Source organism: Pantoea sp. EABMAA-21 (assembly GCF_030053335.1).
GTDB lineage: Bacteria > Pseudomonadota > Gammaproteobacteria > Enterobacterales > Enterobacteriaceae > Pantoea > Pantoea communis.
Map to the genome: position 1 here is coordinate 1 of NZ_JASGBX010000009.1, position 115343 is coordinate 115343.

Sequence of the window (115343 nt, forward strand, 5' to 3'; positions counted from 1 at the left end):
CGAAGGGAGGGACTTGAACCCTCACGTCCGTAAGGACACTAACACCTGAAGCTAGCGCGTCTACCAATTCCGCCACCGTCGCGTACCCTGCAACACTCTAAAGTATTGCTAACCACGGAGGCGCATTCTAGAGATTTTACTCTTTGCGTCAATACATATTTCACGACGATGAAACGATTGCTGCAAAAAACAACATTTTCACCGTCGGGAAGCGCAAAATGGGTTATTTACGCGCTTTGGCGCCGCGTCCGTAGACGGCACGGTAGACTTTAAAGCGTCCGGTCTGCGCCAGCACTTCGTGGTTACCGAAGGTCTCATCCAGAATCTGCGGATAGGGTAGGAAGGCGTTAGCCACAATACGCAGTTCACCGCCGCTGTTCAGATGCTTCAAGGCACCACGAATCAGCGTGTTGGCCGCATCGAGGCTGGTTTGCAGGCCGTCATGGAACGGTGGATTAGAGATGATCATATCGAAACGGCCTGTGACATCCGAGAAGACGTTACTGGCGAACACTTCCCCTTCCAGTTCGTTGGCGGCCAGCGTCAGCTTACTGGCTTCAATCGCTGCGGCATGCACATCACAGAGCCACAACCGCACGCGCGGGGAGATTTGTGCCATCACGGTGGCCAGCACGCCGCTGCCGCAGCCGATATCCAGCACTTTGCCACGGAAGTGCGGCTCCAGCGTGGAGAGCAGCAGATCGCTACCGATATCCAGACCATCGCGGCTGAATACACCCGGCAGCGTGTGGATGGTGAGGTGCTCGATCATGTAACTATTGCCGTAGCTGCTGGCATCAAAGGTTGGCTGTGTATCCAGACGACCATGATAGAGACCGCAACGACGTGCACTGTCGACTTTTTCCAGTTTCGTCCAGTCTTCCAGCATGCCTTCTGCACTGCGCACGCCGCTGCGGTTTTCACCGACCACAAAGATATCGCAGCCGACCGGCATCAGCGACAGCAGGTTTTGCAGCTGGAACTGCGCTTCTGGCTTGTTCTTCGTCCAGAAATAAACCAACGTATCGCAGCCTTCAACATCGGCGGCAGTGGCCACCATGCTGTAAACCGCACGTTCACCGAGGCGACGGCTCAGGTTCTGCCAGTGATGGTACTGCTGGGTGTGCACGCGCGTTGATGCGGTTTCCAGCTGGGCGGGCAGGTCATCCTGCAGGTCGCCAGCAAACAAAACATGGCGGGCGGTAAATTCATCACTGTGGCGCAGAATGACTTCGCTGGCCGGGGTAAAAGCAGACATGGAACGCTCCTGTTAAATCAGAGCGGGGATTATAGTGCTTTGTTGGCGCATGTTCGATGGGTTTGCTAGCATAGCGTCGCATTCTGGCAGCATAACGGGTAATAGCATGAGCACAAGGCGCGACTGGCTTCTACAGCAAATGGGGATTACGCAGTATCAATTGCGGCGTCCGCGCGTGCTGCAGGGCGAAATTGCCGTGACGCTGGCCCCGGACACCCGCCTGGTGATGGTGGCTGAACATGCCCCCGCGCTGCAGGAACCCTTAATTCGCGATGTCCTGCATGCCCTGAATATTCAGCCTTCGCAGGTGATGACGCTGACGCCGGAACAGCTGCCGATGCTGCCTGAGCAGGTGGATTGTGCCGGTTGGTTGCTGGGCGTCGAGAGTGAATACACCTTTAACGGCATCACCTTTTCCACCGCCGTTTTCAACGAATTAATCAGCAGTGGTGCGGCAAAACGCGCCCTGTGGCAACAGATGTGTAACCATGACAGCCATCTCTTTAGTCACCCCTGAAGACCAGCCGCAGCTGCTGGCCATTGAACGTCGCAGCCACGCTTTTCCGTGGAGCGAGCAGACGTTTGCCAGTAATCAGGGCGAACGTTTTGTGAATTATCGTCTGGAAGCCGAAGGTAAACTGGCAGGGTTCGCCATTACGCAAGTGGTGCTGGATGAAGCCTCGCTGTTCAACATTGCGGTCGATCCCGATTTTCAGCGCCGTGGTTATGCGCGCCAGCTGCTGCAACATTTGATTGCTGAGCTGGAAAAGCGCGATGTCATGACGCTGTGGCTAGAGGTGCGAGCCTCGAATCACCCGGCGATTGCGCTGTATGAGCAACTGGATTTCCATCAGGTCAGCGTACGCCCCAATTACTATCCCACCGCCAACGGTCGTGAAGATGCCATTATCATGGCGCTCACTCTCTAAAAAGGGACACTATGTTAAACGACTGGGACTGCATCCTGTTTGATGCGGATGACACACTTTTTCATTTTGACGCTTACGCCGGTTTACAGCGCATGTTTGCCAGCTATGACGTGCACTTCAGCGATCAGGATTACGCCGATTATCAGGCGATCAACAAACCGCTGTGGGTCGATTATCAAAACGGCACCATTTCAGCCTTGCAGCTGCAAACACGTCGTTTCACCCTGTGGGGTGAGAAACTCAGCGTCGCGCCTGAAGTGCTGAACAGTGATTTCCTCAGTGCGATGGCAGATATTTGCCTGCCTCTCGACGGTGCTGCTGAGTTGCTCAATGCGCTGAAGGGAAAGGTGAAGATCGCCATCATTACCAACGGCTTCACCGCTTTGCAGCAAGCACGTCTGGAACGTACCGGATTCCGCGAGTTCTTTGATGAGCTGGTGATTTCTGAGCAGGTCGGCGTACCGAAACCGGATGTGGCGATTTTCGACCACACGCTGGCGTTGCTTGGCAACCCGGATCGCAGCCGGGTGTTGATGGTCGGTGATACACCTGAGTCTGACATTCTGGGTGGGATGAATGCCGGGCTAAAAACCTGCTGGATCGATCACGGCACACGCCCGTTGCCGGAACATATCAAACCGACCTGGCAGGTGAAGACCCTGGCTGAGCTGCAGGCGTTGCTGACACAACGCTAAAAGTATCTATTCACCGTTAATGTTGTGATGATTCGAAGAAGCCCGCTGTGCGGGCTTATTTTATGATAAAATCTATGCATAAATCTATTCACAAATCTATTCATCAGACGCTGATAGGGTGAACGACAATGGCCGATCTGCAAAGTTTGCTGCTAGCGGGGCCGCTCAGTGCAGCCGATTTACTGCAACGCTCTGGCATTAGTCAGGCGACGTTGTCGCGGCAATTACGACAACAGCCCCAAATCGTGAAATGGGGCAAAGCCCGCGCGACGCGTTATGCCTTGCTCCGTCCGATTCGCGGCGAAAGCCGCTTCCCACTGTATCGCATTTCTGCACAAGGCCAGGCGCAGCCCGCGAGTGCTTTGTTACCCACCTGGCCGCAGGGCAGTTGCCTGCATCAGGATGAGCAGGGCCGAGGCCACTTTTTCGAAGGGTTGCCGTGGTTTTTACAGGATATGCGCCCGCAGGGCTTTATCGGTCGTCAGTGGGGTAGAGAGAATGCCCACCCATTAGGATTGAATGATGACATTCGCCTGTGGAGTGATGATCAGTGCTTAATGGCGTTGGCAAGCGGTGGTGTCGATATGCCGGGCGCGTTCATCATCGGTGAACGCACCTATCAGCGTTGGTTAGAGCAGGAAGCACCGCACGCCATCAGCGAAAAAGAGAAAACGTTAACGTATCCGCAGCGAGCACATCATGCGCTGAGTGGGGATGAGCCCGGGTCATCAGCGGGGGGCGAGCAACCTAAATTCCTCTGTTATGCCGCGACAGACAATGGCGATCGTCACTGTCTGGTGAAATTCACTGTGGCGCGCCACAGTGATAATGCGCAGCGCTGGCGCGATTTGCTACGTGCGGAACATCTGGCATTAAAGCATTTGCATGCTACAGGCGTGGCCGCGGCGCAGAGCCAGTTGATTGAAGGTGCAGAGCAGTTATTTCTCGAAGTGCAGCGTTTTGATCGCATCGGTGAGCGTGGTCGACGTGAGATGAGTTCACTTGAGGCCGTCAGCGCAGAGTTTGTTGGTCATCAACAACACTGGCCTGCCGCGCTGCGTGAACTGCACCATCAGCAGCGCATTGATGATGTCACCCTACAGCGTGGCACCTTGCAATGGGCATTTGGTCGCCTGATTGGTAACAGTGATATGCACGCAGGGAATTTGTCTTTCTTCACCGACCAGGAAAAATTCAGTCTGACGCCAGCCTACGACATGCTGCCTATGGCACTGGCACCGAACGCGCAGGGGCATATGCGTGATGAACTGTCATTAACGCTGGATTTTTCATTACCAGGTGAGGTGTGGCGTGCTGCCAGCACTATGGCGAAAACCTACTGGCAGGCGATTGCGGATGACGAAACGTTCAGCGCCAACTTCCAGCGTATCGCCACGCAAGCATGGCAGCAGTTGGATACGCTGGATGAGACCATCCGCAAAATGGCTTAAAGGCTTTTTTCATTTTCTGAGTTAGTGGCCGCTTCTTCTTCCTCTCGTTCCTTATCCTCTTTTACCGCGCGGCTGGCGGTGAGCAGGAACGGTGATTGCTGCCAGCGGGTACGGCGGTCGCGCAGCAGGGTGCGTGTCAGGATGATGCCAATCGCCAGCGCCAGCAGCATCATCAACCGCAAAATGTTGGTGGTGTTGTCCACCTGGCGTGATTCGGTGACCAGCACGTGGGTATCCAGCGTCACGCGCAGGAATCCCTGTGGCCCCTCTTTGCCTTCCAGCGGCTGCACGATTTGATGGTTGAAGTAGCTGCCGGCACGTTTACCATCCAGCGCCAGACGATCGCGCACGTTAATGCTTTCGCCGCTGTGCGCCACCAGGCTGCCGTCGTCGGCATACACCGAGGCATCCAGAATGCGGCTGTTATCGGTCATCTGATTAAGGATGGCTTCGATTTGCGTACGGTTGTCGTCGCTGTTGTCCATCAGCGGTTTGAGGCTAAATGCCACCTGGCGCGTCAGCGTATGCGCGAGTTCTTCCACCTGCTCAGAGCGTGCCATTTGGTGGCCGAGACTGAACCAGGATGCCCCTTGCATCAGCACCACTAACAGGGCCAGCGAGATAAGAACAATCACCGTGCGATGCAGGCGAAATTTCAGTGCGGTTTTAACCATCAGAAACCCGTGTGACGTAACAGCAGAAAGGCTGGCAATTATGTTGCCAGAACCCGCGCAGACAAGGTAGCCTCTTGCGTGGTTTTGTTGTCCCTACAGGAGCTGTAATGCCAAATCGTCTTACCTGGTGCGATCTGCCCGCCGATGTTTCACTCTGGCCGGGTCTACCCCTTTCTCTCAGCGGTGATGAAGTGATGCCGCTGGATTACCGTGCCGGTCGGACTGGCTGGTTGCTGTATGGGCGCGGACTCGATAAACAAAAACTGACCGATTATCAGCATCTGCTGGGTGCGGCGATGGTGATCGTCAGTGCCTGGAATGTCGATGAGTATCATGTGGTTCGTCTGGCCGGTTCGCTGACGCCCCGTGCGACCAAACTGGCGCACGATGTGGGATTTGATGTGGCGCCGCTTGGCAAGATCCCGCATCTGAAAACCCCAGGATTGCTGGTGATGGATATGGATTCCACCGCGATTCAGATCGAATGCATCGATGAGATCGCCAAACTGGCGGGCTGCGGCGAGCAGGTGTCAGAAGTCACCGAACGCGCGATGCGCGGTGAGCTGGACTTCAAAGCCAGCCTGCGTGAGCGCGTGGCAAAACTGGCGGGCGCTGATGCCAACATCCTTAAGCAGGTACGCGATACGCTGCCACTGATGCCAGGCCTGACCACGCTGGTGCATAAACTGCAGGCGCTGGGCTGGCAGGTGGCGATTGCCTCCGGCGGCTTCACTTACTACGCCGACCATTTGCGTCAGACATTGCATCTGGCTGCGGCCGTCGCCAATGAGCTGGAAATGCGCGATGGTAAGCTGACGGGCGAAGTGCTGGGGCAGATTGTGGATGCCCAATTTAAAGCCGATACCCTGAAGAATCTCGCTGAACGTCATGAAATCGCGCCAGAACAAACGGTTGCGATTGGCGATGGCGCCAACGATCTGCCGATGATTAAGGCGGCGGGATTGGGTATTGCTTACCATGCTAAACCGAAAGTGAATGAGCAGGCGTCGATCATTATCCGCCATGCCGATCTGATGGGTGTGTTCTGCATTCTGACCGGCAGCCTGATTCACGAAGAGCGTTAACTGAGGATTTGATTTGGCCAAAGCGGCAAAACGCGCCTTCGTTTGTAACGAGTGTGGCGCAGATTATCCACGCTGGCAGGGGCAATGCAGCGCCTGCAACGCGTGGAACACCATCACCGAGGTGCGTATTGCCGCCTCGCCTACGGCAGCGCGTAACGATCGCCTGAGTGGCTATGCCGGCAGCGCGGGGCCCAGTCGGGTGCAGAAGCTGTCCGAAATCAGCCTCGAAGCCGTGCCGCGTTTCTCCACCAGCTTCAAAGAGTTTGATCGCGTGTTGGGGGGCGGCGTAGTGCCAGGCAGTGCGATTTTGATCGGAGGTAATCCGGGAGCCGGTAAATCGACGCTGCTGTTGCAGGTGATGTGCAAGCTGTCCGAAGGGATGAAAACCCTGTACGTCACTGGCGAAGAGTCACTGCAACAGGTCGCGATGCGCGCCCATCGTCTGGGATTGCCCACTGAAAACCTGAATATGTTGTCGGAAACCAGCATCGAGCAGATCTGTCTGATCGCCGAGCAGGAGCAGCCGAAACTGATGGTTATCGACTCCATCCAGGTGATGCACATGGCGGATATCCAGTCTTCGCCCGGGAGCGTAGCGCAGGTGCGTGAAACTGCCGCTTACCTGACGCGCTTCGCTAAAACACGCGGCGTGGCGATTGTGATGGTCGGCCACGTGACCAAAGATGGCTCGCTGGCCGGGCCAAAAGTGCTGGAGCACTGCATCGACTGTTCAGTGATGCTGGATGGCGATGCCGATTCCCGTTTCCGCACGCTGCGCAGTCATAAAAACCGCTTCGGTGCGGTGAACGAATTGGGCGTGTTCGCCATGACCGAGCAGGGCATGCGTGAAATCAGCAATCCATCCGCCATTTTCCTGTCACGTGGAGATGAAGTCACCTCTGGCAGTTCGGTTATGGTGGTGTGGGAAGGTTCGCGTCCGCTGCTGGTGGAGATTCAGGCGCTGGTGGATCACTCGATGATGGGCAACCCGCGTCGCGTCGCTGTTGGCCTGGAGCAAAACCGTCTGGCGATTTTGCTGGCAGTGCTGCATCGACATGGTGGTTTGCAGATGGCGGATCAGGATGTGTTCGTCAACGTGGTCGGCGGTGTGAAAGTCACCGAAACCAGTGCTGATCTTGCGCTGCTGCTGGCAATGGTATCAAGCTTGCGCGATCGTCCGCTGCCGCAGGATCTGGTGATCTTCGGCGAAGTGGGGCTGGCGGGGGAGATACGTCCGGTGCCAAGTGGTCAGGAGCGCATATCCGAAGCGGCCAAGCACGGTTTCAAACGTGCGATTGTGCCGGCGGGCAATGCACCGAAGAAAGCGATTGAAGGCATGAAGGTGTATAGCGCGAAGAAGCTGGCGGATGCGCTGGCGATATTAGACGAGCTGTAATTTCGCCGGGCGGCATACCTGCCGCCCCTGCCTTTTACCGTCACTGTAGCGTGCGCATTCATGCGCATCTTGATAAACGTACCGCACAGACTTTTCCCTCTCACGTAAACGGGAGAGGGCCGGGGTGGGGGCCAGCGCATACCCCATCCCATTCTTTCCCATGCAGGAGGCACCAAATGTCATCGTTCGACTACCTGAAAACCGCCATACGCCAGCAGGGCCATACGCTGCAGCAGGTTGCAGATGCCAGCGGGATGACCAAAGGCTACTTGAGCCAGTTGCTGAATGCCAAAATCAAAAGCCCGAGCGCGCAAAAGCTGGAAGCACTGCACCGTTTTCTCGGGCTGGAATTCCCCCGTCGTGACAAAACCGTTGGCGTGGTGTTCGGTAAGTTCTACCCACTGCACACCGGCCACATCTATCTGATCCAGCGCGCCTGCAGCCAGGTGGATGAGCTACACATCATCATGGGCCATGACGATCCGCGCGATCGTGAGCTGTTTGAAAACAGTGCCATGTCACAGCAGCCGACCGTCAGCGATCGTCTGCGTTGGTTGTTACAGACCTTCAAGTACCAGAAGAACATCCGCATCCACTCGTTTGATGAAGAGGGGATCGAACCTTATCCACACGGCTGGGATGTGTGGAGCGAAGGGGTAAAGAAATTCCTCTCCGAGCAGGGCATTGAGCCGGATTGCATTTACACCAGTGAAGAGCCGGATGCGGCGATGTATCAACAGCATCTCGGTATTTCGACGGTGGTGATCGATCCCAATCGATCCTTTATGAACATCAGCGGTGGGCAGATTCGCCAGGACCCGTTCCGCTACTGGGAATACATTCCTACCGAAGTGAAGCCGTTCTTTGTGCGTACCGTGGCGATCCTTGGCGGGGAATCCAGCGGCAAATCGACGCTGGTCAACAAGCTGGCAAATATCTTCAATACCACCAGCGCGTGGGAATATGGCCGCGATTATGTGTTCTCGCACCTCGGTGGCGATGAGATGGCGCTGCAGTATTCAGACTACGACAAGATTGCCTTAGGGCAGGCGCAGTACATTGATTTCGCGGTGAAATACGCCAGCAAAGTGGCGTTTATCGATACCGATTTTGTCACCACGCAGGCGTTTTGCCTCAAGTATGAAGGGCGCGAGCATCCTTTCGTGCAGGCGCTGATCGATGAGTACCGTTTCGATCTGGTGATCTTGCTGGAGAACAATGTGCCGTGGGTGGCTGACGGTTTGCGCAGCCTGGGCAGCTCAATGGATCGTCGCGAGTTTCAGTCGATGCTGGTGACCATGTTGCGTGAAAACAATATCGACTTCGTCCATGTCAAAGAGGATGACTACGACACGCGCTTCCTGCGCTGCGTTGAACTGGTGAAGCAGATGCTGGGGGCCTAACCCTCCAGCAATAAAAAAGGCGCCAATCGGCGCCTTTTTCACATCATAACAATTACTTCGCCATACGCTTGTACTTGATACGTTTCGGCTCCAGCGCGTCAGCGCCGAGGGTGCGTTTCTTGTACTCTTCGTACTCGGTAAAGTTACCTTCGAAGAACTCCACCTTACCTTCATCCTGATAATCGATGATGTGGGTGGCGATACGGTCGAGGAACCAACGGTCATGCGAGATCACCATGGCACAGCCTGGGAACTCCAGCAGGGCGTTTTCCAGCGCGCGCAGGGTTTCGATGTCCAGGTCGTTGGTCGGTTCATCGAGCAGCAACAGGTTGCCGCCAACCTGCAGCAGTTTCGCGAGGTGCAGACGACCACGCTCACCACCGGACAGTTCGCCAACGCGTTTGCCCTGATCGGTGCCTTTGAAGTTGAAGCGGCCGACATAGGCACGGCTTGGCATCTCAACGTTGCCGACGCGCATAATGTCCTGACCACCTGACACTTCTTCAAACACGGTTTTCGAATTGTCCATCGCGTCACGGAACTGGTCCACAGAGGCCAGCTTGACGGTTTCGCCCAGCTCGATGGTGCCGGAATCCGGCTGTTCCTGACCTGACATCATGCGGAACAGAGTCGATTTACCCGCGCCGTTCGGACCGATGATGCCAACAATCGCGCCTTTCGGCACCGAGAAGGTCAGATCGTCGATCAGTACGCGATCGCCATACGATTTGCTCAGGTTGGTCACTTCCAGCACTTTGTCGCCGAGGCGCGCACCTGGTGGAATGAACAATTCGTTGGTTTCGTTACGTTTCTGGTATTCGGTGTTGTTCAGCTCTTCGAAACGCGCCAGACGGGCTTTGCCCTTAGACTGACGGCCTTTCGCGCCCTGACGTACCCACTCCAGCTCTTTTTCAATTGACTTACGACGCGCCGCTTCAGAAGAAGCTTCCTGCGCCAGACGCTGATCTTTCTGCTCCAGCCAGGAAGAGTAGTTACCTTCCCACGGAATACCTTCACCGCGGTCCAGCTCCAGAATCCAGCCTGCAACGTTATCGAGGAAGTAACGGTCGTGCGTGATCGCCACCACGGTGCCTTCAAAGTCGTGCAGGAAACGTTCCAGCCAGGCCACGGATTCTGCATCCAGGTGGTTGGTCGGTTCGTCGAGCAGCAGCATGTCTGGCTTTTCCAGCAGCAGGCGGCACAGCGCGACGCGGCGGCGCTCACCACCGGACAGGTTGCCAATTTTGGCATCCCAGTCTGGCAGACGCATCGCATCAGCAGCACGGTTCAGCTGGGTGTCGAGGTTATGGCCATCGTGCGCCTGAATCACTTCTTCCAGACGACCTTGTTCGGCAGCCAGTTTATCGAAATCGGCATCAGGATCGGCATACAGTGCGTACACTTCGTCGAGACGCTTCAGCGCACCAACCACTTCAGAAACCGCCTCTTCCACAGATTCACGCACGGTGTGCTCTGGATTGAGTTTGGGTTCCTGCGGCAGATAGCCGACTTTAATGCCCGGTTGTGGGCGTGCTTCCCCTTCGATATCGGTATCAATACCGGCCATGATGCGCAGCAGGGTGGATTTACCCGCGCCGTTCAGGCCGAGTACACCGATTTTGGCGCCAGGGAAGAAGCTAAGAGAGATGTTCTTCAGAATGTGACGCTTCGGCGGAACCACTTTGCCGACGCGATGCATGCTATAGACGAATTGAGCCACGTTGTAATGAGCCTCTGGTCTGTGAATGGTGGAACCTCAGATGCTGAAGTTTAGCCGTTTTCACCAGGCAATCACAGCCGCATGGCGTTGAATCTTCTGGAGTGGGGTTGAACAGGGGATAACTGATTGATTCTCACTCAACAGTCGCTATGCTGCTTTTTTGCCTGGAAAACGGAGGGGGTTCGATGAAAGTGCTGATTGCTGCAGATGAACATGCCTGGGGCGGTTTAATTCCGGCCATTCGTCAGACGTTACCGGATATGGAGTTTATTGCCTCGGCGGGCCATGCGGCGGAGAGTCTGGCCGGTTTTGATGCGCTAATTCCTGGTATGTGCCGGGTGGATGCCCGACTGATCGCCACGGCCGATCGCCTGAAGCTGGTGCAGCAGGCGGGTGTCGGGCTGGAAGGTGTCGATCTTGAAGCGGCCAAAAAGGCCGGCATTATGGTGGCGAATGTTCCCTCCGACCATTCCGGTAATGCCGATTCGGTGGCGGAATTGGGGATCTGGATGATGATTGGCCTGGCACGTCGCCAGCATGAGATCGCCGATTGCCTGGCGCAGCAGAGACTGGGTCAACCCATTGGCTTAGGCCTGATGGGCAAAACCGTGGGACTGGTGGGGCTGGGCGGCATCGGCAAAGCTTTGGCGAAGCGACTTGCTCCGTTTGGTATGCGCATGATCGGGGTAAAACGTGAAGCGGATGAAGCTTTTGCGCGTCAACATCAACTCGACTGGGTCGGCAATATGGCGCAGTTGCCGGAACTGTTGCAGCAAGCCGATTTTGTCGTGCTCAGTCTGCCTGACAATGCGGCGACGCATAACATCATTAATGCCGATGCGTTGGCGCAGATGAAACCAGACAGCTTCCTGATCAACCTGGGACGCGGTGGACTGATCGAGAAACAGGCCTTTCTGGCAGCGCTGGAGACAAAAAAATTGGCTGGAGCCGGGCTGGATGTGTTCTGGCAGGAACCACCCGATCCACAAGATCCGGTGTTCCGCTATAACGTGATCGCAACGCCGCACATTGGCGGCGTCACCGATGTCTCAATGAAGGGAATTATCAAAGGGATCTGCGATAACTTGCGCCGTCTGCGCGACGGCGACGCGGTGATCGATCGCAAGGCATAATTTTAAGGCAGGCGCAGCGGGATGTTCTGTTGCGCCAGCCAGCTCTTCAGCGCCGGTTCTGGCGCGCTGTCACTCACCAGTAAATCAAAATGGCGTAGCTCGCCAATACGCGCGGGCAGCACTTTGCCAAATTTGCTGCTGTCCGCCACTAACACGCGCGTGCGCGAACGCAGCATGGCGTGATGTTTCATCGCTAGCTCATTGATGTTATAGCAGGTTGCGCCCTGTTCCGGATCGATCCCCGCGGCTGAGATAAAGGCCAGCGTCGGGCAGAGATCGTCGAGGATCGAGTGCGCGCCAATCGGTGTAAACAGCGCGTTATCGGCATGAAACTCGCCGCCACTCAATATCACATTACAGGCGGGTTTCTCTTTCAGCGCGAGGAAGGTGTTCATGGCGCAGCAAATCGCGGTGAACGCCAGCGTGTCCGGAATTGCATCCACGATATAAGGCAGGGTGGTGCCACAGTCGAAAAACACCGTGTCATTTTCGCTGATCAAACTGGCTGCGGCCTGCGCCAGGCGCTGTTTGCGTGCAGCGTTTTGCCCGTGCTGGTCGGAGACGAAATAGTGCCCGGCATGGCTTTTCGGATCGCTGACAATGTAGCCCCCGAGCAGGACCACCGTCGAAGCTGGCTCAGTCAGATCGCGACGAATAGTCATCTCTGAGACGCCCAACAGTTGCGCCGCATCTTTCAGGTGCAGCTTATCGGTGCGCTTCAGTGCTTGCGCCAGCTTGTGAATACGTTCTTCGCGCCGGGTTTCCATGAGCATCTCTGTGTTATGGCTATCCTGAGGGGAAAAGTTTTACCCGTCGGCGCGAGAGAAGCGCCACCGACAAACCAAGGTAAATCTCTCATATTTTAATGATTTGCGACTTATCTAGCCGGCAGTTTTTCAATCTTACCTGTAATGAAATCGCCCCGCAAACTTCCCACACCCCGCTGAAAGCGTCAACGGCGCTGATGTTGTTTTGTTAAAATAATAACATTGTTGCGGGCCTTTCTGTCAGAAAGATCGTTTTCATACGCTGCTCAGGATGTGAATTTTGTCACACAGATCACTTTGTATACCTGCTAGTGTGATTTAAATAACATTTAAATGCTAAAAATTCACCGGGGAGTAAACAATGGATATCGCGGTTATTGGGTCAAATATGGTGGACCTCATTACCTACACCAATCAGATGCCGAAAGCGGGCGAAACGCTGGAAGCGCCTGATTTCGCCATCGGCTGTGGTGGCAAAGGCGCAAATCAGGCGGTGGCCGCGGCGAAAATGGGCGGCAGCGTGATGATGGTGAGCAAAGTGGGTGACGATCTGTTTGCGCCGAACACCGTGGCGAACCTGAAACAACAGGGCGTCGATACCCAATTTGTCACCACCGCGCCGGGCACTTCCAGCGGCGTAGCGCCGATCTTTGTTGATGATCAATCGCAGAACCGCATTCTGATCATCAAAGGCGCCAACCAGCAGCTCAAACCGGCCGATATTGATGCGGCGGCCGAGGGGCTGAAAGCGTGCCAACTGATTATCCTGCAACTCGAAATCCCGCTGGAAACCGTTTATTACGCGATTGATTTTGCCCGTCAGCACGACATCAAAGTGATCCTCAACCCGGCGCCGGCAGTGGCGAATCTCGATATCAATTACGCCTGCAAGTGCGACTTTTTTATGCCTAACGAAACCGAACTGGAGATCCTCACCGGCATGCCGGTCGGAACCGATAATGAGGTGATCCGTGCAGGCCAGACGCTGCTCAAGCGCGGCCTCAAAAACCTGATTATCACCCTGGGTGCGCGCGGTTCACTGTGGATGGCAGGCGACACGCTGCATCAGGTCGCGCCAACGTCAGTGAAGGCGGTGGACACCAGCGGTGCCGGTGATGCCTTTATCGGCTGCTTTGCGCACACGCTGGTGAAGACCGGCGATATTCCCACGGCGATGGCGCAAGCCTCGGCCTATGCCGCCTGCAGCGTCACTGGACGCGGCACGCAACGTTCCTACCCGGACGCGGAAACCTTCCAGCGTTTTCTCAACCTAAACTGAGGTCGAGTCATGCAACAGAACATTGTTCAGCAATCTGACGGCTATCTGAATAAGACGCCACTGTTTCAGTTCATTTTGCTCTCGTGCCTGTTCCCATTGTGGGGTTGTGCCGCGAGCTTAAACGATATCCTGATTACGCAATTCAAAAGCGTATTTGCGCTGAGCGATTTTGCCAGTGCGCTGGTGCAGAGTGCCTTTTACGGTGGCTACTTCCTGATCGCGATTCCCGCCTCGCTGGTGATCCGCAAAGCCACTTACAAGCTGGCGATATTGATGGGATTGGTGCTGTATATCGTCGGTTGCGTGCTGTTCTATCCGGCGTCACATATGGCGACTTACACCATGTTCCTCGCGGCGATCTTCGCCATCGCCATTGGTTTAAGCTTTCTCGAAACCGCTGCGAATACCTATAGCTCGATGATAGGCCATCGCGATCACGCCACGCTGCGTCTTAACATCAGCCAGACGTTCTATCCGATTGGCGCGCTGATGGGCATCGTGCTGGGTAAATATCTGGTGTTCCAGGACGGCGAAAGTCTGCATACGCAGATGGCGGGCATGAATGCCGAGCAGGCACATGCCTTCCGCCTGAGCATGCTGGAACACACGCTGGAGCCGTATAAATATCTGGTGATGGTGTTAGTGGTGGTGATGCTGCTGTTTCTGTTTACCCGTTATCCGCGCTGCAAACCGGCGTCGAGTGAGAAGTCACTGCCGTCGCTGGGCGAAACCTTCCGCTATCTGGCCGGTAATCGCCACTTTAAACGCGGCATCGTGGCGCAGTTCCTGTATGTCGGCATGCAGGTAGCGGTGTGGTCCTTCACCATCCGTCTGGCGTTGACGTTGGGTGCGACAAACGAACGCCACGCGTCTAACTTTATGATTTACAGCTTTATCTGCTTCTTTATCGGTAAGTTTGTCGCCAACTTCCTGATGACACGGTTCCGTGCGGAAAAAGTGCTGATTGCCTACTCGGTACTCGGCGTGATCACCCTCGCGTGGGTGATGTTTGTGCCAAACTTTACCGCTGTTTACGCGGCAGTGTTTGTCAGTGTGCTGTTTGGACCCTGCTGGGCGACGATTTACGCGGGCACGCTGGCCACGGTGGATAACAAGTACACCGAAGTGGCAGGCGCGTTTATTGTCATGTCGATTGTCGGCGCGGCGTTTATCCCGGCTATACAGGGATTCGCCTCTGATCATCTCGGATCGATGCAACTGGCGTTTGGCGTGTCTCTGTTGTGCTTTGCGTGGGTGGGTTTCTATTTCTGGGGCGAACTGCGCCATAAAAATCAGGCGATGCAGGCAGGTCGTCTGGTTGAGGAGATGCCATGAAAACCCGATTACCGCTGAAACGTGAACAGTTTCATGAAACGCCCAGCACGCTGTTGCACAATGACTATTTCCACGTCGAGTTGTTTCGCTATCCGGCGGGTGTCGAAGCGGTGCGTATCAGCAACCAGCGTGGCACGGTGATCGTGCTGCCGTTTTACGGTCAAATGGTGTGGGACGCCACCTTCGATGGTCATTCCCTCACCATGGGGCACAGCTTTAAACAGCCGCTGCTGGGCAGTTCGATTATCGATACTTACGGCTGTTTTGCCTTCCACTCTGGATTGCTGGCGAACGGCTGTCCTGCGCCCGATGACGAACATCCGCTGCACGGTGAAATGGCCTGCGCACGTATGGACAGCGCGTGGATGGTGCTGGAGCAAGATCGCGTTTCTCTGGAAGGGGAAACCGAATATGTGAAAGGTTTTGGTCATCACTATCTGGCTTCTCCAGCGGTGCGGTTGCACGCTAACGCGCCGCGCTTGCAGATTGAGATGAACGTCACCAATCTGGCGGGCGCGCCGATGCCGCTGCAGTACATGTGCCATCTGAACAGCGCCTGGCTGGCCAATGGTCGCTTTAAGCAGTCGATCCCGCAGGATGCTTTCAAGCTGCGCACCTCGATCCCGGCGCACGTGAAACCGACGCCGCAGTGGACCGCCTATACCGATCAGCTGGCGCGCGATCCGCAGGCATTGCAGCAGTTGGATCAGCCGGAGATGTGCGATCCGGAGATCGTGTTCTTTGCCGACGATCTGGCGCAGTACGGCCATGAGGTGCAGTTCGAACTGCATGCGCCGGAAGGCTATGCCTTGATGACGCGTTTCGATAGCCGTCAGTTCCCCCACGCCACGCGCTGGCTGCTGCACAATCACGATCAGCAGGTGGCGGCTTACGTGCTGCCTTCCACCTGTCGGCCGGAGGGATTTAACGCGGCGCAGCGCGCTGGCACCCTAATTGAGCTGGCACCCGGCGAGAAGCGACATTTCAGCGTCGAGACCGGCATTCTGTAATCACTGGCGGCCCTTGCGCCGCCTCAATTTTTACCGCTTCGCTATTCACGAAACTGTCACGCAATATCCTTGCCAATCCTATAAAGCCAACTGCCCTGTTGGACGATAACGCCTGTGACATTCGTCACATTGGTTCTCCTCGCTCTTTACCAGGGTTCAGATTTATGAAGCTCAATCAGTTTAAAATTGGCCAGCGGCTGGGTTTTCTCGCCACGCTGCTGTTGCTCGCCACATTGTTGATGGGACTGCACGGACTGCAAGTCAATATGCAGGCGCTGGAAAACAATCAGGACGTGATGGCACGTGAAGTCCTGATTGCCGACAGCATCGACACCGCGCGCAGTGCGCAGGTGCAGTTCAAGATACAGGTACAGGAGTGGAAAAATACCCTGTTGCGCGGCACCCAAGGGCAGGAGACCTTCGATAAGTACAAAAAGGCGTTTTTGAAAGAGAGCCAGCAGACGCAGGCGCTGCTCAGCGAGTTGAGTCAGATCCAAACCGCGCTGGGCTTACCTGTCGCGCCGGTTGAACAGGCGCGCGCGGTGCATGCCGGGCTGGAGAGCAAATATCTGGCGGCACTGGAAAACTACAGCATCAGCGATATTAACAGTGCGGCGCGCGTTGACCATCTGGTCACCGGTATCGACCGCGCACCGACACAGCAAATCGACGATCTGGTGGCTGCCACGCTGAAACGCGCGCAGCAGATGCATCAGGAGATAGAAGCCAACAACCTCGCCCATTACCAGAAAACCCGCATGCTGCTGCTGATCGCGATGGGCTGTATCTTGCTGGTTGGTGTGTGCATTACGGCCTGGCTGGTGCAGAGCATCACGCGTCCGCTGAAGCAGGCAATTAACGTCGCGAAGACCGTGGCGGCAGGTGATCTGCGAGCCCGGATTGCGGTCTCAGGACGTGATGAAACCGCACAGCTGATGGCGGCGCTGCGTGATATGAACCATAACCTGACGCGTATTGTGACCGGCGTGCGTTCGGGGACTGAGGCAATAGCCGATACCACCGATCAGGTCGCACACGGCAGCCGCGAGTTGTCGGCGCGCAACGAAGCGCAGGCCAGTGCGTTGGAAGAGACCGCAGCTTCAATGGAGCAGCTGACTTCCGTGGTGAAAAACAATGCCGAGAACGCACGCCATGCCAGCGATATCGCGCGTGATACCCGCCAGCGCGCCGGCGAGGTGGTGGAAAAAGTGGTGGTGGCAATGGGCGAGATCCACCAGTTCTCGCGTGAGATCAACGAGATCGTGACGGTGATTGATGGCATCGCGTTCCAGACCAATATTCTGGCACTCAATGCCGCAGTCGAAGCGGCACGCGCTGGGAATGATGGGCGTGGCTTTGCGGTGGCAGCGTCGGAAGTGCGTGCGCTGGCACAGCGTTCGGCTTCGGCGGCACGCAACATCCGTGGCTTAACCGATCGTTCGGTGAGTTTGATTGCACAGGGCAACACGCTGGTGAAAGGCGCGGGCTCGTCGATGCAGGAGATCGTCGAGAGCGTGAAGCAGCTGTGCGAGCTGATGGAGAACATCTCATCCGCTAGCGCGGAGCAGAGCGTGGGTATTGAGCAGGTGAACCTGGCGGTGACGCATATGGATGCCGCCACCCAGCAGAACGCCACGCTGTCGCAGCAGTCCGCCCAATCGGCACGCGCGCTGAATCAGCAGGTCGGCTCGCTGGTGGAGAATATCAGCGTATTTCAGTTGGAGTCGAAGCCGGCTCAGTAACGTCGCGCAACAAACTACGCCGTTACACCGATAGGTATTGAGTCGTAGGGCGCCATCAATGGCGCCCTTTTCGTGCACTCTACAGTTAAAAGTTAAATCGCCACCAACCCGCGCACGCCTTCTGCTTCCATATTGGAACCCGCGCCACGTTGTACGATCTCTCCACGCGACATCACCAGATACTGATCGGCCAGCTCGGCGGCGAAATCGTAAAACTGCTCAACCAGCAGGATCGCCATATCACCGCGCTGGGCTAACTGGCGGATCACTGCACCGATCTCTTTGATCACTGATGGCTGGATTCCTTCGGTGGGCTCATCCAGGATCAACAGCTGTGGCTTGCAAGCCAGCGCCCGACCGATCGCCAGCTGCTGCTGTTGCCCGCCGGAGAGATCGCCGCCGCGTCGGGCTTTCATCTCGCGCAGCACCGGGAACAACTCGTAAATCTCCTCGGGCACGGATTTGGCCTGCGACCCCGGGAAGCGCGCCAGCCCCATCAGCAGATTCTCTTCCACCGTCAGGCGCGGAAAGATTTCACGGCCCTGCGGCACATAGGCAATGCCCGCCTGTACACGCTGGTGCGGCTTACGACTGTTTATCACCTTATCCTGCCAGCGAATCTCACCGGATTTCGCCGGAATCAGCCCCATCAGACATTTCAGCAGCGTGGTTTTACCCACGCCGTTGCGGCCCAGCAGGCAGGTAATTTCGCCCGGTTTCGTCTCAAACGAAAGACCGCGCAGAATATGGCTGCCGCCATAATATTGATTCAGTTCGGATACTTGCAGCATCTTAGCGCCCCAGATAAACGTCGATGACCCGATCGTTCGCCTGCACTTCGCGTAACGATCCCTCTGCCAGCACCTGGCCCTGATGCAGTACCGTGACATGATCGGCAATCGTCTCGACAAAACCCATGTCGTGTTCCACCACCATCAGCGAATGCTTGCCTGCCAGACTGCGGAACAGCTCGGCGGTGTACTCGGTTTCCGCGTCGGTCATACCTGCCGCGGGTTCGTCGAGCAGTAGCAGATGCGGGTCCTGCACTAACAACATGCCGATTTCAAGAAACTGCTTCTGACCGTGCGACAACAAGCCCGCTTTGCGCTGGCGCTCACCGCTCAGCCGCAGCAGTTTTAGCAACTCATCGATGCGATCCTGCTGTTCGCCGTTAAGCCGTGCACGCAAACTAGCCCACACCGACTTATCGTTTTTCAGCGCGATTTCCAGATTTTCGAATACGGTGAGCGCTTCAAAAACCGTGGGTTTCTGGAACTTGCGGCCAATGCCGGCCCGGGCGATCTCCACCGACGACATGCGGGTGAGATCGGTATCCTGGTCATAGATCACCTGCCCGTTATCGGGACGCGTTTTGCCGGTGATCACGTCCATCAGCGTGGTTTTGCCCGCGCCGTTGGGGCCGATCACACAGCGCAGTTCACCGACGCCGATCTTCAGCGACAGATCGGTGAGCGCGCGGAAGCCATCAAATGAGACGTTGATCTTCTCCAGTTGCAGCACAGGATCGCTCTGATCGCGATGGCGATCGGCGGGATGGGGTTGGGTAAACAGTTGCTCAGTCATCACGCCTCCGGCGCAGCAGGCCAATCACACCACGCGGCAGGAACAGCGTGACGAGGATAAATATCAGGCCGAGGAAGAACAGCCAATATTCCGGGAAGGCGACGGTGAACCAGCTTTTGGCCCCGTTCACAATCGCGGCCCCTAACAGCGGGCCAATTAAGGTGCCGCGCCCGCCGAGTGCCACCCAGATAGCCGCCTCAATCGAGTTGGTCGGCGACATTTCACTGGGATTGATAATGCCGACCTGCGGCACATACAGCGCGCCCGCAAGACCACACAACACCGCCGACAGCGTCCAGACAAACAGCTTGAAGCCTTTAGGGTCGTAACCGACGAACATCAGGCGGTTTTCGGCATCGCGTACCGCCGTCAACACCCGCCCAAACTTACTGCGCGCCAGTGTGAAGCCAATGCCAAGGCTGATTAACAACAGCAGCACGGTGGCGACGAACAATCCAATGCGCGTGCCGGTGGCGGTAACGTTAAAGCCGAGCAGGGTGGTGAAGCCGGTAAAACCGTTGTTACCGCCAAAGCCCGTTTCATTACGGAAGAACAGCAGCATGCCGGCATAGGTCAGCGCCTGCGTCATGATCGAGAAGTAAACGCCTTTGATTTTTGAGCGGAAGGCGAAGTAGCCGAACACCAGCGCCAGCAAACCCGGCACCAGCATGATCAGACACAGCGCCCAGGCAAAATGTTGCGTGCCGGCCCAGAACCACGGCAGCTCATTCCACGACAGGAACGACATAAAGGCCGGTAAGCCCTCGCCCGATGCCTGGCGCATCAGGTACATGCCCATCGCATAGCCGCCTAATGCGAAGAACAGACCGTGTCCAAGAGACAGCAATCCGGCATAGCCCCATACCAGATCCAGCGCTACCGCGACGATGGCGTAGCAGAGGATTTTGCCGATCAAGGTCAGCGTGTAAGTAGAGATCGCCAGCGGATGCGTGGCGGGTAATAGGGCGCAGAACGGCAGCACCAGCAGCAGCAAGGAGATCACGATGCCGAGGCTGATACTGAGGCGCGGCGCTTTGCGCGTCAGCGTTAACGTCAGGGGTTGGCTCATCAGTCTATTACCCTCCCTTTGAAGGCAAACAGGCCCTGTGGACGTTTCTGAATGAACAGTACGATCAGCACGAGGATGAGGATTTTACCCAGCACCGCACCAATCTGCGGTTCCAGCACTTTGTTAAGGATGCCCAGGCCGAAGGCCGCTACCACGGTGCCCGCCAGCTGCCCCACGCCGCCAAGCACCACCACCAGGAAAGAGTCGATGATGTAACCCTGGCCAAGTTCCGGGCCGACGTTGCCGAGCTGCGACAGCGCCACGCCGCCCAGTCCAGCAATGCCAGAGCCCAGACCAAACGCCAGCATATCGATGCGTCCGGTTGGCACGCCGCAGCAATCGGCCATCGCGCGATTTTGCGTCACGGCGCGCACGCTCAGGCCCAGACGCGTTTTATTGAGCAGCAGCCAGGTCAGGCCGAGTACCGCAAACACAAACAGGATCACCGCAATACGGTTGTACGGCAGCACCAGGTTAGGCAACACTTGCCAGCCGCCAGACAGCCAGCCTGGGTTAGCCACTTCCAGGTTCTGTGCGCCAAACAGCATACGCACCAGTTGGATCAGCATCAGACTGATGCCCCAGGTGGCGAGCAGGGTTTCCAGCGGGCGGCCGTATAAATGACGAATGATGGTGCGCTCCAGCAGCATGCCAATGCTCGCGGTGATCAGGAATGCCACAGGCAGCGCCAGCAGCGGATACCACGCCAGCCACTGCGGTGCGAACTGCTGGAACAAGTTTTGTACAAACCAGGTGGCGTACGCACCGAGCATCAGCATCTCACCGTGCGCCATGTTGATCACGCCAAGCAGGCCGTAAGTGATCGCCAGACCCAGCGCGGCTAGCAGCAGGATCGAGCCGAGTGACAGGCCGGTAAACGCCTGACCGAAGAGATCGCCCCACATCAGGCGATGTTTGATTTGTTGCAGGCTCTCCGTGGCCGCGGCGCGCACCTGCGCATCGGGTTCGTTGCTGGCCTGCGTTAAGCGATCGAGGCTGGCCTGCATATTCGGGTCGCTGGACTCACCGAGCAGTGTGACGGCTTTGAGGCGCACGCGGGCATCCGGGCTGGCAAGTTGCAAATTGGCGGCGGCCATGGCGAGCACGGCGTGAACCTGAGTGTCTTTTTCCACGGCGAGACGCTGTTCGATCAGCGGCAACTGATCGGCGGCACCGTCGTTTTGCAACTGTTGGGCGGCACGCAGGCGAATCGCGGGATCCTCGCTCACCAGCTGGTGGGCGGCGAGGGCGCTGGCGATTAACACGCGTAGCCGGTTGTTCATAAACAGCTTTTTGGTCTCACCCGTCGGCTGTTGTGCGCTGTCCAGCGGGATGAGTTTGTCATCCTGCTTGCTGAACGGCTGTTTATTTTGGTCGATGACCATGCTTTCGTTGCGCAGTGCCTGCAGCAGCGGCAAGCGGCTGGCCTGCGGTGCGGCCGCCCACTGTTGCAGCAGGTTGGCCTGATCAGTGCGGCTGGCAGCGGCGAAATCCGCGCCATCGCCCGCCTGGGCGAGCCACGGCAGGAGCAGCAGCAGACAGCAAAGATAACGGCGGATTGTCATGATGATGATCCTGTATGTCGTTGGGCTTGGGGGCGGTTGGTGATCTCACCCTAACCCTCTCCCGTAAGCGAGAGAGGGGACCGATCCAGCAAAGAACGCTGTTAATCACATTCGGCATCCTCTCCCATACTTTGCCAGAGAAGATCCGCAGGCGGCTGATGCCTTTGCCCTGGCTCCATTACAGAGCCAGATCGGGCATCAGCGCGCATTTTGCGTATTACTTCGTCGATTTCACCGGATAATCCGGCTTCTTATCATTACCGGCGATGTACGGGCTCCAGGGCTGAGCGCGGATTGGCTTATCGGTCTGCCACACCACGTTGAACTGACCGTTCTCTTCCACTTCGCCGATCATCACGGGCTTGTGCAGATGGTGGTTGGTTTTATCCATGGTCAGCGTGAAGCCGTCCGGCGCTTTAAAGGTCTGTCCGGCCATCGCCGCACGCACTTTGTCCACATCGGTGGTACCCGCTTTTTCTACCGCCTGCGCCCACATATGGATGCCGACATAAGTCGCTTCCATCGGGTCATTGGTGACCACGGTGCCTGCGTTCGGCAGGTTGTGCGCTTTGGCATAAGCACGGTAATCCGCCACGAATTTCGCGTTAGTTGGGTTATCCACCGATTCGAAGTAGTTCCACGCGGCTAACTGACCGACCAGCGGTTTGGTATCAATGCCGCGCAACTCTTCCTCCCCGACCGAGAAGGCGATCACCGGAATATCCGTGGCTTTAATGCCCTGGTTAGCCAGCTCTTTGTAGAACGGCACGTTGGAGTCACCGTTGATGGTGGAGATCACGGCCGTTTTGCCACCGGCAGAGAACTTCTTGATGTTAGAAACGATGGTCTGATAGTCGCTGTAGCCAAACGGCGTATAGACCTCTTCGATGTCTTTATCCTGAATGCCTTTGGTGTGCAGGAAGGCGCGCAGAATCTTGTTAGTGGTACGCGGGTAGACGTAATCGGTACCCAGCAGGAAGAAGCGTTTGGCGCTGCCGCCGTCTTCGCTCATCAGGTATTCCACCGCCGGAATCGCCTGCTGGTTGGGTGCCGCACCGGTGTAGAACACGTTTGGCGACATCTCTTCGCCTTCGTACTGCACCGGATAGAACAGCAGGCCGTTCAGCTCTTCAAACACCGGCAGCACTGACTTACGTGAGACCGAAGTCCAGCAGCCGAACACCGCCGCGACTTTATCCTGTGTTAACAGCTGACGCGCTTTCTCCGCGAACAGCGGCCAGTTAGACGCCGGATCGACCACCACCGGTTCCAGCTTTTTGCCCAGCACGCCGCCTTTGGCGTTGATTTCATCAATGGTCATCAGGGCCACGTCTTTCAGCGGCGTCTCGGAGATCGCCATGGTGCCGGAAAGCGACGACATGATGCCGACTTTGATGGTATCAGCGGCCTGGGCACCAAAGGTAAAGCCCAAACTGGTCACGGTGGCGGAGAGCGCAAAAGCTTTTAGCAACGAACGTCTTTTCATCGTTAACCCTCTAAATGTGTTAGTGTTTTTATTCAATGGGTTGAAGCCGGGCCTGCTGTAACATATGCAATGTGATCTTTCTGACCTCTGCCTTACTGACGGCAATGTGGTCGGTTAAAATGCGTTGTGCCTCCTCGGTTTGTTGCTGGAAAATCGCCCGTAAAATCTGAGCGTGTTCGCGGTATGTCGCATCTACCCGGTCGTCACGGGTAAAGTCGAGACGACGGATGATGCGGATCTTTTCGGTCAGTTCGGCGTGGATGCGTGCCATCTCCTGATTGCCCGCGGCGGCTACCAGCGCCATATGAAAGGCTTCGTCGTGCGCCGACACCGCTTTGCCATCCTCCAGGCGTGGCGCATCGATCCAGAAACCTTTCAGTTCGTTCAGGATTTCCGCACAGGCCAGCGGCGGCAGCGCGCACAGGCGGCGCACTGCTTCGCGCTCCAGCACGGTGCGGAAGTCGTACAGCTCTTCGAAGTATTCGAAGTCGAACGGCTTCACCTGCCAGCCGCTGCGGAACCACACTTCGACATAGCCCTCGCGCTCCAGCCAAAACAGCGCCTGACGTACCGGCGTGCGGCTCACGTCGAGCCGATCGGCGATTTCGTTTTCGCTAAAGCGGTCACCGGGCATCAAACGAAACTCAAAAATGTCCTGTTTCAATGCCTGATAAACCTTCTCCGCCAGCGCTTCCGGGCGGCCTTTGCTGCGTGGGCTTTGATGCATGCGATCTCCTTATTCCAGCCATAGCAGGGTGTTGCCGGGACTCACCGGACGTCCTGCCTGACAGGCAATGCGTTTCACCGTGCCGGCCTGCGGCGCGACAATCGCCAGTTCCATTTTCATGGCTTCGACGATGATCAGCGTCTGACCGGCTTCCACTGCGTCCCCCGGCTGCACCAGCACTTTCCAGATGTTGCCGTTCATATCGGCACAGACCGCTAGCGCATCTTCGTCGGCTTCCGGGGCCATCAGCGTCTCTTCACTGGTCAGCGGCGCGTTCTGCTCTTCCTGTGCCCACAGCGTCACTTCCTGTTCGAAAGCGGCTGACTGGCGCTGACGGAATTCGGCAATTGAGTCGGCGTGTTCAGCGAGGAATTGCTGGTGGGCAGCGAAATCAAACAGCGTCTCTTCGATGCGTACCGTGGCGCGGCCTTCGCGGAAGTCATCGCGCAGTTGCGTGAGTTCATCTTCGGTCACCGGATAGAAGCGCACCTGATCGAAGAAGTGCAGCAGCCATGGCTCATCCGCCGCGAACTGGTCGTTCTTGAGGAATTTGTTCCAGATTGGCAGCGTGCGGCCCACCAGCTGATAGCCACCGGGTGAATCCATGCCGTAGATGCACATGTACATGCCGCCAATACCGACCGTGCCTTCGGCGGTAAAGGTACGTGCCGGGCTGTATTTGGAACTGAGCAGGCGATGGCGTGGGTCGATCGGTACCGCGCAAGGCGCACCGAGATAGACATCGCCCAGGCCGAGGATCAAATAGCTGGCATCGAAAATGGTGTCGCGCACCGCTTCGCGACTCTCCAGCCCATTAATGCGCTGAATAAAATCAACGTTGTTCGGCAGCCATGGCGCGGTAGCGCGCACGGTTTCCTGATAACGCTCAACCGCACCGAGCGTGGCGCTGTCTTCAAATGCCATTGGCATCCAGACGATGCGCGAAGGCACTTTCAGCTGGCTGACATCGCCGAGTCCGGCTTCCAGTTCCAGCAGCAGATTCATCAGCTGTTTCTGGCTGAGGATCAGGCTGTCATAGCGCACCTGCAGTGAGCGAACGCCGGGTGACAGCTCTTCGACGCCGGGCACCGCACGTTCACGCAGCGCATTCATCAGCAGGTGCACACGCAGACGCAGCGCCAGATCCAGCACGTTATCGCCGTACTCAATCAGCACGTATTTATCTCCGGCCTGGCGATACACGGCAGCAGGCGTGGTGTCTGTGGCGGGCAGTGCGGCCAGCAAGGTCGCAGAGCCAATGTTACTGGCCGCCAGTGAGGGAACCTCAAAGGCTGGCGCATGAGTGCTGCGCAAGGTTTCCACGCTGTGCGCCTGGGCTTTCTCCAGCGCCACCGCTTCATCAGCGCTGATCGGGTGGAAGCGAATGCGGTCGCCGGGTTTCACCTGACCGACTTTCCACAATTCTGATTTGGCGATGGTCACCGGACAGACGAAGCCACCGAGGCTCGGGCCGTCATGGGTCAGGATCACCGGGAAGTCACCGGTAAAGTTCACTGCGCCAATTGCGTATTCACAATCGTGCACGTTAGACGGGTGCAGCCCGGCTTCGCCGCCGTTAGCACGCGTCCAGGTCGGTTTGGGCCCGACTAAACGCACGCCGAGACGGTTGGAGTTGTAGTGCACCTGCCAGTCGCTGGCGAAGAACTCGTCGATGGCAGCCTGGGTGAAGAAGTCCGGTGCGCCGTGCGGGCCGTACAGCACGCCGATGCGCCATTCGTTGCCATAGTGCGGCACCAGCGCGTGATCGAGCGCTTGCGGTTCACTGATCGGCGCGGGCGTGGTGCAGGCGGCCAGCAGCGGCTGGGAGATCGGCAGCATATCGGCGACGCGCAGGGTACGTCCGGCATGGCCACCAAACTGGCCGAGTGAGAAGGTGGAACGGCTGCCGAGGTATTCCGGCACGTCGAAGCCGTTGCGCACCGCTAAATAGGTGCGGCAACCGCTCTGGGCGCGGCCTAACGTCAGCGTCTGGCCTGCTTTTACACTGATTGGTTGCCAGTAATCGAGGCTTGCGCCATCCAGTTCTGCCGGGCAATCTGCGCCGGTCAGGGCAATGACTGCGTCGCTGTGGAAACGCAGTGTCGGGCCTTGCAAAGTAAACTCCAGCCCGGCGGCGCTGTCGTGGTTGCCGACAATGCGGTTTGCGAGGCGGAAAGCGAAGTCATCCATCGGGCCTGAAGGTGGCACGCCAATATCCCAATAGCCCAGGCGGCCAGGGAAATCCTGAATGCTGCTGAAGGTGCCGGGTTGCAGCACTTCAATCACGCTGGCGGACGGGGTAAAGCTGTCGAGGAAACGCGTCCAGACTTTGCCGCTGCTGAACGCTTCGGTGGCCACAATCTGGCGCAGATAATCGAGGTTGGTGGCGATGCCGTGCAGCTGCGTGGCATCCAGCGCCTGCTGCATTTTTGCCAGCGCCGCTTCACGCGTGTCGGCGTGAACAATCAGTTTGGCAATCATCGGATCGTAAAATGCTGAGACTTCGGTGCCGGTATCGATCCAGCCATCCACGCGCACGCCATCCGGGAAACTGACGCCGGTCAGGGTGCCGGGACTTGGCTGGAAGTTTTTCAACGGATCTTCGGCGTAGATACGCACTTCAATCGATGCGCCTTTGGGGGCCTGCTGCAGTCGCGCCCAGTCGATGGCATCACCGGCGGCGACTTGCAGCATGCACTCCACCAGATCGAGCCCGGTCACACACTCCGTCACCGGATGCTCAACCTGCAAGCGGGTGTTCACTTCGAGGAAATAGAACGCATCCTGTGCGGCGTCGTAGATGTATTCCACGGTACCGGCGCTGCGATAGCTCACTAACTCGCCCAGACGCACGGCCGATGAGAGCAGCGCCTCACGCGTCGCCTGCGGCAGGTTCGGTGCCGGGGTCTCTTCCACCACTTTCTGGTTGCGACGCTGTAATGAGCAGTCACGCTCACCGAGGGCAATCACTTTGCCGCTGCCGTCACCAAAAATCTGCACTTCAACGTGGCGCGCGCGGTCGATAAAGCGCTCCAGGAACACGCCTGCATCACTGAAAAACTGTTCGCCGAGACGACGTACGCTCTCCCATGCATTGCGCAGCGCATCGGCGTCGTCACAGCGGGTTAAGCCAATACCGCCGCCGCCCGCCGTGCTTTTTAGCATCACCGGATAATTGATGTTTTCTGCCGCGCTGAGCGCCTCTTCCAGCGAGTTGAGCAGCGGTGTGCCAGGCGTCATCGGCACACCTGCGCTAGCCGCCAGTTCACGCGCGCGGTGCTTCAGGCCAAACTCGCCAATCTGCTGCGCCGTCGGACCAACAAATGCAATCCCCGCCTCTTCACAGGCGGCGGCAAACGGCAGGCTTTCGGAGAGAAAGCCGTAGCCCGGCCAGATGGCTTCTGCGCCGGTCTCTTTAGCAGCAGCCAGAATTTTATCGATGCGCAAATAGCTGTCGCTGGCTTTGTCACCGCCGAGGGCAATCGCCACATCGGCTTCTTTGACATGTCGCGCGTTACGGTCGGCATCGGAGTAAACGGCGACGCTTTTCACGCCGAGGCGCTTGAGGGTGCGAATCGCACGGCAGGCGATTTCGCCACGGTTAGCGATCAGGACGGTGCTGAACATGGTTATTTACTCCCCTGAGAGGCCAGCCAGTTGCGCCAGCCGCCAAATTCGGTAATTTCCAGCGCCTGCGACAGCACCGCCGGTTCACAGATAAAGCCTTTCACCACGCGACCATCAGCCAGCGTCAGAGATCCAATGCCGAGCGGTGCCGGGATTTCCGCCACGAATTCGCCAAAGCGCGCGAGTGGGATATCCCACAGTTCCACGGTGATGGCGGTACCGCTGTCACCGCGCAGCAGGCCGGGTTTTTTGATCGGACCATCGAGCAGGGCAAACAGGCGGTAGTGACTGGCGGTTTGTGTCTCTTCCACCCACACCGCATTGCGGGTGGTGAGCTGGAAATTGAGCGGCATGCCGGTGAGGTGCGCACCGACCACTGCCACGCGTACGTGATCGGCAGACACCGGGAAGGCGGTGTATTGAGCGGGCTGAGCTTTGCCGGTCGCGCCTAACGTCAGCGCCATCTGCTGTTGCCACTGAATGCCGAAGCCTGCCAGCGCGCGATCCTGCCAGGCAGACGCAATCAGCGTGATGCCCGCAGGCAGGCCATCGGCGCGGAACGGACCAGGCAGCGCCAGTGCGCTAAGGTCAGCAAGGTTAGTGAAGTTGGTGTAGGTGCCAAACTGCGAGTTGTAATGCACCGGCTCCTGCTTCATCTCTTCCAGCGTGTGAATGGTTGGCGAGGTCGGCACCACAAGCGCATCAAACTGCGCCAGGGTTTGCTGGATTTGACGCGTCAGCTCAGCGCGCAGGTATTCCGCCTGATAAGCCTCGACGGCGGTGTATTTCAGGCCACTGCTGACAATACCGTACACCACCGGGTCCATCTCTTCCGGGCGATTGATCATCTCACCGACAGCGACAGTGCGCTCGGCAACCCACGGGCCGTAATAAAGCTGTTCCGCCAGTTGGTGGAATGCGGTGAAGTCGATAGGGTGCAGCGTCGCACCGCCCGCTTGCAGTTGCTCCAGTGCACGTAACCAGGCTGCTTCGGCCTGCTTATCACCAAAGAATTCAGGCGTGGCAGGAATGGCGAAATCAGGTCGAGCCTTAAAGCTGGCAGGCGCGGTGTGCGGATTGTTGCGTGAGTAGGCGTCTCCCGCATCGTAACCGCCTGCGGCGGTGGCAACGGTGAAGGCATCTTCCACCGTCAGAGCGAAGACGGAGATGGTGTCATTCAAACGGCAAGCAGGCACTACGCCGCTGGCCGAGAACCAGCCTTTGGTGGGTTTCAGGCCGACGATGTTGTTAAAACCTGCCGGGACGCGACCGGAACCGGCGGTATCGGTGCCTAGCGAGAAGCCCACCAGGCCGCGCGCCAGCACCGAAGCAGAACCGGAGCTGGAACCACCGCTAACATACTCGGGGTTAAAGGTGTTGCTTACCGCACCGAACGGAGAACGCGTGCCGACTAACCCAGTGGCGTATTGGTCGAGGTTGGTTTTGCCGATCACCACCGCACCGGCCGCTTTAAGCTGTGCGACCACAAAGGCATCATATTCAGCCGTATAGGTTAAGGCCGGACAGGCGGCACTGGTCGGCCAGCCTGCCACATCGATATTGTCTTTCACCGCAAACGGCACGCCAAACAGCGGCAGTGCAGCGGGATTGCGCAAGTAACTGGCCAGCAAGGGTTCAATTTGCGCCTGCAGCTGTGCGGGCGAAGCGACATACAGCCAGGCGTTATCCTGCTGGTCGATGGCGTCGAGGTGTGCTGCCAACAAGGTGCTGATGCACTGTGGGTCCTGCTGATAGCGGTGTTGCCAATCCTGAAGCGTGTATCCGAAGGTTGCTGCCATGAGTGAATTCCAACTGGTATACAAGATGGAATTCAACAGAGCAAAGCGCGTGCCATTTTTGTAAGTAAATGAATAGCTGTAGCTAATTGATATGACATAGGATTTTGTGATGATAATTTGCACAGTCACAGCGCAGACGGTGTGCAATCACGGTGCGCCTGCGTAAATTTTGTGAAGAACATGGCAAGAGACCGTTGGCCTGGTTAGCATGAGTTAAGTCTGGCATGAGCTGGATCGCAGCAGAGAGGAGAGTAGAGTGGAGAAGTGGCGTAACTGGATGATAGGGATCTGTCTGGTCAGCACGGCCAGCAGCGTGTGGGCCGACTCGCTGGATCAACAAAGACAGCGCTATGCGCAAATCAAACAAGCCTGGGATAACAATCAAATGGACCAGGTCTCGCAGCTGATGCCAACGCTGCAGGATTATCCGCTCTATCCGTATCTGCAATACCGTTTGCTGGCGCAGGATCTCGATCAAGAGACGCCGCTGGCGGTGAAGAATTTCATTCAGCAATATCCAACGCTGCCACCGGCGCGTTCACTCTCGACACGCTTCGTCAACGTGTTGGCACATCGTCAGGACTGGCAGGGCGTGCTGAGCTTTAGCCCGGATGAGCCCAAACCGGTGCAGGCGCGCTGTAACTGGTATTACGCCAAGTGGGCTACCGGCCAGCAGCAGGTGGCGTTTGATGGCGCGAAATCGATCTGGCTGCGCGGTTCCGCGCTACCGAATGACTGCGATCAGCTGTTCTCGGTGTGGCAAGCGTCCGGACAGATGTCGCCGATTACCATTCTCGAACGTATTCGCCTGGCGATGAAAGCCGGCAACGACAGCCTGGTGAATTATCTGGCGAAAATGCTGCCGGCGGATTATCAAACCACTTCCAGCGCGCTGATTGCGCTGCAGCAAAATCCGCAGACCGTCACCACTTTTGCCAGCAGCCTCGGTCCGACCGATTTCACCCGTATGGCCACCAGTTATGCCTTTGCCCGCGTCGCGCGTGAAGACATGGATAATGCGCGCATGATGATCCCGCAACTGGTGCAGGCGCAGAAAATGAGCCCGGCGGAAGAGCAGGATCTTAAGGAAACCGTGGTGTGGCGCATGATGGGCGCCGATCTGACCTCCGAGCAGGCGCGCTGGCGTGATGCAGTGGTGATGAACAGTGAATCCACCGCGCTGGTGGAGCGTCGCGTGCGTCTGGCGCTGAGTCAGAACGATCGTCGTGGACTGAACACCTGGATCGCGCGTTTACCGGTTGAAGCCAAAGAGAAAGATGAGTGGCAATACTGGCAAGCCGATCTGCTGATTTCTCAGGGGCGCAAAGAAGAAGCCGATGAGATTCTGCGTAAACTGATGCAGGCTCGTGGTTTCTACCCGATGGTGGCGGCGCAACGTCTCGGCGTGGAATATCCGTTGCAGATCGATCAGGCCCCGGCGGCAGACAGCTCGGTGGTGCAGGGGCCTGAACTGGCGCGCGTGCGTGAGCTGATGTATTGGGGGCTGGATAACCTGGCGCGCAGTGAGTGGGCCAATCTGATCTCCAGCAAGACCCATTCGCAGCAACAGATGCTGGCGCGTTACGCCAACGAGCAGGACTGGTGGGATCTCAGCGTGCAGGCGACCATTACCGCGAAAATGTGGGATAGCCTGAAAGAGCGCTTCCCGCTGGCATGGCGCAATCTGTATCAGCAATACACCAGCGATAAAGGTATTCCGCAGAGCTATGCCATGGCGATCTCCCGCCAGGAGAGTGCGTGGAATCCGAAAGCGCGTTCGCCGGTCGGTGCCAGTGGTTTGATGCAGGTGATGCCAGCCACGGCCAGCCATACCGTGAAGATGTACAACATCCCCGGCTATGTGAACAGCAGCCAGTTGCTCGACCCACAGACCAATATCCAGATTGGTACGCAGTATCTGGAATACGTCTATCAGCAGTTCGATCAGAACCGCATCTTCTCCTCGGCGGCCTATAATGCCGGGCCGGGCAGGGTACGCAGCTGGTTGAATAACAGCGGTGGCAAACTGGATGCAGTGGCGTTTATCGAAACCATTCCGTTCTCAGAAACACGCGGCTACGTGAAAAACGTGCTGGCGTATGACGCCTACTACCGTTACTTCATGGGCAAGCCGGATAAGATTCTCGCCGATGGCGAGTGGAATCGCCGTTACTAGCTGTGCTATGCTTCCGTACTCGCTAATGAGTACGGAAGCCCTTCATGAGCCAACCTCTTTCTTCCCAGCCGGATGCGGCTCAGCCTGTTGAAGATAACTGGCTGCGTTTTATCGATTTGATGCAGAACGCTTTCGCGGACGGTGTGTCGTTGCCTTTGCTGCAACTGATGATGACGCCCGATGAACGTGAAGCGTTTGGCACACGCCTGCGCATTATCGAAGAGCTGATGAACGGCGACATGAGCCAGCGCGAGCTGAAGAATGAGCTGGGCGTCGGTATCGCCACCATCACGCGTGGCTCTAACAGTCTGAAAGAAGCGCCTCCTGAGCTGAAACGCTGGCTGGAAGCGCGCTTAGGCCGCCATTAATTACTGCTGATACAGCGGATGGGTGAACGGGCAGAGTGCCAGTATCAGCGCCTGGTGGTAAACGCTTGAGCGGCTCAACAGACCGTTGGTAAACGCGCCGATAGCGCCGCCTTTCTGCTTGATATTATCAACGCCGGTTAAGCGTGCCATTTCGTGACCGAGTTCGTGTCCGGCGGCTAAGCCCGCCATGACAATCGGCGGCAAGGTGAAGCTGGCGGAGCGCGATTCGCCGCGCTGCTGGGCGTTTTCAATCACCATCCATGCAAAGGCACAATCGCCCTCGATGCCGGCCTCAATCGCGACCCAATAGTCAGATTCAGGACGCTGCAAACGCGCATTTGCCACGCGGGTACGTGCGCCAGTTCGCGTTTCGACATCGCTTAACGGCTGTGCGGCAACGCCGCTCTCGACCTCGACCCCTTCAATATGGCAGGATCCTTCACCAAAGACGTCGTTGAACGCCTGAGCAATCGCGCGGATTTTTGCCGGGTTGATGGTGGCTGCGACAACGTGGTACATAATTGTTTGAACCCTCAAGGCAAATTTGTCGCAGTATAACGGAAATTAAGCATGCTACAGGTCTATCTTGTTCGTCACGGCGAAACGGTATGGAATGCGGCCCGACGCATTCAAGGTCAATCCGACAGTCCGCTGACGGAAAAAGGTGAGCAACAGGCCCAACAAGTGGGTGAACGGATGAAATCGCAGGGCATCACTCATGTGATCGCCAGCGATTTAGGCCGCACGCGCCGCACCGCCGAGATCATCGCGGATGCCTGCGGTTGTACGGTCACGGTTGATGCACGTTTGCGTGAGCTGAATATGGGCTGTCTCGAACAGCGCCCCCTTGATGGCTTAACGCCGGAAGAGGAGAGCTGGCGTAAAACGCTGGTGGATGGCACCCAAGACGGCCGCATCCCTGGCGGTGAATCGATGCTGGAGATGGCGACGCGCATGCACGAAGCGCTGAACGCGTTGCTCGAACTGCCAGCGGGCAGCCGTCCGTTGATTGTCAGTCACGGTATGGCGTTAGGCGTGTTAGTGAGTACGCTATTGGGATTGCCGGCGCACGCTGAGCGCCGTTTGCGCCTGCGCAACTGCTCGATTTCACGCGTGGATCATCAACAGAGCGCGTGGCTGGCTGCAGGTTGGGTGGTCGAGACGGCAGGCGATGTGTCGCATCTGGATGCGCCTGCGCTGGACGAATTGCAGCGTTAAGCGTCATTCGGTTTCGGTGCGCATCAATGCGCTGCCTGTAAAGGGTGGGGGTAATGATTGCCTGCCCAGCAAAAGGGTCAGCTCGCCATTTATGGCGATCTGCCGTTATTGAAGCCAAAAAAATGCCGTCATCATGACGGCATTTTCATATCAGCGATTCTGCTGCGGGCGAATGGGAATCAGGTATTCGCAACGGATTTCCGTTGGCGGCTCGCTGCGTTTCTTACCGCCATGCGTGAAGAAACGCTCAATATCCTGGCCCTGACGACGCACCAGACCCAACGTTGGCATACAGGTGCCGTACAGCAGCAGAATGAACTCACCCAGTGCGCTGCGCGCACCGTTATAGGTGAACTGCACGTAATCCCCGGCTTCGAGAATCACATTTTGATTCGACTGCATGCTCAATGCCTGTTGATCGGCAGGCACTGCCGTGGTGTAGAGAATCTCCTGCTCATCATCCTTTTCATGGCTGGCACGTACCTGATGCAGACCGTATAACACCGGTGGCACGGTATCAGTTTCCAGCAGGAACTGTTTCCAGAAATGGATGCGCATTTCGTCACGGTAGCTGGAAATTTGCTCCAGCGTACAGGTGTAACTCTGCGTTTGCCCGACCAGCACCGTTTCCGGCAGCGTGACAAACGTGGCCTCAGGCATGTGGTGATCGTCCAGACGAATCGGCGGGCGAATGCCGAAGGAGTTCCATTCCGATGAGCGACGATACCAGGCGGGCGTTTGATTAAACTGCTTTTTAAACGCACGGGTAAAAGTCTGCTGTGAATCGAAGCGGTATTGTAAAGCGATGTCGAGGATCGGGCGGCTGGTCAGGCGCAAGGCCACAGCGGCTTTCGACAGGCGACGCGCGCGGATGTAAGCGCCGATGGCGTGGCTCGTCACTTCCTTGAACATACGCTGCAGGTGCCACTTGGAATAGCCCGCTTTCAACGCAACATTATCTAATGAAAGGGGTTGATCCAGATGGCTCTCCAGCCAGACAAGCAAATCGCGAATGATACCGGCTTGGTCCATAAAACATCCTCATAACTCTCTGGTGGCGCAACTATGAAGTCGTCGAATAATAGCACGAAATGCACAAAAGCGTGGGGGCGGTTTGTCAATCGGCTGTGCTAAATCAATGCGGGCTACAACCCGTTTAGGTTTGGTTCCGGGTTCGATTGACAGTACATTACAGTCTCATCTATTCGATTGGCAATGGTAACTCAATGACAATAACTCGCTTTCTTATAATCACGCTTGCAACTTGTCTCTTCAGCGCGGGCGTTCAGGCCGAGGAAATCGGCTCGGTAGACACGGTTTTCAAGATGTTTGGCCCCGACCATAAGATAGTGGTGGAAGCCTTCGACGACCCCGACGTAAAAAATGTAACCTGTTATATCAGCCGGGCGAAAACCGGTGGGATCAAGGGCGGATTAGGTCTGGCGGAAGATACTTCCGACGCGGCCATCTCCTGCCAGCAGGTTGGGCCTGTAGAGCTTAGCGATAAAATCGCACAAGGCAAGGCGCAAGGAGAAGTGGTCTTCCAAAAGCGCACTTCATTGGTATTTAAGAAGCTGCAGGTGGTGCGCTTCTATGATCAAAAACGTCATGCGCTGGTTTACCTGAGCTACTCAGATAAAGTGGTGGACGGTTCGCCGAAGAATGCGCTGAGCGCTGTGCCAATCATGCCGTGGCATTGAGGCATAAAAAAACGCCCTGATGGGCGTTTTTCTTTTACTGCAGCAAACTTAATCCTGCAATTCACCACAGAAGCGATACCCTTCGCCATGAATGGTGGCGATGATTTCTGGCGTATCCGGGGTGGATTCGAAATGCTTACGAATGCGGCGGATGGTGACATCCACGGTGCGGTCATGCGGCTTCAGCTCACGACCTGTCATCTTCTTCAGCAGATCGCCACGGGTTTGAATCTTGCCCGGGTTTTCGCAGAAGTGCAGCATCGCGCGGAACTCACTGCGTGGCAGCTTATACTGTTCACCGTTCGGGCTGATCAGTGAGCGGCTGTTAATATCCAGCTCCCAGCCGTTAAAGCGATAGCTTTCAACCGCGCGACGTTCTTCACTTGGCATCGCCAGATTCATGGTGCGCGATAACAGGTTGCGTGCACGAATCGTCAGCTCACGTGGGTTAAACGGTTTAGTGATGTAATCATCGGCGCCAATCTCCAGGCCGAGGATTTTATCTACTTCGTTATCACGACCTGTCAGGAACATCAGCGCAACGTTTGCTTGTTCACGCAATTCGCGTGCCAGCAGCAAACCGTTTTTGCCTGGCAGGTTGATATCCATGATCACCAGATTGACGTCATTTTCCGTCAAAACCTGATGCATCTCGGCGCCGTCGGTGGCTTCATAGACCACGTAACCTTCCGCCTCAAAAATACTTTTGAGGGTGTTACGCGTGACCAGTTCGTCTTCAACGATAAGAATGTGCGGGGTCTGCATGTTTCGCTACCTAAAATTTGCCAACAAATCGAAAACAGGGCGTACGATGGCTGCGTTTACTGTTCATCAAAACAGCGTGCCTTACGCAACCGGTGTACGAAATAATCTTCGGAATACACCATCCATCTATGTCAACTTCAGTGTTAGCTCAGCCAGTCAGGATGAATATTTGCGTGCCCCGTGGGTATCGGACTGGCGCTTATCCTAACCGTATTAACAGCAACCTAACAGCACCAACAACAACCGATAAGCATAAAAACAACGCTTCGTTGACTTATATCAAATGCAAGTGTAGCACGTTAACACTTTTATGAAAAACTTCTCCAGGAATGCCAGCTTAGCTCACAAAAAGCAGCATTTTTGCTACATTTTGGCTGCATAACGGTAAAACTAAAACCTGCAGGAAATAATATTTTAATAATATGAAAAACAATAGATTTATATTAATTAAGCGTGGAAATTTTAGTTATATCCCACAATATCTTCTCCCCATCGCTTTTATCCTCTTTTAACATCCTTAACATCTTATTTTCTCTTGTCCGTGCGGTTGGTATTTTTGCCACTGCATGCCAACATAGGGCGAGTTGTTAACAGTTCGATGGAAAAATCATGCATTTCCCCCTAATCCTTGTCTCACCCGCCCGTCCGGAAAATATCGGCGCGGCCGCTCGTGCCATGAAAACCATGGGTTTTAGCGAACTGCGTATTGTCGCCAGCGATGCCTGGCAAGACCCGGCTGCGCGTCGTGTTGCGCACGGTGCCGGTGAGATTCTCGATAATGTCAAAACCTATGCCACGCTAAGTGAAGCGCTGGCCGATGTCGATTTCTCGGTCGCCACCACCGCCCGCAGTCGTGCGAAGTTCCGCTACTACGCCACGCCGGCGCAAGTCGAAACCATTCTGCAGGAGAAGCGCCAGTGGCTGAGCCGAATCGCGCTGGTATTTGGTCGTGAGGACAGTGGCTTAACCAATGAAGAGCTGGATCAGGTCGATCTGCTGACCGGCATTCCAATGGCCAATGATTATCCTTCACTCAACCTCGGACAGGCGGTGATGGTTTACTGCTATCAGCTGTCGGCGCTGAATCAGGTCGCGGCAGAAGTGAAAGAAGTGGCGAACGAACACCAGCTGCAGGCGCTGCGCGAGCGCTTCCACCAGCTGCTGGTGAAACTGGAAGTGAGCGACGATGCCAAAATGGCGGACTGGATCGATCAGCGCATTGGCCTACTGGAACAGCGCGATAGCGCCATGCTGCATCGCCTGCTACATGATGTAGAAAAAAAACTTATAGATAAATAATCGGTGAATATCGTTTTTAATAGTGACTGATCGGGAAACAGGGCGATCAGTCGAACGATCCTAATATGATTTACGCGCAGACACCGAACTCTGCGCAGTCGCCTTAAAATGGCGGCTAAGACAAATTCGTTGACTTAACGTGCGCTTTGCTTTACTTCTGGAAGGCAGACGGACAAGACAAAGACAGACAGAAAAAATCTCAATGCGTAATCACAGCCTGAACACCACAATTATTATTACCACCACCATTACCACAGGTAACGGTGCGGGCTGACGCATACAGGAAAAACAAAGAAAAAAGCCCGCACCTAAACAGTGCGGGCTTTTTTTTCGGCAAAAATTCAGGAGAGCTTCAATCATGCGAGTGCTGAAATTCGGCGGAACCTCAGTAGCCAATGCGGAACGTTTTCTCCGCGTGGCAGATATTCTGGAAAGCAACGCGCAACAGGGACAGGTTGCCACCGTGCTCTCTGCCCCAGCGAAAATCACCAATCATCTGGTGGCGATGATTGAGAAAACCATTAGCGGCCAGGACGCACTGACGAATATCAGCGATGCCGAACGGATTTTTGCCGACCTGCTGCAGGGCCTGGCGGAGGCTCAGCCGGGCTTCGATTACGATGGCCTGAAAACCCGCATTGAGCTGGAATTTGCCCAGCTGAAACAGGTGCTGCACGGCATCAGCCTGCTGGGCCAGTGCCCGGATGCGGTGAATGCCGGCATTATCTGTCGTGGTGAGAAGCTCTCTATCGCCATCATGGAAGCGCTGCTGCAGGCGCGCGGCCACAAAGTCACGGTGATCGACCCGGTGGAGAAACTGCTGGCCGTTGGTCACTACCTCGAATCCACCGTGGATATCGCCGAGTCAACCCGTCGCATCGCGGCCAGCCAGATCCCAGCCGATCACATGATCCTGATGGCGGGATTCACCGCCGGTAACGAGAAGGGCGAACTGGTGGTGCTGGGCCGTAACGGCTCCGACTACTCGGCGGCGGTGCTGGCAGCCTGCTTGCGTGCGGACTGCTGCGAGATCTGGACTGACGTAGACGGTGTTTATACCTGCGACCCGCGCCAGGTGCCGGATGCGCGACTGCTGAAGTCGATGTCCTATCAGGAAGCGATGGAGCTGTCTTACTTCGGCGCGAAAGTCCTTCATCCGCGCACCATTGCTCCGATTGCCCAGTTCCAGATTCCTTGTCTGATCAAAAACACCGCCAACCCGCAAGCGCCCGGCACTTTGATCGGTGGCGAGGGCGAGCTGGATGAGAACCCGGTGAAAGGCATCACCAACCTCAATAACATGGCGATGTTTAACGTCTCCGGTCCAGGTATGAAAGGCATGGTCGGCATGGCAGCACGCGTGTTTGCCGCGATGTCGCGCACCGGTATCTCAGTGGTGCTGATCACCCAATCCTCTTCTGAATACAGCATCAGTTTCTGCGTACCGCAGAGCGAGCAGGCGCGTGCGCGCCGCGTATTGGAAGAAGAGTTCTATCTGGAGCTGAAAGATGGCCTGCTGGATCCACTCGATGTGCTGGAGCAGTTGGCAGTGATCTCCGTGGTCGGCGATGGCATGCGCACCTTGCGCGGCATCTCCGCCAAATTCTTCTCGGCGCTGGCGCGTGCCAACATCAATATCGTGGCGATTGCCCAGGGCTCTTCCGAGCGTTCCATCTCGGTGGTGGTGAGCAATGATGAAGTGACCACTGGCGTGCGCGTGGTGCATCAGATGCTGTTCGCCACCGATCAGGTGATCGAAGTGTTCGTTGTCGGTGTCGGCGGTGTCGGCGCGGCGTTGCTGGAGCAGCTGCATCGTCAGCAGGCGTGGCTGAAAGAGAAGCACATCGATCTGCGCGTGTGCGGTATCGCCAATTCTCGCGCGCTGTTAACCAATGTGCACGGCATCGATCTCAGCGACTGGAAAGGCGCGCTGAGCGAAGCCAAAGAGCCGTTCAATCTCGGTCGTCTGATGCGTCTGGTGAAGGAGTATCACCTGCTGAACCCGGTGATTGTGGACTGTACTTCCAGCCAGGCGGTGGCCGATCAATATGCTGACTTCCTTGCTGAAGGTTTCCATGTGGTGACGCCGAACAAAAAGGCTAATACATCGTCGTGGAATTACTATCAGCAGATGCGTGCGGCCGCGGCGAAATCGCGTCGTAAGTTCCTGTACGACACCAACGTCGGTGCTGGTCTGCCAGTGATCGAAAACCTGCAAAATCTGCTGAATGCCGGTGACGAGCTGATCAAATTCTCCGGTATTCTCTCCGGTTCACTCTCCTTTATCTTCGGGAAACTGGACGAAGGCGTTTCACTGTCTGAAGCCACCAAAATGGCGCGTGAGATGGGCTTCACCGAGCCGGATCCGCGTGACGATCTTTCAGGCACCGATGTGGCGCGTAAACTGCTGATTCTGGCGCGTGAAGCGGGTCACCAACTGGAGCTGAGCGATATCGAGATTGAGCCGCTGCTGCCAGCTGAACTCACCGACATCGCTGACGTTGAGCAGTTTATGGCCCGCCTGCCGGAACTGGATGATGCTTTTGCCGCCCGCGTTGCCAAAGCGCGTGATGAAGGTAAAGTGTTACGCTTCGTCGGCGCCATTGAAGAAGGCGGCGTCTGCAAAGTGAAAATCGATGCGGTGGACGGTAACGATCCGCTGTACAAAGTGAAGAACGGCGAGAACGCGCTGGCGTTTTACAGCCGCTATTATCAGCCGATCCCGCTGGTTCTGCGTGGATACGGCGCGGGGAATGATGTCACAGCGGCCGGCGTGTTTGCCGACTTGCTGCGTACACTGTCGTGGAAGTTGGGAGTTTGATGATGGTAAAAATTTATGCACCGGCCTCGATAGGTAACGTCAGCGTCGGCTTTGATGTGCTGGGCGCGGCGGTTTCGCCGGTGGATGGCACCCTGTTGGGTGACTGCGTATCGGTGGAAGCGGCCGACAGCTTCAGCCTGGTGAACACCGGGCGCTTTGTCAGCAAGCTGCCAACCAATCCGCAAGAGAACATCGTTTATCAGTGCTGGGAACGTTTCTGCCAGGCGATTGGCAAACAGGTTCCGGTGGCAATGACGCTGGAAAAGAACATGCCGATCGGTTCAGGTCTGGGTTCCAGCGCCTGCTCGGTGGTCGCGGGTTTAATGGCGATGAACGAGTTCTGCGGCAAGCCATTGAACGATACCGAGCTGCTGGCCTTGATGGGCGAGCTGGAAGGGCGTATTTCCGGCAGCGTGCACTTTGATAACGTCGCGCCTTGCTTCCTCGGCGGTGTACAGCTGATGATTGAAGAAAACGGTATCATCTCACAGGATGTGCCGTGCTTTGATGACTGGCTGTGGGTGATGGCCTATCCAGGCATTAAAGTCTCAACCGCTGAAGCACGCGCGATTCTGCCTGCGCAGTACCGCAAAGACGATGCCATCAAGCATGGCCGTCTGTTAGCGGGCTTTATTCACGCCTGTCATACCCGCCAGCCGCTGCTGGCGGCTAAACTGATGCAGGATGTGATTGCAGAACCTTACCGCACCAAACTGCTGCCGGGCTTCGCTGAGGCGCGCCAGGCGGCTGCCGACATCGGTGCGTTGGCCTGTGGTATTTCGGGCTCCGGCCCGACACTTTTCGCCGTTTGCAACGAGATGGCAACGGCACAGCGGATGGCAGACTGGCTGAGCCAGCACTATCTGCAGAACGATGAAGGCTTCGTCCATATCTGCCGTCTTGATACGGCTGGCGCACGTAACTTGGGATAACGCATGAAACTCTACAACCTTAAGGATCACAACGAGCAGGTTAGTTTTGCTCAGGCCGTTAAACAGGGCCTCGGCTCGCAGCAAGGGCTGTTCTTCCCGCTCGAACTGCCGGAATTCGAACTGACCGACATCGATGCGATGCTGGAGATGGATTTCGTCAGCCGCAGCAGCAAAATTCTCTCAGCTTATATTGGCGATGAGATTGCCGCGCACCAACTGGCTGAGCGCGTGAAAAACGCCTTTGCCTTCCCCGCGCCGGTGGCGAAAGTCAGTGCAGATGTGGCGTGCCTCGAACTGTTCCACGGCCCCACGCTGGCATTCAAAGACTTCGGCGGCCGTTTCATGGCGCAGATGCTCTCTTATGTGTCAGGCGCTGATGAGCAAATCACCATTCTGACCGCGACCTCCGGTGATACCGGCGCCGCCGTGGCACATGCGTTCTACGGCATGGAAAACGTGCGTGTCGTAATCCTCTATCCGCAGGGCAAAATCAGCCCGCTGCAGGAAAAGCTGTTCTGTACGCTGGGCGGCAACATTGAAACCATCGCGGTGGAAGGCGATTTCGATGCCTGCCAGGCGCTGGTGAAGCAGGCGTTTGATGATGAAGCGCTTAAGAAAGCGATTGGCCTGAACTCGGCTAACTCCATCAACATCAGCCGCTTGCTGGCGCAGATTTGCTATTACTTCGAAGCGGTGGCGCAACTGCCACAAGAGCAGCGCAATCAATTGGTGGTCTCCGTGCCAAGCGGTAACTTTGGTGACCTGACCGCTGGCCTGCTGGCGAAATCCCTCGGCTTGCCGATCAAGCGCTTTATCGCTGCCACCAACGCCAACGACACCGTGCCACGTTTCCTGGGCAACGGCGAATGGCTGCCTAATGCGACAGTGGCAACCCTGTCGAACGCCATGGACGTCAGCCAGCCGAACAACTGGCCGCGCGTGGAAGAGCTGTTCCGTCGTAAAACCTGGCGCCTGACCGATCTGGTGTCTGGCGCGGTATCGGATGAGACCACCAAAGCCACCATGCGTGAGCTGGCGGAAATTGGCTACATCTCTGAACCGCACGCGGCGATTGCCTATCGCATGCTGCGCGACAACCTGCAGGAAGGCGAGTTCGGCCTGTTCCTCGGCACCGCGCATCCGGCCAAGTTCAAAGAGAGCGTGGACGAGATTCTGGGTCAGGAATTGCCGCTGCCAAAAGAGCTGGCAGAGCGCGCTGAGCTGCCATTGCTGTCGCATAATATGGCGGCAGACTTCGCTGAACTGCGTAACTTCTTGATGAAGTAATGCAAACAGGCGCGCGACCATGCGCGTTTTGAAGAGTGAGGTCGCCATCATGGCGACCTTTTTTATTTCTGTTCGTGGCGCTTAAACACCAGCTCGTTACCTTTGCTCTCATCAGCCGCAAAGAAGTAGCCATCAACATCAAACTGTTTCAGCTGCTCGGGCTTGCTCAGGCGGTTCTGAATCACATAGCGGCTCATCAGGCCACGCGCTTTCTTGGCGTAAAAACTGATCACTTTAAACTTGCCGTTCTTCTCATCAAGGAACACCGGCTTGATCAACTCACCGTTCAGTTGCTTCGGCTTCACCGCTTTGAAGTACTCATCGGACGCCAGGTTGATCAGCACCTCATCGCCTTGCTCGGCCATCGCGTCATTGAGCTTCTGCGTCAGTAAATCGCCCCAGAAACCGTAGAGATCTTTCGCCGCCGGGTTGGCCAGCTTGATGCCCATTTCCAGGCGGTAAGGCTGCATCAAATCCAGCGGACGCAGCACGCCGTATAAACCGGACAGCATGCGCAGGTGCTGCTGGGCAAAATCGAAATCTGCATCACTGAACGTCTCAGCCTGCAAACCGGTGTACACGTCACCTTTAAACGCCAGAATTGCCTGACGCGCATTTTCGAGCGTGAAGGGCGGCTGCCACTGGTTGAAGCGATCGGCATTCAGATGTGCCAGTTTGTCGCTGATGCTCATTAGTGAACTGATCTGCGCCGGTGAAAGATCGCGCGCAACATCGATCAGCTGTTGTGATTTTTCTAACAGTGTTGACTGCGTAAAGCGCTGTGTCGCCAGCGGGCTTTCAAAATCCAGTGTCTTCGCTGGCGAGATAACCATCAGCATCGTGTTTGTCCTTGTTGACCCGCTTGTTAACAGGGGATTGATGGGAATTAAGTTGCGACGAGTGTAGCAAAAAAGCTGCACGGATCGGCAAATCGCTCCCATTTGTTAGCGCTATCGTTATGAGGCACTTCGTGATGTTGCGCACTGAATTGTGCGTGATATTATCCCAACAGCCTTTTACACCCTGACAGTCAACCTAAGAGAAAGAGAACCATGACGGACAAACTTACTTCCTTGCGTCAGCTGACTACTGTGGTCGCCGACACCGGTGATATCGCGGCGATGAAGCTTTATCAGCCGCAAGATGCGACCACCAACCCTTCTTTGATCCTCAACGCCGCTCAAATCCCTGAATACCGCAAACTGATTGACGAAGCCATTACCTGGGCACGTCAGCAGAGCAGCAACAAAGAAGAGCAGCTGGCACTGGTTTCTGACAAGCTGGCCGTCAACATTGGTCTGGAAATTCTGAAACTGATCCCAGGCCGTATCTCTACCGAAGTTGACGCACGTCTCTCCTACGACACCGAAGCGAGCATCGCGAAGGCACGTAGCCTGATCAAACTGTACAACGATGCGGGCATCAGCAACGACCGTATCCTGATCAAACTGGCCTCAACCTGGCAGGGCATCCGTGCTGCTGAGCAGCTGGAAAAAGAAGGCATCAACTGTAACCTGACTCTGCTGTTCTCCTTCGCGCAGGCGCGTGCTTGTGCTGAAGCAGGCGTGTTCCTGATCTCGCCATTCGTAGGCCGTATCCTCGACTGGTACAAGCAGAACACCGACAAGAAAGAGTACGCTGCGCATGAAGATCCAGGCGTAGTGTCAGTGGCGGAAATCTACAACTATTACAAACAGCACGGTTATGAAACTGTGGTAATGGGTGCCAGCTTCCGTAACATCGGTGAAATCATCGAACTGGCCGGCTGTGACCGTCTGACCATCTCTCCGGGCCTGCTGAAAGAGCTGGCAGAGAGCGAAGGCGCGGTTGAGCGCAAGCTGAGCTATACCGGTGAAGTCAAAGCGCGCCCTGCGAAAATGACCGAAGCTGAGTTCTTCTGGCAGCACAACCAGGATCCAATGGCCGTGACCAAACTTGCTGAAGGTATCCGCAACTTTGCCATCGATCAGGGCAAACTTGAGAAGATGATCGCCGAACTGCTGTAAGGTGATTTGCCGTGGCGGCACCCGTCGCCACGGTTTTACGCTTTCCCCTCGCTTCCGCTTTGTATTATCCTTTTTGCATTCCCCTTCAATTGCCGCATTGCGGTCAACCACAGCGATAACTTAATGGATACTTTACGTATTGGATTAATTTCCGTTTCCGATCGTGCTGCTAATGGCATTTATCAGGATCAAGGCATTCCGGCGCTGGAAAGCTGGCTCGCCGCCGCGCTGACTACCCCGTTTGAAATCGAAACCCGTTTAGTGCCCGATGAGCAGCCGATGATTGAACAGGCGATCTGCGAACTGGTCGATGAACTGTTCTGCAATCTGGTGTTGACCACCGGCGGAACCGGTCCTGCGCGCCGCGATGTGACGCCCGATGCCACTCTGGCAGTCGCCGATCGTGAGATGCCGGGTTTTGGCGAACAGATGCGCCAAATCAGCCTGCAGTTTGTACCGACTGCAATCCTTTCGCGTCAGGTGGGGGTGATACGCAAACAGTCGCTGATCCTCAATCTGCCGGGCCAGCCGAAATCCATTAAAGAGACGCTGGAAGGGCTGAAAGCAGAAGATGGTGCAGTGAAAGTGCCAGGCATTTTTGCTGCTGTACCTTATTGTTTACAGTTGCTGGAAGGGCCTTATGTGGAAACCAATCCTGAAGTGGTAGCAGCATTTCGCCCTAAAAGTGCAAGGCGTGAGACAAACGTCTGAAAATCGCCGTTTTCAGGCATAAAATCCAGCGGTGCTGGTGTGGCGAAATATTGACGGTATAGTAACTCCAGCTTTACAACCACACTGACTTTGCTTCTGGATACCGCACGACTATGGATGCACACACATCGCGCCGTCTCAACGGCCAGGATTATAAAACCCTGTCGCTGGCCGCCCTCGGCGGGGCGCTGGAATTCTACGACTTCATCATCTTCGTTTTCTTCGCCGCCGTAATTGGCGAGCTATTTTTCCCGCCGGATATCCCAGAGTGGTTGCGTCAGGTGCAGACCTTCGCGATTTTCGCCGCCGGTTATCTGGCGCGCCCTCTGGGCGGCATCATCATGGCGCACTTTGGTGACAAAGTTGGGCGCAAGAAGATGTTTAGTCTGAGCATTCTGTTAATGGCGTTACCCACGCTGGCAATGGGCGCACTGCCGACTTATGCCAGTATTGGCATCGCAGCGCCGATTTTGATGCTGCTGATGCGCGTGCTGCAGGGCGCCGCGATTGGTGGTGAAGTGCCGGGTGCGTGGGTCTTCGTGGCTGAACATGTGCCGGAAAAACGCATCGGTTTTGCCTGTGGCACGCTGACAGCAGGTTTAACGGCGGGGATTTTGCTGGGTTCGCTGGTGGCGACGGTGCTGAACACCACGCTTTCACCGGCTGCGATTCGCGATCACGGCTGGCGCATTCCGTTCTTCCTCGGTGGCCTGTTTGGTTTGCTGGCAATGTATCTGCGCCGTTGGTTACATGAAACGCCGGTGTTTAAACAGATGCAGGAGCGTAAAGCATTATCCGAGAAACTCCCGCTGCAAACCATTCTGACCAGCCATAAGCGCGGGATTGTGGTGTCGATGTTGGTCACCTGGCTGCTTTCGGCCTGCATTGTGGTGGTGATCCTGATGGCACCCACGTTAATGCAGAAGCAGCATGCGATTCCCGCAGCGTTAAGTCTGCAGGCGAATAGCGTTGCTACCATCATGTTGCTGATCGGCTGCGTCGTCGCTGGCTGGCTGGTGGATCGCTTCGGCGCGGCATTAACGCTGATGGGCGGTTCGTTGCTGTTGGCCATCTTCAGCTGGAACTTCTTCCATCAACTGGATGGTTCGCCTGAGATGCTGTTCGTCTGGTACGGCCTGGCGGGATTGAGCGTGGGCGTGGTGGGTGTGGTGCCCTTTGTAATGGTCAAAGCGTTCCCGGCGGCGGTGCGTTTCACCGGCATCTCCTTCTCATACAATGTGGCCTATGCGATTTTTGGCGGTCTGACACCGATTAGCGTGACGCTGATGATGCAACTCACGCCGATGGCGCCGGCCTGGTATGTGCTGGCGTTGGCGCTGATTGGCTTGCTGGTTGGCCTGTGGCTGCAGAGCGAAAAACAGCGATCGACGCTGCTCAATCAGGTGAATGTCTAACCTAAGGCGCGTAAGCGCCTTTTTCTTTTCCGCATTTTTTTAAAATTATTTTAGTTTTAACCCTTGATGCGCTCTGAAGCGGCCCCATTTAGTTGTCATCGAGTGATGTCAGGCAGCAAAAAAAGGCTGTCACAGCAGTTGAAAAGGGTCAGTTTGACCGCACATCTGCTAACAACGCTAATTGACAAAGAATTTAAGTGGGAGACGTTTAGATGGGTAAGATTATTGGTATTGACTTGGGTACAACCAACTCATGTGTTGCGGTTATGGATGGTGGTAAAGCACGTGTGCTTGAAAACGCCGAAGGCGATCGCACCACACCGTCAATCATTGCATATACACAAGATGGCGAAACTCTGGTCGGTCAGCCGGCTAAACGTCAGGCGGTGACTAACCCGCAGAACACCCTGTTCGCGATCAAGCGCCTGATTGGCCGTCGTTTCCAGGACGAAGAAGTGCAGCGTGATATTAAAATCATGCCTTACAAAATCATCGGTTCTGATAACGGTGACGCATGGTTGAACGTGAAAGACCAGAAAATGGCACCACCGCAGATCTCTGCTGAAGTGCTGAAAAAGATGAAGAAAACCGCGGAAGATTTCCTCGGTGAAGCGGTAACCGAAGCGGTTATCACTGTTCCAGCTTACTTCAACGATGCACAGCGTCAGGCAACCAAAGATGCCGGCCGTATCGCGGGTCTGGACGTAAAACGTATCATCAACGAACCTACCGCAGCCGCACTGGCTTACGGTCTGGATAAAGGTCAGGGCAACCGTACTATCGCGGTATATGACCTGGGTGGTGGTACTTTCGATATCTCTATCATCGAAATCGATGAAGTTGATGGCGAGAAAACCTTCGAAGTACTGGCGACCAACGGTGATACTCACCTCGGTGGTGAAGACTTCGACAGCCGTCTGATCAACTACTTAGTCGCGGAATTTAAGAAAGATCAGGGCATCGATCTGCATAACGATCCGCTGGCGATGCAGCGTCTGAAAGAAGCGGCTGAAAAAGCGAAGATTGAACTGTCTTCAGCGCAGCAGACCGACGTTAACCTGCCGTACATCACTGCAGATGCAACCGGTCCTAAGCACCTGAACATCAAAGTGACCCGTGCGAAGCTGGAATCACTGGTTGAAGATCTGGTGACCCGTTCTATCGAGCCACTGAAAGTTGCTCTGCAGGACGCTGGTCTGTCTGTTTCTGATATCAACGACGTAATCCTCGTTGGTGGCCAGACGCGTATGCCAATGGTTCAGGCCAAAGTCACTGAGTTCTTTGGTAAAGAGCCACGTAAAGACGTGAACCCGGATGAAGCCGTTGCTGTAGGTGCTGCGGTTCAGGGTGGTGTGTTGGCCGGTGAAGTGAAAGACGTTCTGCTGCTGGACGTAACCCCGTTGTCGCTGGGTATCGAAACCATGGGTGGCGTGATGACTTCGCTGATCAGCAAGAACACCACCATCCCAACTAAGCACAGCCAGGTGTTCTCGACGGCTGAAGATAACCAGTCTGCCGTGACCATTCACGTGCTGCAGGGTGAGCGTAAGCGTTCAGGTGATAACAAGTCACTGGGCCAGTTCAACCTCGACGGTATTCAGGCTGCACCGCGCGGTATGCCGCAGATCGAAGTGACCTTCGATATCGATGCCGATGGTATCCTGCACGTGTCTGCGAAAGACAAAAACAGCGGTAAAGAGCAGAAGATCACCATCAAAGCTTCTTCAGGTCTGAACGAAGAAGAGATCGAAAAAATGGTGCGTGACGCAGAAGCGAATGCCGAGTCTGACCGTAAGTTCGAAGAGCTGGTGCAGACGCGCAACCAGGGTGACCAGATTGCGCATAGCACCCGTAAGCAGTTGGACGAAGCCGGTGACAAACTGTCTGCTGAAGATAAAGCACCGATCGAGTCTGCGCTGACCGAGCTGAACACCGCGCTGAAAGGCGAAGATAAAGCAGAAATCGAAGCCAAAATGCAGGCATTGATGGAAGTCTCAAGCAAACTGATGGAACTGGCGCAGCAGCAAGGCCAGGCGGGCGCAGCAGATGCTGGCGACGCTTCAGCGAAGAAAGATGACGATGTTGTCGACGCTGAATTCGAAGAAGTTAAAGATAAAAAATAATTGCCCCTGACCGGGCGCGACGGCTGGCCTGACAGCCGTTGAAACCAGCACGGGCGTAGGAGATCTCTCCACGCCCGTGCGATCATGTTAAGGGCAGAACAAAATGGCTAAGAGTGATTTTTACGAGATCTTAGGCGTCTCTAAATCCGCAGATGAGCGTGAAATCAAAAAGGCTTACAAGCGCCTGGCGATGAAATACCATCCGGACCGTAACCCGGACAATAAAGAAGCCGAAGCTAAGTTTAAAGAGATTAAAGAAGCCTACGAAGTCCTGACCGATGCGCAGAAGCGTGCGGCCTATGACCAGTACGGCCATGCAGCCTTTGAACAGGGTGGCATGGGCGGTGGTGGATTCGGTGGCGGCGGCTTTGGCGGCGGCGGTGCTGACTTCAGCGATATCTTTGGCGACGTATTTGGCGATATTTTTGGTGGTGGACGCCGTCAGCGTGCTGCCCGTGGCGCCGATTTACGCTACAACATGGAGCTGTCGCTGGAAGAAGCGGTACGCGGCGTGACCAAAGAGATCCGCATTCCTACCCTGGAAGAGTGTGATGTCTGCCACGGCAGCGGGGCTAAAGCGGGTACGCAGCCACAGACCTGTTCAACCTGTCATGGTGCGGGTCAGGTGCAGATGCGCCAGGGCTTCTTCACCGTACAGCAGGCGTGTCCGACCTGTCACGGTCGTGGTTCGGTAATCAAAGATCCGTGCAACGCCTGTCATGGACATGGTCGCGTTGAACGCCAGAAAACCTTGTCGGTGAAAATCCCGGCAGGCGTGGATACCGGCGATCGCATTCGTCTGAGTGGCGAAGGTGAAGCGGGTGAGCATGGTGCACCAGCAGGCGATCTGTACGTTCAGGTCTCGGTGAAGAAACACCCGATCTTCGAGCGTGAAGATAACAATCTGTACTGTGAAGTGCCGATCAACTTCGCGATGGCGGCATTGGGTGGCGAGATCGAAGTGCCTACTCTTGATGGTCGCGTGAAGCTGAAAGTGCCGTCTGAAACGCAAACCGGCAAGCTGTTCCGCATGCGCGGTAAAGGTGTGAAGTCGGTGCGTGGCGGAGCCGTTGGCGATTTGCTGTGCCGTGTGGTAGTGGAAACGCCAGTTAGCCTCAACGACAAACAGAAAGCGTTGTTGCGTGAGCTGGAAGAGAGCTTTGGCGGCCCAACGGGTGAGAAAAACAGCCCGCGCTCTAAAAGCTTCTTCGATGGTGTGAAAAAGTTCTTTGACGATCTGACCCGCTAATCGGGTAAGTGGTTCACAATGAAGCGGAGAGGCGACTCTCCGCTTTTTTTATGACTGTGATTTAATAGATCGTTATTACCGATCTATAAACGAGACATAAGCTGCTTTTAACGAGGTATTTACGCCGCTAAACTAGCCGCTAAAAATTGTCCTGCTCAGGAGGAGTTGTGAACAAACCCCGTAGTATTCGAAGCTTACTGAAGAGCTTTATCGCGAGCGATGCCAGCAACGGCATCGTGCTGATTCTTGCCGCTGTTGCGGCAATGATCCTCGCCAACAGTGCAGAAACCGCGCAAGGTTATCAATCGTTCCTCGCTGAGCCGGTGCAAATTCGTTTTGGCGCACTGGATATCAGCAAAAACCTGTTGCTGTGGATCAACGATGCGTTGATGGCGTTGTTCTTCTTGTTAATCGGCCTTGAAGTGAAGCGTGAGCTGATGATTGGTGAATTAGCCAGTCGCGACCGTGCCATCTTCCCGGTGATTGCAGCGCTCGGTGGTATGGTGGTTCCCGGGCTGATCTTCTTTGGTTTCAATCATGCTGATGAAATCGCTCGCAACGGCTGGGCGATCCCAACTGCCACTGACATTGCCTTTGCTTTAGGTGTGCTGGCACTGCTCGGCAGCCGCGTACCTGCCGCACTGAAAGTGTTCCTGATGGCACTGGCGATTATTGATGATCTCGGCGCTATCGTGATCATCGCGTTGTTCTATACCAGCGATCTCTCGGTGCTGTCGCTGAGCGTCGCAGCTGGCGCTATCGTATTGCTGGCGATATTGAACCGCTGCGGAGTGCGTAACATTGCGATTTACATGCTGGTGGGCGTGGTGCTGTGGACCGCTGTGCTTAAATCCGGCGTGCATGCCACGCTGGCAGGGGTGATCGTGGGCTTCTTCGTGCCGCTGGAAGAGAAGGATGGCCATTCGCCTGCAGAACACTTGGCACACGGTTTGATGCCCTGGGTAAACTGGCTGATTCTGCCGCTGTTCGCTTTCGCTAACGCGGGTATCTCTTTAAGTGGCATTACCTTTGGCGACGTGCTGTCACCGGAGCCACTGGGCATTATCCTCGGCCTGTTGATCGGTAAACCGCTGGGCATCACGTTGTTCTGCTGGCTGGCAGTGAAGTGGCGACTGGCGGTGTTGCCGAACGGCACCGCAATACGCGATATCATGGCGATCGGTGTGCTGTGCGGCATTGGCTTTACCATGTCGATCTTCATTAGCTCACTGGCCTTTGACGCCGCACATGAGCAGCTGGTGACCTTCTCGAAACTCGGTATCCTCAGTGGCTCGCTGCTGTCGGCAGTGATCGGTTACACGCTGTTGCGTATCAAACTGCGATAAACAGGTAAGGAGGCGCAAGCCTCCTTTTTTTATAATGAATCAGCTCAATTTCAATCATCTCTATTATTTCTGGCAGGTGTGCAAAACCGGCTCCGTGGTACGCGCCGCTGATGTCCTGTGCCTGACGCCCCAAACGGTGACGGGTCAGATTAAAGCACTGGAAGAGCAATTGGGTGGCGCGCTGTTTCGTCGCCAGGGACGGGGTTTAGTGCCTAATGAACTCGGACAACTGGTGTTTCGCTACGCCGATCGCATGTTCATGCTCAGCCAGGAGATGCTGGATATCGTTAACTATCGCAAAGAGTCGCATCTGTTGTTCGACGTGGGGGTGGCGGATGCATTATCGAAGCCACTGGTGAGCAAAGTGCTGGAAGCGGCCGTGGTGTCGGAGGAGAAAATTCATCTGCGCTGTTTCGAGTCAACGCACGAGATGTTGCTGGAGCAACTGAGCCAGCACAAGCTCGACATGATTGTCTCGGATTGCCCAATCGACTCCACTCAGCAGGAAGGTTTGTTCTCAGTGAAACTCGGCGAATGCCCAGTCAGTTTCTGGTGCAATGCACCGCTGCCCGATCGTCCTTTCCCGGCATGTTTAGAGCAGCGTCGCCTGCTCATTCCCGGGCGTCGCTCGATGCTCGGCCGCAAGTTGCTGAACTGGATTCACAGCCAGGGGTTGCAGGTGGATATTCTGGGCGAGTTTGATGATGCGGCTTTGATGAAGGCCTTTGGTGCGCAGAACAATGCGATTTTTGTCGCGCCGACACTCTATGGCGCTGAGATCTATCGCGATGATACGATCCGTGAAATAGGGCGTCTGGAGGCGGTGATGGAGGAGTATCACGTGATTTTTGCCGAGCGTATGATTCAACATCCGGCGGTGCAGCGCATCTGCAATCGTGATTTCAGCGCACTCTTTAATGCTAAATCGCAGGCATAAAAAAACCGGCTAAGCGCCGGTTCTTTCGACAAAGCGATAACCTAACAGGCGATTAAGCCAGTTTGGTGATCTGTGCAGCCAGGTTTGCTTTATGGCGTGCAGCTTTGTTTTTGTGGATCAGACCTTTAGCAGCCTGACGGTCCACGATTGGTTGCATTTCGTTGAATGCGTTCTGCGCAGCAGCTTTGTCGCCTGTTGCGATAGCCGCGTATACTTTCTTGATGAAAGTACGCATCATTGAACGGTTGCTTGCGTTATGCTTGCGACGTTTCTCAGATGTTACGGCGCGTTTCTTAGCTGATTTGATATTAGCCAAGGTCCAACTCCCAAATGTGATCTATATGGACAAATCAAAGGCCGAGGACTATGCCTTTTGCGCCTTCTTTTGTCAATGGATTTGTGCAAATAAGCGTCGTTTTAGCAACGGCGCTTGATTACGTAATTGATGGCGCAGGATTCTACCAGCAACACGTCGCTGAATACAGTATTTCGCATTAAAAATCTTCATTACCTGCCTGAGCAATGGGTTGCGTGCGCATTAAGCCGCACCATACGCAGGAAAGGCACGCAGACGGGTTAACCTGAAGGCCATTCAAGGGTATAATCCGCCGATTTCCACCGGTTTGAGTCAGCCATGAAGTTTATCCGCGGTATTTATAATCTGAAAGAGCAGCATCGCGGCTGCGTCCTGACCATTGGCAATTTTGACGGCGTACATCGCGGCCACCAGGCATTGATGGCGGAGTTGATTGCTGAAGGACGTCAACGCAATCTGCCGGTGGTGGTGATGCTGTTTGAACCGCAACCACTTGAATTGTTTGCCGGTGACAAAGCCCCGGCACGCCTGACTCGTTTGCACGAGAAGCTGAAGTATCTCGAGCTGGCGGGTGTTGATGCGGTGCTCTGCGTCCGCTTTGATCGCCGTTTTGCGGCGCACTCCGCACAAAGTTTTATCGCTGAACTGCTGGTCGATAAACTCAACGTGAAGTTTCTCGCAGTGGGTGATGATTTCCGCTTTGGCGCTGGTCGCCAGGGAGATTTCCTGTTATTACAGAAAGCCGGTGTCGAGTATGGCTTCGACGTCATCAGCACCCAGACCTATTGTGATGGCGGTGCGCGTATCAGTAGCACGGCGGTACGTCAGGCACTGGCACAGGATGATTTTGCGCAGGCGGAAGCGCTGCTGGGCCATCCATTCAGCATTTCAGGGCGCGTGGTGCACGGTGATGCACTGGGGCGCACCATTGGTTTCCCCACCGCTAACATTCCATTGCGCCGCACAGTAACGCCGGTGAAAGGGGTGTTTGCGGTAGAAGTGTTAGGCCTGGGCGACAAGCCCATCGCTGGCGTGGCCAACATTGGCACACGTCCGACGGTAAAAGGTCTGCGTCAGCAGCTTGAAGTTCACCTGCTTGACACACATATGAATCTTTATGGCCACCACATTGAGGTGGTGCTGAAACAGAAGATTCGCGACGAACAGCGTTTCGCTTCGCTGGACGCGTTGAAAGAACAAATTGCGAAAGATGTGGTGACGGCCCGCCAATTTTTTGGGCTTAACGCACCGGCTTAATGACCGAAATACGGAACCGAGAATCTGATGAGTGACTATAAATCTACCCTGAATTTGCCGGAAACGGGGTTCCCGATGCGTGGCGATCTGGCCAAACGCGAACCGGGAATGCTGCAACGTTGGACTGATGACAACCTGTACGGCATCATCCGCGAAGCCAAAAAAGGGAAAAAAACCTTTATTTTGCATGATGGCCCTCCTTACGCGAACGGCAGCATTCATATTGGTCACTCCGTTAACAAGATTCTGAAAGACATTATCGTTAAGTCGAAAGGCATGGCGGGCTATGACTCGCCGTATGTGCCGGGTTGGGACTGCCATGGTTTGCCTATCGAGCACAAAGTTGAGCAGATGATCGGTAAGCCAGGCGAGAAAGTCTCCGCCGCGGAATTCCGTGCCGCCTGCCGCAACTACGCTGCTGAACAGGTTGAAGGCCAGAAGAAAGACTTCATCCGTCTCGGCGTGCTGGGCGACTGGGATCGTCCCTACCTGACCATGGACTTCAAAACCGAAGCCAACATCATTCGTGCGCTGAGTAAAATCATTGGCAACGGCCACCTGCACAAAGGCGCCAAGCCGGTGCACTGGTGCATGGATTGCCGCTCGGCGCTGGCTGAAGCAGAAGTCGAGTACTACGACAAAACTTCCCCATCTATCGACGTGATGTTTAACGCCGTTGATGCCGATGCGGTACGCGCGAAGTTTGGCGTTGCAGCCTCTGAAGGCCCGGTTTCTCTGGTGATCTGGACCACTACCCCGTGGACCATGCCGGCCAACCGCGGTATCTCACTGCATCCTGAGTTCGAATACCAGTTGCTGCAAATCGAAGGCCGCAGCTTGATCCTCGCCAAAGAGATGGTTGAGGGTGTGATGAAGCGCGCGGGCATCACTGAGTGGAAAGTACTGGGCGAATGCAACGGTGCGGCACTTGAGTTGCAGCTGTTCCAGCACCCGTTCCTTGAGCAGATCCAATCCAAAGTCGTATTGGGCGAGCACGTTACGCTGGAAGCGGGTACCGGTGCAGTGCATACCGCACCTGGCCACGGCCCAGATGACTATGTGATCGGCCAGAAATACGGTCTGGAAACCGCTAACCCGGTCGGCCCGGATGGCGCGTACCTGCCAGGCACCTATCCTACGCTGGATGGTGTAAACGTGTTTAAAGCCAACGACATGATCGTTGAGCTGCTGAAAGAGAAAGGCGCGCTGCTGCACGTAGAGAAACTGCTGCACAGCTATCCACACTGCTGGCGTCACAAAACCCCGATTATCTTCCGTGCCACCCCGCAGTGGTTCATCAGCATGGATCAGAAGGGCCTGCGTGCGCAGTCGCTGAAAGAGATTAAAGGCGTGCAGTGGATCCCAGACTGGGGCCAGGCGCGTATCGAAGCGATGGTGGCGAACCGTCCAGATTGGTGTATCTCGCGTCAGCGTACGTGGGGCGTGCCAATGGCGCTATTCGTACATAAAGAGACCGAGCAGCTGCACCCGGATACACTGGAGCTGATGGAAAAAGTCGCGAAGTGCGTAGAGCAGGATGGCATTCAGGCATGGTGGGATCTTGATCCGCGCGATCTGATGGGCGATGACGCTGATCACTATGTCAAAGTGCCAGATACGCTGGATGTGTGGTTCGATTCAGGATCAACCAGCTACTCTGTGGTCGATGCGCGCCCAGAATTTGGCGGCCATGCGCCGGATATGTATCTGGAAGGTTCAGATCAGCATCGTGGCTGGTTCATGTCTTCGCTGATGATCTCGACGGCGATGAAAGGCAAAGCGCCTTACCGTCAGGTACTGACGCACGGTTTCACCGTGGACGGTCAGGGCCGCAAAATGTCGAAATCCATCGGCAACACCGTGGCACCGCAGGACGTAATGGACAAACTGGGCGCGGACATTCTGCGTCTGTGGGTCGCCTCAACGGATTACTCCGGTGAAATGGCGGTGTCCGACGAAATCCTGAAGCGTGCAGCGGACAGCTATCGTCGTATCCGTAACACCGCGCGTTTCCTGCTGGCTAACCTCGCGGGCTTCAACCCGGCGACCGATTGCGTGAAACCCGAAGAGATGGTGGTGGTAGATCGCTGGGCGGTTGGCCGTGCGCTGGCTGCACAGCAGGACATCGTCCAGTCTTACGAGAACTACGATTTCCATGAAGTGGTGCAGCGTCTGATGCACTTCTGCTCCATCGAAATGGGCTCGTTCTATCTTGATGTGATTAAAGATCGTCAGTACACCGCGAAAGGTGACAGCCTGGCGCGTCGCAGTTGCCAGACCGCGCTGTGGCACATTGTTGAAGCGCTGGTGCGCTGGATGGCGCCAATCATGTCCTTCACTGCTGATGAAATCTGGGGCTACCTGCCGGGTGAACGTGCTAAATACGTATTCACCGAAGAGTGGTATGAAGGCCTGTTTGGTCTGGCGGATAACGAAGCACTGAACGACGCTTATTGGGATGAGCTGCTGAAAGTGCGCGGTGAAGTCAACAAAGTGATCGAGCAGGCGCGCAGCGATAAACGTATCGGTGGCGCACTGGAAGCCACAGTAACGCTTTACGCGGATGCTGAACTGGCCGCTAAACTGCAGGCGCTGGGCGATGAGTTGCGTTTTGTCCTGCTGACTTCCGGCGCGACGGTGGCGGATTACGCCACTGCCAGCGATGAAGCGCAGCAGAGCGAAGTACTGAAAGGTCTGAAAATCGCACTGCACAAAGCAGAAGGCGAGAAATGTCCGCGTTGCTGGCATTACACTACTGACGTTGGCCAGAATCCGGAGCATGCTGCGGTCTGTGGACGTTGTTACACCAACGTAGCCGGCAACGGTGAAGTGCGGAAATTTGCCTGATGAGTAAACTCTGCTCTACCGGATTGCGCTGGTTGTGGCTGGTGCTGGTGGTGATCGTGGTCGATTTCGCCAGCAAGCAGTGGATCATGAACAACATGATGCTGCATGAAACTCAGCCGCTGATACCGTTCCTGAATCTGTTCTACGCGCACAACTATGGCGCGGCGTTCAGCTTCCTGGCGGATAAAGGTGGCTGGCAGCGTTGGTTCTTTGCCGGCATCGCGATTGCGATTGTGGTCGCGCTGGTGGTGATGATGTATCGCAACCGTGCAAGTCACAAATTAACCAATATTGCCTACGCGCTGATTATCGGCGGGGCGTTGGGTAACCTGTTTGACCGTGCATATCACGGCTTCGTGGTGGATTTCATCGACTTCTACGTTGGTGACTGGCATTTCGCCACCTTCAACATCGCTGACTGCGGCATCTGTATTGGTGCGGCGTTGGTGGTGCTGGAAGGATTCCTCACGCCGAAAGACAAACAGGTCAAAGAGAAAGGGTAACAAATGACTGAGTCCGTACAGCGCGATAGCGCGTTGCTGGTGCATTTCACGCTGAAGCTGGAAGATGGCTCAACAGCGGAATCAACACGCGCCAACGGCAAACCAGCGCTGTTCCGTCTGGGAGATGGCAGCTTGTCTGGTGCATTGGAACAGGAACTGTTAGGACGTAAAGTCGGCGATAAGCATGCCTTTACGCTGGCACCGGAAGATGCCTTTGGTGGCACCAGTCCGGACCTGGTTCAGTACTTTTCGCGCCGTGACTTTAAAGATGCTGGCGAACCGGAAGTCGGTTCCATCATGCTGTTCAGCGGCAGAGGTGGTAGCGAGATGCCGGGTGTGATCCGTGAAATTTCCGGTGACTCGATCACCGTTGATTTTAACCATCCGTTGGCCGGCCAGCGCATTCAGTTTGAAATTGAAGTGCTGGAGATTGATCCGGTGCTGGAGGCCAGCGATGCAAATCCTGTTAGCTAACCCTCGCGGTTTCTGTGCAGGCGTGGATCGCGCCATCAGCATCGTGGAGCGCGCGCTGGAGATGTACGGTGCACCGATCTACGTGCGTCACGAAGTGGTACATAATCGCTACGTGGTGAGCAGCTTGCGCGATCGGGGAGCGATCTTCATTGAAGAGATCAGCGAAGTGCCGGACGATGCCATCCTGATCTTCTCTGCTCACGGCGTTTCTCAGGCGGTGCGGGCGGAAGCGAAAGCGCGCAATCTCACGATGCTGTTTGACGCCACTTGTCCGCTGGTGACCAAGGTACATATGGAAGTGGCGCGCGCCAGCCGTAAAGGTGTGGAGGCCATTCTGATTGGTCATGCCGGACACCCTGAAGTAGAAGGCACCATGGGGCAGTACAACAACCCCAATGGTGGCATGTATTTGGTGGAGTCACCGGAAGATGTGTTCAAGCTGAGCGTTAAGGACGAAGGCAATCTGTGCTTCATGACGCAGACAACTTTATCGGTTGATGATACATCAGATGTGATTGATGCACTGCGTCAGCGCTTCCCGGCAATTATTGGCCCACGCAAAGATGATATCTGTTACGCCACGACTAACCGCCAGGAAGCCGTGCGTGTTCTGGCGCGTGATGCGGAAGTGGTGCTGGTGGTGGGCTCGAAAAACTCCTCTAACTCCAACCGTCTGGCCGAACTGGCACAGCGTGCGGGAAAACTGGCGAAGCTGATCGATTCAGCAGATGACATTCAGGAAGAGTGGGTTAAAGGCAAGCAGATCATCGGTGTGACGGCGGGTGCCTCGGCACCGGATATTCTGGTGCAGCAGGTGATTCAGCGCTTGAAAGAGTATGGCGGCGAAGCCGCGATTGAGCTGATTGGCCGTGAAGAGAACATTGTGTTTGAAGTGCCAAAAGAGTTGCGTGTCGAAGTGCGCAACGTCCAGTAAGCGTTTGCTATCGAAACAGAATCAGGCCGACATCGTTCGGCCTTTTCTTTATCTGTCGTCGCCAAATAGACCACTTCCAGCAGGTGGGATTGCTTTTACTGATAATGTTTGGCGGCTGGCATAAAATTCTTATTATCCCTTTTTTATTGTGGCGTGACTGTTATCTGACCGTTAACCTGTTTACGCTTTGCATGCATAGATTTGTATCAGGAATGAATAATTATGAGTGATATCCGCATTGCTATCGTTGGTGCGCCAGGCCGCATGGGACGCAATTTAATTCAGGCTGTGCAGCAAGCGGAAGGTGTCGCGTTAGGCGCAGCACTGGCACGTAGCGGTTCTTCACTGCTGGGCGCTGACGCAGGTGAACTGGCTGGTATCGGTAAAACCGATATTAACGTTACCGATGATTTGCTGAAAGTGGTCAATGATTTTGATGTGCTGATCGACTTTACTCGCCCGGAAGGTACGCTGGAATACCTGGCATTCTGCCGCAAGCATAAAAAGGCGATGGTAATTGGCACCACCGGCTTTGATGAGGCAGGTAAAGAAGCGATTCGCGCCGCTGCCGAAGAAATTGGCATTGTGTTTGCCGCTAACTTTAGTGTTGGTGTGAACCTGGTGCTGAATCTGCTGCAGCAAGCAGCCAAAGTGATGGGTGACTATGCTGATATTGAAATTGTGGAAGCGCACCACCGTCATAAAGTTGATGCACCATCAGGTACAGCGTTAGCGATGGGCGAAGCGATTGCCGATGCGATGAACTGGAAATTGGACGAGCACGCGGTTTACGCACGCGAAGGCCATACCGGCGAGCGTCAAGCACAGACCATCGGCTTTGCTACCGTACGCGCAGGCGATATTGTTGGTGAACATACAGCGATGTTTGCTGATATTGGCGAGCGTGTAGAGATTACCCATAAGGCTTCCAGCCGCATGACCTTTGCTAATGGCGCAGTTAAGGCGGCAAGTTGGTTGAAGAACAAGAAATCTGGCCTCTATGATATGCGGGATGTGCTGGATTTATCGATGTTGTGAGTGTTGTGAACCATCGTGATGTGGTTATTTCAATCGGTAAGATGATGATTGAATAGGGCAATGTGATCATTGCCCTTTATTTTACTTATTAAAATGATGGCTTAATTGTATTTTTGTCTTTTGGTGTCTATTTTTCAATGTTTAGTTCTATCGGGAGGTCAGTAAGATGCGATTTTTGACCATTTGGTCAAAAATTTATGCGCGGTAGCACGTGTTTGCGATTATTGCCGCTTAGCAACCGTTTATTTTCCTCACTTATCTCACTCTTTTATCGCCTTTCTCGCTTTTTAACATTCAACAGCCTTAAAAATACAAAAAAATAGCCACTCAGGGTAGACAAGCTGAAGGTCGATCATTAGAATGCGCGCAATTTGCCAAAATTCGAGCATTCAGGCGGATTTTGCATTGATTCGGGCATGTATTTTGAATTAATATGCAAATATTGTGACTGTTTATTCCCTGGAGGATGTTTTGATTAAGTCAGCGCTCTTGGTTCTGGAAGACGGAACCCAATTCCACGGTCGGGCCATCGGGGCAACGGGGTCGGCAGTGGGGGAAGTCGTTTTCAACACGTCAATGACTGGTTATCAAGAAATCCTCACTGATCCTTCCTATTCCCGCCAAATCGTTACCCTCACTTATCCCCATATCGGCAATGTTGGCGTTAACGCCGCCGATGAAGAATCCAGCCAAATCCATGCTCAAGGCCTCGTTATTCGCGACCTGCCGCTGATCACCAGCAACTTCCGTAGTGAAGAAAGCCTGTCAGCTTACTTGCAGCGCAATAACATTGTCGGCATCGCCGATATCGACACGCGCAAACTGACCCGTTTGCTGCGCGAGAAGGGCGCTCAGAGCGGCTGCATTATCGCGGGTGATAATCCGGATGCGGCACTGGCGCTGCAAAAAGCGCAGGCCTTCCCGGGCTTGAAAGGCATGGACCTGGCGAAAGAAGTGACCACGGCGGAAACTTACGCGTGGCAGCAGGGTAGCTGGACACTGGAAGGGGATTTGCCTGAGCAGAAAACGGCTGCAGAGCTGCCATTCCACGTTGTCGCCTATGACTATGGCGCTAAGCGCAACATCCTGCGAATGCTGGTGGATCGCGGTTGCCGTTTGACCGTTGTCCCGGCAAAGACCAGCGCAGAAGAGGTGCTGGCACTCAATCCAGACGGCATTTTCCTGTCGAACGGTCCTGGTGACCCGGAGCCTTGCGATTACGCCATCAACGCCATTCAGGCCTTCCTGAAAACTGATATTCCGGTGTTTGGTATTTGCCTCGGCCATCAGCTGCTGGCGCTGGCAAGCGGTGCAAAAACCGTGAAGATGAAACTCGGTCACCACGGCGGCAACCACCCGGTCAAAGATCTCGACAACAATGTGGTGATGATAACCGCGCAGAACCACGGTTTCGCGGTTGATGACAGCCAGCTGCCAGCGAATCTGCGTGTCACGCATGTGTCGCTGTTCGACCAGACGGTGCAAGGTATTCACCGCACAGATAAACCGGCCTTCAGCTTCCAGGGACACCCTGAAGCGAGCCCAGGCCCGCACGATGCGGCGCCGCTGTTCGATCACTTTATCGAACTGATCGAAGCTTACCGTTCTAACGCGAAGTAATCAGGAGCCCACGATGCCAAAACGTACAGACATAAAATCCATCCTGATCCTTGGCGCTGGCCCGATCGTTATCGGCCAGGCATGTGAATTTGACTACTCCGGTGCACAGGCGTGTAAAGCGCTGCGTGAAGAGGGTTACCGCGTCATTCTGGTCAACTCCAACCCGGCCACCATCATGACCGACCCGGAAATGGCCGATGCGACCTATATTGAGCCGATTCACTGGGAAGTAGTACGTAAGATCATCGAAAAAGAGCGCCCGGATGCCGTTCTGCCGACCATGGGCGGCCAGACTGCACTGAACTGTGCGCTGGAGCTGGAGCGTCAGGGTGTGCTGGCTGAGTTCGGCGTCACCATGATCGGTGCGACCGCGGATGCCATCGATAAAGCTGAAGACCGCCGCCGTTTCGACGTGGCGATGAAAAGCATCGGCCTCGGCACCGCGCGTTCCGGTATCGCGCATACCATGGAAGAAGCACTGGCCGTGGCCGAAGATGTAGGCTTCCCGTGCATCATTCGTCCTTCCTTTACCATGGGCGGCACCGGTGGCGGTATCGCTTACAATCGCGAAGAGTTCGAAGAGATTTGCGAGCGTGGCCTGGATCTTTCCCCTACCAATGAGCTGCTGATTGATGAGTCGCTGATTGGCTGGAAAGAGTACGAGATGGAAGTGGTGCGTGATAAAAACGACAACTGCATCATCGTCTGCTCGATCGAAAACTTCGATGCGATGGGTATCCATACCGGCGACTCGATCACCGTGGCACCGGCGCAAACCCTGACGGATAAAGAATACCAAATCATGCGTAACGCCTCGCTGGCGGTACTGCGTGAAATCGGCGTGGAAACCGGCGGTTCTAACGTGCAGTTCTCGGTTAACCCAAAAGACGGCCGTCTTGTGGTTATCGAAATGAACCCGCGCGTGTCGCGCTCCTCGGCGCTGGCTTCCAAAGCGACCGGTTTCCCGATTGCAAAAGTCGCCGCGAAACTGGCGGTGGGCTTCACTCTCGATGAGCTGATGAATGACATCACCGGCGGTCGTACGCCGGCGTCGTTTGAGCCGTCAATCGACTACGTTGTGACCAAGATTCCTCGCTTCAACTTCGAGAAGTTCGCTGGTGCCAATGACCGCCTGACCACGCAGATGAAATCTGTGGGTGAAGTGATGGCGATTGGCCGCACCTTCCAGGAATCAATGCAGAAAGCGCTGCGCGGTCTGGAAGTGGGGGCAAACGGCTTCGACCCGAAAGTGGATCTGGATGATGCCGAAGCCCTGACCCGCATCCGCCGTGAGCTGAAAGATGCCGGTTCTGACCGTATCTGGTACATCGCGGATGCGTTCCGTGCCGGTATGTCGGTGGATGGCGTGTTCAACCTGACTAACATTGACCGCTGGTTCCTGGTGCAAATCGAAGAGCTGGTACGTCTGGAAGAGCAGGTTGCGCGTGAAGGTGTCAACTCACTGAATGCTGATTTCCTGCGTGCACTGAAGCGCAAAGGCTTTGCTGACGTGCGTCTGGCAAACCTGGCGGGCGTGGCAGAGAGTGAAATTCGCAAACTGCGTCAGCAGTTCAACCTGCACCCAGTCTACAAACGCGTAGACACCTGTGCGGCAGAATTCTCCACCGATACCGCTTATATGTACTCCACTTATGAAGAAGAGTGCGAGGCCAATCCAAACCAGGATCGTGACAAAATCATGATTTTGGGCGGCGGTCCAAACCGTATCGGTCAGGGTATCGAGTTCGATTACTGCTGCGTACATGCGGCACTGGCGCTGCGCGACGACGGTTACGAAACCATTATGGTGAACTGTAACCCGGAAACCGTATCGACTGACTACGACACCTCCGATCGTTTGTACTTCGAACCGGTGACGCTGGAAGACGTGCTGGAAATCGTGCGCATCGAGAAGCCTAAAGGCGTCATCGTGCAGTACGGCGGCCAGACCCCGCTGAAGCTGGCTCGTGCGCTGGAAGCAGCAGGTGTGCCCGTGATAGGCACTAGCCCAGATGCGATTGACCGTGCTGAAGACCGTGAACGTTTCCAGCAGGCGGTTGATCGCCTGAGCCTGAAGCAACCGGCTAACGCCACCGTGGCTACGCTGGAGCAAGCTGTTGAGAAAGCGGCAGGTATCGGTTATCCGTTGGTGGTACGTCCTTCCTATGTGCTGGGCGGTCGTGCGATGGAAATCGTTTATGATGAAATCGACCTGAAGCGTTACTTCCAGACCGCGGTTTCGGTTTCCAATGATGCACCGGTTCTGCTGGACCGCTTCCTGGATGATGCAGTGGAAGTCGACGTGGATGCGATTTGCGACGGTGAACGTGTGCTGATTGGCGGCATCATGGAGCACATCGAACAAGCCGGCGTTCACTCAGGTGACTCCGCTTGTTCACTGCCGGCTTATACGCTGAGCACTGAAATCCAGAACGTGATGCGTCAACAGGTCGAGAAACTGGCTTTCGAGCTGAACGTACGCGGTTTGATGAACGTGCAGTTTGCAGTGAAGGACAACGAGGTTTACCTGATTGAGGTGAACCCACGTGCGGCGCGTACCGTGCCATTCGTGTCTAAAGCGACCGGCGTACCTTTAGCGAAAGTGGCTGCACGCGTGATGGCAGGTAAAACCCTGGCTGAGCAGGGCGTCACGAAAGAAATCATTCCACCGTATTATTCGGTGAAAGAAGTGGTGCTACCGTTCAACAAGTTCCCGGGTGTTGACCCGATTCTTGGTCCAGAGATGCGTTCTACCGGTGAAGTGATGGGTGTCGGTCGTACCTTTGCGGAAGCGTTCGCCAAAGCGATGCTGGGTGCGCAGAGCAACATGAAGAAAACCGGTCGTGCGTTACTGTCTGTGCGCGAAGGCGATAAGAAACGTATCGTTGACCTGGCGGCGAAGCTGCAGAAGTTTGGCTTCGAGTTGGACGCCACACACGGCACCGCTGTGGTGCTGGGTGAGGCCGGTATCAACCCACGTCTGGTTAACAAGGTGCATGAAGGTCGTCCACACATTCAGGACCGTCTGAAGAATGGCGAATACACCTACATCGTCAATACCACCGCAGGTCGTCAGGCGATTGAAGATTCCAAACTGATTCGCCGCAGTGCACTGCAATATAAAGTGCATTATGACACCACGCTGAATGGTGGATTTGCTACCGCGATGGCGTTGAATGCAGATCCGACAGAGAAAGTGATTTCAGTGCAGGAAATGCATGCGCAAATCAAAGGTTAATCAATAAGTTGACCGACTGAAAACGGCTCCTTTGGGAGCCGTTTTTTTTCGCCTGTTTATCATTGGTTGAATAAGGTTATGTGTGAAAAATATATTGATTTGACATAGTTTTTATCAGTTGATGCGATAACGGTTACACCTCGGATTATCCGCACAAAATTATAAATACGATTCCGGTAAGCGCACCGTACTATCTTGAGCGCTCATCAATAGAGCGCTCACCTTAACTGGGATATAAAAATGAAAATGCGTGCTTTCACCCTCAGCGCAGTGGCTGCGTTATTAGTTGCTGCGCCTCTCGCCAGCCAGGCGGAAATTACCCTGCTGAAGCAGGATCCGCAGGCAGGCGATCCACTTAGTCGTCTTGATTTCAAAGTCGGCGGCAGTATTCGTCCTCAGTTCCAGCATCAGGCTGGCGTCAGTGATCAATCGTACAAGCGTAACGGCTACGATGGTGGTTCACGTTTCCGTTTCTCCGCGGATTACTACCTGTTTGATGACATCAGCTGGGTCAGCTACTACGAACTGGGCGTGAACTTCCCGGCCTGGTGGGGTTGGGATAACCACTATGCCGATGGCCAGAACAACACCACGCGTCGTCAGCTGTACACGGGTCTGAAGAGCAAAACCTGGGGTCAGTTGACCTTTGGTCAGCAGAACAGCGTTTACTATGATGTGGTCGGCGCGAAGACCGATATCTGGGACTACGACATGCTGGCTCAGGCACCGGGCAACGGTATCAACGGTGACTACGACGGTTCATACCGTTCACGTAAGATGCTGAAGTACAAAAACACCTTCGGCGACGTTGATGTTTACGCTTCATACCTGTTTGAAGATAACAACTACCTGCCAGGCAACGGCCTGCGTTACAAGCGTAAAGGCGGCGGCTCACTGGGTGTGAACTATCACATCACCAAAGATCTGGCATGGGGCACGGCATGGAACTACACCCGTGCAGATATCCATAACCCAGGCACCGGTGAAAGCAAAGACTATGACCAGAACATCTACGGTACCGCGCTGAGTTGGACCCCGGATAACTGGACGCTGTCTGCAGGTGCAGGCTGGTATCAGAACTTCTCACCAACCAAGAAGAATACGGTTAACAATTACTTCGCGGATGATGCGTGGGGCGTGGAATACTTCGCCGGTTACAAATTCCCAATTGGCCAGTACGCGGTCAAATCTATCCAGCCTTACTTCATGGGCGACCGTCTGGAGTTCGTCAATGGACGTAACTACAAGCGTATCGACAATGGTGTCGGTATCAGCACTAAACTGGATTACGGCTTCCAGGTGGATTACGAATACGTGATCACCTCAAGCACCGACAAATCACTGGGTAACATGAACCTGGTGCGTCTGCGCTACGATTTCTAATCGACGTGACAACGGCTCCTGCGGGAGCCGTTTTTCTTTGTCGAAGACAGTGCGGTTTTCTTTACACTCCATCACGTTAAAGCCTCATTTCACCCTGAGTTATAGCGTCCTGCCGTACTAATATGGCGTCTATTCCCAAGTATGGTGGGAAAGTCGGTGTAAAACTCTGTCCAATAACAAAAATGCGGTCGCATAGGAGCTTTACGCAAATAGCGGGGGCGGCCTATCGACGAAACTTTCGCCTTTACGTATCATTGCGCCAATTTTTTTCCTGTAGGTCTTTTAACATGATTAGTCTGATCGCAGCACTGGCAGCCGATCGCATTATTGGTATGGAAAATGCCATGCCATGGAACCTGCCCGCTGATTTGGCGTGGTTTAAACGTAATACGCTGAATAAGCCGGTGATTATGGGGCGTCTGACCTTTGAATCAATCGGCCGCCCGCTACCGGGACGTTTGAATATCGTGGTGAGCAGCCAGCCGGGCACCCATGAAGGCGTGACCTGGGTGACTTCGCTGGACGAAGCAGTGAAAGCGGCGGGAGACGTGGAAGAGGTCATGGTGATCGGTGGCGGTCGCATTTACGAACAGATGCTGGCGCGCGCCGATCGTTTGTATCTCACACACATTGATGCCGAAGTCGAAGGTGACACCCAATTCCCGGATTACGAGCCGGATGAGTGGCAATCGACCTTTAGCGAGTTTCATGACGCCGATGCACAAAACTCGCACAGCTACTGCTTTGAGATTTTAGATCGCCGTTGATGTTTATCCCGGCACCCATCAATGTGCCCCTGAGAAAATCGTCTCATTTCGTCGTGGTGTTGCCCTACAGGGCGACCGGGAAATCTCAGAACCACCCTTTATGGCGAACAAAAAAAGCCCCGCACGTTGCGGGGCTTTTTGTTTATGACATATCGCTCAATGGCGGATGTACGCTGGCGGCACTCTCTGCCATCGCCTTTTCGCGGTTGGAGGCCTGCAAATAATAGCGTTGCGATTCCCAGTGCAGCAGCGTCAGCGTGCCGCCCCAGCAGCAACCGGTATCCAGGCCGATAATGTGCTCAGGCGTCCCCTTGCCCTCCAGTGAAGCCCAGTGACCAAACACCTGCGTGTAGTCACTGCCGATCTTGCCGGGAACAAGGAACCAGGGTTTCAGCGGCGGTGGAGCAGAGTTGGGGGCTTCTTTGCAGATCATATCCAACTGACCGTTGGGGAAGCAGAAGCGCATACGCGTCAGGGCATTGGTACTGAAGCGCAGACGCGCCAAGCCGCTCAATTCCGGCGTCCAGTTGTTCGGCATGTCGCCGTACATCGCATCCAGGAACAGCGGGTAGGTGTCGCTGGCCAGCACGGCTTCAACTTCACGCGCACAGAGTTTTGCCGTGTCGAGATCCCACTGCGGTGTGATACCCGCATGAGCCATCAACAACTTTTTCTCTTCATCCACTTGTAGCAGCGGCTGGCGACGTAACCAGTTGATCAGCTCATCCGCGTCCTGCGCCTCTAACAATGGCGTCAGACGATCTTTAGGTTTGTTACGGCTGATGCCCGCATAAACCGCCAGCAGATGCAGATCGTGATTGCCGAGCACCAGTCGTACGCAATCTCCCAGCGATTTCACATAGCGCAGCACATCCAGCGAACCCGGGCCACGCGCCACTAAGTCGCCGGTTAGCCAAAGCTCGTCTTGCTGCGGATCGAAATCAACCTGCGCCAGCAGCGCACGTAGCTCGTCATAACAGCCGTGAATATCGCCAATCAGGTATGTACTCATTACGTCAGTCCGATCAAAACGCGCCGCCCGGACAGGCCGGGCGGAGGGGGATTAATGTATGTGGGTTTGCACGGCGAGTCGGAACACCGGAATGTCGACGTGAAATTCTTCACCTTCATCGTCGATCATCACATAGTGACCTTGCATGGTGCCCATAGGGGTTTCCAGAATCGCACCGCTGGTGTACTGATACTCACCGCCAGCGGCAATGTGCGGTTGCTCGCCAACCACACCTTCCCCCTGAACTTCAGTCTCACGACCGTTGCCATTGGTGATAAGCCAGTAGCGACTATGCAGTTGAACGCTATTTCGTCCCAGATTACGTATGGTGATGGTGTAGGCAAACACGTAACGATCCTCGTCGGGCAAGGATTGTGATTCCACATATTGACTCAATACATGAATACAGACGCGGGCCAGTTCACTCATACACTTATTTCTCCGGGGTTTCAGCCTGATGATTGCCCAGCCAGTTCGCCAATTGGCAATACTGTGCCACGGTGACATTCTCAGCACGCAGCGAGGCATCAATGTTCAGTTCATCCAACGCACCCGCAGTAAACATATGTGCAAGGCTGTTACGCAGGGTTTTACGGCGTTGACCAAAGGCTTCAGTGGTGATGCGGCTCAGCAGGCGAATATCGCTCACCGGATAAGGTGGTTCTGGGTAAGGCATCAAACGCACCACGGCGGAATCAACTTTTGGCGCAGGCGTGAAGGATTCGGGTGGAACTTCCAGCACCGGAATCACCTGGCAATAGTACTGCGCCATCACGCTCAGGCGGCCATACGCTTTACTGCCTGGTCCGGCAACCAAACGGTTTACCACTTCTTTCTGCAGCATGAAGTGCATGTCTTTAATCGAACCAGTATAGCTGAAAAGGTGGAACATCAGCGGGGTCGAAATATTGTACGGCAGGTTGCCAAAGACGCGCAGTGGCTGACCTTTCTCTTGCGCCAGCGCCGAGAAATCGAAAGTCATGGCATCTTGCTGATAAATGGTCAGCTTCGGTCCGAGGAACGGATGGGTCTGCAAACGTGCAGCCAGATCGCGGTCCAGCTCTACAACGGTCAGTTCATCGAGGCGTTCGCCCACCGGTTCAGTTAAGGCACCCAGGCCGGGACCAATCTCCACAATCGCTTCTCCCTTCTTCGGGTGAATAGCGGAGACAATGCTGTCGATAATGTACTGATCGTTCAGGAAGTTCTGCCCGAAACGTTTACGGGCAAAATGCCCCTGATGGACGCGATTATTCATTACTGCTCTTGATCATAGTGATGGCGAGATTAAGCGCCGTGATAAAGCTGCCCGGTTCCGCCTTGCCCTGGCCGGCTAATTCCAGCGCGGTACCATGGTCGACAGAAGTCCGGATAAAGGGCAGGCCAAGGGTGATATTCACCGCGCGACCAAACCCCTGAAATTTTAGCACCGGTAAGCCCTGATCGTGATACATCGCCAGGACCGCATCGGCATGCTGTAGGTACTTCGGCTGGAACAGCGTATCAGCCGGTAATGGGCCGGTAAGCTGTATACCTTGCTGACGCAGTTCGTCGAGCGCCGGAATGATAGTATCAATTTCTTCACGGCCCATATGGCCGCTTTCGCCCGCGTGCGGATTCAGGCCGCAGACAAAGATATGCGGATGGGGTAAACCGAACTTCTGCTGTAAATCCTGATGCAGAATCGTAATCACCTCATGCAGGCTGTCGCGAGTAATCGCATCAGCGACATCTTTTAACGGCAAATGCGTAGTGGCGAGCGCGACGCGTAACTCTTCGGTGGCCAGCATCATCACCACGCGATCGCCACCGGCACGCTCGGCGAAGAATTCGGTATGGCCGGTAAACGGAATGCCGGCGTCATTGATGACGCCTTTGTGCACGGGTCCGGTAATCAACGCAGCAAATTCACCGTTTAGGCAACCGTCGCAGGCACGCGCCAGCGTTTCCAATACGTAATGCCCATTCGCTACGGTTAATTCACCAGGCGTGACCGGCTGCGCGGTATCAACCTGCAGCAGCGTTAACGTACCGGCCTGCTGTGCTTGTGCCGCAACACCCGGTTGGTAATCGCGCAGCGTAAGCGGTAAGCCCAGTTGCTGGGCTCGCTGACGCAGCACATGGCCATCGGCACAGACCACCAGTTCAACTGGCCAGTCGAGCTGAGCCAGTTGAACGGTGAGATCAGGACCAATCCCGGCGGGTTCGCCGGGGGTGATCACAACACGATAATTACTGACCATTGTTGTCCAGAATCTTCACGTAAGCACTGGCGCGTTGTTCCTGCATCCAGGTTTGTGCTTCTTCGGCAAATTTACGGTTAAACAGCAGACGATAAGCACGCTCTTTCTGCGCCGCATCGGTTTTATCAACCTGACGGGTATCCAGTAACTGAATCAGATGCCAGCCGAAGGAGGAGTGTACCGGCTCACTGACCTGGCCTTTTTGCAGCTTCAGCAGCGCATCACGGAAGGCAGGATCGTAGATTTCAGGCGTTGCCCAGCCGAGATCACCACCCTGGTTAGCAGAACCCGGATCGTCAGAGAACTGTTTTGCCGCCGCAGCAAAGGTGGTTTTGCCACTCTTGATGTCAGCTGCGATCTGCTCGATCTTCGCTTGTGCCTGCGCATCAGTGAGGATCGGAGAAGGCTTCAGCAGAATATGGCGTGCATGCACTTCGGTGACAGAGATGTTTTTACTCTCACCGCGCAGATCGTTCACTTTAAGAATATGGAAGCCAACACCAGAACGTATTGGGCCGACGATGTCGCCCTTCTTCGCGGTGCTTAACGCTTGCGAGAACAGGGTCGGCAACTCTTCAATTTTCGCCCAACCCATGTTGCCGCCTTTCAGCGCCTGCGGATCGGCAGAGTAGGTCACTGCCATTTTGCCAAAATCGGCACCGCTTTTCAGTTGACCGACCAATTGACGCGCCAGCGCTTCCTGATCGTCAACCTGCTGCTGCGTAGGGTTTTCTGACAGTGGCAGCAAGATCTGGCTCACGTTCAGTTCAGTGCCCTGAGTATTCTGTGAACCAATCTGCGTTGCCAGCGTATCGACTTCCTGCGGCAGGATGGTGACACGGCGGCGCACTTCGTTATTACGCACTTCAGAGATCAGCATTTCCTGACGGATCTGCGCACGGTAGGCGTTGTAGTTCATTCCGTCATAGGCCAGGCGGCTGCGCAACTGATCCATGCTCATCTTATTTTGTGCGGCAATATTCTGGATTGCCTGATCCAACTGCTGATCGCTGACCTGCAGGCCGGCTTTCTCGCCCATCTGAAGAATGATGGCATCCATGACCTGACGCTCAAGGATCTGATGACGCAAGGTTTTGTCATCAGGCAACTGTTGATGAGCTTGCTGCGCCTGTGATTTCACGGTGCGCATCATGTTATCAACGTCACTTTCCAGTACCACGCCGTTATTCACGACGGCAGCAACTTTATCAAGCTCTTGTGGGGCTGCGAACGCAGTGTTAGCGGTGATCGCTACACCAAGAATCAGCATTCTCCAGTTCTTCATACTTTATCCATTGTTGTTTCCGCACTGCGGGATAGCCTGTCAAACATCACAACATCAGAAAGCGCGCTGGTAAGGGATGATGCCCTGACGCAGCATTTCATTGGTGCCTAAGCCATAGTTAGAACTCAGACCACGTAGCTCAATGTTGAATGAGATTTGGTTGTCGTACTTACTGTCGTTGTTTTCCCAACCGTTGATCTTGCGCTCGTAACCCAGACGAATGGCGTAGCAGCACGAGCTGTACTGCAGGCCAACTAACTGCTCAGCAGGGCGACTGTTGCGGGTATCGTAGTAATATCCGCCCACCAGTGACCAGGCATCGGCAATTGGCCAACTCGCGGTTGCGCCAACTTGTGAAATCCCGTTTTTGTAGATCGGGTTCGTCAGCAAGCTGGAGTTGTTCAACGCCTGCGCCACGTATTCCGGGCTGCTGTAGCGATAGCTCAACTGCACCATACGATCGGCATCCTGACGGTATTCCAGGATGGCGTTGCCTTGTGCAACGTTATCGAGACGGGTGTCATACTGCAGACCGCCACGCGCGCCCCAGCGATCGCTGATTTTCCAGTAGGTATCCCCGGCCCACACCAGGCTGCCGGTATCATCCTCATCACTCGTCTGGTTTACGCCGGTACGAGACGGGGTAAACGAGTAGATTTGACCCACAGAAACGTTAAAACGTTCAACCAGATCGTTATCATAAATTCGTGTGGTCACACCGGTTGAGACTTCGTTAGCCGACGCGATACGATCCAGGCCGCTATAGGTACGATCGCGGAACAGGCCGGTGTAGTCAGTTTGCAGCAGCGTTGAGTCGTACGGATAGATATTGCTCTGGTTACGGTACGGGACATAAAGGTACTGCACACGCGGTTCCAGCGTTTGCGTGTAACCTGGTTCCCAATCCATATCGCGGTCAAATATCAGACGGCCATCCACTTTGAACTGCGGCAGAGTGCGGTTGACGGAGCTATCTAATTGATTACCGTTGCTGGAAATATTAGAGATTTCGTTATTGTTATAACGATCAATATTGTCCTGCTGGTAGTGCGTAGCGAGGAACTTTGCTTCGGTATCCAGGCTGGCCCAGCCATTTGACAGCGGTAAATTTAACGTCGGTTCAATGTGAAGACGCGTTGCTTCAGGCATTTTGCTATTCACGTTGGTGAATTTCACTGCCTGAGCGTAGATGTGGCCATCAAATGGTCCAATATCGTTCTGATAGGCGTTCAGGTCGAGCTGTGGCATGGCACGATAGACGTTGGTCGAATCTGTGTTACCAAACACCTGGAAATCTTTGGTCGACAGCGTGGCGTCCCAGTTGGTGTCCGCGTAGCCAAAGCTGAATTTCTGCGTCGCATAACCGTCAGTAGAGTTGTAATACTTCGAGTCGAGATCGTTGAAGTAATACGGGTCACTTACCTTGGTGTAATTGGCATTGAAGCGCCAGTGCTGCTCATAGACACCAGCATGCTGCCAGTAGAACAGCCAGCGATCTGAGTTATCATTTTCGGCGATGCCACGCACCGCTTTGTCGTTGTCGTACTGCTTATCGGACGGCAGATAATCCAGTTCCATCAAACCGGCACCAAACACGGTCAGATAGCGGAATTCGTTCTGCAATTGCAGACCACGTTTGCTCATGTAATGCGGCGTAATGGTGGCATCGGCCTGTGGCGCGATGTTCCAGTAATACGGCAGCATAAATTCGAAGCCGTTGTTACTACCGTACTTCGCATTCGGGATCAGGAAACCGGAGCGACGGCGATCGCCAATCGGTAACTGCAAATATGGGCTGTAAAACACCGGCACATTGCCGAGTTTAAAGCGGGCGTTCCAAATCTCCGCCACTTCTTCCTGACGGTCCTGGATCACTTCAGAACCGACCACGCTCCAGCTATTAGAGCCGGGCAGGCAAGAGGTGAAGCTGCCGTTTTCCAGAATGGTATAACGGTTGTCGCCACGCAGTTTCATCTGATCGGCAACGCCACGGCCCTGACGGCCCACCATCTGGTAATCACCGTTCCACACGTTGGTGTCTTTGGTGTTCAGATTGGACCACGCTTTCGGACCTTTCAGGATGACCTGGTTGTCGTCATAGTGCACATTACCCAGCGCATCCACGGTACGCACTGGCGTGGTCTGTCCATCCTGCTGACGCTGATGCAGTTGCATCTCATCGGCACGTAAGCGGCTGTTGCCCTGCTGCACATCAACATTGCCCGTGAATACCGCGTCATTCGGGTAGTTACCCTTGGCCGAGTCAGAGTTGATGGTGACAGGCAGGGAATTGGTGTCGCCGCTGACCAGCGGACGGTTATAGCTCGGCACGCCCAGCATACATTGCGACATAAGATCGTCGGCGAATGACTGCTGACTGTAGAGCGCTGCACCAATCATGGTTGCCAGCAGGGTAGGTATCTGTTTTTTCATACGCGGTTCGGGATTTCCATGAGAACGGGCATCATGCCGACAATCGGCTCAGAGACTAACTTACTGCCCGGCGTTGTGCCAGTGTTAATCCTTGTCTGATCGCGTTGCTGTTAGGCACTGAAGTAAATGAAAGGTATGATAATGCAATTTTCAGCCGCAAGCATGGCGAATTGAGGAGTTTATGCGCTACTGGGGAAAAGTTATTGGTCTGGCTCTCGGCTTACTTTCCGGAGCAGGCTTCTGGGGCATTGTACTGGGTCTGATCATTGGTCATATGTTTGACAAAGTGCGCAGCGTAAAAGGACAGGGCTATTTCGCCAATAATCAGGCGCGACAGACGCTGTTTTTCAGTACCACTTTTCAGGTGATGGGTCATTTGACCAAGTCAAAAGGGCGCGTCACCGAGGCAGATATCCAGATTGCTTCCTTATTTATGGATCGTATGCAACTGCATGGCGATGCCCGCATGGCTGCGCAGCGTGCTTTCCGCGAAGGCAAGCAAAGTGACTATCCGCTGCGGAATAAATTGCGTGAACTGCGCAGCGCCTGTTTTGGTCGTTTTGATCTGATTCGGATGTTTCTGGAAATTCAGATTCAGGCGGCATTTGCTGACGGTTCGCTGCATCCCAATGAACGCCAGGTGCTGTATGTAATCGCGGAAGAGCTGGGCATTTCGCGGGCACAGTTCGATCAGTTCCTTCGCATGATGGAAGGTGGGCAACAATTTGGTGGCGGTGGCTCCTCTTATGGTGGTGCTTATCAACAGGCGAAACGCGGACCGACGCTGGATGATGCCTGTAGTGTGCTGGGGGTAAAAAGCAGCGATGACAGCACCACCATTAAACGCGCTTACCGTAAGCTGATGAGTGAGCATCATCCGGACAAACTGGTGGCGAAAGGGTTACCGCCAGAAATGATGGAGATGGCGAAGCAGAAAGCGCAGGAGATTCAGGCGGCTTACGATTTGATTCGTAAGGAGAAAGGTTTTAAATAGCCTGGAACGTTAAGATTGAATTTGAAAGGGCCGTCATGACTGACGGCCCTTTTTTATGACCTGCAGATTAAAAATCTGCTGGCTGCTTAAACGTCATGCTGTTGCCAAACGCCGGATGGGTAATGGTTAATGACTCCGCGTGCAGTTGCAGACGCGGCGCCATGCTCAGTGCTTCTTCATGGGCATAAAAGCGGTCGCCCAAAATCGGGTGACCCAGCGCCAGTAGATGCACGCGCAGCTGGTGCGAGCGGCCGGTAATCGGCTTGAGCCGCACGCGGGCGCTGTTGCTCGCTTCGTATTCCAGCACCTGATATTCGGTCTGAGCGGCTTTACCGTTCTCGAAGCATACCATTTGCTTAGGGCGATTAGGCCAGTCGCAAATCAGCGGCAGATCGATCAATCCCTCTTCCGCCGCAGGATGGCCCCACACGCGTGCCACATAATACTTTGACGGCTCACGCTCGCGGAACTGCCGCTTGAGCTCTCTTTCCGCAGCCTTATTCAACGCCACCACGATCACGCCGCTGGTGGCCATATCCAGGCGATGCACCGATTCCGCCTGAGGGAAATCACGTTGAATGCGCGTCATCACGCTATCTTTGTGCTCCTCCAGGCGACCAGGCACCGACAACAAGCCGCTTGGCTTGTTGACCACCATAATGTGCTCGTCCTGATACAGAATATGTAGCCAGGGGTCGAGCGGCGGATTGTAGGCTTCCATCAACATGTCGTAGTGGCCTTCAGCAATTATTGGTGCGTGACAACGATCAGACGCAGCGCGTCCAGACGCCAGCCCGCATCACCGAGGCTCGCCAGCACCTGCTCGCGATTGCTTTCCAGCGCTTCAACCTCATCATCACGGATGTTGGGGTTGACCGCTCGCAGCGCTTCAAGACGTGATAGCTCGGCACTCAGCTTCTCATCCGCCTCGACTTTCGCCGCTGCGATGATCGCCTGTGCTTCCGGAATCACCACTTTTTCGGCCTGGGTCAGAATCTCGTGCACTTCCTGCTGCACTGCGTTAACCAGTTTGCTACCGGTATGACGATTCACGGCGTTTAACTGGCGGTTAAAGCTTTCAAACTCCACTTTGCCTGCCAGGTTGTTGCCCGCACGATCCATCAGCAGACGCACCGGCGTTGGCGGCAGGAAGCGGGTGAGTTGCAGGCTTTTCGGAGCCTGCGCTTCAACCACGTACACCATCTCAACCAGCAGCGTCCCAACCGGCAGCGCTTTGTTCTTCAGCAGTGACAATGCACAGCTGCCGGTATCGCCGGACAGGATCAAATCGAGACCATTACGGATCAGCGGATGTTCCCAGGTGATGAACTGGGTGTCTTCACGCGACAGCGCCTGGTTACGGTTGAAGGTCACGGTACAGCCATCTTCCGGTAAACCTGGAAAATCCGGCACCAGCATATGATCGGATGGCGTCAGCACGATCAGGCTGTCACTGCGGTCTTCCTGGTTGATGCCGACGATATCGAACAGGTTCAGCGCGAAGTTAACCAGGTCGGTGTCGTTATCCTGTTCGCCGATAGCATTCGCCAGCGCCTGCGCTGCTTCGCCGCCGTTGGAGTTCAGCTCCAGTAAGCGGTCACGACCCTGCTCCAGCTGCGCTTTCAGCGTGTCGTGCTGTTTGCGGCTCTCTGCAATAAATTCATCCAGCCCCTGTGGATTCTCAGGTGCGGCGAGGTATTCGATTAACTTGCTGTATTCGCTGTCATAAATGGCGCGTCCAGTTGGACAGGTATGCTCAAACGCATCCAGGCCCTCGTGGTACCAGCGCAGCAGCACCGCCTGGGCGGTTTTTTCCAGCCATGGCACCAGGATCTGAATGTCGTGCATTTGGCCGATACGGTCGAGACGGCCAATACGCTGTTCCAGCAGATCCGGGTTAAACGGCAGGTCGAACATTACCAGACGGCTGGCGAACTGGAAATTACGGCCTTCAGAACCGATCTCCGAGCACAGCAGTACCTGTGCGCCTTCTTCTTCTGAGGCGAAGAACGCCGCAGCGCGGTCGCGTTCCAGAATGGATAATCCTTCGTGGAACACTGCAGCACGAATACCTTCGCGCTCGCGCAGCACCTGCTCCAGTTGCAGCGCAGTGGCAGCCTGAGCGCAAATCACCAGTACTTTCTCTTTACGGTTGCTGGTCAGGTAACCCATCAGCCACTCTACGCGCGGGTCGAAGTTCCACCAGGTACCGCTATCACCTTCAAATTCCTGATAAATCTTTTCCGGATACAGCATGTCACGCGCGCGTTCTTCTGCGCTCTTGCGTGTGCCCATAATGCCGGAAACTTTAATCGCGGTTTGATACTGCGCAGGCAGTGGCAAACGAACCTGGTGCAGTTCGCGTTTCGGGAAGCCCTTCACGCCGTTACGGGTGTTACGGAACAGCACGCGGCTGGTGCCGTGGCGGTCCATCAACATCGAGACCAGCTCTTTGCGTGCGTCTTCTTTGCCTTCACGATCGCTGTTCGCCACCTGCAGCAGCGGCTCGATGTCCTGTTCACCGATCAGGTCATTGATCAGGTTCATCTCTTCATTGGTGATCGCCTGATCGGCCAGCAGCGAACTCACCGCATCGGCCACCGGGCGATAATTCTGCTGCTCAGCCACGAACTGGCTGAAGTCGTGGAAGCGATTTGGATCGAGCAGACGTAAACGGGCAAAGTGACTTTCCAGACCCAGCTGTTCCGGCGTGGCCGTCAGCAGCAGCACGCCCGGCGTTTTTTCCGCCAGCTGTTCAATCACCTGATATTCACGGCTTGGCGCATCTTCGCTCCAGGCAAGATGGTGGGCTTCATCGACCACCAGCAGATCCCAGTCGGCATCGGCCAGCAATTCAAGACGCTGCTTGTTACGGCGTACGAAATCCAGTGAACAGATAATCAGCTGTTCGGTTTCGAAGGCGTTATCGCTGTCGTGCTGGGCTTCGGTGTAGCGGTCGTCATCAAACAGGGCAAAGCGCAGGTTGAAGCGGCGCAACATCTCTACCAGCCACTGGTGCTGCAGCGTTTCCGGCACCACGATCAGTACGCGATCGGCACGACCGGCCAGCAACTGTTGCTGAATAATCATCCCGGCTTCAATGGTTTTACCCAGGCCCACTTCATCCGCCAGCAACACGCGTGGCGCATGACGACGGCCAACATCATGGGCGATATGCAGCTGATGCGGAATCAGGTTGGTGCGCATGCCGCGCAGGCCGCTGATCGGCAGGCGATACTGCTCACTGTGGTATTTACGCGCACGGAAGCGCAGGGAAAAACGGTCCATACGGTCGAGCTGACCGGCGAACAGGCGATCCTGAGGCTTACTGAACACCAGTTTGCTATCCAGCATCACTTCGCGCATCACCACGCCGCTTTCTTCGGTGTCGAGACGCGTGCCGATGTAAGTCATTAATTCGTTATCGTTGCGGACTTCATCGACGCTCATCTGCCAACCTTCGTGGTTGGTGATGGTGTCGCCCGGATTGAAAATCACACGGGTGACGGGAGCATCATTACGGGCATACAGGCGGTTTTCGCCGGTTGCCGGGAACATCATGGTGATCATGCGCGTATCGATCGCCACCACCGTTCCTAATCCCAGTTCACTTTCCGTATCACTAATCCAGCGCTGACCCAGTGTAAAAACCATATATTTTTAGCTCGACTCTCTGACATGCCATAAAGAAGTTCACCTGCTCTCAGGCAATACATCACCGCCAAACGAGAGTTTGGTCAGAGTGTCTATGCGGTGAGAAACAGGAAGGGCGCTATGGTACTGGATGGCAGGGCATTCGTCACCTGTCAAAAAAGCCCCAGCTGCCCGGTGATAAGTGTAGCAAAGTCATCGCCGACGAAGGGTAAAATGCCATCTGCCACCGGTTGTAACTGTTTGGTGACATAGTGATCATAGTCGAGCGGCGTGGTGCGCGCTTCCAGCGGTTCCGGGCCAGCGGTCGCCATCACATAGCGAATGTACCCGCCATTTTGATGCTGTAATGGACGCTGTAATTTCCGATTTTGCTCATCGGCGAGGCGAGCCGCGCGTACATGGGGTGGCACGTTTTTTTCATAATCTTTTAACGGGCGGCGCAGGCGCTTTTTGTAGACCAGTAATTCATCCAGTTCGCCCGCCAGCAACTGCGCCACGGTCTCACGGATATAATCCTGCCATGGCTCACCACGGAAAATTCGGCCATACAGATTTTGCTGGAACTGCTGCGCCAGCGGTGTCCAGTCGGTGCGCACTGACTCCAGCCCTTTAAACACCAGCCGTTCTGTTCCGTCGCTGCGAATCATGCCGGCGTAGCGCTTTTTACTGCCTTGTTCAGCACCGCGAATGGTGGGCATCAGGAAGCGACTGAAATGGGTTTCGTACTCTAATTCCAGTGCGCTCTCCAGCCCGTAAGTCTGCTGCAGATGTTGCTGCCACCACGCATTGACCTGTTTAGCCAGACGATGACCAATGGCGGCGGCCTCCGCCTCGCTATGCGCGCCTTTGAGCCAGACAAAGGTGGAGTCGGTGTCGCCATAAATCACATCAAACCCTTCGGCTTCAATCAGCTCGCGTGTTTGCTGCATGATGGCGTGGCCACGCAGGGTAATAGAAGACGCAAGGCGTGGATCAAAGAAGCGACAGGCGCTGGTGCCAAGCACGCCGTAAAAGGCATTCATGATGATTTTCAGCGCCTGTGACAAAGGCTGATTGCCGTTGCGTTTAGCCGCTTCACGCCCTTGCCAAATCTGCTCCACAATCGCTGGCAGGCAATGGGTTTGGCGTGAGAAGCGCGCATGGCGAAACCCGGGCACGGAATCGGCATCGTCTGGATGCGCCAGCCCCTCCACCAAACCGACGGGATCGATCAGAAAGGTGCGAATAATGGAGGGATAAAGGCTTTTGTAATCGAGCACCAGCACCGAGTCGTACAGGCCGGGCCGTGAGTCCATCACATAACCGCCGGGGCTTGCTTCGGGTGCCACTTCACCAAGGTTAGGTGCCACGAATCCTGCGCGATGCATACGCGGAATATAAAGATGACCAAACGCCGCCACCGAACCGCCGTGACGATCGACCGCCAGGCCATTGACCGTGGCGCGTTCCAGCAGGAACGGCATGATGGCAGTGTGCTGGAAAATACGCGTCACCAGTTCGCAATCTTTCAGGTTGTACTTCGCCAGCGCGGGTTTGTCATGGGCAAAACGCCAGTTGATCTCCTCCATGCGCTGCCACGGGTTGTCGATGTCTTTTCCTTCGCCGAGGAGCTGGCGTGACACCGCCTCAAGACTGAAAGAGGGAAAGTCCCAGAATGCGGATTTCAGCGCTTCAATACCATCAATCACCAACCGCCCGGTGGCTTGTGCGAAGAAGACGCCAGGCTTAAAGCCGTGCTCGCGCCACTCCAGCGCCTGATTTTGGCGTCCTAAGCGCAGCGGAATGCCATAACGATCGGCGTGTTTTTGCAGGACGCGCAGATCGAACTGCACTACGCTCCAGCCGATGATCACGTCAGGGTCGTGGCGGGCGAACCAGCCATTGAGCTGTTCCAGCAGCTGCGGGCGGTTATCCACATAGATGAGATCGAAATCGAGGGTGCTGGCGTCGCCATTGGGCGGACCCAGCATGTAAACCTGGCGCTGACCGCAGCCCTCCAGCCCGATGCAATACAGCTCACCGTGTTCCGTGGTTTCGATATCCAGCGAAACCCATCTTAGCTGCGGGCGGTAATCTGGATGCGGTTTCAGGCGAGCATTGACCACGCTATCGCCGCGCACCTCGCCGCTGAACCACACCGGCGCAGTGATGAAACGCTCCATCAAATAGCGCTCTGGCGGGCGGATATCGGCCTCATACAGCGCGATGCCATTTTCTCGCAGTCGCTTTTCCAGGTATTGCAACTGGCGATGGCTGCGGCAATAGAGACCAAAGACCGGACGACGGCGGAAATCTTTCAGCTCGAGTGATTGCACACGAATATGCCGCTCGTCACGGATCAACGCTTCGGTTTGCTGGCGGAACTCTTCTGGAATGAAAGCCACGGACTCTTGTGCCGGTAGCACCAGCCGCTGTGGACCCTCATCAGTCGCCAGCCACAGCACCACTTCGCTGCCGGTTGGGGTATCTCGCCAGTGGCGGGTAAGCAAAAAACCTGCGCGTGGTTCGGTCACGTGAACTCCGGGAAATGAATTGCCTGAAGTATACCATGGATGTTTATACAGTGCCTGTGTGTGGCGACATTGTCAGTACTCTGTCAACATCGTCCTACAATTCTTGCCTTGACGGTTTGGCGCTGGCTCCGGACAATCCAGCCTCTATATTCCGCAGAGGATAGTTATGGAAGCCTGGATTGAACATCTGTTTTCGCAATCGCTGGAGTACGCGCTGATGGCCGTGGCGCTGGTGACCTTCCTTGAGTCACTGGCGTTCGTGGGATTGCTGTTGCCAGGAACCGTATTAATGGCCAGCCTTGGGGCGCTGGTGGGCAGCGGACAGATTGGCCTTTATCCTGCCTGGGCGGCGGGTTTTGCCGGTTGCCTGATTGGTGATTGGGTCTCGTATGGCATCGGCTGGAAGTTTCAGGGGCCATTACACCGCTGGAAATATCTGAAAAAGTATCAGGGCCTGCTGAATAAAACTGAGCACGCGCTGCATGAACACAGCATGTTTACCATTCTGGTGGGGCGCTTCGTCGGCCCGACGCGTCCGTTGATTCCACTGGCGGCGGGCATGCTGGAGCTGCCGGTGCGCAAGTTCCTGCCACCTAATCTGATTGGCTGTATTCTCTGGCCGCCGGCTTATCTGATGCCGGGTATCCTCGCCGGTGTGGCGATTGATGTGCCGCAGGCCTCGCAAGGCGGCCATTTTAAGTGGCTGCTGTTGCTGGTGGCTTTGCTGGTGTGGATGGGATTCTGGCTGATGTGGCGCTGGTGGCGCAGTGGCAAAACCACTGATTGGGCGACGAAATATCTGCCGCAGGCGCGTTTGCGCTGGCTGGCACCGCTGGCGGCGGCTATCGGCGTGGCGGCATTTATCGCCATTCAGTATCACCCGATGATGCCTATCTTCCGCCAGCTATTGTGGAAGGTGTTCTTCGCTTAAGGCTTTTTCACGCCAAGGATGGTAGCCGCTTCACTCTCTCCACTGATCAAGCTCGCCGTGCTGCCATCCCAGTAAATCCGCCCATCGACCACCACCAGACTGCGCGGCGCAATTTGCTGGGCGTCTTCCAGGCTGTGCGACACCATCAGCAGCGTGATATTGCGGCTTTCACACACCGTACGCACCAGTTGCAGCATCTCACCGCGAAGCGCCGGATCGAGCGCAGAGAAGGGCTCATCGAGCAGCAGGATCGGCCGATCGCGCAGCAGGCAGCGCGCTAAGGCCACGCGCTGGCGTTGACCGCCGGAAAGCTCAGCTGGCAAGCGGTTCAGCATCTCGGCTAATCCGGTCTGCTCAGCGATGGCGGCCAGCTGTTGCTGCTGTTCCCACGTCAGTTTCAAGCCTGGATGCAAGCCTAATCCCATATTTTGCTGCACCGTCAGATGCGGGAAGAGGTTGTTCTCCTGAAACAGCATCGACACCGGCCGCGCCGACGGCACGCTGCGCGTATGATCGACGCCATTCATTATCAGGGTTCCCTGACTCACTGGCAGAAACCCGCCGATCAAGCTGAGCAAGGTGCTTTTGCCTGCGCCGCTGGGGCCGAGGATCGCCAGACGTTCCCCCGCCTGGGCTTCAAAACGGAAGCGCATTGGCAGATGCTGGTAAAGGTAAGTGAGATTATTCAGTGTCAGCATGACGACCCGGCAGTTTTTCCATCAGAGTAAAGAGCAACAGGCACAGTAATAACAGTAGCAGTGCGGTTACGGCACCGTCTGCGCCGCGGTAAGCGCCAATTTGCTGGAACAGATAGAACGGCAGCGTACGGAAATCGGCGCTGCCAAACAGGGCCACCACGCCGAAATCACCAATCGACAGCACGCAGGCAAACGCCAGCGCTTGTGCAATGGGCCGCTTCAGCGCGCGCAGTTCAATCAGTTTCAGGCGATTAATACCAGCAATGCCCAGTGATGCGCAGAGCGGGGTGTAGCGAGCGCTGATATCGCGCATCGGGTTCTCCAGTACCTTCATCGCATAGGGGATGGCAATCAGCGCATTGGTGAAAATCACTAAGCCATCGGCGCGCTGCGGCAGGCCGATGGTGGCGTTGAACAGCAGGAAAAAGCCGCTGGCCAGCACGATGCCGGGCATCGCCAGGATCAGCATACCGCTTAGCTCCATTGCCTGTGCCGCAACGTTGCGCTGACGCTGACGCAGCTCGCGACTGCTCCATAGCAACATGATGGTCAGCACCACGCACAGCAATCCGGCGCCGATGGCGATGCGCAGTGAGGTGAAGGTCGCTTGCCATAACGCGGGCTGTTGCAGGGCACCTGCAACACCCCCGCGCAAGCCATCAACGATCACCGCAGCGAGCGGCGGCAGCAACAGCAGTAGCGCACAGACAATCAGTAGCGTGTCGCCGATCCGGGCATGCCAGCAATCCTGCGGATCACGCCAGCCGCGAATATTTTGGCTGCCGGTAGGGATGGCCTTACTGAAGCGTTGGCTGAGCAGCACCAGCAGCAAACAGCACCCGAGTTGCAACAGTGCCAGTAGCGCCGCACGGCTGGGATCGTAATCAAAACTCAGCGCCTGGTAGATGGCCAGTTCCAGCGTGGTGGCACGCGGTCCTCCGCCTAATGCCAGTACCGTGGCAAAGCTGGCGAAGCACAGCATAAAAATCAGGGCTGCGGTGGGCAGAATCTGGCGCCGCAGCCATGGCCATTCGACTAAACGAAACAGATTCCAGCCGCGCATACCAAGTTGGGCGGCTAACTGACGCTGCTCGCCGGGAATACTTTCCAGCGCCTGTAACAGCATGCGGGTGGCGAGGGGCAGATTGAAGAACACATGTGCCAGTAAAATGCCCTGCAAGCCATAGGGCGAGAAGGTGTAATCAATGCCAGGCAGGCTACAGAGGTGCGCCAGCCAGCCGTTGCGACCGTAAACACTGAGCAAACCAAATACGGCCACTAAAACCGGCAATACCAGCGTCATGGCACACAGGCGCAGCAGCAGATTACGTCCCGGAAAGCGGCGACGATACAACGCACGTGCCAGCAGAATCGACGGCAGCACCGAGAGCAGGGCAGATAAAAGCGCCTGCTCAAACGAGAAGGCCAGGACGTGGTGCAGATAATTGTCTGACAGCAGGGCGCGCCAGTCAGTGACCGGCGCCGCCATCACTAAGGCGCCAAACGCCAGCAGTGCCACTGCGCACAATAGCAGCGCAACGGCACTTCCAGGAATTAACCAGGCTGGCATTAACGGCTAACGGCTTGTTGCCAGGTACGAATCCAGTCCGCGCGATGATCGGCCACTTCGGCTGAGCTGTATTGCAGCGCATTCGCCGGCACGGTCAGAGACTGATAACCGGCAGGCAGATCGCTTTTGATCACCGGATACATCCAGTTGCCAGTCGGAATGGTCTGCTGGAAGGCTGGCGATACCATAAATTGCATAAACTGCTGCGCCAGTTTGGGCTGTTTGCTGCTAGCGAGCTGTGCAGCCACTTCCACTTGCAGATAATGGCCTTCGCTAAACGGCGCAGCGGCGTAGTTATCTTTCTTCTCTTCGATGATGTGATATGCCGGAGAGGTGGTGTAACTCAGCACCAGATCGCCTTCGCCTTTCAGGAACAGGCCATAGGCTTCGCTCCAGCCCTTAGTGACGGTGACCGTTTTCTGTGCCAGCTTCTGCCAGGCGTCAGGTGCTTTATCGCCATACACTTTTTGCATCCACAGCAGCAGGCCTAATCCCGGTGTGCTGGTGCGTGGATCTTCATAGATCACACGCCACTTTTCCGGGCTTTCGACCAGTTCTTTCAGGCTTTTCGGTGGGTTCTTCAGCTTGTTTTTATCGTAGACGAAGGCGAAGTAGCCGTAATCGAACGGAACGAAGGTGTCGTTATGCCAGCTATCAGGCAGTTGCAATTGACTGGTGTCGACGGTGCTTTTTGCGAACAGGCCGGTTTTTTCGGCGGCTTGCACGAGGTTGTTATCGAGGCCCAGCACCACATCGGCTTTGCTGTTTTTGCCCTCCATCCGCACGCGGTTGAGCAGCGACACGCCATCTTCCAGCGCCACATAGTTCAGTTCGCAGCCGCACTCGGCTTCAAAGGCTTTTTTAACGGCAGGGCCGGGGCCCCAATCTGCAGAGAACGAGTCGTAGGTGTAAACGGTAAGAACAGGCTTGACAGCCAACGCCGGGGCAGAGATCAACAGCAACACGGGCAAGACTTTGTTTAACACTTTGCGCTCCTTGAGGAGAAGATAAAGTTGAGTCGCAAAGGATCTGAGTTAGCGGGCATCTCAAATCCCTACGCCGGTATGAGCCGGATCAGGTTCGACGGGTTTCTCTCAGCCCAATACCAGGGCACCCCGTTGAGAACGGCTTATTTTAGACACTTCTGTGACAGCGCGAAAGTGTCACAGCTCCGGTGGTGCAAACCAGGCCGATTTGAAGTCAAACCAGCCGAGCGTATTGAGCCGCACACCGCGCATACTGCGCTGGCCTTCCAGCAGTAACCAGTGATGGAAGAGCGGATGAACAAAGTCGCTGTTCACCAACTGCTTACTCCAATCGGCTAAGGATAAGTTTTTTTGCCGCCACTGCTCCGCATCGGCATGCCAGTTAATCGGGACGCAGTGGTGCATTAGCGGCAGCTCGTAGAGTTGGGCAAACAGCGCGTACTCCAGTGGCAGCGTGAAGTTCACACTGCCGAGCCAGATGTCACTCTCTCCTTCACCTTCGAACCACTCTTCGTAGCTCAGCTCGCGCGTGATCAGCTCAACGCCCTGTTCAGCCAGCAGCGGGCGCAGGGCGTTAGCAATCCCTTCATGCTCAACATGATGGCTGTACCAGCTGATGGTCAGTTGCGTGAGTCCATCGGGCTTTTCGGCTGGGGTGAGATCGCGGCGATGATGCCAGCGCGGTAAGAAACCGTATGCAGGGAACCAGTAGCGCTGATAGCCCACACCCGCATGGTTGAGCAGGGCAATCGGGTTAAGCAGATAGCTCACCCAGCGTCGAAAATGGGCATCCTTACCACGCTCTGAGCGCTGGTCGAACAGCAGGAAATAGCAACCTTCTTCCAGACGGCTCTCTTCGGATTTCTCATCGGCGGTTTCCCCCTGCAGCTTAACGCCGGCATACACCAGCTCGTCGCTGATTTCCGGCAGCACCCAAATCGACACGTCATCAATCAGCGCGCGATAGCCAAAATAGTCATCAAAGGCGGCGATTTTCAGCTGCGTCTGCTGGTTGCGTACCACGCTGTAAGGACCGGTGCCGATGGGTTGACGGGCAAAATGGCGCAACGTCGGCCATTCGCGCGGCAGGATCATCGCGCTGACGCTGGCCAGCAGCCAAGGCAACCAGCTATCGGGCTGTGACAGATGAATATCCAGCGTCCAGGGCGCGGGAGAGTGCAGTTTGTCGATATGCGAGAATAGCGGCTGACTGCGTACACGTTCCAGTGAAGCGATGATGTCTTCCATCTCCAGTTCACGTCCGTGATGGAAGCGAATCGCGGGTCGTAAAAAGAAGCGCCAGTGGAGTGGGGAGGTTTGTTGCCAGTGATGGGCGATATCCGCTTCGATTTCCCCCTTTTCCTCATTTATTCGCGTCAGGCCGTTAAAGATTTGTCGCGCCAGATGGGTTTCCGAACGACGCAGCGGCGAGCCCGGCAGCAGATTGGGCAGCGGACGGTAATAGAGCACGCGCAGGATGTGCTTGCCCTGGCGGAAACTGCGCCCGAGATGCGCCGCAATCATCTGCCGCACCTGATTCTTATCGCCCACCAGTTGCACCAACTGCTCTATGCGGTCCTGCTCCAGTAGATCTTCGGCGCGCTGCTGCTGGAGTGCCAGGCCGGTGTAATTGAAGCTCAGGGTCGAACGCTTACCGCGCCCGGCTTCTGCCTGCCAAATCAGCCAGCCCGCATCCTGCATGGCATTCAGCAGGTTACGCATATGGCGCCGCGAGCAGTGCAGTCGTTCAGCCAGATCGCTTAAGGTAGTTTCCTGATCCAGCCCCTGGCAGCTTTGCCACAGGCGGATGAACTGCTGTTGCAGTCGCGCAGAGGACATAAAAGGGGAACTCCTTCTCAGAATCGCTCAGTTTTTCCTGCCCCATATTATAGGCATACTGCCAGGCAATGGAAGAGCGGGAGGCATTCAGCAATGAATGGCGCTCTGCCAGCGGTTCCACCGACGTGGAGCCTTTTCTGAGTAGGGTGCATTTCACCGCCAGCAGCGTTTTCTCTGCTGGCTTTTTTCGTTTTGCTGTGAAATCTTCTACCCTCTTTGTCTTAGCCTCATTTCTCCGCAAAGGGATTTCTGCATGAAATCGCTGTTAACGCGCCAGCGTCGTATCAATCCGGTTTATCTCTCTTTTATGGCGGTGTCGTTTATGACCGGTGTCGCCGGTGCGTTGCAGGCACCCACGCTGAGTCTGTTTTTGACGCGCGAAGTGCAGGTGCGACCGTTTTGGGTCGGGCTATTTTTTACCATCAACGCGATTGCCGGGATTGTGATTAGCCTGCTAATGGCGAAGCGCTCGGACAATCGCGGCGATCGTCGCAATCTGATCCTGTTTTGCTGCCTGATGGCGGTACTGAATGCGCTGCTATTCGCCTTTAATCGTCAGTACCTGACGTTGATCAGTGTGGGCGTGTTGCTGTCAGCGCTGGCCAGCGTGGCGATTCCGCAGATCTTTGCGCTGGCACGCGAGTATGCGGATCAGTCGGCGCGTGAAGTGGTGATGTTCAGCTCGGTGATGCGTGCGCAACTGTCGCTGGCATGGGTGATTGGCCCGCCGCTGTCGTTCGCCTTAGCGCTTAACTATGGCTTCGTGACGCTGTTCTGCGTGGCGGCGGCGATTTTCCTGCTCAGTATGCTGCTGATTTGGCGCACTCTGCCTTCAGTGCCGCGCGTGGCCGCGACGCCAGAGCAGGTGCTGACCCAGCTCAGTCCGTGGAAAGATAGCCAGGTGCGAGTGCTGTTTATCGCCTCGGTGGTGATGTGGGCGTGCAACACCATGTATATCATCGATATGCCGCTGTATATCAGCTCCACGTTGGGGCTGCCGGAAAAACTGGCGGGCTTACTAATGGGGACGGCCGCAGGATTGGAAATTCCCATCATGCTGCTGGCTGGACACTACGCCAAGCGCTTTGGTAAGCGCAAGTTGGTGCTGTTAGCGCTGGTGGCGGCGATCCTGTTCTATCTCGGACTGGTGTTGTTCCAGTCGCGCATGGCATTGATGGTGCTTCAGCTGTTCAACGCGGCGTTTATCGGCATCGTCGCGGGAATTGGCATGCTGTGGTTTCAGGATTTGATGCCGGGACGCGCGGGCGCAGCGACCACGATGTTTACCACCTCGATATCGACCGGTCTGATTATCGCGGGATTGATACAGGGCACGCTGAGCGAGCGCTTTGGCCATGAATCGGTGTACTGGCTGGCATTAGCGATGGCGGTGGTGGCGTTGGGGCTGGCGTCGCGCGTGCGTGATGCCCAATAAATAAAAAGTCGCCCGCAAAGGCGACTTTATAAACATCCAGTGCGTCTCTATTCGGTGCGCATTCAAACGCACCGAATAGGGCATTAACGCAGGAATGCTGGCTGAGTGGTCTCGTAGTTGGAGATGGACGCTTCGTGTTGCAGCGTTAAACCAATGCTGTCGAGGCCATTGATCATGCAGTGACGGCGGAAGCTGTCGATTTCAAAGCTGTAAGACTTATCACCCGCCGTGACGGTCTGGGCTTCCAGATCCACGGTAAAGGTCACGCCTGGCTGCGCGGCCACCAGTTTGAACATCTCATCCACTTCTTCATCGCTCAACTTCACCGGCAGCAGCTGGTTGTTAAAGCTGTTGCCATAGAAAATATCCGCGAAGCTGGGTGCAATCACCACGTGGAAACCGAAATCGGTCAGGGCCCATGGGGCGTGCTCACGTGATGAGCCGCAGCCAAAGTTTTCACGCGCCAGCAAGATGCTGGTGCCTTTAAATTCCGGCTTGTTCAGCACGAAACCTGGGGTAGGCACGGTGCCCGCATCATCTTCGAAGCGCCAGTCGTGGAACAGGTGCGCGCCAAAACCGGTGCGCGTCACTTTCTGCAGGAACTGTTTTGGAATGATGGCATCGGTATCGACGTTCGCCGCATCCAGTGGCGCCACAATTCCGGTGTGTTGGGTAAATTTGTTCGCCATGGCTTAAGCTCCCTGAGTCAATTCACGAATGTCGGCAAAACGACCGGTTACTGCCGCCGCTGCAGCCATCGCCGGGCTCACTAAGTGAGTGCGACCGCCACGGCCCTGACGACCTTCAAAGTTACGGTTACTGGTGGAGGCACAACGCTCGCCTGGGTTCAGACGGTCATTGTTCATCGCCAGACACATGGAGCAACCCGGCAGACGCCATTCAAAACCGGCTTCGAGGAAAATCTTATCCAGACCTTCTGCTTCGGCTTGCGCCTTCACTGGGCCTGAGCCAGGGACGACCATGGCAACAACGCCAGGTGCGACTTTGCGGCCTTTAGCGATGGCTGCCGCAGCGCGCAAATCTTCAATTCGTGAGTTGGTGCAAGAGCCGATAAAGACTTTGTCGATAGCGACTTCAGTCAGTTTAATACCCGGCTGCAAATCCATGTAAGCCAACGCTTTCTCGGCAGAAGCACGCTCAACCGGATCGGCAAAGGATTGCGGGTTGGGGATCGCCTGATCCACCGCCATCACCTGGCCTGGGTTGGTGCCCCAGGTGACCTGCGGCGCGATATCGGCCGCGTTCAGGGTGACAATGGTGTCGAATTTGGCATCGCTGTCGGACTTCATCGTACGCCAGTAAGCGACGGCTTCATCCCACTGCTCGCCCTTCGGTGCGAACTGCTTGTCTTTCAGGTAAGCGAAAGTGGTGTCATCCGGCGCGACCAGGCCCGCTTTGGCACCCATCTCAATCGCCATGTTGCACAACGTCATACGGCCTTCCATGCTCAGCGCTTCAATCGCCGGGCCACAGAACTCCACCACGTGACCAGTACCGCCGGCGCTGCCGGTTTTACCAATAATCGCCAACACGATATCTTTCGCCGTAATGCCCGGCGCCGCTTCGCCCAGCACTTCAATTTTCATGGTTTTTGCACGGCCCTGTTTCAGGGTCTGCGTGGCAAACACATGCTCAACTTCGGAGGTGCCGATACCGAATGCCAGCGAACCGAATGCGCCGTGGGTCGCGGTGTGGGAATCGCCGCAGACGATGGTCATGCCTGGCAGCGTCATCCCTTGTTCAGGCCCGATCACGTGCACGATACCCTGGAACGGGTGATTCAGGTCATACAGCTGAATGCCGAACTCAGCACAGTTCTTGATCAGCTCTTGCATCTGAATACGCGCCATCTCACCCGACGCGTTAATGTCTTTGGTCTGGGTAGAAACGTTGTGGTCCATGGTGGCGAACGTCTTCGACGGCTGGCGCACTTTGCGGCCGTGAGCGCGCAGGCCATCGAAGGCCTGCGGTGACGTCACTTCATGGATCAGATGGCGATCGATGTACAGTAACGGGGTTTCGTTTGGTGCTTCGTGGACGACATGTGCATCAAATAACTTCTGGTATAAGCTTTTCATTTTATTATTTTTCCTCAGCGATGAAACCGGCAATGATGCTGCCCATTTCATCTGTGCTCACAGCTGGGCCGTTACCGGCTAAATCGCGGGTACGATGGCCCGCTTCCAGCGCACGGCTGACCGCACGCTCGATACTGTCTGCAGCTTCAGCGGCATTCAGGCTGAAGCGCAACAGCAGAGACAACGAGAGAATCTGAGCAATTGGGTTGGCAATGTTCTGACCGGCGATATCGGGCGCAGAACCGCCCGCAGGCTCATACAGACCGAAACCTTCTTCATTCATGCTGGCAGAAGGCAGCATGCCCATGGAACCGGTGATCATCGCGCATTCGTCTGACAGGATGTCACCGAACAGGTTAGAACAGAGCAGCACGTCAAACTGTGATGGATCTTTAATCAACTGCATGGTGGCATTATCGATGTACATGTGGCTCAACTGCACATCCGGGTAATCTTTTGCCACTTCATTAACGATTTCACGCCACATCACTGAGGTCTGCAGCACGTTGGCTTTATCCACTGACGTCACTTTGTTACGACGCTTGCGTGCGGCTTCAAAGGCGTTGCGTGCAATACGCTCGATCTCGAAACGGTGATACACCTCGGTATCAAATGCACGCTCATGTGGACCGCTACCTTCGCGCCCTTTCGGCTGACCAAAGTAGATGCCGCCGGTTAATTCACGCACGCACAGGATGTCGAAACCGCGTGCGGCGATGTCGCTGCGCAGTGGGCAAAACGCTTCCAGGCCTTTATATAAGGAAGCGGGGCGCAGGTTGCTGAACAACTTGAAGTGCTTACGCAGTGGCAACAGTGCACCACGCTCAGGCTGGCCCGCTGGCGGCAGGTGTTCCCATTTTGGACCACCGACAGAGCCGAACAGAATCGCATTCGCTTGCTCTGCACCGGCAACGGTGGCAGGCGGCAGCGGTTCACCGTGACGATCGATGGCGATACCGCCAACATCATATTCGCTGGTGGTGATACGCATGTCGAAGCGCCCGCGAATGGCGTCGAGAACCTTGATAGCCTGCGCCATCACTTCCGGGCCGATTCCGTCGCCTGGCATTACCGCAATATGATAAGACTGAGTCATAGTTACACCGTTTCCTTCTGATCTTTAAATTTACGCTGCAATTCTTTTTCTACCTGTTTGGCGCGCCAGATGTTGTTCAGGGCGTTCACCATCGCTTTAGCAGAAGATTCGACGATATCGGTCGCCAGGCCAACGCCATGGAATTTACGACCGTTGTAGTTCACCACGATATCAACCTGGCCCAGCGCGTTCTCGCCGTGGCCTTTCGCGGTCAACTTGTAGTTCACCAATTCTGCTTCAAAGCCGGTGATGCGGTTGATGGCCTGATATACGGCATCCACCGGGCCGTTACCGGTCGCGGCATCGGCTTTGGTCTCTTCGCCACAGCCCAACTGCACCGACGCGGTGGCAGTGACGCTGGAACCGGTCTGTACATTAAATTCGTTCAGCTGGAAATATTCTGGCTCTTCATTCTGTTTGTTGATGAACGCCAGCGCTTCCAAATCGTAATCAAATACCTGGCCTTTCTTGTCGGCCAGCTTCAGGAAGGCATCGTACAGAGCATCGACGTTGTAGTCGGAATCTTTGTAACCCATCTCTTCCATGCGATGTTTCACCGCAGCACGGCCTGAACGTGAAGTCAGGTTCAACTGAATTTTGTGTAAGCCGATCGATTCTGGCGTCAGGATTTCGTAGTTTTCGCGGTTCTTCAACACGCCATCCTGGTGAATACCAGAGGAGTGAGCAAACGCACCCGTACCCACAATCGCTTTGTTGGCTGGAATCGGCATGTTGCAGATTTGGCTGATCAACTGGCTGGTGCGGTAGATTTCCTGATGATGGATATTGGTGTGCAGGTTCATGATCTGCTGGCGGGTTTTAATCGCCATAATCACTTCTTCCAGCGCACAGTTACCGGCACGTTCGCCCAGGCCATTGATGGTGCCTTCAACCTGACGCGCACCTGCTAACACTGCTGCTACGGCATTGCCGGTTGCCATGCCCAAATCATCATGGGTGTGAACAGACAAGATAGCTTTATCGATGTTCGGTACGCGTTCGCGCAACTGGCTGAAGATGTTAGCGTACTCGTGCGGCAAGGTGTAACCAACCGTATCCGGGATGTTGATGGTGGTCGCGCCGGCGTTGATCGCGGCTTCCACTACGCGGCACAGATCGTCGATCGGCGTACGGCCACCGTCTTCGCAAGAGAACTCAACGTCATCGGTGTAGTTGCGCGCACGTTTAATCGAGGCTACTGCGCGGTCAATCACATCTGGCAAGGTACTGCGCAATTTGGTGGCGATATGCATTGGCGAAGTGGCGAGGAAAGTATGAATGCGGAATGCTTCAGCCACACGCAAAGCCTCGTAGGCGGCATCAATATCCTTATCCACGCAGCGGGCCAGGGCAGCAACGCGGCTGTTTTTCACCGAGCGCGCGATGGTCTGCACCGATTCGAAATCGCCTGGCGAAGAGATAGGGAAACCGACTTCCATTACATCCACGCCCATACGCTCCAGCGCCAGGGCGATCTGCAGTTTTTCTTTAACACTCAGGCTGGCCTGTAATGCCTGCTCGCCGTCGCGCAGAGTGGTATCGAAAATAATAACTTGCTGGCTCATGGTCATCTTCCTTTTGCTTTAACTCAACTTCGCCGGTGTAACGAGCATAAAAAAACCCGCGCATCGGCGCGGGTTCTTTAAACTTCTTCAGGTTCGAATCAGTGATTGATTCCACCCACAAGTCTACCGCGCAAACTGAATGCGTTTAGTAGTAGACCGAGTAGGCGGAAAGAATGGAACATGAATCAAACCTCGTAAATTTTGTGCTGCACATATTGATACTGGGATTACTGTGGGAAGTCAACCCTAAGTGAAAGGGTATTTCTTTTGTCCTTTAAGGGCGATCTGCTGCGAATATCCCGCTATACAGAGCTTTGGCATTAATTAGCTGCATGCATAATGGCTTAAACAGCCTAAAAAATTTTTTATAAAAACGAATTAATTTTAAGTTGTTGAATTTAATGTATTTAATCTGAGTTTTGGCACAATTTTAAAAACAAGATTTGGCGGGTAGCTTAGCACAATGTCATGCAAGAAGCGGATTTTGAAGTTAATCACGCCAGAAAGTAATATTCAGGAAAAATTGTGGGCTAACCGGCCAGGCAATATGAAAATCATATTTCTTAGAACACGCTGCAAATAATCATGAAACCAGCATTTTCATCTGTGGTTGTGGGATGGCATTAGTTTAATCCTCGCGAGCGATTATCACGTGTCAGTGCCTTTTGTGCCGAAATAAGCCTGTCGCAGCCTCCTGTCGTTTGCAGGCCGGGTTTTCTGCGGTTATGGTAATCGACCTACTCTTAAAAGAATCAACTCAAGTAGATTCCCTGTACCTGGAAGGCAGAAATGAATTCTGTCATCTGAGCATAAACATAAGGTTTTGATCTTAACTGGCGAATACGGGGCTGGGTGCCAGTGGCGCAGGGGCAATGCGCGTCACGGGATCCGGTTCCTCAAGCCTGGAGGCAGAAAATGGAGATGTTGTCAGGAGCCGAAATGGTCGTCCGTTCGTTAATCGATCAGGGCGTTAAGCAGGTATTCGGCTATCCGGGCGGAGCAGTGCTCGACATTTACGATGCGCTGCAAACGGTCGGTGGTATTGACCACGTATTAGTGCGTCACGAGCAAGGCGCTGTGCATATGGCAGATGGTCTGGCACGCGCGACCGGCGAAGTCGGCGTGGTGCTGGTCACCTCAGGTCCAGGCGCCACCAATGCCATTACCGGTATTGCGACGGCCTATATGGATTCGATTCCGATGGTGATTCTGTCGGGTCAGGTGCCGTCTTCACTGATCGGCTACGATGCGTTCCAGGAGTGCGACATGGTCGGGATTTCCCGTCCGGTGGTCAAACACAGCTTCCTGGTGAAAAACGCCGAAGAGATCCCAACCGTGCTGAAAAAAGCCTTCTGGCTGGCAGCAAGCGGCCGCCCAGGCCCGGTGGTGATCGACCTGCCAAAAGACATTCTTAACCCAGCGAACAAACTGCCGTACGTCTATCCTGAGTCGGTCAGCATGCGCTCTTATAACCCGACGATTCAGGGGCATAAAGGACAGATTAAGCGTGCACTGCAAACGCTACTGGCCGCGCATAAGCCGGTGATTTATGCCGGTGGCGGTGCGATTATGTCCGGCTGTGAGGCGGAGCTGCTGCAGTTAGCTGAACAGCTGAATATTCCGGTCACCATGTCACTGATGGGCCTCGGCGTGTTCCCTGGCACGCATCGCCAGAGTGTAGGCATGCTGGGTATGCACGGTACTTACGAAGCCAATATGACCATGCACAATGCCGATTTGATTTTCGGCATTGGTGTGCGCTTCGATGACCGTACTACCAACAACCTGGCGAAATATTGCCCGAACGCCACCATCATGCATATCGACGTCGATCCGACCTCGATTTCCAAGACCGTCAGCGCCGATATCCCGATTGTCGGTGATGCGAAGCAGACGTTGTCGCAGATGCTGGAACTGCTGGCGCAAAGCGATGCGAAGCAAGAGCTGGATAGCCTGCGCGACTGGTGGCAGACCATTGATGGCTGGCGTAGCCGTAAGTGCCTTGAATTTGATCGCACCAGCGACAAGATCAAACCGCAGGCGGTGATCGAAACCATCTGGCGTCTGACTAAGGGGGATGCGTACGTTACCTCTGATGTCGGCCAGCATCAGATGTTCGCCGCGCTCTATTATCAGTTTGATAAGCCGCGTCGCTGGATCAACTCCGGTGGCCTTGGCACCATGGGCTTCGGCTTACCGGCTGCGCTGGGGGTGAAAATGGCGCTGCCGGATGAAACCGTCATCTGCGTGACCGGTGATGGCAGTATTCAGATGAACATCCAGGAACTGTCGACGGCACTGCAGTACGATTTACCGGTGCTGGTGCTGAACCTCAACAACGGTTTCCTCGGTATGGTGAAACAGTGGCAGGATATGATTTATTCCGGCCGCCACTCGCAATCCTACATGCAATCTCTGCCTGACTTTGTGCGTTTAGCCGAAGCCTACGGACACGTGGGTATTTCCATCGCGCACCCCGCTGAGCTGGAAGAGAAGCTGCAGCTGGCATTGGATACCCTGGCGAAAGGGCGTCTGGTGTTTGTTGATGTGAATATCGACGGCAGCGAGCACGTTTACCCGATGCAGATTCGCGGCGGTTCGATGGATGAGATGTGGCTGAGCAAAACGGAGAGGACTTAATTATGCGTCGTGTGTTATCGGTACTGCTGGAAAATGAATCCGGCGCATTGTCTCGCGTGGTGGGCTTGTTCTCACAGCGCGGCTACAACATCGAAAGTCTGACCGTTGCGCCGACCGATGATCCAACGCTGTCACGCATGACCATTCAGACGGTCGGCGATGAAAAAGTACTGGAGCAGATTGAGAAGCAACTGCACAAGCTGGTGGACGTGTTACGTGTCAGCGAGCTGGGGCAGGGTGCTTACGTTGAACGTGAAATCATGCTGGTGAAGATTCAGGCAAGCGGGTATGGCCGTGAAGAAGTGAAGCGCAGCGCGGAAATTTTCCGTGGCCAGATTATCGATGTGACGCCAACGCTGTACACGGTTCAGCTGGCAGGCACCAGCGATAAACTCGACGCCTTCCTCAACACGGTACGCGATGTTGCTGAGATCGTTGAAGTGGCGCGATCAGGGATTGTGGGCGTGTCACGTGGCGATCGTGTGATGCGTTAATTCCGCAGAGTTATCATCCTGCTTCCAAGCTAACCCGGCGTAATGCCGGGTTTTTTTTATTTAATGCGCTTGTGAGTGCTGCCCGATAAAAGCGGTTGCTCAGCGTAGTGTTCTGCGGTTAGATGTTACAAATGTTTTACCCATAGCTACTCTGCGGACATTTGCCCAGCCCTGGCTTATCAGAATTAAGGTGTCATCGTGAAACTGGATGAAATTGCGCGCCTGGCGGGCGTGTCGCGCACCACGGCCAGCTACGTTATCAATGGCAAAGCGCGGCAGTATCGTGTCAGCGACAAAACCGTCGAAAAAGTGATGGCGGTGGTGCGTGAACATAATTATCACCCCAATGCTGTTGCGGCAGGCCTGCGCGCCGGACGTACGCGTTCAATTGGTCTGGTGATCCCGGATCTTGAGAACACCAGTTACACGCGCATTGCCAATTATCTGGAGCGCCAGGCACGCCAACGTGGCTATCAGCTGCTGATTGCCTGCTCGGAAGATCAGCCTGACAATGAGATGCGCTGTATTGAACATCTGCTGCAGCGCCAGGTGGATGCGATCATCGTTTCGACCTCGTTGCCGCCAGAACACCCGTTTTATCAGCGCTGGATCAACGATCCGCTGCCGATTATCGCGCTGGACCGTGCGCTGGATCGTGAACACTTCACCAGTGTGGTCGGTGCCGATCAGGACGATGCGCATGCGCTGGCGGCTGAATTGCGTCAGCTTCCGGTGAAAAATGTGCTGTTCCTTGGGGCCTTGCCTGAGCTTTCAGTCAGTTTCCTGCGTGAAATGGGCTTTCGCGATGCGTGGAAAGACGATGAACGCACGGTGGATTACCTCTACTGCAACAGCTTTGATCGCACTGCGGCTGCCACACTATTCGAGAAATATCTCGAAGATCATCCGATGCCGGATGCGTTGTTTACCACCTCATTCGGTCTGCTTCAGGGCGTGATGGACATTACCCTAAAGCGGGATGGCCGCCTGCCCACTGACCTGGCTATCGCCACCTTTGGCGACCACGAATTACTGGACTTTTTAGAGTGCCCGGTACTGGCGGTGGGGCAGCGACATCGCGATGTCGCCGAGCGCGTGCTGGAATTAGTTTTGGCCTCGCTGGATGAACCGCGCAAACCGAAGCCGGGATTAACCCGTATTCGCCGCAATTTATTCCGCCGTGGTCAGTTAAGTCGCCGCACTAAATGAAATCGCGGACAGATCGCTGCCCGCACTTATTAATCATCCAGATATTTTTCTGCCATAGGACTGGGGTAAAAAAGCGTAAATAGTCACCACTTTCCCTAACGAATTAACTGCACTGAATTTTCTTATTTGTTTACATCTTCAGCAGTGACGCGTAGCAGAGCTGGCGCGATGGTGCTGGGCTTCCTTTCAGAAATCCCCTAAAATGCAGCCGCTGTCGCATATCCCGGGATAATTATCTTTTGCGATTAAAACGCTTTATTTTTCGCCATTTTTCAAATCGTGAAAATTTTTATTCCATTATTCATCAGGTTAATTTTTTATTTTGCCATTCATTCCCCTAAATTCCCCTCCACTAAATAATTCTCACCCTTGTAAAGAGTGATATTCACTTGTCGTTGCGGCTTGACAAGGATTTCATAGGCTCCGTAAACTCGTTTCGTGGTAAAAAGTGGGATAAAGTGGTGAAAACGGGTGATTGGGGGGTAGGACTGACATGTTCCGAGGAGCAACGTTAGTCAATCTCGACGGCAAAGGCCGATTGGCGGTACCAACACGCTATCGTGAATTGCTTGTCGCGGAGTCTCAGGGGCAAATGGTGTGCACCATTGACCTCCACCAGCCATGTCTGTTGCTTTATACCCTGCCCGAATGGGAAATCATCGAGAAAAAACTGGCGCGCTTATCCAGCATGAATCCGAACGAACGTCGCGTGCAGCGACTGCTGTTAGGACATGCCAGCGAATGCCAGATGGATAATGCAGGTCGTTTGTTGCTGGCGAATACGCTACGGCAACATGCGAGCCTGACCAAAGAAGTGATGCTGGTTGGACAGTTCAATAAGTTTGAGCTGTGGGATGAACAGACCTGGTATCAACAAGTTAAGGACGATATTGACGCAGAACAGTCGGCTCAGGAGCCTTTATCTGAGCGGTTGCAGGACTTGTCGCTATAGCTATGCAGGATAATTTTAAACACACCACAGTGCTGCTGGATGAGGCGGTTAACGGCCTCAATATCAGGGAAGACGGCATTTACATTGACGGCACTTTTGGGCGCGGCGGTCACTCACGTCTGATCCTTTCGCAACTGGGCGAGAAGGGGCAGTTACTGGCGATCGATCGCGATCCGCAAGCCATAGCCGCTGCAGCTGAAATTCAGGATCCACGTTTTTCGATCGTGCACGGACCCTTTTCGGCGCTGGCAGAGTATGTCGAAGCGCGTGGTCTGACAGGCAAGATCGATGGCGTATTGCTCGATCTTGGCGTGTCATCACCGCAGTTGGATGACGCAGAGCGCGGTTTCTCGTTTATGCGTGATGGGCCACTGGATATGCGTATGGACCCGACACGGGGCCAGTCTGCAGCAGAGTGGCTGATGAACGCCGAGGAAGCCGATATCGCCTTCGTCATCAAGACCTACGGTGAAGAGAAATTTGGCAAACGTATCGCACGCGCCATCGTCGAGCGTAATCGTGAACAGCCAATGACGCGCACCAAAGAGTTAGCCACCGTGATCGCTGCTGCGATGCCGGTGAAGGACAAGTTTAAACATCCGGCCACGCGCACCTTCCAGGCGATTCGTATTTGGATCAACAGCGAACTGGAAGAGATCGATACTGCACTGAAAGGGGCAATGTCGGTGCTGGCACCTGGCGGGCGGTTATCGGTTATCAGCTTCCATTCGCTGGAAGACCGTTTGGTGAAGCGTTTTATGCGCGATCAGAGCCGAGGCCCGCAAGTTCCAGCGGGTATCCCAATGACCGAAAGCCAGCTTAAAGCGCTAGGTGGACGTGAATTGAAAACCTTAGGCAAGCTGATTCCGGGTGAAGCGGAAGTCAACGAGAACCCGCGCGCACGCAGTTCGGTACTGCGTATTGCTGAGAGGACCGCGACATGATTGGCAACGAGCGACACAGCCTGCCCGGCGTCATCGGCGGTGACCTGCTGCGATTCGGCAAGATCCCGGTGTTGCTGCTGATTGCAGTACTTGTGTCCTCGGTGTTGGTGGTGACCACCACGCACAAAACGCGCCTGTTAACGGCGCAGCGCGAACAGTTGGTGTTAGAACGTGATGCGCTCGATATCGAGTGGCGTAACCTGATTTTGGAAGAGAATGCGCTCGGCGATCATAGCCGGGTTGAGCGAATAGCAACCGATAAGCTGCAGATGCAGCATGTTGATCCTTCACAGGAAAATATCGTGGTGCAGAGATAAATAAGGAATCGCAGACCTCAATGAGCGGCGCAGGCAAAACGCTGAAGTTAAAAAAACAGGAAGATAAGGCCAGCTTTATAAGCTGGCGTTTTGCGTTGCTGTGCGGCTGTATTTTACTGGCTTTGGGCGGATTGCTGTCACGCGTGGCGTGGTTACAGGTCATTAGCCCGGATAAACTGGTGAAAGAAGGGGATTTGCGTTCGCTGCGTGTTCAATCTGTTCCCACTGCACGTGGCATGATCAGCGATCGTGCTGGCCGTCCATTGGCCGTCAGTGTACCGGTGAATGCCATCTGGGCCGATCCTAAAGAGCTGATGGAACATGGCGGTGTGTCACTCGACAGCCGCTGGAAAGCCCTTTCAGATGCGTTGTCCATCCCACTCGATCAACTCGCCGCGCGCGTGAATGCCAATCCCAAAGGGCGCTTTATCTATCTGGCGCGTCAGGTGAATCCAGCGATCGGCGAATACGTCAAAAAACTCAAGCTGCCCGGCATTTACCTGCGTGAAGAGTCGCGTCGTTACTATCCAGCCGGTCAGGTCACTGCACATCTGATCGGCTTTACCAACATTGATGGTCAGGGCATTGAGGGCATCGAAAAGAGCTTCGACAAGTGGCTGACCGGCGCGCCAGGCGAGCGTACGGTGCGTAAAGACCGCTACGGTCGCGTGATTGAAGATATCTCCTCTGTAGACAGCCGCGCGGCGCACAACCTGACGCTCAGCATCGACGAACGCTTGCAGGCGCTGGTGTACCGCGAGCTGAACAATGCCGTGGCTTTCAACAAAGCGGAGTCGGGCACTGCCGTTTTGGTGGATGTGAACACCGGTGAAGTGTTGGCAATGGCCAACAGCCCGGCTTACAACCCAAACAATCTCTCCAACACGCCGAAAGATGTGATGCGCAACCGTGCCATTACCGACATCTTCGAGCCAGGCTCCACCGTCAAACCGATGGTGGTGATGACCGCGCTGCAGCGTGGCGTGGTGAAAGAGAACAGCGTACTGAATACCGTGCCGTACCGCGTCAATGGTCATGAGATCAAGGACGTGGCACGCTACAACGAATTGACCCTTACCGGGGTTTTACAGAAGTCGAGTAACGTCGGGGTTTCACGTTTGGCGTTAGCGATGCCCTCCTCAGCACTCGTAGATACTTACGCGCGCTTTGGACTGGGTAAACCGACCAATTTGGGGCTGGTCGGGGAAAGTAGTGGCTTATACCCTCAAAAACAACGGTGGTCTGACATAGAGAGGGCCACCTTCTCTTTCGGCTACGGGCTAATGGTAACACCGTTACAGTTAGCGCGAGTCTACGCAACCATTGGCAGCTACGGCATCAACCGCCCGCTGTCGATCACCAAAGTTGACCCGCCAGTGGCGGGTGAACGCGTTTTCCAGGAAGACCTGGTGAAAACGGTGATGCACATGATGGAAAGCGTTGCGCTGCCTGGTGGCGGTGGGGTTAAAGCCGCCATCAAGGGTTATCGCATCGCGATTAAAACCGGTACTGCGAAAAAAGTGGGACCGGATGGACGCTACGTCAATAAATACATTGCTTACACGGCAGGTGTTGCACCTGCCAGTCGCCCTCGTTTTGCGCTGGTGGTGGTGATCAACGATCCCCAGGCCGGTAAATATTATGGTGGTGCGGTTTCTGCACCGGTGTTTGGCGCCATCATGGGCGGTGTATTACGCACCATGAACATTGAACCAGATGCGCTGCCGACAATTGATAAAGACGAGTTGGTGAAGAACAGAAGTGAGGAATCAAGTGACCGATCGTAACCTGCGCGATTTACTGGCCCCGTGGGTGCCGGGTGCGCCGGCGCGTCCACTCCGTGACATGACACTAGACAGCCGCTCAGCGGCTGCTGGCGATCTGTTTATCGCCGTGGCGGGCCATCATGCTGATGGACGTCGTTTTATTCCGCAGGCTATTGCTCAAGGCGTGGCGGCAGTGATTGCCGAAGCCGAGGGTGAAGCCAGCGATGGAGATATCCGCGAGATGCACGGCGTCCCGGTTATCTACCTGGCGCAGTTGCAGCAGCGTCTCTCTGCACTGGCCGGGCGCTTTTATCAGCAGCCTGCTGAAAAACTTAAATTAATCGGTGTCACCGGCACCAACGGAAAAACCACCACCACGCAGCTGATGGCGCAGTGGGCCAATCTGCTGGGTGAAACCGGTGCCGTGATGGGCACGGTGGGTAATGGCTTATATGGCCAACTGGTGGCTACCGAAAACACCACCGGTTCCGCGGTAGATGTTCAACATGTGTTGAATGATCTGGTGGAGCAGGGTGCCACGCTGGCCGCGATGGAAGTCTCTTCTCACGGCCTGGTGCAGCATCGCGTGGCGGCATTGCCCTTCGCGGCTGCTGTGTTCACGAATCTAAGCCGCGATCATCTGGATTATCACGGTGATATGCAGGGTTATGAAGCCGCCAAATGGCTGCTGTTCTCTGAGCATCAGGTTGGCGAAGCCATTATCAACGCTGATGACGAGGTCGGACGCCGCTGGCTGGAGAAACTGCCGGATGCCGTTGCCGTCACCCTGGCTGACAACTTGCAGCCTGGCTGTCGTGGACGCTGGTTGAAAGCCACAGCGGTGAATTATCACGATGGCGGTGCGCATATCCAGTTCAGCTCCAGCTGGGGCGACGGGGAATTTGATAGCCGTCTGATGGGCGCATTCAATGTCAGCAATCTGCTGCTGGCACTGGCCACCTTGCTGACGCTCGATTATCCGCTGGAGGCGCTGGTATCAAGCGCTGCTCAGCTGCAACCGGTATGCGGTCGCATGGAAGTGTTCACGGCGCCAGAAAAACCCGCAGTGGTGGTGGATTATGCTCACACCCCCGATGCGCTGGAAAAAGCGTTGGAAGCTGCCCGCCTGCACTGCAAAGGCAAACTTTGGTGCGTGTTTGGCTGCGGCGGCGACCGTGACAAAGGCAAACGTCCGCTGATGGGCGCGATTGCCGAACAGTTCTCTGACATCGTGGTCATCACCGATGACAATCCGCGCAGCGAAGAACCTGCCGCGATTGTGAATGACATTCTGACTGGCTTGCTTGATCCCGGTCGCGCCCGCGTGGTCGCGGGACGTGCGCAAGCGGTCACTAACGCCGTGATGCAGGCCAATGTCGATGACATCGTGCTGGTGGCTGGTAAAGGCCATGAAGATTATCAAATCATTGGTAACCGTCGTTTGGATTACTCCGATCGCGACACCGTCGCCCGTTTACTGGGGGTGATAGCATGATCCCGGTTTCTTTGAAAACACTGGCTGAAATCAGTGGTGGTCAACTGCACGGCGCTGATTTGACGCTGAATGATGTGACCAGCGACACGCGTAAAGTGGCTGATGGCAGCCTGTTTGTCGCACTGGTCGGTGAGCGTTTTGATGCGCATGACTTTGCTCAGGATGCTATTGCCCAGGGTGCCAAAGCGCTGCTGGTGAGTAAGCACTTGCCTTTAGATGTGCCGCAAGTGGTGGTGGCAGATACCCGCATTGCCTTTGGTCAGCTCGGCGCCTGGGTGCGTCAGCAATCGAAGGCGCGCGTGGTAGCCCTGACCGGTTCATCCGGTAAAACCTCCGTCAAAGAGATGACCGCTGCCATTTTGCGTCAGTGTGGTGAAACCCTCTATACCGCTGGCAACCTGAACAACGACTTCGGCGTGCCGATGACGTTGCTGCGTCTGACCCCAGAACACGAGTTCGCGGTGATTGAGCTGGGTGCCAATCATCAGGGCGAGATTGCTTACACCACCGATTTAGTGCGTCCTGAAACGGCGCTGGTGAATAATCTCGCTGCAGCGCATCTGGAAGGCTTTGGTTCACTGGCCGGTGTAGCGAAAGCCAAAGGCGAAATTTTTGGTGGATTGCCAGTACACGGCACCGCCATCGTCAATGCTGACAGCAACGACCTCGCTAACTGGCAGTCGCAGTTTGGCGATAAGACTCTGTGGCGCTTCTCGCCACAGCCGATGGCAGATGCAGAATTCCGTGCCAGCGAGATCGTGCTACGCGCCGACGCCACGCTGTTTACCTTGCATACGCCGCGCGGAGACATTGCTGTTGCGCTTCCGCTGCCTGGTCGCCACAACATCGCGAACGCGCTTGCTGCTGCTGCGCTGGCACTGTCCGTTGATGCCCCGCTAAGCGCGATCCAAACCGGTTTGAAAACACTGCAGCCCGTACCGGGGCGTCTGTTCCCGATTCGTCTGGCAGACAATCAACTGCTGCTGGATGACAGCTATAACGCCAACGTCGGTTCGATGACGGCGGCCGCACAGGTACTGGGCGATATGCCAGGGTTCCGAGTGATGGTCGTCGGTGATATGGCCGAACTGGGCGATGAAGCGGAAGCTTGCCATCAGCAGGTGGGTGAAGCCGCCAGGGCAGCAGGTATTGATTGTGTTCTGAGTACCGGCACTTTGGGTCGGTTGATCGGTGAAAGCAGCGGTAAAGGCGAGCATTTCGCTACAAAAGCCGAGCTGACTGTACGTTTACGCGCATTGCTGTCCCAACATCAGGACATCACTATTTTGGTTAAAGGCTCACGTAGCGCCGCCATGGAGCAGGTCGTCGAGAGCTTACAGGAGAAAGGAACATGCTAGTCTGGCTGGCCGAACATTTGGTCGCACTTTATTCCGGCTTTAACGTCTTCTCGTATTTGACGTTTCGCGCCATTGTCAGCCTGCTGACCGCTCTGTTCCTATCACTCTGGATGGGCCCGCGCCTGATCGCCTGGCTGCAGAAACTGCAAATTGGCCAGGTGGTGCGTAACGACGGTCCGGAATCGCACTTCAGTAAGCGCGGTACGCCAACCATGGGCGGCATCATGATCCTCACCTCCATCACCGTCTCGGTGTTGATGTGGGCGTATCCATCCAATCCTTATGTGTGGTGCGTGCTGGCGGTGCTGATTGGTTTCGGCATTATCGGTTTCGTCGATGACTATCGCAAAGTGGTACGCAAAGACACCAAAGGCCTGATTGCCCGCTGGAAATACTTCTGGATGTCGGTGATTTCCCTTGGCGTGGCTTTTGCGCTTTACGCTGCGGGCAAAGGCACACCGGCCACTCAGTTGGTGGTGCCGTTCTTTAAAGACATCATGCCGCAGCTGGGATTGTTCTATGTGCTGCTGGCTTACTTTGTGATTGTCGGCACCGGTAATGCGGTCAACCTGACCGATGGTCTGGATGGCCTGGCGATTATGCCCACCGTTTTTGTGGCGGCAGGCTTCGCTTTGGTCGCCTGGGCGACCGGTAACGTGAAGTTTGCGGAATATCTGCACATCCCGTATCTGCGCCACGCGGGTGAGCTGGTGATTGTCTGTACCGCGATTGTCGGTGCCGGTCTCGGCTTCCTGTGGTTCAACACCTACCCGGCTCAGGTCTTCATGGGCGATGTGGGTTCACTGGCACTGGGCGGCGCGTTAGGCACCATCGCCGTGCTGCTGCGTCAGGAGTTTTTGCTGGTGATCATGGGCGGCGTGTTTGTGGTTGAAACACTGTCGGTGATCCTGCAGGTGGGCTCGTTCAAGCTGCGCGGCCAACGCATTTTCCGCATGGCACCGATTCACCACCACTATGAATTGAAAGGCTGGCCGGAGCCGCGTGTCATCGTGCGCTTCTGGATTATTTCACTGATGCTGGTGCTGATTGGCCTGGCAACGCTGAAGGTACGTTAATCATGGCTGACTATCGGGGCAGAAAAGTCGTCATCATCGGATTAGGCATTACTGGCCTGTCCTGTGTTGATTTCTTCCTCGCGCAGGGCGTGACGCCTCGCGTGATGGATACCCGTGTGTCTCCGCCTGGCCTCGACAAGTTGCCTGAGGCGGTTGAACGCTATGTGGGCGGTATCAACAGCGACTGGCTGCTGGCATCGGATTTAATTATTGCCAGCCCAGGTATCGCGCTGGCACATCCTGCATTAAGTGAAGCCGCGGATGCCGGTATCGAAATCGTCGGTGATATCGAACTGTTTTGCCGTGAAGCTCAGGCTCCGATTGTCGCGATCACCGGCTCGAACGGTAAAAGCACCGTCACCACGCTGGTGGGTGAAATGGCCCGTGCAGCAGGTTGGCAGGTTGGCGTGGGTGGCAACATAGGTTTACCGGCGCTAACCCTGCTGAAATCTCCGGCACAGTTGTATGTGCTGGAACTTTCCAGCTTCCAGTTAGAAACCACCTACAGTCTGCAAGCAGCGGCTGCCACCATTCTCAACGTAACGGAAGATCATATGGATCGCTATCCGTTGGGCATGCAGCAGTATCGTGCGGCGAAATTGCGCATTTATGAAAACGCCCGCGTCTGTGTGGTCAATGCCGATGATGGTATGACCATGCCCGTTCGCGGTGTTGATGCACGTTGTGTCAGTTTTGGCATTAATCTCGGTGATTATCACCTGACCCAGCAGCAGGGCAACACCTGGCTGCGGGCGCAGGGTGAAAGGGTATTAAACACAGACGAAATGACGTTGGTGGGGCAGCATAACTACACCAATGCCCTGGCGGCCCTGGCACTGGCAGATGCGGTGAATATCCCGCGCGCTTCCAGTCTGAAAGCGTTAACGACTTTCACTGGCCTGGCGCACCGTTTCCAGCTGGTGCATGAAGCCAATGGCGTGCGCTGGATTAATGACTCCAAAGCCACCAATGTCGGCAGTACTGAAGCGGCACTCAATGGTTTGCAGGTGAAAGGCACCTTGTGGCTGTTGATGGGCGGTGATGGCAAATCCGCTGACTTCAGTGCACTGACGCGCTTTTTGCAGGGCGACAATGTTCGCATCTACTGCTTTGGTCGTGACGGCGATGCGCTCGCGGCGTTGCGCCCGGAGATCGCCACGCGCACAGAGACGATGCAGCAGGCCATGGAGCAGATTGCACCTCAGGCGAAGGCGGGCGATATGGTGCTGCTGTCACCGGCCTGCGCCAGCCTCGATCAGTTCCGTAATTTTGAACAGCGCGGTGATATTTTCGCGCAGCTGGCGAAGGAGTTGAGCTGATGCGCATTCCAGGTGTCGGTATTGCCAGCTTCCTCTCCGTGCGTTTACGCGATTGGGTGATGGGCGGCCGTGAAAATGATGATGCGCCAGTGGTGCTGTATGATCGCACGCTGCTGTGGCTGACCTTTGGTTTGGCGATTATCGGCTTTGTGATGGTGACTTCAGCGTCGATGCCGGTCGGCCAGCGTCTTAACGAAGACCCGTTCTACTTCGCTAAACGCGACGCTTTCTATATTGCCCTGGCGGTAGGCATGGCGCTGGTGACATTGCGCGTCCCAATGGATTTCTGGCAGCGCTACAGCAACGTGATGCTGATGGCGTCTGTGGCAATGCTGCTGATCGTCCTGGTGGTGGGTAGTTCGGTTAACGGTGCATCGCGCTGGATTGCCCTCGGCCCACTGCGTATTCAGCCGGCCGAATTGTCCAAGCTTTCCCTGTTTTGCTATCTCGCCAGCTATCTGGTGCGCAAAGTGGAAGAGGTGCGCAACAACTTCTGGGGCTTTTGTAAGCCGATGGGCGTGATGGTGGTGTTGGCCGTGTTACTGCTGGCGCAACCGGATCTCGGAACTGTAGTTGTGCTGTTTGTGACGACGCTAGCGATGCTGTTCCTCGCGGGTGCCAAAATGTGGCAGTTCCTGGCGATCATCGGCTCCGGTATTTTTGCCGTGGTGCTGCTGATTATCGCTGAACCCTATCGTATGCGCCGTGTGACCTCTTTCTGGAACCCATGGGAAGATCCGTTTGGCAGCGGCTACCAGCTGACCCAGTCGCTGATGGCCTTCGGTCGTGGTGAATTCTGGGGCCAGGGCCTCGGCAACTCGGTGCAAAAACTCGAGTATCTGCCGGAGGCACACACCGACTTTATCTTCTCCATCATTGGTGAAGAGTTGGGTTATGTCGGTGTGGTTTTGGCGCTGTTAATGGTATTCTTCGTCGCTTTTCGCGCGATGTCGATTGGTCGCCGTGCTCTGGAGATCGATCAGCGCTTTTCTGGCTTCCTCGCTTGCTCAATTGGCGTGTGGTTTAGCTTCCAGGCGCTGGTTAACGTCGGTGCGGCCGCAGGTATGCTGCCGACCAAAGGCCTGACACTGCCGCTGATCAGTTACGGTGGCTCAAGCCTGATCATCATGTCGACCGCCATCGTGTTTTTATTGCGCATTGATTATGAAACGCGTCTGGCAAAAGCGCAGGCGTTTACCCGAGGTGCTCGATGAGTAGCAAGCGGCTGATGGTGATGGCCGGCGGAACCGGCGGACATGTGTTCCCGGGTCTGGCCGTGGCACACCATCTGATCGAACAGGGCTGGCAGGTGCGCTGGCTCGGAACCGCTGACCGAATGGAAGCGGATTTGGTGCCGAAACATGGCATCGAAATTGAATTTATCCGCATTAGCGGTTTGCGCGGCAAAGGCGTTAAAGCGCAGTTACTGGCACCGGTACGCATCTTCAATGCATGGCGCCAGGCGCGTCGCATCATGAAGCGCTGGCAGCCGGACGTAGTGCTCGGCATGGGCGGATACGTTTCCGGTCCAGGTGGATTAGCCGCGTGGAGTTGCGGTATTCCTGTGGTGCTGCATGAGCAGAACGGCATTGCCGGGCTGACCAACAAATGGCTGGCGAAAATTGCCACCAAAGTGATGCAGGCGTTTCCGGGCGCTTTTCCGAAAGCGGATGTGGTCGGCAATCCCGTGCGAACTGATGTGTTGGCCCTGCCACTGCCCGCTGAACGACTGAATGGGCGCACTGGTGCGATTCGTGTGCTGGTGGTCGGCGGAAGCCAGGGCGCACGTATCCTGAATCAGACGGTGCCGCAGGTGGCCGCAGAACTGGGTGATGCCATCACGATTTGGCATCAAAGCGGCAAAGGCGCGCTGGAGACGGTGCAACAGGCGTATCGCGATGCCGGACAGCCGCAGCACAAGGTCACCGAGTTTATCGATGATATGGCGGAAGCCTATGCCTGGGCGGATGTAGTGGTGTGTCGTTCGGGCGCATTGACGGTGAGCGAAGTGGCCGCCGCAGGTTTACCGGCGATCTTCGTGCCGTTTCAGCACAAAGACCGTCAGCAGTACTGGAATGCGTTGCCGCTGGAGCAAGCGGGCGCAGCCAAAATTTTCGAGCAGCCGCAATTTACCGCGACTGCAGTAGCGGACACGTTGCGCCATTGGGATCGCGCCACGCTGCTGGCGATGGCTGAGAAAGCCCGTCAGGTAGCGATTCCTGATGCAACCGATCGGGTTGCGCAGGAAGTGGCACGCGTCGCGAAGTAATTAATAGGTCGGTTTGACCGGCTGTACCTGAATGCAGGTACAAATGAGATCAACAGGTAATTGAGACAGATGAATACACAACAATTGGCAAAACTGCGTTCCATTGTGCCCGAGATGCGTCGCGTCCGGCACATTCACTTTGTCGGCATCGGTGGTGCTGGCATGGGCGGTATTGCCGAGGTGTTGGCGAACGAAGGTTATCACATCAGCGGGTCGGATCTGGCGCCTAACCCGGTGACCCAGCATCTGGCCTCATTGGGTGCGACCATTTATTTCAACCATCGCCCGGAAAACGTGACGGATGCGAGCGTGGTGGTGGTGTCGACTGCGGTGGCTCAGGACAATCCGGAGCTGGTCGCGGCACGCGAGCAGCGTATCCCGGTGATTCGCCGTGCAGAGATGCTGGCTGAGCTGATGCGCTTCCGTCATGGCATCGCGGTTGCCGGTACGCACGGCAAAACCACCACCACAGCGATGGTTACCAGTATTTATGCCGAAGGTGGCTTAGACCCAACTTTCGTCAATGGCGGCCTGGTGAAAGCAGCGGGCACACATGCGCGTTTGGGCACCAGCCGTTACCTGATTGCGGAAGCCGATGAGAGTGACGCGTCGTTCCTGCATCTGCAGCCGATGGTGGCGATTGTCACCAACATCGAAGCGGATCATATGGACACCTATCAGGGCGATTTCGAGAACCTGAAGCAGACGTTCATCAACTTCCTGCATAACCTGCCGTTCTACGGACGTGCGGTGATGTGCGTAGATGATGTGGTGATCCGCGATTTGATCCCACGCGTAGGCCGTCAGGTCACCACTTACGGTTTCAGTGATGACGCCGATGTGCGCATCGAAAACTATGAACAACGCGGCGCGCAGGGGCACTTTACCCTGATTCGTCAGGACAAACCGGTGCTGAAAGTGACCCTGAATGCGCCGGGCCGTCACAATGCCTTAAATGCTGCTGCTGCGGTTGCAGTGGCGACAGAAGAAGGCATTGAAGATAACGCGATTCTGGCGGCACTGGAGAGCTTCCAGGGCACCGGGCGCCGCTTTGATGTGCTGGGCGAATTTGATACCGCAGCGGTCAATGGCAATCCAGGCACCGCAATGCTGGTGGATGATTACGGTCATCACCCAACGGAAGTGGATGTCACCATTAAAGCCGCGCGTGCCGGCTGGCCAGAGAAAAAACTGGTGATGGTATTCCAGCCGCATCGTTACACGCGAACTCGTGATCTGTTCGATGACTTCGCTAACGTGCTGTCACAGGTCGATGTATTGCTGATGCTGGATGTTTATCCGGCCGGTGAAGCGCCGATTCCAGGCGCAGATAGCCGTTCACTGTGCCGCGCGATTCGCAATCGTGGCAAGGTTGACCCGATTCTGGTCTCTGAGCACGATGCGTTGCCGGAAGCGCTGGCGCCACTGCTGTCAGGCGATGATTTGGTGATCGTTCAGGGCGCCGGCAATATCGGCAAAATCGCCCGCAAGTTGGCTGAAAGTGAATTGCAGCCAGCAGCAAAAACGGAGGCCCGTCATGGCTGAGAAAGTTGCCGTCCTGATGGGCGGAACCTCGGCAGAGCGTGAAGTGTCGCTGATGTCGGGCAGTGCGGTGTTAGCTGGTCTGCGTGAGATGGGCATTGATGCACACGGCGTGGATACCCGTGATGTGTCAGTGCTGGACCTCAAAGCGCAGGGCTTTGATAAAACCTTTATCGCTCTGCACGGTCGCGGCGGTGAAGATGGCACGCTGCAGGCGGTGCTGGAGTTCCTCCAGTTGCCCTATACCGGCAGCGGCGTGATGGCTTCGGCGATCACCATGGATAAACTGCGCAGCAAATTGCTGTGGCAGGGCAGGGGACTGCCTTCAGGCAAATTCGTCTGGTTAACGCGTCAGCAGCAGGAGCAGGGTTTAGACGCACAAACGCAGGCTGCCATTGATGCGCTCGGGCTGCCGCTGTTTGTGAAGCCAAGCTGTGAAGGTTCTAGTGTCGGCATCAGCCGTGTGAACACGTTAGAAGCCTTGCCTGCAGCGCTGGATGAAGCGTTTCGCCACGATAATGACGTGCTAGTTGAGGCATTCCTGAGTGGTGCGGAATATACCGTTGGCATCCTGGGTGATGAAATTCTGCCTTCAATCAGAATTAAAACCGCCAGCGAGTTCTATGACTATGAAGCTAAATACATTTCTGACGATACTGAATACTTCTGTCCAAGTGGTTTGTGTGCAGATCAGGAAGCAGAATTGAAGACGATGGTATGGGCAGCCTGGCGTGCACTGGGTTGCAGCGGCTGGGGACGCGTCGATGTAATGACAGATGGCGAGGGGAAATTCCAGTTGCTGGAAGTGAATACCTCACCGGGCATGACCAGCCACAGTCTGGTGCCGATGGCCGCAAAGCAGGCGGGATACACTTTCCCGCAGCTGGTGGCGCGTATTCTGGAACTGGCTGACTGATATGTCTCAGGCGGCGATACGTGTACGAAATCGCGAACCCCAGGAGCGTGCGCGCACCGGGCGTAGCAACGGTGCCCGACTGTTTGGCGTCGTATTCCTGCTGATGGTGTTGGGCATCATGGCTGCCGGTGGGCTGGTGGTGCTGAAGTGGATGAATGATGCGTCGCGTTTACCGCTGTCGAAGCTGGTGGTGACCGGGGAAACGCATTACACCACGCATGATGACATTCGCCAGGCTATTTTGTCGCTCGGTGCACCTGGCACGTTTATGTCGCAAAACGTGGACATCATCCAGCAACAGATTGAGCGTTTACCCTGGATTAAACAGGTCAGTGTGCGTAAGCAGTGGCCTGATGAGCTGAAGATTAACCTGGTGGAGTATGTTCCGGTGGCACGCTGGAATGACTCACACATGGTAGACGCCGATGGCGTCTCCTTCAGCGTCCCGACCAGTCATATCGGTAAAGAAACATTGCCGATGTTATATGGCCCGGAAGGCAGTGAAACAGAGGTGTTGGCAGGCTATCACACCATGAGTGATGTGCTCAAAGCCGGCAAGTTTACCCTGAAGGTCGCGTCGATGACGGCGCGGCGCTCGTGGCAGTTAGTGACCAGCGACGATGTGCGCATCGAACTGGGACGCAGCGACACCATGAAGCGTCTGAACCGTTTTATTGAGCTCTATCCGGAGCTGCTGCAGCAGGGCCAGAGTCAGAACAAGCGCATTACCTATGTCGATTTGCGCTACGACTCCGGTGCCGCAGTAGGCTGGGCAGCGGCCCCGCTGGAGCCACAGGACAGTAATCAGCAACAAAACCAGGCACAGGCTAAACCACAATGATCAAGGCAACGGACAGAAAACTGGTAGTAGGACTTGAAATCGGCACCGCAAAGGTTGCCGCCCTGGTTGGGGAAATTCTGCCTGATGGTATGGTCAACATTATTGGGGTGGGCAGCTGCCCGTCTCGTGGTATGGATAAAGGCGGCGTAAATGACCTTGAGTCGGTGGTGAAATGCGTTCAACGCGCCATCGACCAGGCTGAACTGATGGCTGATTGCCAGATTTCGTCGGTTTACCTTGCTTTATCGGGCAAACATATCAGTTGTCAGAACGAAATCGGGATGGTTCCGATTTCGGAAGAGGAAGTGACTCAGGATGATGTAGAGAACGTGGTACATACGGCGAAATCCGTACGCGTGCGCGATGAACATCGTATCCTGCATGTTATTCCTCAGGAATATGCCATTGATTATCAGGAAGGCATCAAGAATCCGGTGGGACTTTCCGGCGTGCGTATGCAGGCGAAAGTGCACTTGATCACCTGCCACAATGATATGGCGAAAAATATTGTTAAAGCCGTTGAACGTTGCGGCCTGAAAGTTGACCAACTGATTTTTGCCGGACTGGCATCCAGTTTCTCGGTTCTGACTGAAGATGAACGTGAGCTGGGCGTCTGTGTTGTTGACATCGGTGGCGGTACAATGGATATCGCGGTTTACACCGGCGGCGCACTGCGTCACACCAAAGTGATCCCTTATGCAGGGAATGTGGTGACCAGTGATATCGCCTATGCCTTCGGCACACCGCCAACCGATGCGGAAGCGATCAAAGTACGTCATGGTTGTGCGTTGGGTTCGATTGTTGGCAAAGATGAAAACGTCGAAGTGCCCAGCGTCGGTGGACGTCCACCGCGCAGTCTGCAACGCCAAACGCTGGCAGAAGTGATTGAGCCGCGTTACACCGAATTGCTGAATCTGGTGAATGACGAGATTCTGCAACTGCAGGAGCAACTGCGCCAGCAGGGCGTGAAACACCACCTGGCAGCAGGCATCGTGCTGACCGGTGGCGCAGCACAGATTGAAGGTTTGGCCGCTTGCGCCCAGCGTGTATTTCATACGCAGGTGCGTATTGGTCAGCCACTTAACATCACCGGCCTGACGGATTATGCGCAGGAGCCGTATTACTCAACTGCAGTCGGTCTGCTGCATTACGGCAAAGAGTCACACATGAACGGTGATGCAGAAACGGAAAAACGTGCTTCAGTGGGCAACTGGTTTAAACGTATCAATAGCTGGCTGAAGAAAGAGTTTTAATTTTTGAAAAAGGAGATCATGCAGGCAATGTTTATGATCTCCAGGCGACAGGCACATAACGGAGAGAAATCATGTTTGAACCTATGGAATTAACCAATGACGCGGTGATTAAAGTCATCGGCGTCGGCGGCGGCGGTGGCAACGCCGTAGAGCACATGGTACGCGAGCGTATCGAAGGTGTAGAATTCTTCGCTGTAAACACCGACGCGCAAGCGTTGCGTAAGACAGCGGTTGGCCAGACGATCCAGATCGGGACCGGTATCACCAAGGGTCTCGGTGCTGGTGCAAACCCGGAGGTGGGTCGTACCTCAGCTGAGGAAGATCGTGAAGCACTGCGTTCTGCGCTGGAAGGGGCAGACATGGTGTTTATCGCTGCAGGCATGGGCGGCGGTACCGGTACCGGTGCAGCGCCAGTCGTGGCAGAAGTAGCAAAAGATTTGGGTATCCTGACCGTTGCGGTGGTGACCAAGCCCTTCAATTTCGAAGGCAAAAAGCGTATGGCTTTTGCTGAACAGGGTATCGCTGAGCTGTCTAAGCATGTTGATTCACTGATCACCATCCCGAACGACAAGCTGTTAAAAGTGCTGGGTCGCGGTATCTCTCTGCTGGATGCCTTTGGTGCAGCCAACGACGTACTGAAAGGTGCGGTGCAGGGTATCGCCGAGCTGATTACTCGCCCAGGCTTGATGAACGTTGACTTCGCGGACGTGCGTACCGTGATGTCAGAAATGGGTTACGCCATGATGGGCTCCGGCGTGGCGTGCGGTGAAGACCGTGCCGAAGAAGCAGCCGAAATGGCGATCTCCAGCCCACTGCTGGAAGATATCGATCTGTCTGGTGCGCGCGGCGTGCTGGTCAACATCACGGCGGGCTTCGACCTGCGTCTGGATGAGTTCGAAACCGTGGGTAACACTATCCGCGCCTTCGCCTCTGACAACGCGACCGTGGTCATCGGTACTTCTCTGGACCCAGAGATGAACGACGAACTGCGCGTGACCGTCGTTGCAACCGGTATTGGCATGGACAAGCGTCCAGAAATTACGCTGGTGACCAACAAACCGGCTTCTCAGCCAGTGATGGATCATCGCTACCAGCAGCACGGTATGGCGCCGTTGCCGCAGGAGCAGAAGCCGGCAGCGAAAGTGGTCAACGACCAGCCAGCATCGTCCAATAAAGAGCCAGATTATCTTGATATTCCAGCCTTCCTGCGTAAGCAGGCAGACTAAGAATATCCTGAGAATTGGGATTCTCCGCTCTTTGTGCTAAAGTATTCGCCCGCTGGTAATTTATACTAGCGGTCGGATGGGTAATATTGCGAGATAATGCGATGATCAAACAAAGGACATTAAAACGTATTGTTCAGGCGACAGGTGTCGGTTTACATACCGGCAAGAAAGTCACGCTGACCTTACGCCCTGCGTCGGCTAATACCGGGGTCATCTATCGTCGCACTGACTTGAATCCACCGGTTGATTTCCCGGCTGATGCAAAATACGTGCGCGACACCATGCTGAGTACCTGCCTGGTGAATGATGAAGGCGTGCGTATATCGACGGTTGAGCACCTGAATGCTGCATTGGCTGGCTTGGGTATCGACAACATTATTGTTGAAGTCGATGCGCCCGAAATCCCAATTATGGATGGCAGTGCCGCGCCTTTTGTCTACTTGCTGATGGATGCAGGCGTCGAAGAGCTGAATAGTGCGAAGAAATTCGTACGCGTTAAGCAGACGGTGCGTGTTGAAGATGGTGATAAGTGGGCCGAGATCAAACCTTATAACGGTTTCTCACTCGACTTTACTATCGACTTCAAACATCCGGCAATTGACTCAAGCTCGCAGCGTTACCAGTTAAACTTCTCGGCTGAGGCGTTTGTTCGCCAAATCAGTCGTGCGCGCACCTTTGGTTTTATGCGTGAAATCGAATATCTGCAGTCTAAAGGCCTGTGCCTGGGCGGTAGCTTAGATTGTGCGATTGGTCTTGATGATTTCCGCGTACTCAACGAAGACGGTCTGCGCTTTGAAGATGAGTTCGTTCGTCACAAAATGTTGGACGCGATTGGCGACCTGTTTATGTGTGGCCACAACGTGATTGGCGCATTCTCTGCGTTCAAATCGGGCCATGCGCTGAACAACA

Annotated in this window: 95 protein-coding genes, 1 riboswitch and 1 other annotated feature (1 of these 97 running past the window's edge); of the genes, 60 read left to right on the forward strand and 35 right to left on the reverse strand. The window is 55.3% G+C overall.

Going from position 1 to position 115343, the window contains the following annotated elements; genetic code table 11:
* Positions 1 to 223: 223 nt before the first annotated feature.
* The gene (gene rsmC, locus QMZ65_RS14215; RefSeq protein WP_097118292.1) at positions 224 to 1258 is read right to left on the reverse strand and encodes a 16S rRNA (guanine(1207)-N(2))-methyltransferase RsmC; all 1035 of its coding nucleotides are present in this window, start codon (positions 1256 to 1258) and stop codon (positions 224 to 226) included.
* A gap of 106 nt (positions 1259 to 1364) precedes the next feature.
* Between rsmC and QMZ65_RS14220 the strand changes: the two genes are divergently transcribed.
* From QMZ65_RS14220 to yjjJ, 4 genes are all read left to right on the forward strand, one after another.
* Positions 1365 to 1775 carry a DNA polymerase III subunit psi gene (locus QMZ65_RS14220; protein WP_058959393.1) on the forward strand — a complete coding sequence of 137 codons (411 nt, stop codon included), beginning with the start codon at positions 1365 to 1367 and terminating at the stop codon, positions 1773 to 1775.
* Positions 1747 to 2187: a ribosomal protein S18-alanine N-acetyltransferase gene (gene rimI, locus QMZ65_RS14225; RefSeq protein WP_097118293.1), complete on the forward strand. Its 441-nt coding sequence runs from the start codon at positions 1747 to 1749 to the stop codon at positions 2185 to 2187. Before QMZ65_RS14220 ends, rimI begins: the two co-directional genes overlap by 29 nt.
* A gap of 11 nt (positions 2188 to 2198) precedes the next feature.
* Positions 2199 to 2882: a pyrimidine 5'-nucleotidase gene (gene yjjG / locus QMZ65_RS14230; protein WP_045832842.1), complete on the forward strand. Its 684-nt coding sequence runs from the start codon at positions 2199 to 2201 to the stop codon at positions 2880 to 2882.
* 128 nt (positions 2883 to 3010) lie between these two features.
* On the forward strand, positions 3011 to 4333 hold the full coding sequence (yjjJ, locus tag QMZ65_RS14235; protein ID WP_283216210.1) for a type II toxin-antitoxin system HipA family toxin YjjJ: 1323 nt from the start codon (positions 3011 to 3013) through the stop codon (positions 4331 to 4333).
* On the opposite strand, the gene QMZ65_RS14240 is transcribed toward yjjJ, so the two are convergent.
* Positions 4330 to 5007: a YtjB family periplasmic protein gene (locus tag QMZ65_RS14240; RefSeq protein ID WP_097118295.1), complete on the reverse strand. Its 678-nt coding sequence runs from the start codon at positions 5005 to 5007 to the stop codon at positions 4330 to 4332. The genes yjjJ and QMZ65_RS14240 overlap by 4 nt on opposite strands.
* Positions 5008 to 5114: 107 nt before the next feature.
* On the opposite strand from QMZ65_RS14240, the gene serB reads away from it, so the two are divergent.
* The 3 genes from serB (at position 5115) to nadR (ending at position 8891) form a co-directional block, all read left to right on the forward strand.
* Positions 5115 to 6092, forward strand: a complete 978-nt coding sequence (serB, locus tag QMZ65_RS14245) for a phosphoserine phosphatase (protein ID WP_283216211.1) — start codon at positions 5115 to 5117, stop codon at positions 6090 to 6092.
* Positions 6093 to 6105: 13 nt separating this feature from the next.
* Positions 6106 to 7488, forward strand: coding sequence for a DNA repair protein RadA (gene radA / locus QMZ65_RS14250; protein ID WP_160833978.1), 1383 nt, complete (start codon positions 6106 to 6108; stop codon positions 7486 to 7488).
* A 176-nt stretch (positions 7489 to 7664) separates the two neighbouring features.
* The gene (gene nadR, locus QMZ65_RS14255; protein WP_034826244.1) at positions 7665 to 8891 is read left to right on the forward strand and encodes a multifunctional transcriptional regulator/nicotinamide-nucleotide adenylyltransferase/ribosylnicotinamide kinase NadR; all 1227 of its coding nucleotides are present in this window, start codon (positions 7665 to 7667) and stop codon (positions 8889 to 8891) included.
* A 52-nt stretch (positions 8892 to 8943) separates the two neighbouring features.
* Here nadR and ettA read toward each other — a convergent pair whose 3' ends face one another.
* Complete coding sequence (gene ettA / locus QMZ65_RS14260) at positions 8944 to 10611, reverse strand: energy-dependent translational throttle protein EttA (RefSeq protein WP_072017012.1); 1668 nt, start codon at positions 10609 to 10611, stop codon at positions 8944 to 8946.
* Positions 10612 to 10796: 185 nt separating this feature from the next.
* Here ettA and QMZ65_RS14265 point away from each other — a divergent pair, with 185 nt between their 5' ends.
* Positions 10797 to 11744: a 2-hydroxyacid dehydrogenase gene (locus QMZ65_RS14265; RefSeq protein ID WP_166935901.1), complete on the forward strand. Its 948-nt coding sequence runs from the start codon at positions 10797 to 10799 to the stop codon at positions 11742 to 11744.
* A gap of 2 nt (positions 11745 to 11746) precedes the next feature.
* Here QMZ65_RS14265 and deoR read toward each other — a convergent pair whose 3' ends face one another.
* Positions 11747 to 12511 (reverse strand): DNA-binding transcriptional repressor DeoR, encoded by a 765-nt coding sequence (gene deoR, locus QMZ65_RS14270; RefSeq protein WP_097118406.1) that lies wholly within the window; start codon positions 12509 to 12511, stop codon positions 11747 to 11749.
* Between the two features lie 361 nt (positions 12512 to 12872).
* Between deoR and rbsK the strand changes: the two genes are divergently transcribed.
* The 4 genes from rbsK (at position 12873) to QMZ65_RS14290 (ending at position 17877) form a co-directional block, all read left to right on the forward strand.
* Complete coding sequence (gene rbsK / locus QMZ65_RS14275) at positions 12873 to 13790, forward strand: ribokinase (RefSeq protein WP_097118297.1); 918 nt, start codon at positions 12873 to 12875, stop codon at positions 13788 to 13790.
* Between the two features lie 9 nt (positions 13791 to 13799).
* On the forward strand, positions 13800 to 15125 hold the full coding sequence (fucP, locus tag QMZ65_RS14280) for an L-fucose:H+ symporter permease (RefSeq protein ID WP_160833980.1): 1326 nt from the start codon (positions 13800 to 13802) through the stop codon (positions 15123 to 15125).
* Positions 15122 to 16135, forward strand: coding sequence for an aldose 1-epimerase family protein (locus QMZ65_RS14285; protein WP_283216212.1), 1014 nt, complete (start codon positions 15122 to 15124; stop codon positions 16133 to 16135). Before fucP ends, QMZ65_RS14285 begins: the two co-directional genes overlap by 4 nt.
* Before the next feature lie 164 nt (positions 16136 to 16299).
* The gene (locus tag QMZ65_RS14290) at positions 16300 to 17877 is read left to right on the forward strand and encodes a methyl-accepting chemotaxis protein (protein WP_283216213.1); all 1578 of its coding nucleotides are present in this window, start codon (positions 16300 to 16302) and stop codon (positions 17875 to 17877) included.
* A 92-nt stretch (positions 17878 to 17969) separates the two neighbouring features.
* On the opposite strand, the gene urtE is transcribed toward QMZ65_RS14290, so the two are convergent.
* The 8 genes from urtE to atzF all read right to left on the reverse strand — a co-directional run bounded on the left by urtE (position 17970) and on the right by atzF (position 29734).
* Positions 17970 to 18668, reverse strand: a complete 699-nt coding sequence (gene urtE, locus QMZ65_RS14295; protein ID WP_097118302.1) for an urea ABC transporter ATP-binding subunit UrtE — start codon at positions 18666 to 18668, stop codon at positions 17970 to 17972.
* 1 nt (position 18669) lies between these two features.
* Positions 18670 to 19461, reverse strand: a complete 792-nt coding sequence (urtD, locus tag QMZ65_RS14300; protein ID WP_283216214.1) for an urea ABC transporter ATP-binding protein UrtD — start codon at positions 19459 to 19461, stop codon at positions 18670 to 18672.
* Positions 19454 to 20530 (reverse strand): urea ABC transporter permease subunit UrtC, encoded by a 1077-nt coding sequence (gene urtC / locus QMZ65_RS14305; protein ID WP_211729161.1) that lies wholly within the window; start codon positions 20528 to 20530, stop codon positions 19454 to 19456. The genes urtD and urtC overlap by 8 nt, the downstream gene beginning before the upstream one ends.
* Entirely contained in the window at positions 20530 to 22095 is a 1566-nt protein-coding gene (gene urtB, locus QMZ65_RS14310; protein ID WP_283216215.1) for an urea ABC transporter permease subunit UrtB, read from the reverse strand. The genes urtC and urtB overlap by 1 nt, the downstream gene beginning before the upstream one ends.
* Before the next feature lie 217 nt (positions 22096 to 22312).
* Positions 22313 to 23581 carry an urea ABC transporter substrate-binding protein gene (gene urtA, locus QMZ65_RS14315; protein ID WP_097118305.1) on the reverse strand — a complete coding sequence of 423 codons (1269 nt, stop codon included), beginning with the start codon at positions 23579 to 23581 and terminating at the stop codon, positions 22313 to 22315.
* A gap of 28 nt (positions 23582 to 23609) precedes the next feature.
* Positions 23610 to 24308 (reverse strand): GntR family transcriptional regulator, encoded by a 699-nt coding sequence (locus tag QMZ65_RS14320; RefSeq protein ID WP_034826206.1) that lies wholly within the window; start codon positions 24306 to 24308, stop codon positions 23610 to 23612.
* A gap of 9 nt (positions 24309 to 24317) precedes the next feature.
* Positions 24318 to 27935 (reverse strand): urea carboxylase, encoded by a 3618-nt coding sequence (gene uca, locus QMZ65_RS14325; protein WP_283216216.1) that lies wholly within the window; start codon positions 27933 to 27935, stop codon positions 24318 to 24320.
* Between the two features lie 2 nt (positions 27936 to 27937).
* Positions 27938 to 29734, reverse strand: a complete 1797-nt coding sequence (gene atzF, locus QMZ65_RS14330; RefSeq protein ID WP_283216217.1) for an allophanate hydrolase — start codon at positions 29732 to 29734, stop codon at positions 27938 to 27940.
* Between the two features lie 256 nt (positions 29735 to 29990).
* Here atzF and sltY point away from each other — a divergent pair, with 256 nt between their 5' ends.
* A complete protein-coding gene (gene sltY / locus QMZ65_RS14335) occupies positions 29991 to 31910 on the forward strand; it encodes a murein transglycosylase (RefSeq protein ID WP_058959378.1) in 1920 nt (639 codons plus the stop codon).
* 44 nt (positions 31911 to 31954) lie between these two features.
* Positions 31955 to 32278 carry a trp operon repressor gene (gene trpR, locus QMZ65_RS14340; RefSeq protein WP_038649187.1) on the forward strand — a complete coding sequence of 108 codons (324 nt, stop codon included), beginning with the start codon at positions 31955 to 31957 and terminating at the stop codon, positions 32276 to 32278.
* Here the strand turns inward: trpR and yjjX are convergent, their stop codons facing one another.
* Positions 32279 to 32797, reverse strand: coding sequence for an inosine/xanthosine triphosphatase (gene yjjX, locus QMZ65_RS14345; protein WP_160833988.1), 519 nt, complete (start codon positions 32795 to 32797; stop codon positions 32279 to 32281).
* A gap of 51 nt (positions 32798 to 32848) precedes the next feature.
* On the opposite strand from yjjX, the gene gpmB reads away from it, so the two are divergent.
* Entirely contained in the window at positions 32849 to 33496 is a 648-nt protein-coding gene (gene gpmB, locus QMZ65_RS14350; RefSeq protein ID WP_038649182.1) for a 2,3-diphosphoglycerate-dependent phosphoglycerate mutase GpmB, read from the forward strand.
* Between the two features lie 150 nt (positions 33497 to 33646).
* Here gpmB and robA read toward each other — a convergent pair whose 3' ends face one another.
* Positions 33647 to 34528 (reverse strand): MDR efflux pump AcrAB transcriptional activator RobA, encoded by an 882-nt coding sequence (gene robA / locus QMZ65_RS14355; RefSeq protein ID WP_034826193.1) that lies wholly within the window; start codon positions 34526 to 34528, stop codon positions 33647 to 33649.
* Positions 34529 to 34722: 194 nt separating this feature from the next.
* Here robA and creA point away from each other — a divergent pair, with 194 nt between their 5' ends.
* Positions 34723 to 35196 (forward strand): protein CreA, encoded by a 474-nt coding sequence (gene creA, locus QMZ65_RS14360; RefSeq protein WP_034826184.1) that lies wholly within the window; start codon positions 34723 to 34725, stop codon positions 35194 to 35196.
* 48 nt (positions 35197 to 35244) lie between these two features.
* On the opposite strand, the gene arcA is transcribed toward creA, so the two are convergent.
* Positions 35245 to 35961, reverse strand: coding sequence for a two-component system response regulator ArcA (gene arcA / locus QMZ65_RS14365; protein WP_034826183.1), 717 nt, complete (start codon positions 35959 to 35961; stop codon positions 35245 to 35247).
* Between the two features lie 609 nt (positions 35962 to 36570).
* Here arcA and QMZ65_RS14370 point away from each other — a divergent pair.
* From QMZ65_RS14370 to thrC, 5 genes are all read left to right on the forward strand, one after another.
* Positions 36571 to 37260 (forward strand): tRNA/rRNA methyltransferase, encoded by a 690-nt coding sequence (locus tag QMZ65_RS14370; RefSeq protein WP_038649173.1) that lies wholly within the window; start codon positions 36571 to 36573, stop codon positions 37258 to 37260.
* Positions 37261 to 37462: 202 nt separating this feature from the next.
* Positions 37463 to 37534, forward strand: a complete 72-nt coding sequence (gene thrL / locus QMZ65_RS14375; RefSeq protein ID WP_128601299.1) for a thr operon leader peptide — start codon at positions 37463 to 37465, stop codon at positions 37532 to 37534.
* Positions 37470 to 37592 (forward strand) — a sequence feature (Thr leader region). (Overlaps the previous gene by 65 nt.)
* A gap of 26 nt (positions 37593 to 37618) precedes the next feature.
* A complete protein-coding gene (thrA, locus tag QMZ65_RS14380; RefSeq protein ID WP_283216218.1) occupies positions 37619 to 40081 on the forward strand; it encodes a bifunctional aspartate kinase/homoserine dehydrogenase I in 2463 nt (820 codons plus the stop codon).
* Positions 40082 to 40083: 2 nt separating this feature from the next.
* Positions 40084 to 41013, forward strand: coding sequence for a homoserine kinase (thrB, locus tag QMZ65_RS14385; protein WP_097118408.1), 930 nt, complete (start codon positions 40084 to 40086; stop codon positions 41011 to 41013).
* Between the two features lie 3 nt (positions 41014 to 41016).
* On the forward strand, positions 41017 to 42300 hold the full coding sequence (gene thrC, locus QMZ65_RS14390) for a threonine synthase (protein ID WP_160869756.1): 1284 nt from the start codon (positions 41017 to 41019) through the stop codon (positions 42298 to 42300).
* Between the two features lie 62 nt (positions 42301 to 42362).
* On the opposite strand, the gene yaaA is transcribed toward thrC, so the two are convergent.
* Positions 42363 to 43139, reverse strand: coding sequence for a peroxide stress protein YaaA (yaaA, locus tag QMZ65_RS14395; RefSeq protein WP_283216219.1), 777 nt, complete (start codon positions 43137 to 43139; stop codon positions 42363 to 42365).
* Between the two features lie 213 nt (positions 43140 to 43352).
* Here yaaA and tal point away from each other — a divergent pair, with 213 nt between their 5' ends.
* The 7 genes from tal to nhaR all read left to right on the forward strand — a co-directional run bounded on the left by tal (position 43353) and on the right by nhaR (position 52087).
* On the forward strand, positions 43353 to 44306 hold the full coding sequence (gene tal, locus QMZ65_RS14400; RefSeq protein ID WP_034826122.1) for a transaldolase: 954 nt from the start codon (positions 43353 to 43355) through the stop codon (positions 44304 to 44306).
* 123 nt (positions 44307 to 44429) lie between these two features.
* Positions 44430 to 45017 carry a molybdopterin adenylyltransferase gene (gene mog, locus QMZ65_RS14405; RefSeq protein WP_283216220.1) on the forward strand — a complete coding sequence of 196 codons (588 nt, stop codon included), beginning with the start codon at positions 44430 to 44432 and terminating at the stop codon, positions 45015 to 45017.
* Positions 45018 to 45130: 113 nt separating this feature from the next.
* Complete coding sequence (locus QMZ65_RS14410) at positions 45131 to 46432, forward strand: MFS transporter (RefSeq protein ID WP_211729153.1); 1302 nt, start codon at positions 45131 to 45133, stop codon at positions 46430 to 46432.
* A 212-nt stretch (positions 46433 to 46644) separates the two neighbouring features.
* Positions 46645 to 48555, forward strand: coding sequence for a molecular chaperone DnaK (dnaK, locus tag QMZ65_RS14415; RefSeq protein ID WP_097118312.1), 1911 nt, complete (start codon positions 46645 to 46647; stop codon positions 48553 to 48555).
* 103 nt (positions 48556 to 48658) lie between these two features.
* On the forward strand, positions 48659 to 49804 hold the full coding sequence (gene dnaJ, locus QMZ65_RS14420; protein WP_034826114.1) for a molecular chaperone DnaJ: 1146 nt from the start codon (positions 48659 to 48661) through the stop codon (positions 49802 to 49804).
* A gap of 167 nt (positions 49805 to 49971) precedes the next feature.
* Positions 49972 to 51150 (forward strand): Na+/H+ antiporter NhaA, encoded by a 1179-nt coding sequence (gene nhaA, locus QMZ65_RS14425; RefSeq protein ID WP_034826111.1) that lies wholly within the window; start codon positions 49972 to 49974, stop codon positions 51148 to 51150.
* 34 nt (positions 51151 to 51184) lie between these two features.
* Positions 51185 to 52087 (forward strand): transcriptional activator NhaR, encoded by a 903-nt coding sequence (gene nhaR, locus QMZ65_RS14430; protein WP_058959366.1) that lies wholly within the window; start codon positions 51185 to 51187, stop codon positions 52085 to 52087.
* 52 nt (positions 52088 to 52139) lie between these two features.
* Here the strand turns inward: nhaR and rpsT are convergent, their stop codons facing one another.
* Positions 52140 to 52403, reverse strand: coding sequence for a 30S ribosomal protein S20 (gene rpsT, locus QMZ65_RS14435; RefSeq protein WP_034826107.1), 264 nt, complete (start codon positions 52401 to 52403; stop codon positions 52140 to 52142).
* 318 nt (positions 52404 to 52721) lie between these two features.
* Here rpsT and ribF point away from each other — a divergent pair, with 318 nt between their 5' ends.
* The 10 genes from ribF (at position 52722) to folA (ending at position 66464) form a co-directional block, all read left to right on the forward strand.
* Complete coding sequence (gene ribF / locus QMZ65_RS14440) at positions 52722 to 53660, forward strand: bifunctional riboflavin kinase/FAD synthetase (protein ID WP_283216221.1); 939 nt, start codon at positions 52722 to 52724, stop codon at positions 53658 to 53660.
* 27 nt (positions 53661 to 53687) lie between these two features.
* Positions 53688 to 56507 (forward strand): isoleucine--tRNA ligase, encoded by a 2820-nt coding sequence (gene ileS, locus QMZ65_RS14445; protein WP_097118314.1) that lies wholly within the window; start codon positions 53688 to 53690, stop codon positions 56505 to 56507.
* Positions 56507 to 57010: a signal peptidase II gene (gene lspA, locus QMZ65_RS14450; RefSeq protein WP_058959362.1), complete on the forward strand. Its 504-nt coding sequence runs from the start codon at positions 56507 to 56509 to the stop codon at positions 57008 to 57010. Before ileS ends, lspA begins: the two co-directional genes overlap by 1 nt.
* 3 nt (positions 57011 to 57013) lie before the next feature.
* Positions 57014 to 57484 carry an FKBP-type peptidyl-prolyl cis-trans isomerase gene (gene fkpB, locus QMZ65_RS14455; RefSeq protein WP_034826099.1) on the forward strand — a complete coding sequence of 157 codons (471 nt, stop codon included), beginning with the start codon at positions 57014 to 57016 and terminating at the stop codon, positions 57482 to 57484.
* Entirely contained in the window at positions 57465 to 58418 is a 954-nt protein-coding gene (ispH, locus tag QMZ65_RS14460) for a 4-hydroxy-3-methylbut-2-enyl diphosphate reductase (RefSeq protein ID WP_034826097.1), read from the forward strand. The genes fkpB and ispH overlap by 20 nt, the downstream gene beginning before the upstream one ends.
* Positions 58419 to 58640: 222 nt before the next feature.
* Positions 58641 to 59456: a 4-hydroxy-tetrahydrodipicolinate reductase gene (gene dapB, locus QMZ65_RS14465; protein ID WP_097118316.1), complete on the forward strand. Its 816-nt coding sequence runs from the start codon at positions 58641 to 58643 to the stop codon at positions 59454 to 59456.
* Positions 59457 to 59927: 471 nt separating this feature from the next.
* Positions 59928 to 61076 (forward strand): glutamine-hydrolyzing carbamoyl-phosphate synthase small subunit, encoded by a 1149-nt coding sequence (gene carA / locus QMZ65_RS14470; protein WP_283216222.1) that lies wholly within the window; start codon positions 59928 to 59930, stop codon positions 61074 to 61076.
* Between the two features lie 13 nt (positions 61077 to 61089).
* Positions 61090 to 64314: a carbamoyl-phosphate synthase large subunit gene (carB, locus tag QMZ65_RS14475; protein WP_034826091.1), complete on the forward strand. Its 3225-nt coding sequence runs from the start codon at positions 61090 to 61092 to the stop codon at positions 64312 to 64314.
* Between the two features lie 240 nt (positions 64315 to 64554).
* Complete coding sequence (locus tag QMZ65_RS14480) at positions 64555 to 65697, forward strand: porin (protein ID WP_160833562.1); 1143 nt, start codon at positions 64555 to 64557, stop codon at positions 65695 to 65697.
* A 287-nt stretch (positions 65698 to 65984) separates the two neighbouring features.
* Complete coding sequence (gene folA, locus QMZ65_RS14485; RefSeq protein ID WP_034826087.1) at positions 65985 to 66464, forward strand: type 3 dihydrofolate reductase; 480 nt, start codon at positions 65985 to 65987, stop codon at positions 66462 to 66464.
* A gap of 142 nt (positions 66465 to 66606) precedes the next feature.
* Here the strand turns inward: folA and apaH are convergent, their stop codons facing one another.
* From apaH to lptD, 6 genes are read right to left on the reverse strand one after another with little or no spacing between them, the layout of a single operon-like run.
* Positions 66607 to 67476, reverse strand: coding sequence for a bis(5'-nucleosyl)-tetraphosphatase (symmetrical) ApaH (gene apaH / locus QMZ65_RS14490; RefSeq protein ID WP_283216223.1), 870 nt, complete (start codon positions 67474 to 67476; stop codon positions 66607 to 66609).
* A 51-nt stretch (positions 67477 to 67527) separates the two neighbouring features.
* Entirely contained in the window at positions 67528 to 67905 is a 378-nt protein-coding gene (gene apaG, locus QMZ65_RS14495) for a Co2+/Mg2+ efflux facilitator ApaG/CorD (protein ID WP_034826077.1), read from the reverse strand.
* 4 nt (positions 67906 to 67909) lie between these two features.
* On the reverse strand, positions 67910 to 68734 hold the full coding sequence (gene rsmA, locus QMZ65_RS14500) for a 16S rRNA (adenine(1518)-N(6)/adenine(1519)-N(6))-dimethyltransferase RsmA (RefSeq protein ID WP_283216224.1): 825 nt from the start codon (positions 68732 to 68734) through the stop codon (positions 67910 to 67912).
* Entirely contained in the window at positions 68727 to 69719 is a 993-nt protein-coding gene (gene pdxA / locus QMZ65_RS14505) for a 4-hydroxythreonine-4-phosphate dehydrogenase PdxA (RefSeq protein WP_182057106.1), read from the reverse strand. Before pdxA ends, rsmA begins: the two co-directional genes overlap by 8 nt.
* Positions 69709 to 71004 carry a peptidylprolyl isomerase SurA gene (gene surA, locus QMZ65_RS14510; protein WP_097118321.1) on the reverse strand — a complete coding sequence of 432 codons (1296 nt, stop codon included), beginning with the start codon at positions 71002 to 71004 and terminating at the stop codon, positions 69709 to 69711. Before surA ends, pdxA begins: the two co-directional genes overlap by 11 nt.
* Before the next feature lie 54 nt (positions 71005 to 71058).
* Positions 71059 to 73437 (reverse strand): LPS assembly protein LptD, encoded by a 2379-nt coding sequence (lptD, locus tag QMZ65_RS14515; protein WP_283216225.1) that lies wholly within the window; start codon positions 73435 to 73437, stop codon positions 71059 to 71061.
* Between the two features lie 181 nt (positions 73438 to 73618).
* On the opposite strand from lptD, the gene djlA reads away from it, so the two are divergent.
* Positions 73619 to 74431, forward strand: a complete 813-nt coding sequence (djlA, locus tag QMZ65_RS14520; RefSeq protein ID WP_058959353.1) for a co-chaperone DjlA — start codon at positions 73619 to 73621, stop codon at positions 74429 to 74431.
* Positions 74432 to 74498: 67 nt separating this feature from the next.
* Here djlA and rluA read toward each other — a convergent pair whose 3' ends face one another.
* The 3 genes from rluA to polB form a co-directional block, all read right to left on the reverse strand.
* On the reverse strand, positions 74499 to 75158 hold the full coding sequence (gene rluA, locus QMZ65_RS14525; RefSeq protein ID WP_097118323.1) for a bifunctional tRNA pseudouridine(32) synthase/23S rRNA pseudouridine(746) synthase RluA: 660 nt from the start codon (positions 75156 to 75158) through the stop codon (positions 74499 to 74501).
* 20 nt (positions 75159 to 75178) lie between these two features.
* On the reverse strand, positions 75179 to 78085 hold the full coding sequence (gene rapA / locus QMZ65_RS14530; protein ID WP_097118324.1) for an RNA polymerase-associated protein RapA: 2907 nt from the start codon (positions 78083 to 78085) through the stop codon (positions 75179 to 75181).
* Positions 78086 to 78237: 152 nt separating this feature from the next.
* The gene (gene polB, locus QMZ65_RS14535; RefSeq protein WP_097118325.1) at positions 78238 to 80598 is read right to left on the reverse strand and encodes a DNA polymerase II; all 2361 of its coding nucleotides are present in this window, start codon (positions 80596 to 80598) and stop codon (positions 78238 to 78240) included.
* Positions 80599 to 80764: 166 nt separating this feature from the next.
* Here polB and QMZ65_RS14540 point away from each other — a divergent pair, with 166 nt between their 5' ends.
* Positions 80765 to 81529 carry a DedA family protein gene (locus QMZ65_RS14540; protein WP_097118326.1) on the forward strand — a complete coding sequence of 255 codons (765 nt, stop codon included), beginning with the start codon at positions 80765 to 80767 and terminating at the stop codon, positions 81527 to 81529.
* Here QMZ65_RS14540 and thiQ read toward each other — a convergent pair.
* The 4 genes from thiQ to sgrR form a co-directional block, all read right to left on the reverse strand.
* On the reverse strand, positions 81526 to 82227 hold the full coding sequence (gene thiQ, locus QMZ65_RS14545; RefSeq protein ID WP_160833556.1) for a thiamine ABC transporter ATP-binding protein ThiQ: 702 nt from the start codon (positions 82225 to 82227) through the stop codon (positions 81526 to 81528). The two genes, QMZ65_RS14540 and thiQ, sit on opposite strands and share 4 nt — an antisense overlap.
* Entirely contained in the window at positions 82211 to 83797 is a 1587-nt protein-coding gene (thiP, locus tag QMZ65_RS14550) for a thiamine/thiamine pyrophosphate ABC transporter permease ThiP (RefSeq protein ID WP_160833555.1), read from the reverse strand. Before thiP ends, thiQ begins: the two co-directional genes overlap by 17 nt.
* Positions 83797 to 84783 carry a thiamine ABC transporter substrate binding subunit gene (gene thiB / locus QMZ65_RS14555; protein ID WP_097118329.1) on the reverse strand — a complete coding sequence of 329 codons (987 nt, stop codon included), beginning with the start codon at positions 84781 to 84783 and terminating at the stop codon, positions 83797 to 83799. The genes thiP and thiB overlap by 1 nt, the downstream gene beginning before the upstream one ends.
* A 47-nt stretch (positions 84784 to 84830) precedes the next feature.
* Positions 84831 to 84925: riboswitch (TPP riboswitch) on the reverse strand.
* A 35-nt stretch (positions 84926 to 84960) separates the two neighbouring features.
* Entirely contained in the window at positions 84961 to 86622 is a 1662-nt protein-coding gene (gene sgrR / locus QMZ65_RS14560) for an HTH-type transcriptional regulator SgrR (protein ID WP_211729144.1), read from the reverse strand.
* A 253-nt stretch (positions 86623 to 86875) separates the two neighbouring features.
* Between sgrR and QMZ65_RS14565 the strand changes: the two genes are divergently transcribed.
* Positions 86876 to 88057: an MFS transporter gene (locus tag QMZ65_RS14565; RefSeq protein WP_211729143.1), complete on the forward strand. Its 1182-nt coding sequence runs from the start codon at positions 86876 to 86878 to the stop codon at positions 88055 to 88057.
* 83 nt (positions 88058 to 88140) lie between these two features.
* On the opposite strand, the gene leuD is transcribed toward QMZ65_RS14565, so the two are convergent.
* The 5 genes from leuD to leuL all read right to left on the reverse strand — a co-directional run bounded on the left by leuD (position 88141) and on the right by leuL (position 92999).
* Positions 88141 to 88746 (reverse strand): 3-isopropylmalate dehydratase small subunit, encoded by a 606-nt coding sequence (gene leuD / locus QMZ65_RS14570; protein WP_038649091.1) that lies wholly within the window; start codon positions 88744 to 88746, stop codon positions 88141 to 88143.
* 3 nt (positions 88747 to 88749) lie between these two features.
* Positions 88750 to 90156 (reverse strand): 3-isopropylmalate dehydratase large subunit, encoded by a 1407-nt coding sequence (gene leuC, locus QMZ65_RS14575; RefSeq protein WP_034826009.1) that lies wholly within the window; start codon positions 90154 to 90156, stop codon positions 88750 to 88752.
* 4 nt (positions 90157 to 90160) lie between these two features.
* Positions 90161 to 91252, reverse strand: a complete 1092-nt coding sequence (gene leuB / locus QMZ65_RS14580; protein WP_097118333.1) for a 3-isopropylmalate dehydrogenase — start codon at positions 91250 to 91252, stop codon at positions 90161 to 90163.
* A 2-nt stretch (positions 91253 to 91254) separates the two neighbouring features.
* Positions 91255 to 92817: a 2-isopropylmalate synthase gene (leuA, locus tag QMZ65_RS14585; protein ID WP_034826001.1), complete on the reverse strand. Its 1563-nt coding sequence runs from the start codon at positions 92815 to 92817 to the stop codon at positions 91255 to 91257.
* A 98-nt stretch (positions 92818 to 92915) separates the two neighbouring features.
* Positions 92916 to 92999: a leu operon leader peptide gene (leuL, locus tag QMZ65_RS25360; protein ID WP_101749442.1), complete on the reverse strand. Its 84-nt coding sequence runs from the start codon at positions 92997 to 92999 to the stop codon at positions 92916 to 92918.
* Between the two features lie 733 nt (positions 93000 to 93732).
* On the opposite strand from leuL, the gene ilvI reads away from it, so the two are divergent.
* From ilvI to lpxC, 19 genes are all read left to right on the forward strand, one after another.
* Positions 93733 to 95457 carry an acetolactate synthase 3 large subunit gene (gene ilvI / locus QMZ65_RS14590; protein ID WP_034825999.1) on the forward strand — a complete coding sequence of 575 codons (1725 nt, stop codon included), beginning with the start codon at positions 93733 to 93735 and terminating at the stop codon, positions 95455 to 95457.
* Positions 95458 to 95459: 2 nt separating this feature from the next.
* Positions 95460 to 95951, forward strand: coding sequence for an acetolactate synthase small subunit (ilvN, locus tag QMZ65_RS14595; RefSeq protein ID WP_034825997.1), 492 nt, complete (start codon positions 95460 to 95462; stop codon positions 95949 to 95951).
* Positions 95952 to 96149: 198 nt separating this feature from the next.
* Positions 96150 to 97160, forward strand: coding sequence for a catabolite repressor/activator (gene cra / locus QMZ65_RS14600; protein WP_097118335.1), 1011 nt, complete (start codon positions 96150 to 96152; stop codon positions 97158 to 97160).
* A gap of 493 nt (positions 97161 to 97653) precedes the next feature.
* Positions 97654 to 98112: a division/cell wall cluster transcriptional repressor MraZ gene (gene mraZ / locus QMZ65_RS14605; RefSeq protein ID WP_038649082.1), complete on the forward strand. Its 459-nt coding sequence runs from the start codon at positions 97654 to 97656 to the stop codon at positions 98110 to 98112.
* A 2-nt stretch (positions 98113 to 98114) separates the two neighbouring features.
* On the forward strand, positions 98115 to 99056 hold the full coding sequence (gene rsmH, locus QMZ65_RS14610; protein WP_034825988.1) for a 16S rRNA (cytosine(1402)-N(4))-methyltransferase RsmH: 942 nt from the start codon (positions 98115 to 98117) through the stop codon (positions 99054 to 99056).
* The gene (gene ftsL, locus QMZ65_RS14615; RefSeq protein ID WP_034825986.1) at positions 99053 to 99373 is read left to right on the forward strand and encodes a cell division protein FtsL; all 321 of its coding nucleotides are present in this window, start codon (positions 99053 to 99055) and stop codon (positions 99371 to 99373) included. The genes rsmH and ftsL overlap by 4 nt, the downstream gene beginning before the upstream one ends.
* Positions 99374 to 99393: 20 nt before the next feature.
* Positions 99394 to 101160, forward strand: a complete 1767-nt coding sequence (gene ftsI / locus QMZ65_RS14620; RefSeq protein ID WP_058960906.1) for a peptidoglycan DD-transpeptidase PBP3 — start codon at positions 99394 to 99396, stop codon at positions 101158 to 101160.
* The gene (gene murE / locus QMZ65_RS14625) at positions 101147 to 102634 is read left to right on the forward strand and encodes a UDP-N-acetylmuramoyl-L-alanyl-D-glutamate--2,6-diaminopimelate ligase (protein WP_283216226.1); all 1488 of its coding nucleotides are present in this window, start codon (positions 101147 to 101149) and stop codon (positions 102632 to 102634) included. Before ftsI ends, murE begins: the two co-directional genes overlap by 14 nt.
* A complete protein-coding gene (gene murF / locus QMZ65_RS14630; RefSeq protein WP_097118337.1) occupies positions 102631 to 103992 on the forward strand; it encodes a UDP-N-acetylmuramoyl-tripeptide--D-alanyl-D-alanine ligase in 1362 nt (453 codons plus the stop codon). The genes murE and murF overlap by 4 nt, the downstream gene beginning before the upstream one ends.
* The gene (gene mraY, locus QMZ65_RS14635) at positions 103986 to 105068 is read left to right on the forward strand and encodes a phospho-N-acetylmuramoyl-pentapeptide-transferase (RefSeq protein WP_034829683.1); all 1083 of its coding nucleotides are present in this window, start codon (positions 103986 to 103988) and stop codon (positions 105066 to 105068) included. The genes murF and mraY overlap by 7 nt, the downstream gene beginning before the upstream one ends.
* 2 nt (positions 105069 to 105070) lie before the next feature.
* On the forward strand, positions 105071 to 106387 hold the full coding sequence (gene murD / locus QMZ65_RS14640) for a UDP-N-acetylmuramoyl-L-alanine--D-glutamate ligase (RefSeq protein ID WP_283216227.1): 1317 nt from the start codon (positions 105071 to 105073) through the stop codon (positions 106385 to 106387).
* Positions 106387 to 107601: a cell division protein FtsW gene (gene ftsW / locus QMZ65_RS14645; protein WP_283216228.1), complete on the forward strand. Its 1215-nt coding sequence runs from the start codon at positions 106387 to 106389 to the stop codon at positions 107599 to 107601. Before murD ends, ftsW begins: the two co-directional genes overlap by 1 nt.
* Entirely contained in the window at positions 107598 to 108656 is a 1059-nt protein-coding gene (gene murG / locus QMZ65_RS14650; RefSeq protein ID WP_160833547.1) for an undecaprenyldiphospho-muramoylpentapeptide beta-N-acetylglucosaminyltransferase, read from the forward strand. The genes ftsW and murG overlap by 4 nt, the downstream gene beginning before the upstream one ends.
* Positions 108657 to 108725: 69 nt before the next feature.
* Entirely contained in the window at positions 108726 to 110201 is a 1476-nt protein-coding gene (murC, locus tag QMZ65_RS14655; protein ID WP_097118339.1) for a UDP-N-acetylmuramate--L-alanine ligase, read from the forward strand.
* The gene (locus tag QMZ65_RS14660) at positions 110194 to 111114 is read left to right on the forward strand and encodes a D-alanine--D-alanine ligase (protein WP_283216229.1); all 921 of its coding nucleotides are present in this window, start codon (positions 110194 to 110196) and stop codon (positions 111112 to 111114) included. The genes murC and QMZ65_RS14660 overlap by 8 nt, the downstream gene beginning before the upstream one ends.
* A gap of 1 nt (position 111115) precedes the next feature.
* The gene (ftsQ, locus tag QMZ65_RS14665; RefSeq protein ID WP_283216230.1) at positions 111116 to 111955 is read left to right on the forward strand and encodes a cell division protein FtsQ; all 840 of its coding nucleotides are present in this window, start codon (positions 111116 to 111118) and stop codon (positions 111953 to 111955) included.
* Positions 111952 to 113208, forward strand: a complete 1257-nt coding sequence (gene ftsA, locus QMZ65_RS14670) for a cell division protein FtsA (protein WP_013507861.1) — start codon at positions 111952 to 111954, stop codon at positions 113206 to 113208. Before ftsQ ends, ftsA begins: the two co-directional genes overlap by 4 nt.
* Before the next feature lie 71 nt (positions 113209 to 113279).
* Positions 113280 to 114434 (forward strand): cell division protein FtsZ, encoded by a 1155-nt coding sequence (ftsZ, locus tag QMZ65_RS14675; RefSeq protein ID WP_034829667.1) that lies wholly within the window; start codon positions 113280 to 113282, stop codon positions 114432 to 114434.
* 101 nt (positions 114435 to 114535) lie between these two features.
* Positions 114536 to 115343: the 5' portion of a UDP-3-O-acyl-N-acetylglucosamine deacetylase gene (gene lpxC, locus QMZ65_RS14680; protein ID WP_034829665.1), read on the forward strand. Its footprint extends 110 nt past the window's final position; only the first 808 of its 918 coding nucleotides appear in the window; it begins with the start codon at positions 114536 to 114538; its stop codon lies off the right edge, out of view.

Excerpts from the sequence above, each read along its gene's own strand:
- murC (WP_097118339.1), top strand. The coding sequence starts at position 108,726 with ATGAATACACAACAATTGGCAAAACTGCGTTCCATTGTGCCCGAGATG.
- thiP (WP_160833555.1), bottom strand. The coding sequence starts at position 83,797 with ATGCCAGCCTGGTTAATTCCTGGAAGTGCCGTTGCGCTGCTATTGTGC.
- murF (WP_097118337.1), top strand. The coding sequence starts at position 102,631 with ATGATCCCGGTTTCTTTGAAAACACTGGCTGAAATCAGTGGTGGTCAA.
- folA (WP_034826087.1), top strand. The coding sequence starts at position 65,985 with ATGATTAGTCTGATCGCAGCACTGGCAGCCGATCGCATTATTGGTATG.
- urtB (WP_283216215.1), bottom strand. The coding sequence starts at position 22,095 with ATGACAATCCGCCGTTATCTTTGCTGTCTGCTGCTGCTCCTGCCGTGG.
- uca (WP_283216216.1), bottom strand. The coding sequence starts at position 27,935 with ATGTTCAGCACCGTCCTGATCGCTAACCGTGGCGAAATCGCCTGCCGT.
- rimI (WP_097118293.1), top strand. The coding sequence starts at position 1,747 with ATGACAGCCATCTCTTTAGTCACCCCTGAAGACCAGCCGCAGCTGCTG.
- dapB (WP_097118316.1), top strand. The coding sequence starts at position 58,641 with ATGAGTGATATCCGCATTGCTATCGTTGGTGCGCCAGGCCGCATGGGA.
- serB (WP_283216211.1), top strand. The coding sequence starts at position 5,115 with ATGCCAAATCGTCTTACCTGGTGCGATCTGCCCGCCGATGTTTCACTC.
- tal (WP_034826122.1), top strand. The coding sequence starts at position 43,353 with ATGACGGACAAACTTACTTCCTTGCGTCAGCTGACTACTGTGGTCGCC.
- urtC (WP_211729161.1), bottom strand. The coding sequence starts at position 20,530 with ATGAGCCAACCCCTGACGTTAACGCTGACGCGCAAAGCGCCGCGCCTC.
- rapA (WP_097118324.1), bottom strand. The coding sequence starts at position 78,085 with ATGGTTTTTACACTGGGTCAGCGCTGGATTAGTGATACGGAAAGTGAA.
- ilvI (WP_034825999.1), top strand. The coding sequence starts at position 93,733 with ATGGAGATGTTGTCAGGAGCCGAAATGGTCGTCCGTTCGTTAATCGAT.
- ftsQ (WP_283216230.1), top strand. The coding sequence starts at position 111,116 with ATGTCTCAGGCGGCGATACGTGTACGAAATCGCGAACCCCAGGAGCGT.
- atzF (WP_283216217.1), bottom strand. The coding sequence starts at position 29,734 with ATGGCAGCAACCTTCGGATACACGCTTCAGGATTGGCAACACCGCTAT.
- deoR (WP_097118406.1), bottom strand. The coding sequence starts at position 12,511 with ATGGAAACCCGGCGCGAAGAACGTATTCACAAGCTGGCGCAAGCACTG.
- ftsZ (WP_034829667.1), top strand. The coding sequence starts at position 113,280 with ATGTTTGAACCTATGGAATTAACCAATGACGCGGTGATTAAAGTCATC.
- leuD (WP_038649091.1), bottom strand. The coding sequence starts at position 88,746 with ATGGCGAACAAATTTACCCAACACACCGGAATTGTGGCGCCACTGGAT.
- mraZ (WP_038649082.1), top strand. The coding sequence starts at position 97,654 with ATGTTCCGAGGAGCAACGTTAGTCAATCTCGACGGCAAAGGCCGATTG.
- ilvN (WP_034825997.1), top strand. The coding sequence starts at position 95,460 with ATGCGTCGTGTGTTATCGGTACTGCTGGAAAATGAATCCGGCGCATTG.
- gpmB (WP_038649182.1), top strand. The coding sequence starts at position 32,849 with ATGCTACAGGTCTATCTTGTTCGTCACGGCGAAACGGTATGGAATGCG.
- murD (WP_283216227.1), top strand. The coding sequence starts at position 105,071 with ATGGCTGACTATCGGGGCAGAAAAGTCGTCATCATCGGATTAGGCATT.
- apaG (WP_034826077.1), bottom strand. The coding sequence starts at position 67,905 with ATGAGTGAACTGGCCCGCGTCTGTATTCATGTATTGAGTCAATATGTG.
- djlA (WP_058959353.1), top strand. The coding sequence starts at position 73,619 with ATGCGCTACTGGGGAAAAGTTATTGGTCTGGCTCTCGGCTTACTTTCC.
- yaaA (WP_283216219.1), bottom strand. The coding sequence starts at position 43,139 with ATGCTGATGGTTATCTCGCCAGCGAAGACACTGGATTTTGAAAGCCCG.
- QMZ65_RS14480 (WP_160833562.1), top strand. The coding sequence starts at position 64,555 with ATGAAAATGCGTGCTTTCACCCTCAGCGCAGTGGCTGCGTTATTAGTT.
- rbsK (WP_097118297.1), top strand. The coding sequence starts at position 12,873 with ATGGATATCGCGGTTATTGGGTCAAATATGGTGGACCTCATTACCTAC.
- creA (WP_034826184.1), top strand. The coding sequence starts at position 34,723 with ATGACAATAACTCGCTTTCTTATAATCACGCTTGCAACTTGTCTCTTC.
- rluA (WP_097118323.1), bottom strand. The coding sequence starts at position 75,158 with ATGTTGATGGAAGCCTACAATCCGCCGCTCGACCCCTGGCTACATATT.
- QMZ65_RS14220 (WP_058959393.1), top strand. The coding sequence starts at position 1,365 with ATGAGCACAAGGCGCGACTGGCTTCTACAGCAAATGGGGATTACGCAG.
- murG (WP_160833547.1), top strand. The coding sequence starts at position 107,598 with ATGAGTAGCAAGCGGCTGATGGTGATGGCCGGCGGAACCGGCGGACAT.
- yjjJ (WP_283216210.1), top strand. The coding sequence starts at position 3,011 with ATGGCCGATCTGCAAAGTTTGCTGCTAGCGGGGCCGCTCAGTGCAGCC.
- dnaJ (WP_034826114.1), top strand. The coding sequence starts at position 48,659 with ATGGCTAAGAGTGATTTTTACGAGATCTTAGGCGTCTCTAAATCCGCA.
- QMZ65_RS14290 (WP_283216213.1), top strand. The coding sequence starts at position 16,300 with ATGAAGCTCAATCAGTTTAAAATTGGCCAGCGGCTGGGTTTTCTCGCC.
- ftsI (WP_058960906.1), top strand. The coding sequence starts at position 99,394 with ATGAGCGGCGCAGGCAAAACGCTGAAGTTAAAAAAACAGGAAGATAAG.
- carB (WP_034826091.1), top strand. The coding sequence starts at position 61,090 with ATGCCAAAACGTACAGACATAAAATCCATCCTGATCCTTGGCGCTGGC.
- rsmC (WP_097118292.1), bottom strand. The coding sequence starts at position 1,258 with ATGTCTGCTTTTACCCCGGCCAGCGAAGTCATTCTGCGCCACAGTGAT.
- QMZ65_RS14660 (WP_283216229.1), top strand. The coding sequence starts at position 110,194 with ATGGCTGAGAAAGTTGCCGTCCTGATGGGCGGAACCTCGGCAGAGCGT.
- apaH (WP_283216223.1), bottom strand. The coding sequence starts at position 67,476 with ATGAGTACATACCTGATTGGCGATATTCACGGCTGTTATGACGAGCTA.
- ribF (WP_283216221.1), top strand. The coding sequence starts at position 52,722 with ATGAAGTTTATCCGCGGTATTTATAATCTGAAAGAGCAGCATCGCGGC.
- urtA (WP_097118305.1), bottom strand. The coding sequence starts at position 23,581 with ATGAAAAGACGTTCGTTGCTAAAAGCTTTTGCGCTCTCCGCCACCGTG.
- sgrR (WP_211729144.1), bottom strand. The coding sequence starts at position 86,622 with ATGTCCTCTGCGCGACTGCAACAGCAGTTCATCCGCCTGTGGCAAAGC.
- fkpB (WP_034826099.1), top strand. The coding sequence starts at position 57,014 with ATGACTGAGTCCGTACAGCGCGATAGCGCGTTGCTGGTGCATTTCACG.
- ftsL (WP_034825986.1), top strand. The coding sequence starts at position 99,053 with ATGATTGGCAACGAGCGACACAGCCTGCCCGGCGTCATCGGCGGTGAC.
- QMZ65_RS14320 (WP_034826206.1), bottom strand. The coding sequence starts at position 24,308 with ATGCATCAAAGCCCACGCAGCAAAGGCCGCCCGGAAGCGCTGGCGGAG.
- robA (WP_034826193.1), bottom strand. The coding sequence starts at position 34,528 with ATGGACCAAGCCGGTATCATTCGCGATTTGCTTGTCTGGCTGGAGAGC.
- urtD (WP_283216214.1), bottom strand. The coding sequence starts at position 19,461 with ATGACTGAGCAACTGTTTACCCAACCCCATCCCGCCGATCGCCATCGC.
- rsmA (WP_283216224.1), bottom strand. The coding sequence starts at position 68,734 with ATGAATAATCGCGTCCATCAGGGGCATTTTGCCCGTAAACGTTTCGGG.
- lspA (WP_058959362.1), top strand. The coding sequence starts at position 56,507 with ATGAGTAAACTCTGCTCTACCGGATTGCGCTGGTTGTGGCTGGTGCTG.
- QMZ65_RS14285 (WP_283216212.1), top strand. The coding sequence starts at position 15,122 with ATGAAAACCCGATTACCGCTGAAACGTGAACAGTTTCATGAAACGCCC.
- arcA (WP_034826183.1), bottom strand. The coding sequence starts at position 35,961 with ATGCAGACCCCGCACATTCTTATCGTTGAAGACGAACTGGTCACGCGT.
- ispH (WP_034826097.1), top strand. The coding sequence starts at position 57,465 with ATGCAAATCCTGTTAGCTAACCCTCGCGGTTTCTGTGCAGGCGTGGAT.
- QMZ65_RS14540 (WP_097118326.1), top strand. The coding sequence starts at position 80,765 with ATGGAAGCCTGGATTGAACATCTGTTTTCGCAATCGCTGGAGTACGCG.
- thrB (WP_097118408.1), top strand. The coding sequence starts at position 40,084 with ATGGTAAAAATTTATGCACCGGCCTCGATAGGTAACGTCAGCGTCGGC.
- nhaR (WP_058959366.1), top strand. The coding sequence starts at position 51,185 with ATGAATCAGCTCAATTTCAATCATCTCTATTATTTCTGGCAGGTGTGC.
- QMZ65_RS14240 (WP_097118295.1), bottom strand. The coding sequence starts at position 5,007 with ATGGTTAAAACCGCACTGAAATTTCGCCTGCATCGCACGGTGATTGTT.
- thrA (WP_283216218.1), top strand. The coding sequence starts at position 37,619 with ATGCGAGTGCTGAAATTCGGCGGAACCTCAGTAGCCAATGCGGAACGT.
- urtE (WP_097118302.1), bottom strand. The coding sequence starts at position 18,668 with ATGCTGCAAGTATCCGAACTGAATCAATATTATGGCGGCAGCCATATT.
- trpR (WP_038649187.1), top strand. The coding sequence starts at position 31,955 with ATGAGCCAACCTCTTTCTTCCCAGCCGGATGCGGCTCAGCCTGTTGAA.
- fucP (WP_160833980.1), top strand. The coding sequence starts at position 13,800 with ATGCAACAGAACATTGTTCAGCAATCTGACGGCTATCTGAATAAGACG.
- mog (WP_283216220.1), top strand. The coding sequence starts at position 44,430 with ATGGATACTTTACGTATTGGATTAATTTCCGTTTCCGATCGTGCTGCT.
- rsmH (WP_034825988.1), top strand. The coding sequence starts at position 98,115 with ATGCAGGATAATTTTAAACACACCACAGTGCTGCTGGATGAGGCGGTT.
- lptD (WP_283216225.1), bottom strand. The coding sequence starts at position 73,437 with ATGAAAAAACAGATACCTACCCTGCTGGCAACCATGATTGGTGCAGCG.
- leuA (WP_034826001.1), bottom strand. The coding sequence starts at position 92,817 with ATGAGCCAGCAAGTTATTATTTTCGATACCACTCTGCGCGACGGCGAG.
- QMZ65_RS14410 (WP_211729153.1), top strand. The coding sequence starts at position 45,131 with ATGGATGCACACACATCGCGCCGTCTCAACGGCCAGGATTATAAAACC.
- QMZ65_RS14265 (WP_166935901.1), top strand. The coding sequence starts at position 10,797 with ATGAAAGTGCTGATTGCTGCAGATGAACATGCCTGGGGCGGTTTAATT.
- thiQ (WP_160833556.1), bottom strand. The coding sequence starts at position 82,227 with ATGCTGACACTGAATAATCTCACTTACCTTTACCAGCATCTGCCAATG.
- ileS (WP_097118314.1), top strand. The coding sequence starts at position 53,688 with ATGAGTGACTATAAATCTACCCTGAATTTGCCGGAAACGGGGTTCCCG.
- mraY (WP_034829683.1), top strand. The coding sequence starts at position 103,986 with ATGCTAGTCTGGCTGGCCGAACATTTGGTCGCACTTTATTCCGGCTTT.
- yjjX (WP_160833988.1), bottom strand. The coding sequence starts at position 32,797 with ATGTACCACGTTGTCGCAGCCACCATCAACCCGGCAAAAATCCGCGCG.
- leuL (WP_101749442.1), bottom strand. The coding sequence starts at position 92,999 with ATGTTCCATTCTTTCCGCCTACTCGGTCTACTACTAAACGCATTCAGT.
- QMZ65_RS14370 (WP_038649173.1), top strand. The coding sequence starts at position 36,571 with ATGCATTTCCCCCTAATCCTTGTCTCACCCGCCCGTCCGGAAAATATC.
- dnaK (WP_097118312.1), top strand. The coding sequence starts at position 46,645 with ATGGGTAAGATTATTGGTATTGACTTGGGTACAACCAACTCATGTGTT.
- leuB (WP_097118333.1), bottom strand. The coding sequence starts at position 91,252 with ATGACTCAGTCTTATCATATTGCGGTAATGCCAGGCGACGGAATCGGC.
- pdxA (WP_182057106.1), bottom strand. The coding sequence starts at position 69,719 with ATGGTCAGTAATTATCGTGTTGTGATCACCCCCGGCGAACCCGCCGGG.
- QMZ65_RS14565 (WP_211729143.1), top strand. The coding sequence starts at position 86,876 with ATGAAATCGCTGTTAACGCGCCAGCGTCGTATCAATCCGGTTTATCTC.
- nadR (WP_034826244.1), top strand. The coding sequence starts at position 7,665 with ATGTCATCGTTCGACTACCTGAAAACCGCCATACGCCAGCAGGGCCAT.
- surA (WP_097118321.1), bottom strand. The coding sequence starts at position 71,004 with ATGAAGAACTGGAGAATGCTGATTCTTGGTGTAGCGATCACCGCTAAC.
- yjjG (WP_045832842.1), top strand. The coding sequence starts at position 2,199 with ATGTTAAACGACTGGGACTGCATCCTGTTTGATGCGGATGACACACTT.
- leuC (WP_034826009.1), bottom strand. The coding sequence starts at position 90,156 with ATGAAAAGCTTATACCAGAAGTTATTTGATGCACATGTCGTCCACGAA.
- thrC (WP_160869756.1), top strand. The coding sequence starts at position 41,017 with ATGAAACTCTACAACCTTAAGGATCACAACGAGCAGGTTAGTTTTGCT.
- ftsA (WP_013507861.1), top strand. The coding sequence starts at position 111,952 with ATGATCAAGGCAACGGACAGAAAACTGGTAGTAGGACTTGAAATCGGC.
- ftsW (WP_283216228.1), top strand. The coding sequence starts at position 106,387 with ATGCGCATTCCAGGTGTCGGTATTGCCAGCTTCCTCTCCGTGCGTTTA.